This is a genomic window from Vreelandella neptunia (assembly GCF_034479615.1).
GTDB classification, from domain to species: domain Bacteria; phylum Pseudomonadota; class Gammaproteobacteria; order Pseudomonadales; family Halomonadaceae; genus Vreelandella; species Vreelandella neptunia.
Window position 1 is genome coordinate 857,703 of sequence record NZ_CP140255.1, and the last position, 115,343, is coordinate 973,045.

A 115,343-nucleotide genomic window follows, 5' to 3' on the forward strand; every position below is an offset into this window, starting at 1 on the left:
GGAGATGTCGAAGGGACAGCTAAGCGAGCTGAAAGGCGAGCAGCGTGCACGAGCGAGTGAGGACGCTGTTGCGCAAATTAATATCTAAACCGTGTTAAAAATAGCTAACGTTTTAACGGGCGACCTGCTTGGCGCGCTTTCGTGCTTCCAGGTCGCAGCCCTCTAGCGGGCAGGTGCCGCAGGTATCAAACTCATCCAGTAAAAAGCGCAGGCAGCAAAGCTTGCGCACCCGCTTAACTTCCTCACTCCCTTTGGGCGTAAAGTAACGCACCGGCTGAAACAGCGGGTTGCGCTTGCCGTTGGGCAGGTTGCGCGCTTCCAGCAACGCCTTGGCGGCCTCAAACGCCTGCTGATTAGCAAGCGGGTGCTCGCCTAGTGCGTTGACGTAAAAGTCCAGGTAGCCACCGGCATTGCTCCAGAACACCCGCTGTGCAGCGCCGGAGATAGCCGCTAATTGCTCAATCAACGGTGCCCAGTGCTGCTCAATCAGGGTAGCAAAACGCTCAAACGGATCTTGAGTGGTTATCGGCGTGCCTTCGTGGGGCAACCATAGCCGCGAGGTGGCGCCCTTGTCGTTGAAGATAACCTGCATGTCGTCCAGCCCCACCGGCAAGTCACGGTTGAGCAGCAGATTAGCTGTCAGTGTGGGAACGGTTAGCGCACTTAAGTGCCACTTCGACCAGATCGATACCACTGCCCGCTGGTCACCGCCTGGGTACTGTGCAGCGAAACGAGAGAGATCCTCCTTGAGCCAATCAGCATCCCGCCAACGGGCTGTTTTGAACGCTTCCAGCGGTGGCGTTCCACCTATTAACGGCGGCGTAAAGTTCGCCAACGGCCCGGTGTAGCAGGCGGCCAACGAAGGCTCGAACAGTTGTGGCTGACGCAGAGCAGAGGGCATCGCGGGCTCCATCACAGGGCTTTAACACAAGGTTTTGACACAGCACACAGGTAAAATATGGCATTCAGCTTAATCGATAATGCGTATCAGTTGAAGCGTTTGATTGCGAATGAGTGCTTTTAAAAGTGTCTGACCTCGGAGAATAGCGCTATTGAGCCACGGCGATATTGTGCTCTCCGTTGGGGTGCTTCATGACCTGCATCGGTAAGCCATAAATAGCCTCTAAGGTGCTGCCGCACATCAAATTATCCGGGCTGCCATGGGCCAGCAAGCGACCGCTGTGCAGCGCCATTAGCTCGTCGCAGTAGCGCGAGGCCATGTTGATATCGTGCAGTACAATAATCACCCCAAGATTTAGCTCATCGCACAGCTTACGGATCAGCGCCAGCACTTCGATTTGGTGGGCGATATCCAGCGCCGCTAGCGGCTCATCCAACAGCAGGAATCGGCTGCCCTGGGCGAGTAGCATCGCCAGCCATACCCTTTGGCGTTCACCACCAGAGAGCGTGTCGACCAAGCGGTCGGCAAAGGCCTCTGTGTGGGTCAGGGCAATGGCGCGATCAATGGCATCTTTGTCTTTTTGGGTATGGCGGCCCAGCAGCCCGTGCCATGGGTAGCGGCCAAAGGCGACTAGCTCGCGTCCGGTAAGACTTTCTGCACTGGGTAAATGCTGGGGCAGGTAAGCCACCTGACGAGCGAACTCACGATTTCCCCAGTCACTCAGCGGGCGCTGATCAAAGTGAATCTCCCCCTGGCTTACCGGCTGCTGCTGGGCCATGAGCTTGATCAGCGTCGACTTGCCCGAGCCGTTATGACCAATCAGGCCATAAACCTTGCCCTCATGAAAGCTGTGGTCAATGGGATTTAAAATCTGCTTACCATTGATTTCAAAGGTGGCGCCTTTGACCTCGAACATGAATGACTCCTAGCGATAGGGTTGATGATAATGCCTCCATTCTAGTGCTAATGGTTCTCATTTTTAACAAAAAAATGAAAAGATTTACGTGATAGATGGCAAACGCCGCTTGGGGAAAGCAGGTCGGGGGTAGTAGGTCTGCATCAGCTAGCCTCCGCTTGAGTGGCTAACCGATGTGATTAGAGGTGGTATTGATCGTTTATCAACAGGCATTTAAACACGCTAACAGTTGGCTATGCCGCTCGGGGTGCGCTGCAATTAGGCTGTTCCATTGAGCGGGATGCGGCTCGCCAGTGAGATCCGTGACGGTGTAGCCCGCCTCTCGGGCAATCACAATGCCGGCGGCGATATCCCAAAAGTCGAGCTTAGCGCCTTGAGACCAAAAAGCATCAAACCGGCCCAGGCTGGTGTAGGCGATCTCCAGCGCCGCGGAGCCCGGGCTGCGGATACCGGCCACCTGGGGCATTAGAGCAGCGAGTTGATTTAGGGCCGTCGAGCAGTCGCCTTTAGCGTGGTACGGCAGGCAGGTGCTTATCAGCATCTCGTTCAGTGGGCGCGGTTCAGGCGTCGTGAGCGGCGTGTCGTTGAGGAAGACGCCGGTGCCAAGGCTGGCCCAAAGCATTTCATCAAGCAGCGGTTGATAGACAACGCCGATGATCAGCTCATCACCCTTGGTGACCGCGATGGAGACCGAGAAGTGGGGCACCCCATGCAGAAAGTTGCTAGTGCCATCGAGAGGGTCAATGATGACGGTATAGTCACTATCGGTGGGTGTAAGCCCGCTCTCTTCACCAAGGAAAGCGATATCGGGAAAAGCGCTGTTGATACAGTCGATAATGATATTCTCGGCGGCCGTATCGTAGTAGCTGACAAAGTCTGACGCCCCCTTTTGCTCAAAGGCGATTCTGCCCTTTAGCGAATATCCCTCGCGTAACAGCGCACCTGCCTCGTACGCCGCCTGCTTCACCGTTTCGAGTAGGTCATTACTGCTATCGAGCATTGTATTTCCCCTGGGCATGCATCGTGTCTTAGTGAATGGCAAAAACTGTATGCCTTCAATGTAACTAGCCATTCATGACGCGGAGATGACAGGAGTAAATTTGGTTTAATGGTAGATCATCTATGCATTTGGCGTCTGAGAGATGCCCCCGCCACATGTCGCTATTAACTGAGTCAACCAGCATATCGTTATAAAAAGTGAGTTAGCTCTCACCCGTTGACTTACCAGGCTCTAACGCAAATAATAATTATTGCCATTTATTCCGTGGTGTTAATCAAGGCAGGAGGCCGAGCTGTGGATACCCAGACCTGGAGCGCTGAGTTAGAAGATATCTTCGTTAATCAGCGGCCCCGGCTCTGTTGTGTCGCCGCAAAAGTCTTGGGCAATGCTGATCAAGCCGATGATGTCGTGCAAGACGCCTATCTGAAAATTTCAGAGGCAACCACGCTTTTTGAGGTAAAGCAGCCCATATCCTACGTGTCACGAGTGGTGCGCAATCTCGCCATTGACCGTTGCCGCCGTTCGGCGTTTGAGTCAGCGCTGTTTGCAAAAGCAGAGGAGGGGGATAACGCCTCTTGTGCGTCACACTCACCTGAGGTGATTGCCATTGATCGCCAGGCCTTGGCACAGGTGGTGGACGCGTTGGACGAGCTGCCCGAGCGTACGCGACGCGCCTTTGAACTTTATCGTTCGGGAAACCATACCCAGCGGGAAGTGGCGTTACAGCTAGGTGTTTCTACCACGTCAGTTAACTTTATGATTCGCGATGCAATGACTCATTGCCGCCAGTCGCTACAAGGGAACCTCTGATTAACTATTGCGCTTGCCTGTACGGCGTTAAAAATCGCCTCGTGCGCGAGTCCGATCAAAATGCTCATTTACAGCTCGTAAACTCCGCTTTTTCGTTGATTTTTGCCTTGTCTAGCCTTCGCTCATTACGTTAATCAGAGGCACCCTAGGTCAGACGTTGCCAGATCGGTAAGCCCATGTTCCGTCCCCTCTTTGTTGTCGCTTTGTTACACTGTCAGCCAATAGCGTTGAGAATATCAGACGCTTCCATAGGCAGGTAATGAGCAGGCCGCAATAGCGAGGTTTGACAGTAACGATGGATAACGACAGCGGCGACGATGCCGTTTGGCAAACAGCGCTAGATTGGCTGATGCGCGAGCATGAAGAGACGTTGAGCGACGCTGATCGCGAAGCGCTGCATGCTTGGTTAGCGGCTTCTTCCCTGCACCGTCGAGTCTTTCATGAAGCAGAACAGCTCTGGATGCTAACAGGGCTGATCCCAAGCGGTGATGAGCGCAACTGATAAGTCACTGTTTTTTTACCTCCTTCTTCGATCTTCAGGCTAACTCAATGGTCGCGAGCTAACGCTGCCGCCCACTGGAGCAATTTTTAGCTTGGCAAGGGTAATGCTATGTCGACGCCCTAGCGCCCCCTCCCCCTATTTTTTCTACTTTCTTCCTTTCCAACATTAAATTTTCTGGTTCCTCACTCGTCATTAAGTAATGAGAAGCAATTGCGTTTTACTTCTCATTCCTTTGGCAACGATGAGGTTAATTCCATGACAAGCTGTTTTGATCGTGAAGATGGTGTCTTCCGCGTATTAGTCAACCACGAAGAGCAGTACTCCCTCTGGCCAGAATGGAAAGCGATTCCCGCGGGCTGGACCGATACCGGCGTGCTCGGCGATAAACCAACCTGTCTCGACTACGTCGAAAAAACCTGGACCGATATGCGGCCACTCTCGCTGCGCCAGTGGATGGATGAGCAGGCCGGCGCTGAGGCGGAGCAGGTGAATGCAGGTTAAGCGTTTAAGACTGCTCTGCCTGCCCTGCGCCGGGGCCAGCGCCACCATGTATCTACGCTGGAAGCGCCAGTTGCCCGCCTGGGTCGAGGTGTATCCCGTCGAATTGCCTGGGCGTGGTGAGCGCCTGGGTGAGCCGCTTATCGATGACTTCGAGACCCAGGTCGTGCGGCTGTGTGAAGAGCAGGCAACGCGGATGCGCGGTGACTTTGCTCTGTTCGGTCACAGCATGGGGGCGTTGTTGGCCTACGGCATGGCAGCTCGCTTGCGCGATGTCGGGCGGCCTCAGCCGCGGATGCTGTTCGCCTCAGGCAGCGCGGCGCCCTCAATGCGCGACTCAGACCGCTTGGCGGGCCTTGATAACGACAAAGCCCTGATGGCGGATCTTCACCAACAGGGCGGCACTCCAGGGGAGGTCTTCGAAAGCCCTGAGCTGCTGCGCCTTACCCTCGATATCTTGATGTCGGACTACCGCCTCTGTCGCAGTTTCCGCTATCGCGGCGGGTCGCCGCTTGCTTACCCCCTACAGGTACTCGCCGGGCGCGATGACGATATCGAAAGAGAGCGTCTAGAGGCGTGGCAGCGGGAAGCGGGCGGGGTGTTCTCTTTGAACTGGTTCGAAGGAGGGCACTTCTTTATTCGCCAGCAGCAAGCACAAGTGCTGGAGACTATCGAACGGGCGCTGACTCGACGGCTTGAGGAGGTGCCCCATGCAGCGCCTGCAGTTAGCTGAAGGGGTGCCCGAGGGGCTTGAGGTATGGCGCTTAGCGCTCGATCTGAACGCCCCGGTGGCTGACGAAGATGATCGGTTGCTGAGTCGAGCCGAGTGGCAGCGTGCCCAGCGGCTTCACCGTCACGCCGACATCGTACGCGCCGTGGCGACTCGCGCGGCCCTGCGGCGACTGCTATCAGCGCACACCGGTATAGCGCCAGAAAAGTTGGCGTTCACTCAGAACGCTTACGGAAAACCAGCGTTGGAAAACGCTGGTGGGCCTGCTTTCAATGTCTCCCACTCTGGCCATGTCGCCCTGATCGCGATTGTTCCCGGCGGCGCGGTGGGGGTCGATATTGAGCGCTGCCGATCCGAGGCCGAACTGGCGCCGCTGCAAGGGCTGGTGCTATCGCCGAGTGAGCAGCTCGACCACGCACTGCCCTTTATGGAGCGCTGGGTGGTTAAAGAGGCGGTGCTCAAAGCCCTGGGCCTGGGCATTGCTGATCATTTGCGATCGCTCTCGATCACTTCCTCTTTAGGGCCGCCAGACACCTATCACCTTGAGCACTCGCTTCCCGTTTCATCACCTTTGCAAGCATGGCCGCTGCCAGCGCCGAGTGGCTATGCCGCTGCCCTGGGCTATATCGATTCAGGCTATTCCCACGCAAACGCTCAGGGTAAACGCTACTCAACGAATTTTTAGGAGATCAATAATGGACAGCCAAAGCGCAACACCAACGCAACAAACCAACACCATATCCAAACGTCAGGGGCCTGCTGATTCGGAGCTGCCCATTATGATTTCTCCCTCCTACCCAGGGCAGCCACTGCTGGAAGCCTTTGGCGAGTTGCGTGGGGATATTGAGGCGCTGGTGGCCAGAGTCGGCGGGGTGTTGCTAAGAGGCTTCGATGTTCCCTCCGTGGACGATTTTCAGCAGTTTGCTGCCGCCTTTGGTCATCCGCTGCTGAGTTATGAGTTTGCCTCAACACCGCGTTTAGCGGTTTCGTCAGGCATTTATACCTCGACCGAGTATCCCGCTCATCAACATATTCCCCTCCACAATGAGCAGGCCTACACCCGCGAGTGGCCGATGAAAATCTGGTTCCACTGTGTCACCGCTTCCCCCGAAGGCGGAGAGACGCCGATAGCTGATAGCCGCGCTATTTACCGCCGTATGCCCGCAGAGATCCGCGAGCGCTTTGCCCCCGGCATTCTCTACGTACGCAACTACGGCGATTTCGATATGCCTTGGCAAAAGGTGTTTAACACCGAAGACCGCGCTGAAGTGGAGGCATTCTGCCTGCGCGCGGGTATTCGCTGTGAGTGGAAGCCCGATGGCGACCTGCGTACCACCCAGTTATGCCAAAGCATAGAGACTCACCCGGTCACCGGTGAGCAGGTGTGGTTCAACCAAGGCCATCTTTTCCATGTCTCCAACCTGCAGCCAGAGGTACGAGAGTCGCTGGAAGAGCTGCTCGACCCTGAAGACATGCCGCGTAACGTCTTCTTTGCCGATGGTAGCCCCATTGACGATGCCATCTTCGATGAGATCCGCGGCGTACTGGCCGACGAAACGGTGATGTTCCCCTGGCAGGCAGGCGATGTGCTGATGCTCGACAACATGCTGGTCGCCCATGCACGCACGCCGTTCAAAGGGCCGCGCAAAGTCGTCGTCGCCATGGCGGAAGGCCACGGCAACCTCTCCAAAGACTGAATACAACGGCTCAATCCCACGCCACGGCCAGGAGTTCCAGCAGGTACGCATATGAATATAAGGCACGCCCAGACAATGAACAGCCACCCGTCCCATAACGTTGCTAACCACAGCGACGTTTTTAGAAGCTATGTCGAGCATTTAAGTCGTCTGGCCCGGGAAAGGCCCAGTGACAGGGCGCTGATTGTAGTGAACGCTCAAGGTGAGATCACCCTTGACTACGCCACCCTGGAGCGGCGTTCCCGCGCCCTGGCCAGCGAACTCCAGCAGCGGTTCCCGGCTGGTGAGCGTGCCTTGATTCTGCTGGATAACGATGAGCACTATGTGGTGGCGTTCTTCGCCTGCCTATATGCCGGGGTGATTGCTGTGCCGGTCTTCCCTCCAGAGTCGGCCAAGCAGCAGCACCTGGCGCGCCTGCTCGCCATTGCCGCCGACTCCCAGGCCGCCTGTGTGCTTACCTCTACAACGATTATCGATGTGGTCGCATCTGCAAGCGAAGGCTTCGGTAGTGCGGAATTGATCCCTGTGGATGCCGTAGATGAGAGCCGCGCTGAACACTGGGTCGAGCATCACCCAAAGCGTGGTGATATCGCCTTTTTACAGTACACCTCAGGCTCCACGGCCACGCCCAAAGGGGTGATGGTCAGCCATGGCAACCTGATGGCGAACGAGCGTGCTATCGAGACAGGCTTCTCGATTGGTGCCGACGATGTTTTCGTCAGTTGGCTGCCGCTTTACCACGACATGGGGCTGATCGGTGGCCTGCTGCAGCCCATCTATCGCGGCATTCCCGCGGTATTGATGAGCCCCACCTTCTTTTTACAGCGGCCGGTACGCTGGCTGGAAGCGATCTCCCGCCACCGGGGCACCATTAGCGGTGGCCCCGATTTTGCCTATCGGCTGTGTCTTGAGCGTATCCGCGACGAGCAGCTTGAGGCGCTCGACTTATCCAGCTGGCGGGTCGCGTTCTCAGGCGCCGAGCCGGTACGCCACGATACCCTCACTGGCTTTATCGAACGCTTCCGCCCGGCGGGCTTTGCCGCTGACACTGCAGCACCCTGTTATGGCTTGGCCGAAGCGACGCTATTGGTTAGCTGTAATTCGCGCGGTACGGGCGTAGTGGGCACAGCTTTTTCTCAACAGTCGCTGGCCGAGGGAAAGGCTGCCTCAGCGGTTGAAGGCAACACCCTGGTGGGCTGCGGTACACCGGAACCCGGTCACGCTATCGATATTGTCGATCCTGAGGGGCTTCACTCGCTGCCCAGTGGTGACGTCGGCGAGATCTGGGTCAACGGGCCCAGCGTGGCACATGGGTATTGGCAGAATCCAGAAGCAACAGCGAAAGCCTTTGTCACCCGCGATGGGGTCAGTTGGCAGCGCACCGATGATACTGATGCACAGAACCACGATGCTCGCGATGATCGCTGGCTACGCACCGGCGATCTGGGCTTTCTGCACGAGGGGCAGCTGTATATTGCCGGGCGTATCAAAGATCTCATCATTCTGCGCGGCCATAACGTCTACCCCCAGGATATCGAGAGCGCTATCGAAGCCGAGGTGGAAGCGGTGCGTAAGGGGCGCGTGGCGGCCTTTGCAGTGACCACCCCCGAAGGCGCTGAAGGGATTGGCATTGCGGCAGAAGTTTCCCGCGGCATACAGAAGCTAGTGCCCGCCGAGAAGCTGGTCGAAGCGCTAAGCGAGACGGTGGGGAGCGCTTGCCACGAGCCACTTTCGGTAGTGCTACTGCTCAACCCAGGTGGCCTTCCCAAAACCTCCAGCGGCAAACTGCAGCGCAGCGCCTGCCGCCAAGGCTGGGAAGCGGGTAGCCTGGATGCCTACGCCATTCACGCCTTTGGGCGTTTTGTCAGCGGTGGTGACGCTGAGGGCGGAGGAAAGTCATCGCACTCTACTGCGGAAGCTGGAAGCGAAACGGAGCAAGCGTTGGCGAAGCTCTGGTGCCAGGTGCTGGGGGACGGCAAGGAAAAGCCGTTGGGAAGAGATGCCCACTTCTTCGCCAGCGGTGGTAATTCTCTGGCGGCGGTGCGCCTAGCCGCCGCCATCAGTGATCACTGGGGCGTCGAGCTATCTCTGCACGCGCTGTTCGAGCAACCGCGCTTGTCTGCCATGGCTAACGCTATCGAAGCACGTTTGGCGGCACCATCGGATCAACGAGGGATGGCTATCCCCCGTCTTGAAGATGATCAGCGTCAAGGCGACATACCGCTGTCGGAAGGGCAGCGCAGCCTATGGCTGACGTGGCAACTTGATCCCCAGAGCGCTGGTTACAATATGGCAGGGGCACTGCATCTCAAGGGGGTGTTGGAGCCAACAGCGCTCAATGCAGCGCTGGAGGATCTCGTGCAGCGCCATGACATTTTACGTACTTACTACCCCTTGAGTGATGCGGGAGAACCTGTTCAGCGGCTAGCGCAGGATTGGCATCCTGAGTTGATCTGTAACGAGATGCCCGGTGATACCGTGGTTGAGCAGGAGCAGGCACTGCATGACGCACTCACTAAACTGGCGCGGCAGCCTTTTGACCTGGATCAGGCACCTCCCTTAACCGCCGCCCTCTACCGCTTGTCCACGGAGCACCATGTGTTAGCTGTCGTGCAGCACCACATTGCTGGCGATGGATGGTCAGTACAGGTGCTCATCGATGATCTATGCGCACTTTATGAGGGTGCGTGCACACAGCAAGAAGTCAAGCTTGCACCACTGCCAATACAGTTCGCAGATTATGCGGTTTGGCAGCAGCGTCAGCAGCATAGCAGTGAGAGAGATAGCAGTGAGAGATATAGTAGTGAGCGGCAGGGCCAACTTGCTCACTGGTGTGAACGCCTCTCCGGAGATCATCCCCCGCTAGCATTGCCCTTGGATCGCCCACGCCAAGCGCTGTCCGCACCGAGTGAAGGCCGATTGCGCTTTACGCTTACCGATGAGTTGAGCGAGCGGCTACGTAGCCTAGCTCGTGAACGAAGCGTTTCGCTCTACACCGTGATCTTGGCACTACTAAAGCTGACCCTGCATCGCTTTAGCGGTGAGACAGATATCAAGGTAGGGGCGCCGATTGCCAATCGGCATAAAACCGAGCTTCAGGGCTTAATTGGGTACCTTATCAATGTCGTTGTGTTGCGCACTCAGATTGATCCCACTGGAAATTTCGAACGTTTGTTAGATGAGGTGAACGCTACCCTGATTGATGCCCAACTGCATCAGGATGTCCCTTTCGATCAGTTAGTCGAAGCGCTCCAACTCGAACGGCAACCGGGTGTACATCCACTGTTCCAGGTGAAGTGCACTCAGCAGGAAATGTGGCAGGCGGATCGCCACGTGGCTGGCCTGACCGTTCAAGCTGAGCAGGTATTCACGGGCATTGCCCACTTCGACCTGAGTCTCGATTTTTGCGATGAGCCCGAGGGAATAGCAGGTCTATTCGCTTACTCCGCAGAGCTATTCGATGCCACCACGATCGAGCGTTTCTGCCAGGCATTCCGATTCCTGGCCGAGCAGGTCGTAGCTGATCCACGGTCTCACATAGCGATGCAGTCGCTACCTGAGCCTATCTCCGTGTTGGAAGGAAACCAAAGCGAGATTCTCACTCAGGCTATACCCACCCTGCTGTCGAAAGTGGTGGCAGCTCATGCTGATGAGCTAGCCGTAAACGACGGGCAGTACCGTTATACCTATGCCAGCCTGGATGCCCAAGCCCAGAGTCTGGCACAGGCACTAATCGCAAAAGGCGTTGGTTCCGAGGTGCGTGTTGCCATTCACGCTGAGCGTTCGTGCGAGTACGTGCTCGGTATCCTCGCCGTAATCAAAGCGGGCGGGGCTTTCGTGCCGCTTGATCCGCAACTGCCAGCGGAGCGCTTGGCCTATCAACTGGCTGACAGTGGCGCTCGCTTAATGCTGAGCAGTATGGCTTGCGACTGGAGCGATGACATTCCGGTAATGGAGCTGGCGTTTGCCGATGATATTCCAGTTGCAGTAGAGCACGAACCACCCGTTATCCATCCCCAGCAGACGGCCTATGTGATCTATACCTCTGGCTCCACGGGCAAGCCCAAGGGAGTGGCGGTGAGTTACGCTGCGCTGGCCAATTACGTGCAGGGCGTTCTGGAAGCTCTGGCGCTACCAGAAGGTGCCCGCAACATGGCAATGGTGTCGACGGTAGCGGCGGATCTGGGCCATACCGTGCTGTTTGGCGCCTTGTGCACCGGGCGTACCTTGCATCTTATTTCCCCCGACTGCGCCTTCGACCCAGATGCCTTTGCGGCTTATATGCGCGAACAGCAGGTGGATGTGCTCAAAATTGTGCCTAGCCACCTGCGGGCGCTGCTGAGTGCGGCAACTCCGGCCGATGTACTTCCCCACGAGCGCCTTATCCTGGGCGGAGAAGCGACCGACTGGGCGCTACTGGCGCGTATCGCCGAACTCAAGCCAAAATGCCAGGTGCTTAATCACTACGGCCCTACGGAAACCACGGTCGGTATTCTCACCCAGCAAGCCGACATAGCCGATCGAGCTGCCAGCACAGTGCCGATCGGCAAACCGCTGGCCAATGCTCAGGCCTATGTGCTCGACCCCTGGCTTAATCCGGTGCCGAAGGGCGTTGCCGGCGAGCTCTACTTGGGTGGCCCTGGGTTGGCTCAAGGTTATCTACAGCGGCTGGGACAAACAGCGGAACGTTTCGTCGCCAGCCCCTTCCATGCGGGGGAGCGACTCTATCGCAGCGGTGACCGTGTGCGCCAATTGGCCGACGGTAGCCTGGAGTTCCTTGGCCGTGTGGATGATCAGGTCAAGATTCGCGGTTATCGGGTGGAGCCGAGCGAGATCGCTGCCCTGCTGCGCGACCAGCCAGGGGTCTCGGAGGCCGAAGTGGTAGCGCGGGAAAATGAGGAAGGACGCGCGCAACTGTACGCCTATGTGGTGATGGCAGCCGGGAGCGACGTCGATGACGACGCGTTACTCGCGCAGCTTGGCGAGCGCGTGCCGGACTATATGGTGCCCAGCGCCCTGGTACGGCTGGAGGCTCTGCCGCTAACCGCCAATGGCAAGCTGGATCGCAAGGCATTACCCGAGCCAGTGCAAGCCGGTAGTGGAAAAACCTTTGAAGCGCCCCAAGGAGAAGCGGAGGAGACGTTGGCAGAGGTCTGGGCTGACGTGATCGGCTGCGAGCAGGTGGGGCGTAACGACAACTTCTTTGAGTTGGGTGGTGACTCCATCCTCAGCCTGCAGATCGTCGCGCGCTCGCGTAAGCGTGGCTACAAGGTAACGCCCAAGCAGTTGATGGAAGGGCAGACCATTGCCGCAGTGGCGGCGATGGCCACGCCTCTAGCTGCTACCGCTCCTAAACAAGCGGCTGCGCCCAATAAGGCTGCTTCCTTTGCGCTGCTGCCGGTACAGCGCTGGTTCTTCGAGCAGAACTTTGCCGAGCCACACCACTGGAATCAGTCGTTGATGCTGGAAGCGGCCAGTGATGTAGATGCCGCGCTGCTACGGCGTGCCATTGAGGCAGTGGTCGATCATCATGGCGCTTTGCGGCTGCGCTTTGAGCGCATCGACGATCGCTGGCAACAAGCCTATGGCAAGCTAGCCGATGACCTCTTCGAGCACCTGGATCTGAGTGACCATGCGGATCCGGCGCAGGCCATTACCCAGGCCGCCGATGCTGCACAACACAGCCTAAGCCTGGAGCGGCCGTTCCGAGCCATCTGGATGGCACTGGGAGGCGAGCGCGGCGGGCGATTGCTGCTAGTGGCTCACCACCTGGTGGTAGACGGCGTCTCGTGGCGTGTGATTCTCGATGACCTGCAAACGGCCTACACGCAGTTAAGTGCAGCCAAGACAGTCGATCTACCACCAGCCACCACCTCGCTAGATGAGTGGGCGCGTGCCCTGGCCGACTATGCCAAATCGCAGGCTTTGGCTGAGCAATGCTCCTATTGGGAGAGTCTTGTCAAAGAGCCCGAGCCCAGCCTACCCGCACATAATCCACATGGCAGCAACACCGTCGCCGATACCGCATCGCTCGTTGGCAGTTTGCCTACCGAAGCGACCACGCAACTGCTGGGGCCGGTGCATAAAGCCTACCGCACCCAGGTGGATGACCTGCTCCTCACTGCACTATCGAGCGCCCTGTGCCAATGGGCAGAGAGAGATAGCGTACTGATTGAACTGGAAGGTCATGGTCGCGAAGACCTGTTCGACGGTGTCGATCTCAGTCGCAGCGTAGGTTGGTTCACCTCCCTCTACCCGGTTCGCCTGAGCCCAGGTAATGCGGAGCCCGGTACAAGCCTAAAAGCCATCAAGGAACAACTTCGCCAAGTGCCTGAAAAGGGGCTCGGCTACGGCGTGCTGCGCTATTTGAAAGAAGAGCCCGCGCTGGTTAGTGGTGCCTACCCCCAGGTCACCTTCAATTATCTAGGCCAGTTGGATCGCTCCCTACAGGGCGATGGGGCCTGGCGGCTCGCCAAAGAGAATGCAGGGCAGGCTCGCGCGCCGGAAAGCAAGCGCCGTACCTGGATTGAGGTGGTGGCCTGGGTTCAAGATGGCCAACTGCGCTTCGACTGGAATTACAGTCGTGAGATTCACAGCGAGGCAACGATGCGTGCCTTGCAAGCAAGCTTCCAGATGCAGCTAGAGGCATTGATTGAGCACTGTGCTAGTGGTGTTCGTGGTGCTACGCCTTCGGACTTCCCGCTGGCGGGGCTGAGTCAAGGGCAACTGGACGGCTTGCGATTGGATGTCGCCAATGTTGAGGACATCTACCCGTTGGCGCCGATGCAGCAAGGGCTGCTATTGCATACCCTGCTCAATCCAGGCGCTGGTATGTACATGATGCAGGATCGCTACCGGTTTGCTTCGCCTATCGACGTCAATGCTTTCGAGAAAGCCTGGCAGCGAGCCGGCGAACGGTATGAGGTTCTACGTACAGGGTTCGTATGGCGAACCGAAGAGATACAGTTGCAGGTGGTGTATCGGCAAATTCCTTCACCTGTGGAATATATCGATTGGCGCGGTATTGACGAGGATGAGGCCGATCGGCGCTTGGCGGTGTTATTGCGTCAGGAGCTTGATGATGGCTTCGACCTGGAACGGCCACCATTGCTAAAGGTACGCCTTATTCAACTGGCGGAGAACCTGTTCTACGTCGTACAGAGTTTCCACCATATTCTGATGGATGCCTGGTGCCGCTCCCTGTTGCTCAGCGATTTTTTCCACTACTACGATGCCTATCGTCTCGGGACGAGTCACGAGTTGACGCAACCAAGGCCGTATCGTGATTTTATCGCTTGGTTGCAGCAGCAGGATGCCAATGTGCTACGCAACTATTGGCAACATGAGCTTGAAGGTTTCGATGAGATAACGCCGATTCCTTATCTTAAGCCGCACGGTTCGCACGACAGTGTTGCCACGGTGGCTGATGTATTCTCCTCGCTCTCCCACGATGAGAGTGCAGAGCTACAGAACGTTGCCCGACAGCATCAATTGACTGTCAATACGATCGTACAAGGGGCATGGGCACTGCTGTTAGGGCGGCTTTCCCAGGTAGATGACATCCTATTCGGCGTGACAGTGGCTGGGCGCCCGCTAGAACTGGAGGGCATACAGGAGACGATGGGGCTGTTTATCAACACGATTCCTCTGCGTGTGTCAGCCCCTTCGCCGCAAACATCTGTCCTTGATTGGCTGCATGGGCTATTGGCGAAAAACCTGGAGATGCGTCAATACGAGCATCTACCGTTAGTCGAAATTCAATCGTTGGGAGAGCAGTCACAAGGACGCAGTCTATTCGATAGCCTCTTTGTATTCGAAAATGCGCCGATAGATGCCAGCATAACGGAGAAAATCCATGATCTTCATGTGTCTATCAAGGGCAACCGCACCCACACCAATTACCCCTTGACCGTAGTGGTGGTGCCTGGCGAGCAATTGATGCTGCAGCTCTCCTACGACGCCCGTAAGTTTGACGATTCCGAGGTCGAGAGGCTGCTCTCGGGCTTCCGTCAAATTCTCTTGCACATTATTGACAGGCCTGATGCTCCCTATCATGAATTGGACGTATTGCCTGTTAATGAGATGGAGACACAGCGGGCGCAATGTAGAGGGCAGTCGGTTGCTTATCCCTTTGAGCGAGGTTATATCGACCTGTTCCGTGAGCAGGTACGACAGCATCCACGCCAAGTTGCCGTTCGCCATCAGGGAGAGACACTCACTTATGATCAGCTAGAGGACACCTCCAATCGCATTGCCCAAGCACTGCGGCAAGCAGGGGTGAAGAAGGATAATGTCGTAGCCCTGCATGCCGAGCGCGGCCTAGCGTTGCCAAGCATGATTCTGGGTACGTTTAAGGCTGGCGGTGCGTATCTAGCGCTGGATACCCGACTTCCTGATCAGCGTATCGCCGATATGCTGGCGTCCAGCCATGCATCGGTTCTAGTCGCCACTGCTGAGCAAACACCGCGTCTCGAAACTGTGCTTGAATCCATGCCCAACCCACCGCGGATGATAGTGTTCGAGGATCTCGTCACGGCGGAAAGACTAGAGGGGGATGCCGCTGTAACGGCTCACCCTGATCAGGCCGCCTATATCATCTATACCTCCGGTTCGACCGGTGAACCCAAGGGTGTCGTCGTTAGCCATCGTGGCATGCTCAACAACCAATTGAGCAAGGTTCCCTACCTGGATCTGTCGGCCAGCGATGTCATTGCCCAGACCGCAGCGCTGAGTTTCGATATCTCCGTCTGGCAAACGTTGGCGGGGCTGTTGTGTGGCGCCAGCATCGAGATCGTGCCTGATGAGATTGCACGCGACCCCAGTGCGTTGCTTCCTTATGCGCACGACAACGGCGTCACGATACTGCAAAGCGTACCCGCACTGATCCAGGGAATGTTGAACACTGCCCCAGTCGACCTGCTAGCACTGCGCTGGCTGCTGCCCACGGGCGAAGCCTCCACGTCTGAGCTAGTCCGCCAATGGTTCGCACGCTACCCGGCGATCCCATTGGTCAATGCGTACGGCCCTGCAGAATGCGCCGATGACGTATCCCTGCACTTGCTGCGAAGCGGCGATGACGAGCACTTAGCCGTGGTGCCGATCGGCAAACCGGCTGATAACACCCAGCTACTCGTTCTCGACAGTCAATTAAACCTATTACCTATGGGGGTGAGCGGCGAACTATATGTCGCCGGTGTCGGTGTTGGGCGGGGGTACCTGAATCAGCCGAAGCTGACGGCGGATCGCTTCGTGCCCAACCCGTATGCTGAAGTGCCCGGAGAACGGCTCTATCGGACGGGTGATCTGGCCCGCTATCGCACTGATGGTGTGCTGGAGTACATCGGCCGCACCGATCAGCAGGTCAAGATACGGGGCCAGCGCATTGAGCTGGGAGAGATAGAGTCCCGGCTGGTGGAATTCGATGTTATACGAGAAGCGGTAGTGGTGGCCCAGGAAGGGCCAGGAGGCGCCAGGTTAGTGGCTTATGCCGTCGCCCAGCCACATGAGTCGATCGATACGGCAGAGCTACGCGAGCGTCTAGGGCAGGTATTGCCCGACTATATGGTGCCAAGTTTAGTGGTAATGCTCGATGCCTTACCACTAACGCCCAACGGCAAGGTGGATCGCAAGGCATTGCCCGAGCCGGACTTCGCCAGTAGCGCGCAATATGAGCCACCCCAAGGTGAGACGGAAGAGACGCTAGCGGCGATTTGGAGCGAGGTGCTGAGTGTCGAGCGGGTAGGGCGTCACGACAATTTCTTCGAGCTAGGGGGGCACTCGCTGTTGGCTCTTAAAGTGCAATCTAAAGTGGAAGAACATTTCGATATACGTCTCCCTCTCCGCAGCTATTTCGAACACGCTACATTGGCCTCTATGTGTGAGCCCATTCAGGAAAGCAGGGGAGGTGCGAAAGAGGAGGAAAACGCACAGCTCGAAAAGATGGCAGCGCTACTAGATGGAATGGAGAGCTGATATGGAACTCAATAAACACACGATTGCTGAGCGCTTCGCAAACCTGCCACGAGACAAGCAGAGCGTATTTCTTGAGGCTTTACGACAACAGAGTATCGACTTTTCGACGTTACCAATCGTGCCGAGAAAGGAGCAGGAGAGTAGCGAGCTTTCCTACGCGCAAATGCGCCAATGGTTTCTCTGGCGCATGGATCCTCAAAGTAGCGCTTACCATATTAATGGTGCTCTGACCCTCAAAGGAACGCCTAGCCCTGAAGCCTTGAGAGATAGTTTCACCGACATAGTGTCCCGTCATGAGGCACTTCGCACGGTGTTTCGTGATGATGGTAAGGGTGGGGTGATGCAAGTGGTGCTGGCAGAGAGTAATTTTGCATGGCACGAGATTGATCTAAGTCATATGCCGAAGGATAAGCGTGAAACGGCAATAGAGAATCAGGTTGCTCGGCTTTGCAATGAACCTTTCAATTTAGAGCAGGGGCCGCTCTTGCGGGTGGGGCTCCTGCGCTTGGCCAATGAGGAGCACTTGCTGGTGGTGGTGATGCACCACATCGTCTCCGACGGATGGTCGATGCAGTTGATCATTGATGAGTTTTCTGCAGGCTACTGTGCTCGGGTGACAGGAGAGGCCTGGCAGCCAGCCGCCTTGCCGATCCAGTATGCCGATTATGCACTATGGCAGCGTCAGTGGATGGAGGCGGGTGAAAAAGAGCGTCAACTGGCCTATTGGCAGGCGGAGCTGGGAGATGAGCACCCGGTGCTTCAGTTGCCGACCGACCGCCTACGTCGCAACGATGGGCACTATCACGCAGCACGCCACGAAATAATGCTTCCTGAGTCGATAGTGAGTGGATTACGTCAGCGGTCACAGGAGATGGGGGCTACCCTTTTCATGGCATTACTCACGGGCTTCCAGGCACTGTTGTATCGTCATACCGGGCAGGAAGATATCCGGGTAGGTGTGCCGACCGCTAACCGCCATCGCAGGGAAACTCAAAGGGTAGTTGGGTTCTTTGTTAATACCCAGGTGCTGCGTAACCAATTGAGTGATCATTCGAGCTTGGTTGATGCTCTAGAGAAAAGCAAGCGCGCAGCGCTGGGCGCACAAGACCACCAAGATCTGCCATTTGAGCAACTGGTCGAAGCGCTGCAGCCTGAGCGTAGCTTGAGCCACCCTCCTCTGTTCCAGGTGATGTTCAATCATCAACAACAGGATCATGGCGCGCTGCAGACACTACCAGGGATGGAACTGAGCATCTGGCCAATTGAGAAGGGAGAGGCGCAGTTCGAACTGACGCTAAATGTGATAGAGCGTACGGACGGTTGCCTGGAAGCAAGTTTTGTTTATGCAGAAGAGCTGTTTGATTCCAACTCCATTGGGCGTTTGGCACAGCACTATATCGTCATTCTACAGGCGCTGGCAGAGATGCCGGAGCGTGTGTTGAGAGATATCGAGCTGCTTGATGACGACGAGAGGTTTCAATTACAGGCATGGGGCGTAAACACACAGCAGTATCCCGATGCCCAGCCAATCCATCAGTTGATCGAACGCCAGGCCGAAGTAACGCCCGGGGCTACTGCATTAGTATTTGAAGAGCAGTCACTCAGCTATGTCGAACTCAATACCCGCGCCAATCGCCTCGCGCACTATCTAATCGACCTGGGGGGGCGCCCCGAAACCCGAGTGGGCATCGCAGTGGAGCGCTCCATCGAGATGGTGGTAGGGCTGCTGGCGATTCTTAAGGCCGGGGGCACCTATGTGCCGCTGGATCCGGATTACCCCGCCGAGCGACTTGCCTATATGGTCGAAGACAGCGGCATCGAGCTGCTGCTCACCCAGCAGCATCTTCGCGATACGTTGCCGGTAGCTGAGAGTCTGAGTGTTATCGAGCTGGATCGTCTAGAAGTAGCGCACCATGCCTCGAATAATCCTGAAGTAGCCCTCCATGGTGAGCACCTCGCCTATGTCATTTACACCTCAGGCTCCACCGGACGGCCCAAGGGAGTGATGGTGCGCCATCATGCGCTTAGCCATTTCTTATTCAGCATGCAGGAAACCCCAGGCCTAAGCCCAGACGATATCCTGGTGGCGGTGACCTCACTGTCGTTCGATATTGCCGCCCTTGAGCTGTATCTGCCATTGATCAGCGGAGCAAGGGTTGTACTGGCGAGCCGCGAGACGACTCGAGATGGCAGAGCCTTGGGTGAATTACTCAACCAGGAAAAAGCGACGGTTCTGCAGGCGACACCCTCCGGCTGGCGGTTGCTACGTTCGTCAGGCTGGCCATGGACGACGGCTCCGCTATCGGAAGGTTTTAAGGGGCTATGCGGTGGTGAGGCTTTGCCACCTGATTTGGCTGAGGATCTGCAAGCTCAGGGGATCGAATTGTGGAACATGTACGGCCCCACTGAAACCACGATTTGGTCAGCAACGGATCGAGTGAAAGACAGTCAGGTTTTCCTGGGAAGCGCTATCGCCGCGACGCAATTGTACGTTCTGGATGGTGCGCTCAACTTCGCTCCACCCGGAGTAGCGGGGGAATTGTATCTAGGCGGCGTGGGCATGGCGCGGGGTTACTTAGGCCGTGCTGAGCTGACGGCGGAACGCTTCGTGGCCGACCCCTTTATTGCGGGCGAACGAGTCTATCGAACCGGTGATCTAGTGCGTTGGCGGGAGGATGGTCAGCTTGAGTACTTGGGACGAATTGACCATCAGATCAAAGTGCGCGGTTTCCGTATTGAGCTAGGCGATATCGAAGCTCAACTGCTAGCCCTGTTGGAGATACGCGAGGCAGTGGTGGTTGCCCAAGAGGGGCCAGGCGGTTCTAGGTTGGTGGCTTATGTGGTTCCCCAAGCCGACGTTGAACTCGATACCACCTTTCTACGCGAAACGCTAGGGCAAAAGTTACCAGATTATATGGTGCCTGGGGTGATAGTCACTCTGGATGCACTGCCGCTAACCCCGAACGGTAAGGTAGATCGTAAGGCGCTACCCGAGTTGAGCTTAGACATTGGATCGCAGTACGAACCTCCTCAAGGCGAGGTGGAAGAAGCATTGGCGATGGTCTGGGCTGAAGTCCTTGGTGTCGAACGGGTGGGTCGTTATGACAACTTCTTCGATCACGGTGGGCACTCGCTGTTGGCTGCGCAGATGGTGGCTCGTGTTCAAGCTGATATGCAAGTTGAGCTCCAGCTATCCGAGGTGTTTAAGAAACCACTGTTGCGCGATCTAGCAGAGTGTATTGCTACGCTAAGCAGCGGGTACTCCTTAGAGCAGTCGCTCTCCGATATTAATTCCTTTATCGACAGCATGGATACCGTTCAATGAGTAACATCGATACACATCGTATTGCGGAACGTTTTGCCGGATTGCATGCCGAGCAGCGCCGAGTAGTTTACGAAAAGATACGTTCTCAGGGCTTTGGCATTGGCCAGTTCCCAATTCTTTCTCGCCCTGTATCACAACAGACAACTTGCTCACCCTCTTATGCCCAACTTCGCCAGTGGTTTCTGTGGCGCTTGGATCCCCAAAGCAGCGCTTACCACATTACGGGAGCTCTGTCTCTTAAGGGGGGGCTTGACTCTGACGCACTGTGGGGTAGCTTCGCCGCTTTGATATCTCGTCATGAAGCATTGCGCACGGTGTTTCGTGATGATGGTGCAGGCGAGGTGATGCAAGTGGTGCAGGCCGAGAGCAGCTTCGCATGTCATGAAGTTGACTTAGTTAACATGCCGAAGGCTGAACGCGAAGTGGCGATAGAGAATCAGGTTGCTCTGCTTTGCAATGATCCTTTCGATTTGGAGCAGGGGCCACTTTTGCGCGTGGGGATACTGCGTTTAGCTGAAGAGGAGCACCTGTTGGTGGTGGTAATGCACCACATCATCTCCGATGGCTGGTCGATGCAGTTGATCATCGATGAGTTTGCTGCGGACTACTCCGCTCGGGTAACAGGTGAGACATGGCAGCCGCCAGTCCTGCCGATTCAGTACGCTGATTATGCACTCTGGCAGCGTCAATGGATGGAGGCTGGCGAGAAAGAGCGCCAGCTCGACTACTGGCAGAGGGAACTTGGCGACGAACACCCGGTACTGCAGTTACCGACCGATCGTCCGCGCCGCAACGATGGGTATTATCACGCTGCGCGCCACCACATGGTGCTCCCAGAGTCACTGATAAATGGGCTGCGCAAGCGAACCCAGTCGCAGGGTGCCACCCTGTTTATGACACTACTGACAGGCTTCCAGGCGTTACTGTATCGCTATACCGGGCAGGAAGATATCCGGGTCGGTGTGCCAATCGCCAACCGCCACCGGACGGAAGCCCAAGGAGTGGTGGGGCTTTTCGTCAACACCCAGGTACTGCGCAATACGTTATATGGTCGCCTGAGCTTGACCGAGGCGCTGGAACAGGGCAAACGCGCAGCACTGGGGGCACAAGAGCATCAGGATCTGCCGTTCGAGCAATTAGTGGAAGCACTGCAGCCAGAGCGTAGTTTGAGTCACACACCGCTGTTCCAGGTAATGTTCAACTATCAACAGCAAGATCATGGATCGCTGCAGTCGTTACCAGGACTGGAACTCAGCACCTGGCCGCTGGAACAGGGAAGAGCACAGCTAGAACTGACGCTAAATGTGGTAGAGCGCATGGATGGTTGCCTGGAGGCAAGCTTCGTTTATGCAGAAGAGCTGTTTGATGCAACCACTATTGAGCGTTTAGCTCAGCACTATACGGTCATCCTTCAGGCGCTGGCAGAGATGCCTGAACGCGCGTTGAGTGATATCGAACTGCTAGATAAAGCTGAACGGTTAAAATTACAGGAATGGGGTGTAAACACACAACGGCATCCCGCTGCCCAGCCAATCCATCACCTAATTGAACGGCAGGCTGAGGCAACCCCAGAGGCCTCGGCGCTAGTATTTGACGATCAGTCACTCAGCTACGCCGAACTCAATACCCGCGCCAACCAGTTGGCTCACTACCTTATCGGCCTAGGCGTAAAACCTGAGACCCGAGTGGGTATCGCCATGGAGCGTTCCATCGAGATGGTGGTGGGGTTGCTGGCGATTCTCAAGGCGGGTGGCGCCTATGTGCCGCTAGATCCGGAGTATCCCACGGAGCGGCTGGCGTTCATCGCCGAAGATAGTGGCATCGAGCTGCTGCTGACTCAGCACCACTTGCGCGAATCATTGCCGGTAGCGGATGGACTCAGCGTTGTGGAGTTGGATCGGCTGGACGTGGCACATCACGCCTCTACCAATCCCGCGGTGGCGCTGCACGGCGAGCACCTCGCCTACGTGATTTACACCTCGGGCTCCACCGGGCGGCCCAAGGGGGCCGCCATCCGCCATGATGCCCTGACCAACTGCATGGTCTGGATGCAGGAGACCTACCAACTCACCGATACCGATGCCGTACTGCACAAGGCGCCGTTCGGCTTTGATGTCTCTGTGTGGGAGATTTTCTGGCCACTAAGTGTCGGGTCACGTTTGGTGATCGCCCAACCAGGCGACCATCGAGATCCAGAGCGCATCATCGGGCTGATTCAGCGGCACGGCGTCACCACGCTCAACTTTGTGCCCTCAATGCTCAAGGCCTTCCTGACCTATCCTGATGTGAAGGCCAAGACGCGACTCAAGCATATTATGTGCGGTGGCGAGGCCGTTCCAGCCACGCTGCAGCAGGATGTGGCTGAATGTCTCGACGGTGCCAACCTGCACGACCTTTATGGCCCCACCGAAACCACCATTCATGTCACTCACTGGTGGTGCCGTGATGACGCCCACCGACAGATCCCCATTGGGCGACCCATTAGCGGGACCCGTACCTACGTCTTGGATGGGGAACTCAATCTGGTACCACAGGGTGTCGCAGGAGAGTTGTACCTGGGCGGGGTAAGCCTGGCCCGTGGATATCTCAATCGCAGTGATCTTACGGCGGAGCGCTTTGTCGCTGATCCGTTCACAGAGGGCGAACGCCTTTACCGTACCGGCGATCTGGTGCGCTGGCGGGAGGATGGCCAGCTCGAATATCTCGGCCGCCTCGATCACCAGGTGAAAATCCGCGGCCTGCGTATCGAACTGGGCGAGATCGAAGCCGAACTGCTCTCTCAGCCGGAGGTTCGCGAGACGGTGGTGGTCGCCCACGAAGGCCCCGGTGGTTCTAGGCTGGTAGCCTATGTGGTTCCCCAGGCTAACGGTGAGCTTGATACCGCTTTACTGCGTGAGCGACTAGGGCAAAAGTTACCGGACTATATGGTGCCGGGAATCGTGGTGACGCTTGAGGAACTGCCGCTGAATGCCAACGGTAAGGTAGACCGCAAGGCCTTGCCTGAGCCGGAACCTGTCAGCAGTCCGAAGTACGAACCACCTCAGGGTGAAATGGAAGAGACTCTTGCGCAAATCTGGTCTGGAATGCTTGGCGTCGAGCGAGTGGGTCGTCACGATAACTTCTTTGAGTTAGGTGGTCATTCGCTATTGGTGGTTCGACTGACCTCGCGTGTTCGTAGAGAGCAAAATATTGAATTACCTGTGCGTAGTGTTTTTGACACGCCAATACTGAAAGATCTTGCCACTTGTCTTGGCAAGCTAGAAACACTGCAGGGCGAGAATAGGCTGAGTAATCTTGGGCTGAACCAGGCGCCGCAGTCCTTTGCCCAGCAGCGCCTCTGGTTCTTGAATCAGCTCGAGCCAAATTCCTCGGCGTATCATCTGCCGGGTATGCTGCGTTTGAAAGGAGCGCTGGATGAGCAAGCGCTCCAGCAGGCTTTCGATGATCTAGCGCGACGCCATGCCGTGTTGCGGACGCGCCTGGTGGCGCCTCCCGAGGACATGGCGGTGCCCCGGCAGGTAATTGATGCCCCCGCACCGGTGAACATCGAACGAGCTGACTTGAGTGAATCCGGCGATATCGAAAAAGCCTTGCGTCTCCATGCCCAGGAATTCATGGGCCGACCCTTCCTCCTGGCGGAGGAGTGCCTGTGGCGGGTGGGGCTGGTCAAGACGGGTGAACAGGAATGGCGACTGTTGATTTGCATGCACCACGCCATTTCCGATGGCTGGTCCGTATCGGTATTGCTGAGAGATTTCAGTGCCTTGTATGGGGCGGCCTGTCGGGGCGAAGAGTCGCCTCTGGGTGCATTGCTGATCCAGTATGCGGATTTTGCCATCTGGCAGCGGGAGTGGCTTGCCGGGGGGGAAGGTGATCGGCAACTGAATTACTGGTGTCATCAACTGGGCGATGAGCATCCGGTACTGGAATTGCCAACGGATCGGCCGCGACCGGCACGCCAGAGTTTCCTGGGCGCTCGTCATCGTTTCACGCTGAACGGGCCCTTGGCGGAGCAGGTGCATGCGCTTGCCGCTGCCCATAATGCGACACCATTCATGGTTTTGCTGGCCACCTATCAGGTCTTGTTGTATCGCCTGAGCGGACAGTCCGACCTGCGAGTGGGCGTGCCTATCGCCGGGCGTAACCGCCATGAAACCGAGGACTTGATCGGTTTCTTCGTCAACACCCAGGTGCTGCGTTGCGAGATGGATACCACCTCGACCTTTGGGCGGGTACTCGAGTCCGTCCGTGAGGCTGCCATCGACGCCCAGGCTCATCAGGATCTGCCGTTCGAACAACTGGTGGAGGCGTTGCAACCGGAGCGTAGCCTCAGTCATAACCCATTATTCCAGGTACTCTTTGATCATCAGCGTCATGACGACGACTATCAGGTGCATCTGCCTGGACTAGTTGCAGAGGTGCTAGAGCTGGAGAACGGCACGACCCAGTTCGATCTGGCGCTCAACACCCAGGAAGACGGCGACGGCGTGCTGACGGGCAGTTGGAACTATGCCACCGACCTGTTCGACAGCGAGACCATCGAGTATTTTCACGTGCAGTTCGAGTGTCTGCTGGAGCAAGTGGTGGTGGCTCCGGAACGCATCGTCTGCGATTACGATCTGCTCGACGAGGATCAGCGTCAGCAACTGAGCGCTTGGAACCATACCGGCGTGGATTACGGTAAGCCGCAGCCGGTGCATCGCCTGTTCGAACGGCAGGCGATGCTCCATCCGGGGCGCGAAGCCCTGGTCTGCGGTGGGCAACGTCTGAGCTATGCCGAACTGGACAGGGCGGCAAACCGGCTCGCCCATTACCTGCTGGCACAGGGGATAGGTCGCCAGGCGCTGGTGGGCCTTGCCGCCGAGCGCTCCATCGAGATGGTGGTTGCCCTGTATGCCATCCACAAGGCGGGGGCCGCCTATGTTCCCATCGATCCGGATCATCCTGAAACTCGGCAGCAACAGGTACTGACCGATGCCGGTGTCGCGCTGTTGCTGACCCACGATGCCGTGCTGGATCGGTTACCGGTCTCGCATGGTCTGATGACCATCAACCTGGATCGAATCGATCTGTCCGATCGGCCGACAACTGCGCCCGATGTCCCTTTGTCCGCTGAGCAGCGTGCCTATGTGATCTATACTTCTGGTTCCACCGGCAAGCCGAAGGGGGTGGCGAACACCCATGGGGCTCTATACAACCGGTTGCAGTGGATGCAGTCAGCCTATTCGCTGAAGGAATACGACAGCATACTGCAGAAGACTCCGTACAGTTTCGATGTGTCGGTGTGGGAATTCTTCTGGCCATTGATGGTGGGAGCACGCCTAGTCGTTGCCCAGCCTGGTGTCCACCAGGAGCCGAAGAAATTGATGGAGTTGATTCGCCAGGAGTCGGTGACCACGCTTCATTTCGTGCCGTCAATGCTGGCGGTGTTCCTGGCCCAGGAGGATCTGTCCGGTTGCGATTCCCTGCGCCGCATCGTCTGTAGTGGTGAGGCTTTGCCGAAAGACGTGCAGGATCGAACGCTGGAGGATTTGCCGCAGGCGGAACTCTATAACCTCTATGGTCCGACTGAGGCGGCCATCGATGTCACGCATTGGATCTGCGGTCAAGATGAGCGCACTACCGTTCCAATCGGCAGGCCCATCGGCAACCTGCAGATTCATATTCTGGACAGCCGCTTGGCGCCTCAGCCGATCGGCGTAGCTGGCGAGCTTTACATCGGAGGTGCAGGGTTGGCCGAGGGATACCACGGTCGGCCGGAACTGACTGCGGAGCGCTTCATTCCGAGTCCTTTTGAAAAGGGCAAACGCCTCTATCGCAGTGGTGACCTAGCCCGCTGGTGTCGCGACGGTACACTCGAATATCTGGGACGGCTGGATTACCAGATCAAGCTACGGGGCCTACGGATCGAGTTGGGAGAAATAGAGGTCGTGATGCGTTCTCGACCTGATGTTGGCGAGGCCGTGGTGGTGGCGCACCAGGGACAGCTGGTGGGCTATGCGCAGGGCTCGGATGTGGATCTCGATGCCCTGCAAGCCGAACTCAGGCACTATCTGCCAGATTATATGGTGCCAGCGCATATCGTCACGTTGGAGACATTCCCTTTGTCGGCCAACGGTAAACTGGATCGCAAGGCTCTGCCCATCCCCGCAATGGAAGGGGCCGATTACGAGGCACCGCAAACGCAGACCGAGTGCCGGCTTGTCGAGCTCTGGCAGGAGGTGTTGGAAGTTGAGCGGGTCGGGCGTCGTGACAACTTCTTCAGCCTTGGTGGCCACTCTCTACTCGGAGTACATCTGGTTCATCGTATTCAGAAGGTCTTGAAGAAGACCTTGCCTTTGAACGTACTGTTCGAGTCAGCAACTTTGGCGACATTAGCCGCGATGCTGGAGCGAGTGCCGGTGGAGGAAACTCCTGCCTTGCAACCTGCTGTACGCGGCCAACTGGCGCCTCAGTCCTTTGCGCAACAGCGCCTGTGGTTCCTGGCGCAATTGGAACCTGATAGTTGTGCCTACCATCTGCCTTCCGGCATGAGGCTGCAGGGAGACTTGGATGAAGAGGCCCTGATTGCGGCGTTCGAGAAGATGATCGTGCGGCATGAGTCCCTGCGCACCTGTTTCTGCCATGGCGAGGACGGGACTCCGCAGCAGCGGGTACTGGAGACGATAGACGTGCCCATCGAGCGGCATGATCTCCGCTTTGCCGGCGATACGGAGGCCGTCGTTGAAGCGCGGTTCCGGGATGTCAGTCGGCGCCCTTTCGATCTGGAAGCCTTGCCGCCTTGGAGGGGGGCCTTGGTTCAGGTGGGCGAGCGTGAATGGTGTCTGCTGATATGTATGCATCATATCATCTCCGATGGCTGGTCCATGCAGGTGCTGCTGGAGGAACTGGTCGCGTTCTATCGCAGCGAATCGCTCGGGGAGCCGGTGCAAGCCGAACCCTTGGCGACCCAGTATGCCGACTATGCCATTTGGCAGCGAGAACAGTTGTCGGGTGCAGAGTTGGAACGTCAATTGGCCTGGTGGAAGGCACAGCTAGGCGATGAGCACCCCCCCCTGGATCTGCCTGCCGATCGCTCGCGCCCGGCCCAGCGGTATGGTAGTGGGGCTCAGCATACCTTCAACTTTCCCCCAGAACTGGTCGATCAACTGCGCCAATCAGCCAGGGATCAGCAGGCATCCCTGTTTATGCTGATCCTGACCGGCTTCGCAGCCCTGTTACATCGCCTCAGTGGTCAGCGAGACTTGCGCATCGGGGTTCCCGTGGCTGGGCGTCATCAGCCTGGCACCGAGGGGATAATCGGTTTTTTTGTCAATACTCTGGTACTGCGCGCAGAGACCGAGCCTGGTGACCGGATCAGCGATCTGCTGGCCCATGTGTGCAAGCGTACCCGTGAAGTGCATGCGCACGCTGACCTACCGTTCGAGCAGTTGGTGGAGGCCTTACAGCCCGAACGTAGCCTTAGCCATAACCCGCTGTTCCAGGTGGGCTACAACCATCAGGTCTTCGACCATCGTCCGTTGGATCGAATGGGTAGCGTGTGTTGCGAGCCATTGGCTGCACCCGTGGAGAATGCCCATTTTGATCTGGTGCTGGGGACTCAGGAAGATGAGAACGGTCACATTACAGGCCATCTAAACTATGCGACTGATATCTTCAATTCAGAAACTGTCGTGCGGATGGCGGATCAATTGTTGGTGTTGTTAAAGGCCTTGGCCGAGTGCCCGCAACGGTTGTTGTGCGATATAGATTTGCTGAGTGACCGAGAGCGCGGCCAGTTACAACAATGGGGGGTAAACGAAGAATGTCACTCGCAAGACGAACCGATACACTGCTTGATCGAGCGCCAGGCAGCGGCGAAGCCCAAGGCCACGGCACTGATCTTCGATGATCGACAGATTTCCTATGCTGAACTCAATGCCCGCGCCAACCAGTTGGCCCACTATCTGATCGGCCTAGGCGTAAAACCTGAGACCCGAGTGGGTATCGCCGTGGAGCGTTCCATCAATATGGTGGTGGGGCTGCTGGCGATTCTTAAGGCGGGTGGTGCCTATGTGCCGCTGGATCCTGAGTATCCCTCGGAGCGGTTGGCGTTCATCGCCGAAGATAGTGGCATCGAGCTGCTGCTGACTCAGCACCACTTGCGCGAATCATTGCCGGTAGCGGATGGACTCAGCGTTGTGGAGTTGGATCGGCTGGACGTGGCACATCACGCCTCTACCAATCCCGCGGTGGCGCTGCACGGCGAGCACCTCGCCTACGTGATTTACACCTCGGGCTCCACCGGGCGGCCCAAGGGGGCCGCCATCCGCCATGATGCCCTGACCAACTGCATGGTCTGGATGCAGGAGACCTACCAACTCACCGATACCGATGCCGTACTGCACAAGGCGCCGTTCGGCTTTGATGTCTCTGTGTGGGAGATTTTCTGGCCACTAAGTGTCGGGTCACGTTTGGTGATCGCCCAACCAGGCGACCATCGAGATCCAGAGCGCATCATCGGGCTGATTCAGCGGCACGGCGTCACCACGCTCAACTTTGTGCCCTCAATGCTCAAGGCCTTCCTGACCTATCCTGATGTGAAGGCCAAGACGCGACTCAAGCATATTATGTGCGGTGGCGAGGCCGTTCCAGCCACGCTGCAGCAGGATGTGGCTGAATGTCTCGACGGTGCCAACCTGCACGACCTTTATGGCCCCACCGAAACCACCATTCATGTCACTCACTGGTGGTGCCGTGATGACGCCCACCGACAGATCCCCATTGGGCGACCCATTAGCGGGACCCGTACCTACGTCTTGGATGGGGAACTCAATCTGGTACCACAGGGTGTCGCAGGAGAGTTGTACCTGGGCGGGGTAAGCCTGGCCCGTGGATATCTCAATCGCAGTGATCTTACGGCGGAGCGCTTTGTCGCTGATCCGTTCACAGAGGGCGAACGCCTTTACCGTACCGGCGATCTGGTGCGCTGGCGGGAGGATGGCCAGCTCGAATATCTCGGCCGCCTCGATCACCAGGTGAAAATCCGCGGCCTGCGTATCGAACTGGGCGAGATCGAAGCCGAACTGCTCTCTCAGCCGGAGGTTCGCGAGACGGTGGTGGTCGCCCACGAAGGCCCCGGTGGTTCTAGGCTGGTAGCCTATGTGGTTCCCCAGGCTAACAGTGAGCTTGATACCGCTTTACTGCGTGAGCGACTAGGGCAAAAGTTGCCGGATTATATGGTGCCGGGAGTCGTGGTGATGCTTGAGGAACTGCCGCTGAATGCCAACGGTAAGGTAGACCGCAAGGCCTTGCCTGAGCCGGAACCTGTTAGCAGTCCGAGGTACGCACCTCCACAGGGGGAAGTGGAAGTGGCACTGGCGGAGCTGTGGCAAATGGTGCTTGGTCACGATGATATTAGCCGTAATGATAGTTTCTTCGAGCTGGGAGGTGATTCCATTCAGTCCCTGGGGTTGATTACTCGCCTGCGTCGGGTTGGTTGGCATTTGGCACCCAAGGATGTATTCCTCAAACCCCGCTTGGTCGAGATGGCAACGGCTTTGGAGCCGCTGGACGTTATTCCGGCACGAGTCGAGCCAGTGGGTGGCGACTTGCCGCTGACGCCGATCCAAGCTCATTTCTTCGATCAGCCGATGTCCAATCGTTCTCACTGGAACCAAGCACTGTTGCTAAGGGTCAAGCGCTCCTTGGATCCGCGGTGTTTGTTCCAGGCCGTCCAGGCCCTGATCGACCATCACGATGGGTTACGACTCGGATTCTATCAGCAAGATGAACAGTGGATGGCCTTCTATCGCGAGACTGAATCGGCGGAACGGATCTTGCGGGTGGTTGAGCTAGAAAGTGTTGAGCAGGTGCCTGCGGTCTGTGATGAGGTTCACGGGAGTTTCGAGCTGTCGCACGGACCACTAGCTGGCCTGCTGTTGATGAACCTGCCTGGGGGCGAGCAGAGACTACTGCTGAGCATCCATCACCTGATTGTGGATGGGGTGTCCTGGCGCATTCTCCTGGAAGATCTGGATCGAATTTATCGCCAGATCGAGGCAGGGCTCGATCCCGAACCTGGACTACCCTGTGCTAGTTACCAGCAATGGGCGAACCATCTTTCTGATCGAGCAGCCAAGGGGGCGTGGGATCAGGAGCTGGATGACTGGTTGGAAATTGTCTCGGGCGATGACTCCTGGCCTGTCGATGATCCACAGGGGCGCAATGCCGCGATCGATGTCGGTGAGTGTGAATGGCGGCTGTCAGCGGATCCAACTCGCCGATTGTTGCGGGAAACTCTGGCTATCCACAAGGCTGGAATCGATGACATGCTCCTGACGGCGCTGGCCGAAGGGCTAAGAGACTGGGGCGGCCTGGAGCAACCGCTGGTAGCCGTCGAAGGGCATGGCAGGGAACCCTTGGATGACACTCTCGATTTGAGTCGAACCCTGGGGTGGTTTACCTGCCTCTATCCTCTGCGGCTCAGAGCTACCGGTAGCCCTGCAGATACTCTGGAACTCATTCGCCAACGGAGGGCGGCAGTGCCCGGAAAAGGAATAGGCTTTGGTGCACTGCGCTATCTCGGTAAACCTGAGGTTCGCGCACGGCTATCACGGGCTCCCACCCCTCGGCTGGCCTTCAACTATCTGGGGCAACTGGATGAGAGCTTGGCGGACAGCAGATTCCAGCTTGCCCCGGAGTCCCCAGGAAAACTGGTGGATCCATGGAGTCCATTGAATTGGGAACTAGAAATCAATGGCCAGATTCATCGGGGAGAGCTGTCTCTCACCTGTCGCTATAGTGGCAAGCGATATCATGCACATACTGTGCAGCGATTGATGGAGGCAATTGGTCGATCGCTGGAAGCGCTGATCGCTGCCACACCGGCACCTTCACATCAAAGGAAGGTGCCTGTTTCCCTTCAGCGAGAAACAGAGCAAGACAAGGGAAGGCTCAATCCATTACTTCGTTTGGCGGAAGGTAACGACAGGGGGACAGCCATATTTTGCCCTCATCCGGTGAGCGGCACAGTGGTTGGTTATTACCCTTTAGCCGCGAAGCTTGTGCCGGAGTGGGCCATCTGGGGATTGCAGAACCGGCAGGTTCAGGAGCCGAGTTGGCGCGATACCTCCCTGGTGGATATGGCGCGGGACTATGTTCGGGCAGTGCTGGAACAGCAGCCTAAAGGGCCGTACTACCTGCTGGGGTGGTCCATGGGCGGTACCCTTGCGCTGGAAATGGCCGCGTTGTTGGAGCGGCTGGGTAAAACCGTGGCCTTCGTCGGATTGATCGATGGCTACGTACCCGGTGCAGGACAGGACGAGGCCTATGCGGAATCGGGCAATATACCGGACGGTCAGCAACAGGACGATTGGCAACAGCTTCTTGCCGTGGAACAGCACTTGCGCCATCTCGCCCTTGGGCATGATCGGCTTCGCCTGTTGCACGCACCTGTGCATGCCTGGTGGGCGTCTCAATCACCAGAAAGCAACGAGAATGCCGAAGTGTTGCTGGCCCAGGCGATCGGACATTCTCTCTCAAGTTCTGTCTGGTTGGATACGGATCATATGGGTATTGTTCGGCACCCCGTCTTCCTAGAGCAACTGGCACGGCAAGCAGGTTATCTGTTGGGCGATGCACGTGCTTCAGAAGGCAAGGAAAATAAAATATTGGAGTAGTCACGGTCGTGGCACGGTTGAAAATAGCAGTAATCGAGTTGCTTTTTATATAAAAATAATTATCATTTAGATTGAGTTTTATCGTAATGCTTTTGAATTTTGTCATTCAATGGGAAAGTAGTTATGAACTATAAAGAAAAATGTGTGTTGGTCTGCCGGGGAAGCTTGGTTGTTGCCTTGGTAACCGCGACATCGGGTCATGCGGTTGCTGAGGAAGAGGAGCAGGCCACCGAACTGAACGAGATTCTGGTCACGGCAGAAAGGGAAGGCCCCCTTGGGCCCGATGCCGGATACCGAGCGAATCGGAGTATGACGGGTACCAAGACCGATACTCCTATATCTGAGACCCCTCGATCCGTTTCCTCGGTCACCCGTAACATGATTGAGGATCAGGGGGCGCAGACTCTATCTGACATCCTGATGTATATACCGGGCGTCTCTCCCGTCTCCTATGGCGTTCATGATGCCTTGGCTGGCGATATCTTTCGTATCCGCGGCGTCAATGCGCGCGATTATGGTTACGGTACTTATCGCGATGGCCTGAGGGTACAGCCCAATGCTTACACCACTTCGGCGGAGCCATACGGGCTGGAGCGGGTCGAGGTGATCAAGGGGCCGACTTCGGTACTGTATGGGGAGAATGTCCCCGGAGGCTTGGTGAATCTAGTCAGCAAGCGACCCACGGATACCCCACAAGGAGAGGTCAATCTGTCGTATGGTTCCCATGACCGCCGACAGGCCTCCATGGACGTGTCTGGCCCATTGACCGACGATGGCTCGGTTCGGGGGAGGATGGTGGTTCTGGTGCGCGATGCCGATACTCAGACTGACAATGTCTCGGACGATCGCATTTACCTAGCACCTTCTATTGCCTTTGATCTATCGGATCGCGATACACTGACGCTACTTGCCCAATATCAGAAGGATGATACGGAGCTCCAGACGGGGCTTCCTGCCGCGGGCACCCTGCTGAAGCACCCCAATGGGCAGCTGGATACCAGCCACTCACTGGGGCATCCAGACTGGGACGTATTCGATCGGGAATTCTGGTCGGCCGGTTATGAGTATGAGCACTTGTTCAATGAGCAATGGTCTTTCCGCCAGAATGCCCGCTATCTGAGTGCGAGTACAATACGCAAAGAAATCTGGTGGTCCTTCCCTCCTGCCGGCTTTGCAGGGGCCGCTGGTGATGGCTATGACAGCTTTTTGGCTGCCTATGGACGAGACCGTGACGATAACACCTATATGGCGTCAATCGATAACCAACTCGTGGGCCATTTTGATGCAGGCGGCTGGGAGAATACGGTTCTGTTTGGGGCTGGCTATGATAGGAGTTCATACGATGCTCAGCAGTTTATCAGCCAACGCCCGGACGAGTTCGTGATGATCGACATTTTTGATCCAGAGTGGACAAGCCCACCAAAGACGTCAACCAGGGCAACCGATGCAGAACTGAAGCAAGATCTGGCCGGGGTATATTCACAAATTCAGGCCAAGAGAGATGGTTGGATCGGAATGTTAGGGGGGCGTTATGACTGGGCAGAAAGCCAAATAGATGATCGTGTCAACCGCGATGGAAGTTTTGAAGTGACCGACCGGGAATTTACTTGGCAAGCTGGAGTGATGTACCAATTCGATAATGGCGTGTCGCCCTATATGAGTTATGCCACTTCTTTCGTTCCTGTGCAGCAGGTACAGAGTGAGTCGAACTCACCTTTCGAACCCATTACCGGTCAGCAGGTTGAAGCGGGCTTTAAGTATGAACCTGAAAACCATGATGTAATGTACACTCTGGCTTACTATGAGCTGCAGAAAGAGAATGATGTCACATATTCCGATGGAGGTGTTGCTCGGCAAATAGGTGAAACCGAGTCAAAAGGCGTGGAATTGGAAGCCCGAGGGGATGTGACGGATAATCTCAGCGTCAGTGCTTCCTATGCCTATACAGATGCTAGAATAACCGAAGACGCGGGCTCCTATGTGGAAGGCAAACAGATGGTGTCGATCCCACGCCACCAAGGAGCTGTATGGGCGAATTATCAGTTCCATGGGGATAGCTTGTTGGATGGTCTGGAGACGGGATTGGGAGTTCGCTATCTCGGCAGTTCTTATGGGTACCCTGAAAGCACCTATGGTACCGTAAAAACCGAGTCGACAACATTGGTGGATATGACGCTAGGGTATCAGTTCAATCCAAATTGGCGTGCGAGCGTGAATGCTCGTAATCTTTTGGGCAAAGACTACATCGCAGAATGTAATAACGCTGGAAGGTGCTACTGGGGTAGTGAGCGCTCCGTTATTGGTACCGTTTCGTATAAATGGTAAGCCATGATTGAGAGGGAGCCCTGAAGCTGACGGGGCATCGAACCTTGTTAGAGAAGCAGTGATCACAACCGTTGTCAGGAGCATAAAGTCGTGACAACGGTCTTTAGAGCCCATGATTCTGTGGGTGCTGGAGTCTTAGTGAATATCAGCATTTTCTTCGTGATGGTTTTGAACGGAATATGCAACTTGTGCGTCGACTTCGTTGCCGATGAGCTGGTTTGCTAGACTGTCTGCGAATTGCTGGGCGGCAGGTAGTCCTCCCCAAGACCAGTAGTTAGTAGGAATAATCTTATAGTTGCCTTCTCTCACGCTTGGTAAGTGTCTCCATTGACCATCAGTGAGTAGTTTTCTCTGGCCCCCAGGTGGGTCGTAGGGCGTTTCAAGAAATATCATTTTAGTATTGATGCTAAACAGAGATGTTGCGCTAACCGTGGTCATTCCCCATTGGCCTAAATCTCCCTGCCAAGCGTTCTGAAGACCAAGGCGATTTAACACCATGCCCTCAACACTTCCCTTGCCAAAAACACGAGCATGGCGTTCATCCATTAATTGCACTATTAATAAAGAAGGGTCTGTGTTGTTGAGTTTCCTTTTTAAATCGTCAAAATGGTTGTTGGTTTTCTCAATGTACTGCTCCGATGCGGCAGAGTCATTGACGAGAGTGCCAAGCTGTCGAGTTAACTCTTCCACCACTTCCCAGTGGTTCAGTGCGTCATCGCTTTTAGAAAAGTTATACAGGAGATATTCTTTAACATCAGCAATTTCGCTGAGTCTTGGTAATAAACTAGTATGAGCAGGTGGTGAAATCAGGATATTTTCTGGTGGATGGCCTGCAAGTAATTCAAGATTAGGTAAGTGACGATAACCTAGGTTGGTCGTATTGGGGATAACGTCACTTTGACGTGAGTACGTCTCGTAGCCCTTGAGCCCTGCTAGAAACATAGGTGGATGTCCAATTGCGTTGAGTGTTTCAGCAATTGCGAAGTCAAACGTTGCCAAGGGGACTTCGCTGTTTTCATCGCTGGCCATCAAAAGATTGCTAATCAACAAACCGATTAGCAACGTCGCTGACAAAGCAATTCTTTTATGGCGTATAGAACGATAAAAAGTACCATTTTGATATTTCACGATTATGCCTGTGTTTTTCATATAAATCGGCGTTATGCTGAGTGTTAAATAACTAAATACGTCAGAGTATGGTCAGCTCACAAATACTCTGTATTTTGTGTAAATAATTATTATTTTCATATTATGAATAGCTCTGCCCTGATGTCAACGTTGAGTAAGCATCAGGGCGTCGGGTCGACAGAATATTTTGGCACAGTGGCTTCTTGCTTGCGGGCGTTGGCTGCTGCAGCTGCCCAGCCACCACCTGATGCTGGATTACACCACACTTGATCTGCTAGTGGACGAGATTGTCCTCATCCAGCAAGGACGAAAAGGCGAGTCACCCAAACCGCTGCCATTCCGATACTTCGTAGCGCAGGCAAGGTATTGAGGGCGCCGAACGGGCATTGGGTATGTTTATTAATACGTTACCTATCCGCATCAGGCTGGGTACTAAAAGTGTGGCCGATGGCTTAAGCGAAACTCATAACGAGTTGGCCGAACTGCTGCACCACGAGCATGTCAATCTAGGTCTAGCCCAGCGTTGCAGTGCTTTGCCTGGGGGAGCCCCGCTATTCACGAGCTTGCTGAATTATCGATATAGTTCACCTCAACAAGAGGGGGGCACGCCGCTCATAGCTGGGAAGGCATTGGGCAATCGAGGTCGCACTAACTACCCGGTAGTGATGTCAGTAGACGACCTCGGCGAGGGGGGGGGCAAAAGTGTCGTTGCCTGGGTTAGCGCTGCGGCTATTCAATTAATTCAGCATGCTGAGAAGCTGTGATGTTGTTTTTTAGAGTTTCCAGCCCCTCGTGAAGCGTGGGAAAGAGGCTTTTATTGAAGTTTCTCCACCGTAATTCAATGATGGAGTCATCGGGTTCGATATGAGTTTCTAATAGATCGTAGATGACTTCGCCAGAATCAATTCCGCTGTCGACAAAGTGGAGTGAGGCGCCGGTCTTGTTGATAGCAGGAGTGCTTTCGGTCTCCATTGTCTGCCAGTTGATAACTTTTTTTCCTTGAGCCCCGTACAGTGCATCAAGTGTTGCCGAGGCACCTCGTCTTTGATAGGGAGAGTCTTGGCGCGTAATACCGGGATGGATATTGACGATCTTGCGATAAAAAGGACTCTGGGGGCGGATGAGCTCGTCTAGAATAACTAATAGTCCGTCAAGGACGACGACGTCTGCTTCGATTGCCACTAACTTCTCTAGCAAGCTTTTTTCAAACGTCGACTTCGCAGGGAGTCTATCGGGTGAGTCGCTTGGTAAGCGTCGGTAAGTGGATGGTATAGAGCAAAAGAGGTCGTCAATGTGGCGCCCCGACACTAAGAGCTCTTGTGGCAATATCCATGGCCTTCCAGGATGACGACAGAAACCATAGTCTTTGAGCTTCTCTTGGTCTTTTATTGAGCCTTCATCGTCATCATAAATCACTGTTTCCAGAGAGTAGGCATCGCCTAGCGGAGTCTCGTTGAGAGATGTCACCAGATACTCAAGAGGGGACATCATGTACTGTTTCTCCCCCTTATACTCAATGTATTGCCCAGCTTTATCGGCTGCAGCATTTCTCAGTGACAGGATATAAGCTAGTTTTAATTTAGACATGTTTTACCCATGCTTTTTAATAGTAGATGGTGGTCTTAAGGTGCATCAGTCATGCTGCTTCAACGCCTGTGCTCTAACCGAGAACGTATTGAAGAACGGCATCTAGTTGCTAAGTCCAGTGGCCAAGAGGTGGCCTGACCACTGCTACGATTTATGAAAGTGAGTTGGTGAAAACTAAGGTGTAGTAGCTGCCTCCTTGCAGGGTGAAGGGGCATAAAAAGCTGCTGCATGATCTAATGCATCGCATATCTCGCTTGTTCGTGCCGCCAAAATCGACAGCAGGGTATCGCTTAAACCATGGGTGGGCTCGCAGCTGCCTTGCAGGAAAATAGCCGGTTTGAACTCAGGCTTGGTGTAAAGCTGATAGTGGCGATTGACAGCAAACTCAGGCAGGTAGTCCGCGACGGGGGCCAGTAGCTGTTTATGGGTGTCGCGTACATAGCCGGTGGCTAACACTACTGCGTCGTAGCGGGTGATATCCGTATGACCAGTCTCTAAATCACGCACGTTTAGCTCAACGCCTTCAGGGCCTGCTTCACTGCCGATAACCTCATGGCGGCGACGGAAGCGGTGGCGGGCCTGGCCGGTTACTTTTTGCTGATAGAACACATCGTAAATCTCCTGAATCAACGCCAAGTCAGGGGCTGAGTAGTTGGTGCTTTTGTACTCCTGCAGCAGTGCTTCCCGCTGGCCGGTGGGGTTGTTGAACACGTAGTCGGTGTATTCGGGGTTGAAAATCTCGTTGACGAAGGGGCTATCGTCGGAGGGTTTAAAGGCCCATGCCCGGCTAATCAGATCCACCTGAATGCCTTCACGGCCATGCAGGTCAAGGAATATCTCAGCGGCGCTCTGGCCGGCACCGATCACGGCGATGCGTTTGGGGGCGTCTTGCTTCGCCAGCTCTCTCAGATAGTGGCTGGAGTGGAAGACCCGTGGGTCGTCTTTTAGCCCGGCGAAGCATTCAGGCACATTGGGCGCACCCCCCACGCTGATTACCAATGAACGGGTGAGCCTTTCCTGCACCGCGCCACTCTCATCCCGTGAACGCACGCGGAGGTAGGCGACCTCGTCGTTATCAGTTTCGGGCAGCACTTCAAACACATCCTCTCCATAGGTGCACTGGTGTTCAAAGTGGCTGGCAGTCCAGCTTAGGTAATCATTGAACTCATGACGGCTGGGGAAGAAGGTCTGCAGGTTGATAAAGTCCTGCAAGCGGCCTTTGCTGTGAAGATAATTGAGGAAGCTGAAACGGCTCCCAGGGTTACGCGGCGTGACCAGATCTTTGAGGAAAGAAATCTGCATATGGGCATTTTCCAGCAACATATGCGGGTGCCAGGCAAAGTAGGGCTGACGCTCAATAAACAAGGCATCCTTCGCTCGCCCTGCCTGGCGCTGTTCGTCGAGCGCAATGGCCAGGGCAATATTGGAGGGGCCGAAGCCGATGCCGATCAAGTCGTGAATATGCATAAGAGTCCTCGTGGCTGACGAGCCAATAAAAAATCACTCCGCCGGAGGGGCGGCGTTACTGGCTTCCTTATCTAAGGACGAATGAGAATAAGGCTTGTTTACATAAAAATTGCTTAACTTTTTGCGTGAGCGGTTCGTCTGTATGGATAGGTGTCGCTTTCCAACGAGGTGAATGTGCTTTCCTATCTGTTTCGTCGAACTCGCGGGTTGATGACCGCTGCTGCGCTGGCCAGCATTCTCTCGGGGCTTTTCAGCGTGCTGCTGATTGCCCAAATTAATGCGGCGTTAACCAGCGACTCCGCCAGCCGCGCCAATGCTGCCTGGGCCTTCGCGGGTATCGCCGTGGCCCTAATGGTCTGTCGGATGGTGTCGGCGGCGCTGTTTGAGCGGTTGGGGCAGCGTGCTCTGGCCGAGTTACGCAGTTTTGTCGCCCAGTGTGTGGCCGAGACCTCCTTTGCTCAGTTCGAGCGTGTGGGCAGTGCGCGGATCCAGTCAGCACTCACCGAGCACAGCAACAACGTGGCGGTGCTGTTCGTTAGCTTGCCGGTGATTTTGACCAATACGGTCATCGTGGTGGGGTGCTTGGGCTACCTGGCAATGCTTTCATGGCAGTTGTTTTTATTTGCACTTGGGGTGATTGGGCTGGGCGCTGTCGGCTACCACCTGGTGCACTTACGCGCTATTCATTACCTACAGTCCGCTTCATCCGAGCAGGATCGTCTGTTTGGACATTTCCGCGCGCTGACCGATGGTGCAAAAGAGTTGCGGCTACACCAACGCAAGAGCCGGGTCTTTATGGATCAGATACTGGGGGAGTCGGTTGAAGGCGTGCGGCGGCTGCGTACCTATGGCATGTCGCTGTTCGTGATCTCGACCAGTTGGGGGCAGTTCCTGATGTACGCCTTTATCGGTCTGGTGCTGTTTGTGTTGGCGGGCGATGGGCCTAATCAAACCCAGGTAATGACCGGTTTTGCCCTGGTGTTTGTATTTATGGTGACCCCCCTTGAAGGCTTGCTGATCAATATTCCGCGAATCAATATGGCGCGGGTAGCCGCTAGCCGAATTGATGACATCGCACGAGAGATGCCCCAGGGGCAGGAGAGACAAGCGACTACCCAGACTACCCAGATGCCTGCTTTGCAGCATCTTGAGTTGCGCGAAGTCACCCATCAGTACTACCACGAGCAGAGCGATGACTTCTTTGAGCTGGGGCCGATTAATCTGAGCTTTACGCCGGGGGAAGTGGTGTTTCTGGTGGGGGGCAACGGTAGCGGTAAGACCACGCTGGCCAAAGTAGTGGTGGGGCTTTACCCGCCGGAAGGTGGCGAGGTATTGCTCAATGGCGAGCGGGTGGAAGCGGATGGCTGGGATGCCTACCGGCAGCTTTTCTCGGTGGTGTTCTCAGACTTCCATCTCTTTGAGCGCCTGTTAGAGGCACCGCGTGATGGCCTGGACGAGGAGGGTAATCGCCTGCTGGCCAAGTTGCACCTGCAGCACAAGGTGCGGGTTGAAAACGGTGCGTTCACCACCCAAGCACTCTCCCAGGGCCAGCGTAAGCGTCTGGCGCTGGTGGTGTCCTACCTTGAGGATCGGCCCTTCTTGGTGTTTGACGAGTGGGCGGCGGATCAGGATCCGTTATTCAAAGAGGTGTTTTACTGCGAGGTGTTGCCCGAGCTAAAACGCATGGGTAAAGCGGTGCTGGTGATCACCCACGATGACTGCTATTTCCACCTCGCGGATCGGTTGGTGCGGCTGGAGAGCGGCAAGCTGTTGGCGACAGAGCCGATGGATGGTGAGCAGCCGACTAGTGAGGCGGTGGAGGCAAGTGTGACGTCCTAGCAATCGCGCGCAGCTATATGCTGCGCTATTACATGACTGCTATCGCTTAAACATGTCGTCCAGGCTAGTGGCGAACAGCAACTCTCGCATCCAGTTTTTCAACTGATCATGGTCGGCTTGTGCAAGCGCCGTTTCCACCCACTCGGGTACCTCACCAAATTTAAAGGTGAGTTGCGTGCGCACCATATCGCGGGCTTCCTCCAAACGTCCTTCTTGCCGCCCTTCCTGCCGTTCTTTTTGGCGCCAGTTTTCTATGTTTTCTGCCAACATATCTCTGTCCTCCACTAAGCTATGTAACTGATCCAGATTGATGTCTGCATTCAACCGTTGCAGGTGGCGTTTGAGCCAACGGGTTAGAATTTTATCAATCCGCTCTTTGTTTGGGCCGTTCTGGATAATGCTGACGATCCTGTTTACTGCCTGTTGTAGCGAGGTGTGGTCGATCGAGGCTTTTTCAATTCCAAACACACCGCTTAAAGCACTGTGGCGCTGGGCTAATTCCTAATCAGTGTAGGCGCCTTCGTCTATTAAATAATAGCGTAAATGTGGCTGGTAGGGCTGTAAGAAAGCAGGAGGCTCGGGCTGCACCATGTCGTAAATATCTTGCTTGGCCTGCCAGCGTCGCGAACCATTATACAGCACGATGGGAAATACCGGCGGTAGCCCTTGGCTGGCGGAGGTGGCGTTATTTTTCAATAGGTGATCGTAGAAGCAGGCGACGTAGTGCATGAGCCGAATCGGCATGGCGTGATCGATTGTAGATTGAAACTCGAGTAGCAGGTAAAGATAGACTTCTTGGGTAGCGCCTTGCCAATTCACTTGCACTGACCAGACCAAGTCTTCAAATTTATCTTCAAACAGCGGGGTAATGTAATTACCGCTGTGTAGCTGCAACGTTGTGAAATCCATCAGCTCGGCAATGCCTGGGGGTGTAAAGCCTTCAATGAGCTGTTGGACAAACTCGGGGTAGCTGAAGAGTTCTTTGTAGCCAGTGTCGTAGTGGTTAGCCATGAGGTTTCCTGTCGTTTTACTACCTAAGAATTCTAATCCAAATTTTTGCCTGCCACTTCCCCCCACATACGCGCCAGTACCCGGTCTTTGAGCCAGAAGCGGTGAATCAGCGCCATCATGATGTGGCCGATGACTAATCCACCTAGCAGCCACGAGAGCGGGCCGTGAAGAAGCTCGGCTGGGGCGATCATCCAGGTGATATCGCGTTCCGCTTCGGGCAGCAGCTCCATGCCATAAAAGCGTAGCGCCCCGCCGCGGCCGTACTGGCGCAAAATAGCGAAAGCGGGCAACCACATTAGTAGCCCATAAAAGGTGATATGGACAAAGCGCGCCAAGCGCCCACCTAGCCCTGGCGTGTAGGGTGGGCGTTGTTTGCGATTTATCCATGCCCAGCCAAGGCGCGCCAGCGTCACGATCAGAATCATAAATCCTAATGAGCCGTGAGGCCCGATGCTCGCCAAGAACAGCGTGATAGCGTTTTCGCCCATTCCTCTCCAGGCCAGCAACACGGTAAATTGCAGCGTGACCAGCGCGGCGGTCAACCAGTGAAGTGTACGGCTGACCCGCCCATAGCCGTTGGGGCTGTCTCGCCAGCCAATAGGCGTTTGAGCTGGCTTGCTTGTGAGATCACTGTTTAACGCCGTGTTGTTTGCTGTTCCTTTAACCATTGGCCTTGCCCAGGCGCCAGTAGCCCATGCTGGTAACGTACTGCTTGGGGAGCCCACACTCGTTGACCAAATAGCGACGCAGCTTCATGGCGACCTTGGTTTCAGCGGCGATCCAGGCGTAGAAGGGCGCACTGTCATCCAGGGTGGCGGGTTCCCAGAGTGGGCCGTCCTCATCGTCGCTTTCGTCATTGGTCGTGGCGTTAGTCGTGGCGCTGGTAGTAGCGTTAGCAGGCGTGCCGCCTAGCGCTTGAATTTCCGTATGTAACTCGATATCGCGCAGTGCCCTCATCAGCAGCTCACCGTGTTGGCAGCCGGGTTCAGCGTCACGGGCCAGCCAGCGCAATTTGGCGTTCTGGGGTAGCGGCTGAACATCGTCGTGGCGAGGCACTTCGAACAGCGCTTCGACCTTGGGTTTGAGCGGCAAATCATCAAGGGTTTCCAGAATACCTGCGGCGGCGGGGAGGGCGGTTTCATCGGCGATGATCAGAATACGGCGTACGCCTTGGGGCGGTTTCCACTCATAGCCCAATTTCGTACCTTCTGCGTTAGCGGCGGGGGCTGTCATGGCAAGGCGGTCACCGGGACGAGCGTGCATTGCCCAGCGCGAGGCGGGGCCATTGTCGCCGTGGAGTACAAATTCAACGTCCACCTCAGACTGCTCCGGGCGTAGGGCGCGGATAGTGTAGGTGCGCGCTGAGGGCCTTTGAGCATCCGGCAGTGCGCGGTAGGCGCCGTACCAGTCGTGCTCTTCCAGCTTGGCAATCTCAAACAGCGGGTCGAGACTGCCACCGCCTTCGGGGAAGAACAGCTTGACGCGCTGATCCGGTGCGTAGGTCGCCATTTGGCTGACCTCTGGGCCAGTAAAAGTGAACCTGACTAATGAGGCGCTGACTTGGGTGCGCCGGGCGAGGGTGATATCGAAAAGCTGATAGCTCGGTTTAGCTGCCATTGTGATGTCTCCTTTATATAAGGAGTCAATTGTAGTGCTAATTATTATCATTTAGAATCGTTGTTAGTTATTCAATCGCTAATTTCCATAAACTCGTTTGCATAAATAGTAAGGCTAAGAAAATGACGCTGCTGCCTACCACGTCTCTTTTGGCGAACTGTCCGGTTATCACAAAAGGGTGCTCGCTATGTTAGGCGCCGCGCAATTTACCCAAAGAATGGGGGGAATGTCGCCTGCTAAAGCCTGCCTATTACTTAGCCTGCCGATGGTGGTGCTGTTTTGGGTGGGCCTAGAGAGCCAAGGCGGTTTTACTCTGGGATTGCAGGCATTAGTGGCCCCCTCTTTTGAGAACGTTGACGAGCTGTTGCTTTACTACGCGTGGTGGCCGCGCCTTTCGATCGCGCTGCTAGCCGGGGGCGGCTTGGGGTTGGCAGGCGTGCTTATGCAGCAGGTGCTGCGCAACCCGCTGGCCTCGCCCACCACCTTGGGGGTGGCATCGGGCGCTAACCTGGCGCTGATGACCGCCACCTTGCTAGCGCCGGGGCTGCTTGTCGCCGGGCGCGAATGGGTCGCCTTATTGGGCGGTGCGCTAGCGGTTGGATTAGTGTTTCTGCTCTCCTGGCGGCGCGGGCTGGCGCCGATCGTGGTGGTGCTTGCGGGCCTGGTGGTCAATCTATACCTGGGGGCGCTGTCTACGGCGCTGCTGCTATTCAACCACGAGGCGCTCTCAGGGTTGCTGATATGGGGTGCCGGTTCGCTGGCGCAAAACGGCTGGGACGGCGTTGCGATCCTCTGGCCTCGGTTGGCGATTAGCTGTGTGGCCGCGTGGTTTTTGCTGCGCCCCTTGGCGGTGCTGGAGCTGGATGATGCCAGCGCCAAGAGCTTAGGGGTCTCGCTGACTTATCTGCGCTTTGCGGGGATGGGGCTGGCGGTGTTTATTACCGGCAGCATTGTCAGCGTGGTGGGCATCATCGGTTTTATCGGCTTGGCAGCGCCCAATATCGTGCGCATGGCCGGTGCGCGTCGCTTAGGGCCGCGGCTAATCTGGTCGACGCTGTTGGGGGCCGTGCTGCTGGCGACCACGGATCTGCTGCTGCAGCAGTTCGGTGGCATGGTGGCGGCCTTTATTCCTACCGGGGCGATTACCGGTGCCCTGGGGGCGCCGCTGTTAATGTGGCTGATTCCACGCCTGAAACTGCAGGGCGACCAGCCGCCGAAAGGGGCGGGTGTTTTCGCTCGCCGTCACCCGGCGCCTTCCCGTTTGGCCACCGGTTTAGTCCTCGCGCTACTAGGCGCCACGCTGCTTGGGCTGCTCGTTGGCCAAGGTGTCGATGGCTGGTACTTGCTGTCGCCGGATAACTGGAATGTGATGCAGTGGCGCATGCCCCGGGTGATGGCGGCCGCCGCCAGCGGGTTGATGCTGGCGATTGCCGGGACGATACTCCAGCGGCTTTCTGCCAATCCCATGGCCAGCCCCGAAGTTCTGGGTATCAGCGGTGGCTGTGCCATTGCGCTGATTCTAGGAATTTTCCTGCTGCCTGCGCCCACCAATATGATGCTGATTGGCGTGGGTACCCTGGGGGCTTTCGCGACGCTGCTGGTGTTGGTGGGTATCAACCGCAAGAGCGGTTATCTCCCCGAGCGCTTGCTGCTCACCGGGGTGGCGGTCAGTGCGCTGTTTGATGCAGTGCGCAGCGTGATGCTGGCGGGCGGCGACCCTCGTGGCCAGCAGGTGATCGCTTGGCTGGCGGGCTCTACGTATTACGTGGATATCACCAATGCGGTGGTGGTCGGGGGGATTGCCGCCGTGCTGGCGCTGGTCACGCTGCCCTTCACCCGCTGGCTGGATATCTTGCCCTTAGGCGCACCAACGGCCAAGGCGCTTGGGGTAACGCTCAACCGTGCCCGTTTGGCGTTGCTGCTACTGGTGGCGCTATTAACCGCTTGCGCCACCCTGGTGGTGGGGCCGCTTTCGTTTATTGGCCTGCTGGCGCCGCATATGGCGCGACTGGTCGGCTTCTCCCGGGCGGGGCAGCATCTGCTGGGTGCTGCGTTGATCGGCATGCTATTGATGGTGCTGGCGGACTGGGTGGGGCGCCAGATTATTTTCCCCTATGAAATTCCGGCGGGCTTGGTCGCTTCACTGATTGGCGGTGCCTACTTTATGTGGGGGCTGCGGCGTTTGTAATCACCAGCGCTTTTAGCTGTTAAAGAAAACAGAATGCCGGGGAGTTGTGGTCATGGAGCTGTTGAGGATTGTATGGCGTGATTATCGCTGGCCGTTTGTGGCCGTGGTACTGCTTAGCCTGACAAGCGCTGGCTTGGGCATTGGTGTTATCGCCTTTATCAATCAACGGCTGCTGGGCTCCTTCACCGACCCCTGGCGCATCCTGCCCGAGTTCCTGGGTCTGATAGCGCTGCTACTGGTCATTACCCTGACATCACAGTTGGCGCTGACCACGTTGGGCCACCATTTCGTCTATCGGCTGCGGGGGCAGTTGATCAAGCGAATTCTGGATACCAATATCGAACGCGCCGAGCAGATTGGCAGTGCGCGTTTGTTGGCGAGTCTCTCCACCGATGTGAGTTCAGTGACCGTTGCGTTTATACGCTTGCCGGAACTGGTGCAGGGTGGGGTGCTGACGGTAGGCGCTACCCTTTACCTGGCGTGGCTTTCGCCTGCCATGCTGGGCGTCACCGCGCTTTGGGTGATCGTGACTATTTTAATTGGCATACGCTTGGTGGCCCGGGTCTATGGGCATATGGCCAAGCTGCGCGACATACAGGATCGTCTCTACGCGGATTATCAGTCGGTGATCGAAGGGCGTAAAGAGCTGGCGCTCAACCGTGACCGCGCCGAATGGCTGTATCGCGATGTCTATACGCCTAATGCAAAGGAGTGTCGGCGTCATTTTATTCTTGGTGATACCTACCATCTCAGCGCGGTGAACTGGTTCAACATCATGATGCTCGGGGCCATCGGCGTCGCGTTCTTTTTGGCCAACGGCCTGGGCTGGGCGTCGGTGCAGGTAGCTACGACTTTCTCACTCACACTGCTGTTTCTGCGGGCGCCGCTTATGCAGGCCATTGGCGCCTTTCCGACCTTGATTAACGCCCGAGTGGCGTTCGAAAAGATCAGCAGTTTAGACCTGGCCGAGCACCGCGAGGCGTTCGGCCACTCTGCGCTGCGCCACGACTGGCAAGAGCTAACTCTGGAGCAGGTCAGCTATCGCTACCCGGATGAGGAATCCCGGCCGGGCTTTGCTATCGGCCCTATCGACCTGACCTTGAAGCGTGGCGAAGTGGTATTTCTGATCGGCGGTAACGGCAGCGGGAAATCGACCTTGGCGAGACTGCTAACCGGGCTTTACCAACCCCAAAGTGGATGTGTCCGAGTCGATGGCAGGCCGCTGCAGGAGGAGGACTGGACACGCTATCGCCAGCACTTCTCGGCCATTTACACCGACCTGCATCTCTTTGACCGTTTGATGGGCCCTGCGGGCGAGTCACCCGACCCCGCGCTGATGGAGGAGTGGCTTGCCGCACTGGGCATGCGCAGTAAGCTCGACTTCGACGGCGATCGCATCACCAACGTCAACCTCTCCCAGGGCCAGCGAAAGCGCTTGGCGATGCTATTAGCGGTCGCTGAACAGCGCGACCTATTGCTGCTAGACGAGTGGGCCGCCGACCAAGACCCGCAGTTCCGCCGGGTCTTTTACCGCGAGCTGTTGCCCCAGTTGCGGGCGCTGGGTAAGACGCTGGTGGTGATCAGCCACGACGACCACTACTTCGACCAGGCCGACCGGCTGCTGGAAATGCGCCAGGGGCAGTTGGTAGAGCTCACCGGCGAACAGCGAGAAGCTGCCAGCCGCGATGCGGTGGCAAGGGTGAGTGGGTAAATGAAGGTGCTAGGGTTAGGCCAGATATATTTTGGAAGCCAGGAAACACCTTCACAACCGCCACCCTAGGCCTTCATTCAATGAACCAGCGGCGGGCATTGTGGTAACAGATATCCGCAATGATCTCATCAAGCAGTTTGTGATCATTCGGCGCCAGTCCATCAGTAACCCAACGCCCGACGATGCGGCAAAGCAGCCTTCTGAAATACTCATGCCGGGGAAAGGACAAGAAGGAGCGACTGTCCGTTAGCATGCCGGTGAAGGTGGACAACAGGCCCATTTGCGCCAGGTGGTTCATCTGGTTTTCCATGCCGTCAAGTTGGTCATTGAACCACCATGCAGTCCCCGCCTGTACCTTGCCTGCTATGCCACCGCTTTGAAAGTTACCCGCCGTGGTGACGATGATGGGGTTTTTACTGGGATCCAGCGCATAAAGAATGGTGCGCGGCAGCTCATTGGTGCTATCCATGCGATCCAGCAATTTGTTTAACGGCTCGGCGATGGGCTTATCTTGAATGGAATCAGCACCTGAGTCGCTGCCAGCCGCCGTTAATATTTGCGTACTGTTATTACGTAGTGGCCCTATGTGAAGTTGCATCACCAGGTCAGCTCGCGCGTACGCACGGCCAAGCTCTACCAATACGGCCATACGGAAGCTCTCTGCTTCCTTTGTCTCTAAAGCTTTGCCCTGGCGGCCTTTTTTCAAAATGGCATCAAGCTGGCTAGCGCTTAGCTCATCGGCCTTCTCTAGCTGCCCAATACCGTGGTCGGCAGCACGGCAGCCGTTGGCAATGAAGTACTCCAGGCGATCCGTGAGTGCGCTTACCAGATGCTCGAAGGTACTGATGGGCTGTCCGGTCAAGGTCTCGAGTTTTTCAAGGTAGGTGCTGAATCCCGAACCTTCGATGGCCAGCGCGCGATCCGGGCGAAACGTAGGCACCATGGTAAGCCCGTCTTTGTGTGGCGAGGCAGCAAACGCTTGGTGGTGCTCAAGGCTGTCGAGCGGGTCATCGGTGGTGCCAATGAGTTCGACCTTCATTTTCTTTAGCAAGCCCTGGGCGCGGAACTCAGGCTGGCTCAGCATTGCTTGCGTGCTTTGCCAAATCTCATCTGCGGTATCGCCGTTGATCAATTTGCCCTCATCACCAAAGTAGCGCCACAGTTCGAGATGGCTCCAGTGGTGCATGGGGTTGCCAATTGCCTTAGGCAGAATCTGGGCAAACGCCTGAAACTTCTCTTTGTCTGTCGCGCTACCTGTAATGTGAGATTCAGGGACGCCCGCCCAGCGCATGACACGCCATTTGTAGTGGTCATGACTCAGCCATAGGTCGCCCAGGTTGTCCCAGCTGCGGTTGTTAGCTACTTCTTCGGGCGGAAGATGGTTGTGGTAGTCAATAATCGGCAAGTCCGCGGCCACATCATGGTAGAGGCGACGAGCTGTTTCTGTATCCAGCAAGAAATCAGTGTGTAGGTAGTTATTCATAGAAAAGCCTTCTGGTTTAACGTTTCAGCAATAGCGGCTCGTGCAAAAGCGCCAAAGTAATGTGTTATCACTGCTCACGACGCTTCTCCCACGGTGATGAGCCCGCCATGCTCTATGACGCGACCACCGTAGTTCAAGGGGCGGTTTTCTCCTGCAGGTAGCACTATATTGAGCTGTGAAAAAGGCACAGGCATATCGCCAGTATGGCTGATTTGCAGCCCCAAACTATGCTCATTGCCGGTAAGCAGCAGAGTAGTGATGCAGTGCGGGCCATCTTTGGACTCGCCGTCATCATCGTAAATCAGTGAGGTGCAGGAAAACGATCCAGGCTGTGGAAACAGTGCCAACGTTCGGCCAACTTGCGCCTCCGGCGTTGCTTTCATGGCTTCATTAGCAAGCGGCAGTATTGATCCCGCCTTAACAAACAGCGGCATATCCGCCAATGTAACCGGCTTCTCGAACCAGGTTCCAGGGGGATGCAGTTGGCCTGTCCAGTAGTCCCACCAGCCTGCATGGTTGTCGGGCAGATAGATACGCCGCTTATCTGCACCTTGCTCAACCACAGACGCCACGAGTAGATCTCTCCCTAGAAGGAAGTCGTCGGTGTCTGCATAGGTCTGTGCGTCATTCTCATGGTCGAGAAAGGTGGGCCTTAGCATGGGTTCGTGGTTGGTGACTGCCTGCCAAAGGCAGGTATAAAAATAAGGCAGCAAGCGGTAGCGGAATTGGATAGCGGCTCGGATGCCTTCGGCAGCGCTGGGGTGCGTCCAAGGCTCGGTCACAGAGCCATCGTTGTTCCAACTGTGAATGGAGAACCGGGGATGAAATATGCCGTTCTGAACCCAGCGGAGTAAAAGCTCCGGGCCAGGCTGGGGGCCAGCAAACCCGCCGACATCATGCCCAATGTTGTAGATACCCGAAAGCGACAGGCCCAGCCCCATGCGGATATTCCAACGCAGGCTCTCCCAACTGGTTTTGTTGTCTCCCGTCCAGGTCTGGGCAAACTGTTGCAGGCCCGCACAGCCTGACCGGGTCACCACGTAGGGGCGATGTTGAGGCACATGTTGTGACTGTGCCTCCCATGAAGCATGAACCATCAACAGCGAGTGCAAGGGCCGTATCAACCCCACTTCGATCTCTTCACCAAAACCAACGCAGCGAGCGCCATGATCCCACACTTCAAATTCGTTGTTATCATTCCAGGTGGAAGTGATGCCGAGGTTCAGCAGTTGTTGAGTGACGCTCTCTTTCCACCAGCTGAGCGTATCAGGGTTGGTGAAATCAAGGTGAGAACCTTCATCGTCCCAGAAGCTGGAAAGCTCCGGCGTGTCAGATTCACTGTCTTGGATAAATAATTTATTGTTTGCCACTTCTGCGTAGCGCGGGTGGTTCCTTAACAGGCAGGGTTTGATGTTGGCGATCAATCGCACCCCAGAATCATTAAATGCTTTCGTCAACGCGGTTGGATCAGGCACCTTGTCGTTATTCCAATGAAATACATAACGCTTATCTTCAATGGAGGTGTAACCCGAAGAAAGATGAAAGCTGTCGCAGGGGATGGCCTCGTTCTCCAGCTTGCGCAAAAAACCGATGAGCTGATCCTGAGCGTCGGGTGCATCGGTATAGGCCATGGTTGACCCTGAATAGCCCAGCGACCAGCGCGGCGGAAATGCCATCCCGCCGGTTAATTCCAACTGGCTCTTCACCAGGTCTAGAAGCTGTGGAGACCAGCGGAAATAGTAATCCAGGTCGCCATCATCGGCGGTAAAGGAGCGATAAGGGGCGTGGTAGTTATCAAGCTCCTGCCCTATGTTCAACACACAGGTGTTTAAAGTGTCGTAGAAGATACTAAAATTACCGGTGGACGCGGTTTGGGTCAGGGTGAACGGCAGGTGTTTATACAGTGGGTCGGTGCGCTCTGCGTCATATCCCATGGCGTCTAAGCTGCGCATCTCAAAACGCCGCCCCGTCCGCTCCAACAGCCCGGCTTTTTCGCCCAAGCCATAAACCCGCTCATCGGGGTGCCGACGTAAATAGTGGGCGTGGGCATGGTTCTTAACGCCCAGCATATAAGCGCCGGTGGGTCTGTCTTCAGTTAAATACTTCCAGCCCTCATCCACGAAGGCTTCCCACCTAAAATGCAGCGGCTGAGAGACGGTGAGCCGTAAGGCATCTGTCTCGATCTGCAGCTGGCCATCCGACCACCCAAGCTTGTACTGGGGACAACTGAACCCCGTCAGCGAATCACGTGAGCGGCCCTTTGGTAAGGTGTTGCCATCCGGGTTTACCGTCCAAGAGCGGTTAAGACGCCATACGCCATCTTTTAGCAGCCGCACGCGGAATAACTGGTTGTCTAGAATGTTGATACAGATTAAATGTTTACCCTGCACTCTCAGTTGTATTGTGGTGTCGTCGTAGTGCTCCAGGCGCCAGTTTTTTAAGGTTTTCATTGTTTATCCTTTGATTCCTGAATTCAGGATTTAACGGTGGTCATCACCTGGAACCAACTCGTTAATAACCTAAAATAAGCTGGGGCAAAAATAAGCTGATTTGTGGAACGAAGGTCACCAGCAGAACAATGGCTATCAAGACTAAATAGAATGGCAGGATGGGTTTCATCACTTGACCAATACTCACGCCACTGATGGAGCAGCCGACAAACAGTGCTGAGCCTACTGGCGGGGTACAAATACCGACGCAGAGATTGATCGTCATGATAATGCCGAAGTGAACCGGGTCTATACCGAGATCCTGCATCACTGGCATAAGGATAGGGGTGAAGATAAGCAGTGCCGGTGTCATGTCCATAAAGGTACCAATCACCAACAGTACTACGGTAATGCACAGTAGAATGATAATCGGATTATCGGATATGCCGATCATAAAAGAAGAGATCGTTAAAGGTATGTCGCCGAATGCCATGGCGCGGGACATGGCAATAGAACAGCCGATTAAAAATAATACGATGGACGTTGTGACAACCGAGTCGATAAAGATCTTAGGAAGATCCGTTACCCCTATTTCTCTATACCAACATAAAGACAGGAGCAGTGAATAAGCAACTGCGATCGCTGAGGCTTCGGTCGCCGTAAAGACGCCACTAATAATCCCGCCAATTACCACCACAATAAGGCCTAAAGGCAATATCGCCTGGCGTACTGCTGATTTAACTTCAGCAAGGGAGGGTTTTTCCGCGACGGGGTAGCCCTTTCTTTTAGAGATAATCCCTGCCACAACCATCAGTGATAAGCCCATGATGATGCCGGGGAGATAACCTGCCAAAAAAAGCGCGGCTATCGACGTGCCGCCAGTAATCAGCGAGTAAACAATGAGTGTTGTGCTGGGGGGAATCAACAGGCCCGTAGGACAAGAGGTGACGTTAACGGCTGTCGAAAAAGCAGGATCATAACCCTCACGCTTCTGGATGGGCGCCATCACGCCCCCAACGGCTGCGGCCGACGCAACGGCTGAGCCGGATAAAGCGCCGAACAGCATATTGGAAATGATATTGACGTGGGCAAGCGAGCCAGGGAGTCTTCCGGCAAGCACTTTCGCTAAATCGATTAGACGAAGTGCGATGCCGCCTCTATTCATGATGTTGCCAGCCAAAATGAAGAAGGGGATGGCGATTAACGTAAAGCTATCAAGCCCCGAAGCAATTTGCTGGGCAACTATGCTGAGGGATTGGTCGACGCTCATGAATAACAGGAAGGTGAGTGTCGCAGATACACCAATCGCGAACGCAATGGGGATGCCTAAGACCATTAAAAGCGCGAACGACCCAAAAAGCACCAGGACGGTTATATTCATATTAATCTCTCTCTTGTGGAGCAGGTGCTTGTTGCGGATCGATAGTGAAGCCGCCCTCCGACTTGGGGTTAAGCCAAACCCGCCCTAAAAAGATAAAACAGTAAAAAATGATGATCAGTCCCGAGACCGGAATTGGGCCATATACATAGCCCATGGGGAGCCTCAAGGTGGGTGTGATTTGGCCTGATGCCAGCGTTCGGGAAACCATTTGCCAACCGCCCCAAACCATGACAAAGAAGGCAAAGCCAGCCACGATTAACAATATGAGTGTATTTAGTAACTGACGTGAGCGGCCGTTTAAGGCAAGGGGCAATATATCGATGGCGAGATGCCGAGCTTGGCCAAAGGTGTAAGCACCTCCAAGTAGCGCTAACCACATGAACAACAAGCGAGCGATTTCACTTGTTACTGTGCTTGGTGTACCTAGTACGTATCGGGATAACACCTGCCACGTCACACTGACGACGATGATCAACAGTATTAAAAACACAGACGTGCCAAGCACATAGTCCATTGTGCGTTTCATACGTAAGACCTCTGGTTTTATTTTTGTGTATAGGTGACTAGCTCCTTACTTCCTAGTCATTATGCAGAGAGTCGCTTCTACTCTAAAAGATGTCAACCAATTTGTTTTATTGGTTGACATGGTATGGTCGGTAAGCCATCTTGCATCTGTAACCTAGAAAGTGAGTGCCTCGATGACAGTCGGCTTTCACGACAACAAACACAACAACAAGCAGGAGAAACAACTGATGACAACAAAAGCCTTGCGACATACGGCTCTAATCAGTGCGGCGCTGTTCGTGTCAGCGGCCTCAGCTCAAGCCCAGACACTTCGGTTGAACCACAATAATCCTGAAGACCATCCTACTCATGTCAGCATGCAGTACATGAGCGAGCGTCTTTCAGAGCTCACTGATGGTGAACTGGATATCCGTATCTACGCCAATGCTCAACTTGGCTCGCAGCGTGAATCCATGGAGTTAGTGCAAAACTGTACATTGGATATGGCGCGCAGCAATACCGCCGAACTGGAAGCGTTTGAGCCAATGTATAGCGCCATGAATTTACCTTTCATTTTTGAAAGCGAAGAGCATTTTGAAAGGGTCATTAACGGAGATATTGGCCAAGATATCCTTAACGCGTCACGTGATAAAGGGTTCATAGGGGTTGCCTTTTTGACTGAGGGGGCCCGCTCCTTTTATGGCGATCGCGCTATTCACTCGCCGGCAGACCTGGAGGGCCTGAAAGTGCGTGTGCAGCCGAGCCCATCCGCTATCAGAATGGTAGAGTTGCTGGGAGGTAGCCCGACCCCCATTGATTGGGGTGAGCTCTACAGCGCGCTGCAGCAAGGGGTGGTCGAGATGGCAGAGAATAACCCAACGGCCCTGACGAACGCGCGTCATGGCGAGGTCGTAAGCAATTTCTCGCTTAATGAACATACCATCATTCCTTCCGTGGTAGTCATCTCCAGCTGCGCCTGGGATCGTATGTCGGAGGATCAGCAAGAGGCGATGAGACAAGCAGCATCAGAAGCTCAGGCGTTCCATTCCGAGTCCTGGAACAAAGCGGCAATGGCGGCATTGGAAACCGCTGAGACTGAGATGGGGGTTGAGATTAATGAAGTAGATAAAGCACCCTTTATTGAAGCGGTCATGCCTATGCACGATGAAGTGGCCAACCAATCTGCTGAGTTGGCCGACCTAATCAGCCGAATCAAGGCAGAGGCTAACTAAAACCGCTGCAGGGGAGGTGGGAGATGCTAGAGCGATCATCCTTGGCTGAGAATGCCCTAACGTCGTTACATGACGAAAAATATGACGTGCCGTTCAATCTGCAAAATCTGAACCACACAACAATGGTGTTCACGAAAGGCCGCACGTCGACGTCGCTTAACGGCAGTTGGAATTTTTGCGTGGATTTGCTTGATACAGGTCTGCGTCAAAAATGGTATGAAATGCAGCCGGCCAACCCTGTCGATCGAGTTGAACCCTGGGACTACGACCCATTTATGGGTGAGTCCATCCCGGTGCCCTCAAACTGGGCCATGTTAAAGGAAAAATGGTACTTCTTTGAGGGCAGTGCGTGGTACACCAAAAAACTGGTCAAAAAAAAGGGTAGCGCCGCTGAATCAGGCCAACGCTACATCCTTAGGGTCGGTGCGGCTCAGTACGACTGTAAAGTATTTCTTAACGGAAAATTCCTAGGCAATCACTATGGCGGCTCGACTCCCTTCTACGTTGAGTTGACGGATGATCTTGCCGAAGAAACCAATTGGCTGATGCTCTGTGTCAATAATACTCGTACGCTGGATCGCGTACCGATGCGCAATACAGACTGGTTTAATTACGGTGGCGTTTACCGCGAGGTCGAGCTATTTAGCTTACCCAGAGAATTCATTCGCGATATGTTCATTCGCCTTTCTCAGGATGGAAGGGCGATAGAGGTTGATGTAGTTGTTGATAGCGCTGTTGATGGCCCCAGCATTCACCATGCTCATCTTGAAATACCTGAATTAGGCATTGCTCAAAAGATTAGCATTGAACATGGCAAAGGCACCTGCCGAATAGCAGCAGAACCAGAGCGATGGTCGCCTGAAAACCCACGCCTGTATAAAGTGGTGCTGACTGCTGGCGAAGACCGTATTACTGACAATGTCGGCTTCCGCTCCATCGTTCGCCAAGGGGTCGATATTCTCCTAAACGGTGAGCCTATATGGCTACGTGGCATTTCTGTCCATGAAGACGATGACATCCTTGGGAAAGTGACGTCCGATGAAGACATTCGCAGACGGCTCGCACATGCGAAAGAGCTCGGGTGTAATTTTCTTCGCCTCGCGCACTACCCCCATCATGAACGCGCAGCTGAACTAGCTGATGAGATGGGCTTTTTACTGTGGCAAGAAATTCCCGTTTACTGGGCCATTGACTTTGATAATCACAACACACTTAAAGATGCTAAAAACCAACTCATTGAGTTAATAAAGCGTGACCGCAATAGAGCTAGCGTTATCATTTGGTCGATTGGCAACGAGAATCCAGATACGGATAGCCGTCTCTCTTTTATGCGTGACCTGGCTGAAACTGCACGCCTAAACGACCCCACGCGCTTAGTCGCTGCAGCGTGTCTGATTAACCATGCAAAATTGAAAATTGAGGATCGGTTAGTCGACCATTTAGATGTTATAGGCATTAATGAGTATTACGGTTGGTACGATGAAAACTTCGACGACCTGTACGCCATCGGAAAAAATTCCGACCCTGATCGTCCCGTCGTCATTTCTGAAACAGGGGCGGATGGCGATAACTCATCTCAAGGCCCGTCTGAAGGCCTGTTCAGCGAAAAATATATGGCGGATGTGTACCGGCGACAGATCGATACGCTGCAAAAATTAGCGTACATCAAAGGCATGTCGCCTTGGATTTTATACGATTTTAGAGTTGAGCGAAGACAAAATATCTTTCAGAGAGGGTTCAACCGGAAAGGGTTGATTGCTGCTGATAAATCTACAAAAAAAGAAGCATTTAATATTCTAGCTTCTTTTTACCACTCTATAAAAGATTAAAAATGGAAATGAAATCTAATGCATAAAGGTTTACGGCGTTACCAAGAGCTGGCTCGCGACTTAAAGATTTTGATTCAGCAGAAAGGGTATAAAGTCGGCGATCGTATTATGACTGAGCGTCAGATTTCAGAGGCTTTGAACGTGGGCAGATCCGCAGCGCGCGAAGCCATACTCATGCTTGAAATTGAAGAGCTGGTTGAAGTGAGGAAAGGGTCTGGCATCTATTTGCTTTCCGACAGTCGCTCGGTAGCACAGCCTGTTGTGGATGATATAGGACCGTTTGAACTGCTACAGGCAAGGCAGCTGTTGGAAAGCAGCATCGCCGGCTTTGCCGCGGTATCAGTCACCAAAAACGATATTGTACGTATGCGAGAAGCGCTTGATATGGAGCGTAAGGGCATTGAAGAGAAGAATAACGACTACTCCAGTGATGAGCTATTCCATCGCCTAATAGCAGAGGCGACGCAAAACAGTGTGCTGGTCGATATGGTTTCTGAACTGTGGGCCAAAAGAGACCAAAGCTTGATGTGGGCCAGGCTGCATGAGCGGATATTTGATACCAACTACCGGGAAAAATGGCTAAAGGATCATCAGGATATTCTCTCTGCACTGCAGCTAAAAGATGCCGAAGGGGCGCGTAAGGCGATGTGGACTCATTTAGATAACGTCCGAGACACCCTAATGGAGCTTTCCGACGTGGAAGATCCGAATTTTGACGGTTATCTGTTTAACAAGAGCACGATTTAATAAGAGCATTATTTAACACTAATAATACGGGGGAGAAGATTGATGAAACATACATGGCGCTGGTTTGGGCCGGACGATCCAATCAGCTTGTCAGATGTACGACAAGCGGGCTCGACTGGTGTTGTGACGGCTCTGCATCACTTACCGAACGGTTGTGTGTGGCCCTTGAGTGAAATCATGGAGCGTAAAGCTATTATCGAAGCTGCTGGGCTTGAGTGGACAGTGGCAGAAAGCATTCCGATACATGAGGATATAAAGACTCACGCCCATGGTTGGGAAACACTGGCCGATGCCTGGGCAGAAAGTGCCATTAACCTTGCCGAGGCTGGCATAAAAACCATCTGTTACAACTTTATGCCGGTTCTTGATTGGACCCGGACGTCCTTGCGCCATGAGTTACCTGATGGCGCCTTATGCTTAAGGTATGACGCGCTTAGCGTCGTCGTTTTTGATTTGCTTATACTGCAGCGCCCCGGCGCAGCGTCAGATTATGACGAGAAAACGCAGGAATCAGCCCGGGCTCGCCTATCTGAAATGAACGCAGATCAGGTTGAGGAGCTAACGAATACTATTATTGCTGGCCTACCCGGCGCTGAAGAAAGCTACAGTCTCGATAGCTTCAGCGAGCGGCTCGCTGCCTACAAAGACATTACCGCCGAGGTTTTGAGAGAAAACCTCGCTTCGTTTCTCTCAAGAGTTATCCCAAAGATAGCGCATACCGGCGTTCGATTAGCGATTCACCCAGACGATCCACCGTATTCTCTGTTCGGGCTGCCGAGAGTGGTCTCAACCGCTCAGGACTTAAGAGACATTGCGAATATGGTTGATTCGACGGTAAATGGCTTCACGCTCTGCTCTGGATCACTGGGCGTACGAGCTGATAACGATGTGCATGCAATATTGCAAGAACAGGCAGATAGAGTGCACTTTTTACACTTACGAAATACTACCTTGGAAGCAGATGGGGCCAGTTTCCACGAAGATGCCCATTTAGAGGGTGATACCGATATGGTTCGCCTGGTCGATATCATTCTGGACATTGAAGCAAAAAGGGGCGAACAACTTCCCTTCCGTCCAGACCATGGTCATGCGATGTTGAGTGATTTGCGCAGCGACTTTAAACCTGGCTACCCGGCAATCGGGCGTTTGCGCGGCATGGCGGAAATTCGTGGTGTTGAGCGTGCGCTTCAGTTCAAACGTTCCAACAAACCATAGCCTTGGAATCAAAATAGATAGGCTGTGTGTAAGAGGGTGAGTATAAGAAAAACTAATACCCCATTAGCAGGATGATTTTTAACAATCAGCATTCCCGGTTACTTTATTGCCAGATTAATTAACGCGACGCTAATTCCGGCAATGGGGGCAGGGCAATGTGGGAAAGTTATATCACCGGGCTAGTGGTGTGCGGCGGGATTATCATGGCGATTGGGGCGCAAAACGCCTATATCCTAGGGCTGGCTATTCGTCGTGAGTACCACTGGTGGTCGGCAGGGTTGTGTATCAGCGCGGATATTATCCTGCTCACGGCGGGCATGTTTGGGGTGAGTGCTTTTCTGCTGACGATGCCCAACGCATTGGAGGCAATGCGCTGGGTGGGCGTAGTGTTTTTAAGCTGGCTGGCGGCTCAGGCGCTGTTTAGAGCCTTTAGCGGGCGGCAAGGGTTAAGTGCCGAAGCGGGCAAAGCGCGCAGCTTAACCAAAGTGATTTTCGCCACCCTTGCCGTCACCGTGCTTAACCCTCAGGTGTATCTGGATACGCTGCTGCTGATACCCGCCATTGGCGCCCAGCAGGAGAGCGCCGGTGTTTTTGTGGCGGGAGCCTCGACTGCCTCCGTCCTCTGGTTCAGCCTGCTGGCCTGGGGCGGCGCTGCGCTTTCGCCTTGGCTTTCAAAACCCATCGCATGGCGCATTATCGATGGCCTGATTGGCTTGATGATGGCCGGCATCGCCGTGCATCTTGCTTTAGGGGCATCCTCTCTTAGCTAAGCCGCTTACTGGTTGATAGCGGCTCGTTTTTAATGACGACTAAAGTAGGCCTCCATCACCGCGATGACTTTGTCGATATCTGCGTCATCAAGATCACGATGGGTAACGAAACGCGTGGCGTAAAGCAGCTCAATCAAAATGCCGTGTTCTTTTAGCCAGGCGGAGAGTGGCTTTACATGCTCGTCGGGAAAATGCGCGAATACCATATTGGTTGCCTGAGCGCTGATCTCGACTCCTGGCAGCTTTGCTAAGCCCGCTGCAAGGCGCTCTGCACGGCGGTGATCGTCGGCTAAGTCTGCCACGTGGTGATCTAACGCATACTGGCAGGCCGCGGCGATAATACCTGATTGGCGCATGCCACCACCCACCACTTTACGCCAGCGCCGAGCGTGGTCGATCAATGCTTGTGAGCCCACCAGCGCCGACCCTATTGGCGTACCCAGGCCTTTTGAGAAGCACAGCGACACGCTATCGAACGGTAGGCAGAGCTGCTTGAGCGAGGTGTCGGTTGCGACAGCGGCATTGAATAAGCGCGCGCCGTCTAAATGCGTTGCCAGGCCACGCTCGCGGGCAAGCTCAGTGGCTCTTAAAACGTAGTCTGTGGACAGCACTTTGCCGCCAATGGTGTTTTCTAATGCCAGCAGCTTAGTACGCGCAAAGTGAAAATCGTCGGCTTTAATCGCGGCACTGATTTTTTCCAGTGGCAGCGTGCCATCGGAGTCGTTCTCGATGGGCTGTGGCTGAATGCTGCCTAACACCGCTGCGCCACCGCCTTCATAACGATAAGTGTGGGCCGACTGCCCAACAATGTACTCATCGCCACGCTCGCAATGGGCCATTAGCGCCACTAGGTTGCTTTGTGTGCCGCTAGGAAACAGCAGCGCCGCGTCTTTGCCTGCCTGCTCGGCCAGATTTGCTTGAAACGCGTTGACCGTTGGGTCATCGCCCCACACATCATCGCCAACCGGGGCGGCCATCATGGCGTCTTTCATGGCAGAGGTCGGACGGGTCACCGTATCACTGCGTAAATCAATCATGCGCATCTCCTTTATTGTGTGGAGCAATCACTCGGAAGCGTTTTCTCAAGCAAGTTCTGGGGAACCATCTATGGTTAACAGCATACTGCAAGTCTCTCAAGCAAAGGCAAACAGATGGATCTGAAAAGTGGTTATCCCTTTTGGGCAGTCAAAAATGGCCTGTTGAAAACCTTTCCTCAGCTGACTCGCGATCACCAATGCGAGGTTGTTGTGATTGGTGGCGGTATTACGGGTGCATTGATTGCTGATGAGCTAAGCCGCAACGGTCACCATGTGGTGGTGCTTGAACGCCGGGATGTGGGGTGGGGCAGTTCAGCCGCCAGTACTGCTTTGCTGCAGTACGAAATTGACACCCATATGACAGAGCTAGCCGAGCGCTACGGGGAAGCCGATGCAGTGCGTGCTTACCGCGCCTGTGCAGAGGCGATTGGCGAGCTTGAGTCCCTGGCGGCAGGGCTGGGCGATGTGGACTTTGAGCGTCAGCAAAGCCTTTACTATGCCAGTAGCGAAGAGGATGTCGCATCGCTTCAGGAGGAGTTGGCGCTGCGCCAAAAACACGGTTTTGAAGCCGAGTGGGTTGAACGCGAGGCTATTTTGGCGGAGTACGGTTTTGAGGCACCCGGCGCTATTCTTACTCAGCTAGCCGCCACTATTGATCCTTATCGCATGGCATATCAGCTGTTTTCCAGGGTGGTCGAGCGTGGAGGAGAAGTATATGACCGCACACAAATGGAGACGATGACGCCGGATGATCAAGGCGTCACGCTCACGCTCGCCAATGGTGCCAAGCTGCGTTGTCAGTACGTGGTGATGGCCGCAGGGTATGAGTCGCAAGCCTGGCTGCCAGAAAAGGTGGCCGTCAATCGCAGCAGCTATGCGCTGATCACCGACCCACTACCGCCAGAGGCATTGGGCAAACTGCGCCACACCATGGTGTGGGAATCATCGCGCCCCTACCTATATATGCGCACTACCTGTGATGGGCGACTTCTCGTAGGGGGAGACGACGACGATGAAGATATTCCCAAGCGCCGCGATGCGCGGGTAGAAGAGAAGGCCGAAGGGTTAACAGCTAAAATAGAAACGCTATGGCCTAAGCTCGATATCAACCCAACATTCTCTTGGGGTGGCACCTTTGCTGAAACCGACGACGGCCTGCCTTTTTTCGGCCCGCATGACGCCCTAGGCCCACGCGTGCATTTTGCTATGGCCTACGGCGGCAACGGCATCAGCTATAGCATGATAGGTGCCAAACTGCTGCGAGCGCTTATAGAGGGTAGAGAACACCCTTTGGCAGAGCTGTTTTCATTTAGGCGACTGGCCAAAATAGCCTAACCTAAATGCAAGAAGCGGATAGCGAACAAGCTTAAAACGAGTATCCTGAGTGGATATTCATAAGGATAGCGGGCAATGGGCCACACACTTTATTTGCGTGCACTGGAGCGCAACGACCTGCGCTTTGTTCATGAGCTAAATAACAACCAGAGCATTATGTCGTACTGGTTTGAAGAGCCTTACGAGTCATTCGATGAGCTGGAGGAGCTGTATAACAAGCATATCCATGACAACGCCGAACGGCGCTTTGTCGCGGAAGATAGCCATGGAAATGCCATTGGTCTGGTAGAACTGATTGAGATCGACTACATCCATCGCAGCGGCGAATTTCAAATCATTATTACCCCAGAGCATCAGGGCAAAGGGTTTGCCCGAACGTTAATTCGCCAAGCGCTGCATTACTCGTTTACCATTTTAAACCTGCACAAGGTATACCTCATTGTGGCGGTGGAGAACGTTAAAGCGATTCATCTTTACGAGGAGAGTGGCTTTATAGAAGAGGGCCACTTGGTGCAGGAGTTCTTTATCAATGGCAAGTACCGCGATGTAAAGCGGATGTATATCTTGCAGGACACTTACCTAGCGCAACTGTCCGAGCAGCAAGAAGAGGGTGGCGAATGGGCTTAGTGGGGGTAAGAAAAAACCTTTAAACCCTAGCAACCAATACTCCTGCCATTCATTATCAAGACTAACTTGGCAGGAGTACCGGTGCCTGAGCTTTACTGGAACGAAGCTTCTAGGCGCTCTGCACGGTCACCCGCGGCTGGGTGGCTGGAGAAGACGCTGCTGTTGTTGCCGTATTTGGCTTCCATTTTGCGTAGGGCTGCAACTGAAGCCTCTGCATTCATGTCGTGGCGCTGCATTAGCTCAATGGCATAGTCATCAGCTGCACTCTCTTGGCTTTGAGAGAACTGAGCATTGATCAGTTTTTCGCCCAAGTCACCAAGCTCAGAGCTTGATAGTGCGGCGGCGGTAGTGCTACCGCTGGCCGCAGCTGCTTCACGTGCAGCGGAAGCCGCATAGGCAACCTGGAAAGCACGCTTGGAGTGTCCTAATGCGACATGGCCGATCTCGTGGGCGATAACGTAACGCACTTCATCGTCGGTCATCTCATCCATCAGCCCGCTATGCAGCCGAATGGATCCGTTGGGTACCGCAAAAGCATTCATTTCTTCTATTCGATAAACGTTATAGTCAAGCGTATGGCCGTCGACTGTTTCCCAGCCTTGGGTTAACTTGGCCAAGCGTTGTGCATACTGGCTATCGTCTGCAACAAGGTGGTTCTGGGAATCAAGCTGAGCGATGGTTTGATCGCCTAGTTGTTGCATTTGCTGATCCGACATCGTGGCAGCGCCGGCTAAGCTGGAGCCCGCAGACATTAAGCCGCCGAGATCAGCGCCAGATTGACAGCCGCTAAGAGCGAGAGTCGCCGCTAAACCTAATACATAAGATGTTTTGCGAACCAAAAAAGGTTTTTGCATCGTCCGTTCCTTCGTCAATGTACGTGCATAACAAGAAGAGTTTGCACGTTGAGTATTGCGCCTTTATTAGCCGAACTAATATTAGACTAATCCTTTATGTAACTCCATACCTTATCGAAAATTGACTTATAGGGATTGGCTAAGAACATCGAAACGTTGCACTTAAAGTCAATGCTTCGCTAGACATTGCGCTGATTGTTACCGCTTTAAAAATACACAAAGTGTTATTAATCGTAGCGGTAGGAAACATTAAAGCGATGCATCTTTACGAGGAGCGCCGCTTGATTTAAGGCCGAAATTGCCAAATCATCTGGCTGTAAGGCTAAAAAAACGCCTCGTGTAAACGAGGCGTTGTATGGAGCTGAAACAGCATGCGGGTTCTATATGCTTAACGCAGATAAGCCTTAATAGCGTCAAGTGCCGCGCGCTGCTGCAGAGCGCGTTTCGCCCACACTTCCATAACATCAGCTTCCAACGCTTGTGCTGGGGTGATTAAGTGTTGCATGGCGTTTATTCCTCTTTCAGGGGGGCAGAAATTTGTTGAGACCTTGTTGTAAAAAATGATGTTGTAAAAACTCATGCAGTAAAAGCGCATGTTGTACACAGCTTGTGTTATGCGAAGCAGCAATTTAGCTGCGGTAAGATATTAAGAGCTTTTTTTGCGAAGGGCTAGTCCTAACGATGTAGGTGATTTGCCATTTTTCGTAAGCCATGGCTTACAAATGCTGAAATGACGATATTAGGTCTTTGAATGGAAAAGGTTTTCATAGCCATAAAAAAGCCGGAAAATATTCCGGCTTCGGTGATTATCTTTGGTCTAAAGGGTGCAAAAGCACCTGAATTAGCCTAAATAGGCTTTCAGCGCTTCAACTGCGGCACGATGCCACTGAGCATTCAAGCTCCAGAACTCTAGAACTTCATTATCGCGTGCAGGGGGGGTTATTAAAAAAGTCATTGTGCGGTCCTCCTATTGGGACGACATCGTTATTATAGCCTATTTTTGTTGCAGTGCAGCATATCTTGGCGTGACACCGATGCCCTGCGACAAAGTGCCCTAGGCTGGGTAAGATTGGCTAAGGTAGTTTAAATAGGTATTTGCTATGGAAAGCCCGATGCGTCTGCGTATTTTGTCTGACCTGCACCTGGAATTTTTTGACGGAAACCGCGAGCTGCCGGAGGTGGAGGCCGATGTGGTGGTTCTGGCGGGGGACATTCACCGTAAGTGCGAAGGCCTTGCCTGGGCGCGCCTTCAGTTTCCAGACACCCCGATTATCTATGTGCCAGGCAACCATGAGTTCTACGGTACCTGCCTGCCGCTGCTGCGTGATGAGCTGGCACTCGAAGCCGAGCGGCTCGACATTGAACTGCTGGATAATCGTGCCATTACCCTCAATGGCGTACGCTTTTACGGTACTACGCTATGGACTGACTTTGCGTTATACGCCGGTGACCCAACTCAAAATCCCGCCGATACTGAGTCTAAGGCGCTGCGCTACATGCCCGATTTTAAAATCGTTCAAGCCTCGCCTGGCGTTACGTTCACACCTCAGGCGAGCCAGCAGGTACACGCTGAAGCACTCGCTTGGCTCGAAAAAGAACTGTCCCAGTCGTTTGCTGGCCCTAAGGTAGTTATTAGTCATCATGCTCCGCTGCATGACTGTATTCCTGATCAATATCTGGGCGACGCGTTATCCCCCGCGTTTGCCTCCCATTTGCCTCATTTAATGGGCAATATGGATGTATGGGTGCATGGGCATGTTCACGAACCCGTGGATATTTTGCGGAATGGCACGCGTATCATTGCCAATCCCGGCGGATATCCTGATGAGTTTACTCCCGCGTTGTTTAAGCCAGACTGTGTGGTTGATATATAAAAACAAATAAAATCAGCTGCTTAGTATTTTCAATAGATGATTAGCCAATCGCTGGCAGTCATGCCTGTAAGTGCTACTTTGGTTTAATTTTCACCACGGCAGCTTGCGTCTGAAAGTCATGCTACTTATCTTCTTGTTTGTATGATGTATGACATATTGGTCTGAATAATTGGATCGCCTATGCAAAGCAACGAAGAGTGAGTTTGAGAGCAACGTGTCGCGCCATCTTTGCAGTTGCTTGATATTCAAGGTGTTTTTAAAGTCTTCGATTGATCAACAAGGGCTGTGACGGCAATGAGCGGGATGCTGATCTGCGCGCTAACACCGCCTAATGGAGAATTGTTTATGTCGAGTCACGACACTCCCACGATAACCGATATGCAGGTCATTCCCGTGGCAGGGCGCGATAGCATGTTACTCAATATCGGTGGAGCGCACTCGCCGTATTTTACCCGCAACCTGGTTATTCTCAAAGATAGCCACGGTAATGTAGGGGTAGGGGAAGCCCCAGGTGGCGAGACGATTCAAACGTCTCTTGAGCAGTCGCGAGAGATGGTGGTCGGTCAGTCGATCGGCAAAATGCGCTCCATGATTGCGTCGTTACACAATGCCGGACGGAGTGCCGATTTTGAAGATTTCGGCAAAGGATCCTGGACATTCGAGCTTCGCATCAATGCAGTTGCCGCGCTTGAAGCGGCGTTACTTGATTTGATGGGTAAGTTTCTGGGAGTGCCGGTGGCAGAGCTCCTAGGTAACGGCAAGCAGCGTGACAGCGTTGACGTGCTGGGGTACTTATTCTTTATCGGTGATGGGCACGCTACGCCGTTGGATTTTCGACGTGGCACCGGGGGCTTGGATCACGACTGGTACCGTTTGCGTGACGAGGCGGCCATGACCCCTCAGCACATCGTTGAACTAGCTCAGGCGGCGCATGATCGATACGGTTTTAAAGACTTTAAGTTAAAGGGCGGGGCTCTGGCTGGCGAGCAAGAAATAGCGGCCGTCACGGCGCTGCACAATGCGTTTCCGGATGCGCGCACGACCATTGACCCTAACGGTGCTTGGTCGCTCGAAGAGGCGATCCGGCTGTGCAAGGATCTCCACGGTGTGATTGCCTATGCAGAGGATCCTTGCGGGGCGGAACAAGGCTTCTCCGGTCGCGAGATTTTAGCTGAGTTTCGCCATGCCACCGGGTTGCCTGTCGCCACCAACATGGTCGCCACCAACTGGCGGGAAATGGCTCACGCGCTGATGCTGCGCTCAGTGGATATCCCTCTGGCCGACCCGCATTTCTGGACGCTTTCCGGTGCTGTGCGTGTTTCCCAGCTCTGCCAGGATCATGGTATGACCTGGGGTTCTCACTCCAACAACCACTTCGATATTTCGCTTGCCATGTTCGCCCAGGTGGGGGCTGCCGCCGTGGGGCGCACAACCGCGCTTGATACCCACTGGATATGGCAGGAGGGTGATGCTCGCCTGACTCGCAATCCACCTGAGATTGTGGGTGGCAAAGTGGCCGTAACCGATGCGCCGGGGCTGGGTGTAGATATCGACATGAAGGCCATAGAGGAGGCGAATAAGCTCTATCTTTCACTGCCTGCTGGTGCTCGGGATGATGCGATGGCAATGCAGTATTTGATAGATGACTGGAAGTTTGATCCGAAAAAGCCAGCGTTAGTGCGTTGAGTGAATACTCTAAACATGACAAAGAAGGACATTACAATGAAAAAGTTAGCGCTAAGCTTATCTGTGGCAACAGCAATGATGGCCAGTGCTGGTGCATTTGCTGAATATCCTGAGCAAAACATCGATATGATCGTGCCCTTCTCAGCCGGTGGCGGCAACGACACCTTCGTCCGCGCACTACAGCCGCTGCTGGAAGAAAAACTCGATACCAACTTGGTCATTCGCAATATCTCAGGCGGCGGCGGAGCCGTGGGGCTGACGCGTGCTCAGGCATCAGATGCAGATGGCTATACCTTAGCTGCCGCCAGTAATGCACTGCTGACCTTGGAGGCGTTGGGTAATGTTGACTTTACCTACGAAGATTTTGATTTTGTCGCCAAGATTCTTGAAGAGCCCTATGTCATCGCTGTTGGTGAAGACAGTGAATACGCCGACTTGGACGCTATGGTCGAGGCTGCGAAGGAAGGCACCTCGGTGCAAGTTGGGGTTTCGGGGGTAGGGTCATCAGCTCACATCGCGGCGGTGGCCTTTGCTGATACCGCTGAAGTCGATTTTAACTTTATTCCCTACCCCGGCGGTTCTGAGACTATCTCCGCTGCTATGGGCGGGCACGTGGATGCCGTGGTGCTAGGTGGGGCGGAACTTCGCTCGGCGCTGGAGTCAGGTCGTCTGAAAGCCTTGGGTATGTCCTACGCAGAGCGTAGCGAGTCGTTGCCCGATGTCCCTACTTTCCAGGAGGAAGGCTACAACCTGTCTCTGACAGTATGGCGCGGCATCGCGGGCCCTGATGGCCTACCGGAAGAGGCTAAGGAAGCGTGGGTCAACGCCATCAAAGAAATTGTAGAAGAAGGATCCTTCGAAGAGACTGCCTCGAATCTGGGCTTGGATATTGTACCGCTGTATGGAGATGAGTTAGAGGCGTTTATCGCTGAATCTGCTGAAGTGATGAAAGAGAGTGCTGGCGACTTAGCTGCTAAATAAAATAAGGAGTTAGCGACTGATGGCAAAGGATATAGGTAAACCGATCTTTGATCTGTTTCTTGTGGTGGCATCGGCAATTGGGTTTTATATGGCCACTACGCTGCCAGCAGTCAGCATGGCGGGGGGGCTTTCCCCCGCTTCTTTTCCAAAGTTGATTTCTGGCTTGATTTTTGTGTGTGCCGTGCCCTGCTTAATACGTGATTCTTACGAATGGCTTGTTGCAAGGCGAGTGCGGGAAGACACAACAGCCCTTAATGCCTCTGCTCCGAAGAAAGGCATTTTGCAATGGCTGACCATCGTGGCTTTGATTATTGTTTATATCAACTCTTTCGAGCGGCTGGGGTATATCGCAAGCACAGCGATATTTTGCTTTTTAAATGTCGTTTGTCTTGTCATAACTAGCGGTGAGTTTCAAAAATTAAGCAATAGTCGAAAACTTCGAAACCTAGCAGCGTATACAGTTTTTGCGTTAGCTTTATCATTGGTTATCTATTATGTATTTACCGAACTATTCAATATCCCACTGCCGGATTGAGGAAGGAGAAGTGAGATGCTAACGGGTTATATTGATGGTTTGGGGCTGGTCTTCCAGTTGGGTACATTATTGGCGATTGCCGGTGGGACTTTCCTAGGCATTATTATGGGGGTATTGCCTGGCTTAACATCGGCCATGGCGATAGCCCTATTATTGCCGGTAACCTTTGGAATGCCGCCTGTGATGGGTATTGGTATGCTGCTGGGTACCCTGTGTGGTGCTGGTGCCAGTGGCTCGATACCCGCCATATTGTTGAATATTCCAGGGACGCCATCCTCGGTCGCGACGACGTTCGATGGCTTCCCAATGGCTCAAAAGGGGGAAGCGGGGAGAGCCCTGGGGCTGGCAATTGTTGCCTCTTTCTTTGGCGGTGTAGCTAGTATGGTGGTGTTAAGTCTTCTCGCACCACCCATCGCTGAGTTTGCATTGCGATTTGGTGCTGCGGAGTATTTTTCGCTGAGCATTTTCGGGCTAGTCATTATTGCTTCTGTTGCCGGCAAGTCTCTCCTTAAAGGGTTGATTGCAGGCCTGATAGGTTTCTTTTGCTCTACCATCGGTACAGATCCTATTGCGGGGGTCGACCGTTTTACATTTGGACAGCTTTCTTTATTGACCGGGATTAACCTTTTACCGGCGCTGATTGGGTTATTCGCTGTGTCACAAGTGCTGAAAGATGCCTTCGAATATGACCCCTCCAATAAACTTCAGAATAGCCCCCATAAGGTCGATATTGCACGCCCGCGGTTTATTGAAACGCTGCGCAATTGGCGCGCCCTTCTCGTCGGTATCGTGTCTGGTTCTGTCGTGGGCCCAGTGCCTGGCGCTGGGGGCAGTATCGCCTCACTGGTAGCCTATGACCAAGCACGTCGTTTTTCTAGAACACCTGAAAAGTTTGGTAAGGGGCATGGTGCTGGCATTGTCTCCGTTGAGAGCGCGAACAATGCTTTATTAGGTGGGGCGTTAATTCCTACGCTTGCGCTGGGCATCCCCGGCGAGGCCGCGACGGCTGTTCTATTGGGTGGTTTAATGATTCAAGGCGTTACGCCGGGGCCGATGCTATTTGAAAGCCAGAGCGGCATCATTTACGGGATATTTTTAGCGTACTTAGTCGCTAACTTCTTCATGCTTATCATCATGTGTTTAGGCATCAAGCTGTTTGTTCGTGTACTGCTCGTGCCAAGAAAGCAGTTGATATCGGCTATCATTGTTTTCTGTTTCATCGGTGTTTACGGAGTTGATGGTGATGTTTTTAACCTCTACATAATGCTCGCTTTTGGATTGCTCGGCTATTTTCTCAACCGATATGGCTTTGGAACCGCTCCGGTAATACTGGGTTTAATTCTGGGGCCTATAGCGGAATCTAACTTGAGGCGGGGGCTGCAGACCTTCGGTGGTGATTGGACACCGTTTTTCACGCGGCCCATCAGCGTTACCTTTTTAGTCATTGCCTTAGGGTTGCTGGCGCTGACACTGTGGCAGAACTACCGTACTCGTCAACAAGACGCGGCGTCTGACGCTGCTTGAAATCCATGGTCGCCATTCGAGGCGGCTGGGGTGTTGAAGCCCACTCGCGGAGTGGGCTTTTTTAATGGTGGGGGTAAGTAATGGCTAATATCGATTTTGAGACGTTGCGCAGTACGATTGAAAGATCATTATTGAAGGCGGGGTTAAAGCCCGCTGATGCTAAGACCTGCGCGCAAATCCATGCTGAAAGTACCCGCGACGGCGTACATTCGCATGGTATCGGACGGGTTCCGCGTTTCATTGAGTACGTTGGGAAAGGCTGGGTCGATATCGACGCTAAGCCAAGCCTTGTCCAGCGATTGGGCGCGATTGAGGTGCTTGATGGAGGTTTTGGAATAGGTGTGGTCAATGCACTTCATGCCACAGAGCGTGCCATGGCGTTGGCGCGTGAGCATGGTATGGGGCTGGTGGCGCTACGCGATACAACCCACTGGATGCGGGGCGGAAGCTATGGCTGGCATGCGGTTGAGCAGGGGTTCGCGACGATTATGTGGACCAATACCGAGTCGTGTATGCCTGCCTGGGGTGGTGCTTCCCAATCGATTGGCAATAACCCGTTGGTGATGGCCGTGCCGCATAACACCGGGCCTCTGGTGCTCGATATGGCGATGTCTCAGTTCTCCTATGGGAAGCTGCAGACGACTCAGTTGAAGGGCGAGCGGTTGCCCGTTGATGGCGGTTTTGATGAGCGTGGAGAGTTGAGCCGTGATCCTGCGGCGATCGCTGCGACGCGCCGCTTGCTGCCGACCGGTTACTGGAAAGGCTCTGGCTTGTCGATTCTACTGGATGCGTTGGCAGCACTGCTCGCTCAAGGGCGTCCTAGCCATGCGATTGATAAGGTTCAGCGCGGCAGTGGTGGCGGTTGCAGCCAAGTGTATATGGTGTTTGACCCTGAGCAGCTCGGCGGCCGCGAGGCTTGCGATAGCATTGTCGAAGGCATTCAGTCTCATCTGGCCGCCGCCACGCCAGCCGAGCCGGGGCGGCCAGTGCGCTGGCCGGGCGAGTCTACCGCTAATCAGCGATATGGAGAGAGGTCGATTGTTGTCGATGACATGCTATGGCGCTCTGTTTGCGAGCTGGCGGGTGATTAGTTAAAGGCGTTTTAATCCTCAACAGGTTTACAGGGGATGGCTGCTACTTTGGTTTAAATTTCGATAGTTCTGCTTGCACCCTGCGAGCAGGATACTTATCTTCTAGGTTGTATGATGTATGACATAAGGTTGTTGGCTAGCTAGTGATGTCTGCTCATTCAGTGGTCAACACATTTTAAAGAGGGCGCAAAGTGACGTTTTCAAGACAAGAAGTAACAAAAGCCATCGGCGATGGTCTGCTATCGTTCCCGATTACCGATTTCGATAGTCAAGGTCGTTTCGATGAAGCGAGCTACCGCAAGCGGCTTGAGTGGTTTATCAGCCACGAGATCTCGGCGGTCTTCGTCGCGGGTGGCACGGGGGAGTTTTTTAACCTGTCACTTGATGAGTATCGCGAGATTGTTCGCGTCGCTGTCGAAGTAATCGACGGTCGCTTGCCCGTCATTGCCAGCGCCGGCTTAAGCGTTGAAACCGGCAAGGCCTTTGCAAAAGCGGCCGAAGAAGCGGGCGCTGACGGCATTCTGCTGATGCCGCCATACCTTACCGAGTGCCCGCAGGATGGCTTGGTGGAGTATGCCCGCCAGATTTGTGATGCCACGTCAGTCAACGTGATTTATTACAACCGCGGTAATGGCATTCTGAATGCTCATTCTGTTCAGCAGCTCGCCGACCAGTGTCCCAACTTGGTGGGGCTAAAAGATGGCAAAGGCGATATTCAGGCGCTCAACAAAATCGTCAAAACCGTGGGTGACCGCTTGGTGTATATCGGCGGCGTGCCCACGGCTGAAATTTTTGCCGAGGCCTATGTCTCTATTGGCGTCAATACCTACTCATCGGCTGTTTTCAACTTCGTGCCGGAGATGGCAGTGAAGTTCTACAAGGAGTTGCGTAAAGGTAATAAAGACGTTGTGAAACAAATCACTAACGAGTTTTTTATTCCTTTCGTAGACCTCAGGGATCGAAAAGCGGGCTATGCCGTTAGCCTGATCAAAGCAGGCGCAGAGATTGTTGGCCGTCCCGCCGGCAGTGTTCGCGCGCCGCTGACAATGCCAACCCAAGAGGAGTGTCAGGAGCTTAAAAAGCTGATTGATAGCGTTAAGCCGTAATAAAGCACCAGCTCATTAAGCCATTAATTCATTAAACCACTGAGCTATAACAATTTAACAACGAGCGAAAGAGGTGAAAGTATGATCGTTTCTAATAAATTAATGACAAGTGTCGGTTCCGCAGCGCTGATAGCAGCATTGAGTGTCAGCGCTGGCGTAGCCATGGCCCAAGATGGCCCATTGCGGGGCAATATTCGTGTTGTCATCGGTTCAACGTCCACAGGCGGGGATACGTATCAAAACTCTACTATTGTGGTGGATGAGCTAGCTGAAAGGCTGGATCTCAACATGAAGGTGGATGCCGTTGGCGCAAGCTCTGCTTTCCGCACACTTGACCGGGACTCTCGCGGCAATACGCTGATGATCTTCCATGATCAGTCCTACCTTGGCCATCTGTATGGCGTAGAAGGTTACGACGATATTTTTGAGAAATATACCGTCGGGCCAACGCTTGCAATCAACCCAGGCAATGCCTACCTGGTGCCTAAAGATTCACCTTACCAGACCCTTGATGACATCATTGCTGCAGTAGGCAATGGTGAGACTGTGCGGGTCGCTATCCAGCCGGGTGGCGTATCGGAGATTGGTTTCAGTGCCCTGAAAAATGCCATCGCTATTGAGCATCCTGGGCAGGAAGACAACCTGGTTGCTGTCAATACCGGTTCTCAATCCGACAAAAACCAGCAACTTTTTGACGGCCAAGCCGATGTGATTAATGGCACCGTGCAGGCTAACGAGCAGTACACGCGGTTACCTGAGGACGATCAGAAAGCAATGCGTTTTGTCTGGTTGACGGCCCGTCAAGATACCATTGAACAGGCTCCGGAAGAGGGGCTTGGCCAAACGTCTCGTGAGCAACTGTTGGAGTATGTAGAGCCAAACGTGCACGTCACAATGGGCGATGACGAGAGTTTTACATTCGATAAGGAGTTCTTCTTCCTCTACAACAAAGACATGGATCCAGCGATTGTTGAGCAAATCGATGAAGCGCTAGCGGATATCTATGCGGAAGGTGAAATACAGGAGACTCAGAAGAACGCTTTCTTTATCCCCAACTTCAAGCCTTCTGATGAAGCCTCTGAGTATCTCGCCGATAAGATGGCTCGCTACGAAGAAATCATCAGCAACATCCAGTAAAGGGTATGGCACTCGCTGCGTGGGCGGCGGGTGTCTCACCTATGCGTGAGCCGCTATAGAACCGCTATAGAAAGAACAATGGTAAGCAGGATACCCTGCTGCTTATGCCCGGAGCCGTTATGGAATCAGGTCTGTCAAGTCTGCTTAGTGTCTCAATCGATTTCGAGACCTCCCACCTGTTTTTCCCGAGGATTATTCACTGGATCATGGCGGGACTCTTTGTCTTGATTTTAACGACAAAGGTAGCTCCCTTCATGGCATCAGTGAAACGAGGAGAGCGCACACTGCCCATTGTGGGTGAAGCTAGGGATAATTTCCGTTTCTTCGGCACGCTCGTCTTGATCGCGGCGTATTTTTATTTAATGGCAGTTGTGGGTGATCTATTCCCCTACACCGGCTATGGCTTTCTGATGGTTTCGATAGCTTTCGTATTCCTTATGTCACTGCTCTATTTGCATGACTGGACGAAAAAGGCCCTTACCATCGTGGTGGTCAATGCCATCGTCGCACCTAGTCTGGCCTGGTTCATTCTCGCCAAGCTTTTCACTATCACCTTACCGTGACCGAAGCGAGTGCCACCATGGAATTTCTCTCACTTCTCGATATAACGTTTTTTTTACTCGCCGGGTTCGGTGCTCTGATAGGCATCATCTTCGGCGCTATACCCGGTATGACCGCCACCATGGCGGTGGCTGTTTGCCTGCCGCTCACCTATGCCCTTGGATTACACCATGGCCTGGCGCTGTTGCTGGGGCTTTATGTAGGGGGGATTTCCGGTGGAATGGTGCCGGCGGTGCTGCTCAATATTCCCGGCACACCGTCTTCAATCACCACTACCTTTGATGGCTACCCGATGGCCCAAAAGGGCGAGGGTGAGAAAGCGTTGAAGATATGCGTTATCGCGTCCGTCGTCGGGGGGCTTATCAGCGCCGCTATACTCTTCCTGTTTGCGCCACTATTGGCCGATTTCTCGATCAAGTTCTCCTATGTGGAGAAGTTTTTGATCATTTTGTTAGCGTTAAGTGTCATTGCTTCGCTCTCCAGCAGCATGCTGATTGGCATCTTTAGCGGCGTCATCGGCATCTGGCTGAGCCTGATCGGTGACTACAGCATCTCGGATGGTGGCAATGGCAAGACCCGACTGATGTTCGATTTCATGGAACCCTACTTATTTGAAGGGTTTTCGCTATTGCCGGTGTTGATCGGTGTCTTTGGTATTTCCACGATTTTGCTTGAAGCGGAAAAGGGCGCAAAGAGTGGGCTGGTCAGCGAACGCATAAAGATCAGCAAAGGAGGTGGCTTTTCGCTTTCGATCTTTAGAGGACGTGTGACCAATCTGGTGCGCTCATCCTTTATCGGTACCTTCGTCGGCATGCTGCCTGGGGTCGGTGGCAGCGCCGCTTCCGTGCTGGCTTATACCCAAGAAAAAAACTTAACGCGGGATTCATCGCAAATGGGTAAAGGGGCACCCCAGGGACTTATTGCCTCGGAGTCAGCCAACAATGCCTTGACCGGAGGTGCATTGATCCCACTGCTGTCGCTGGGTATCCCCGGTGACTCAACTACGGCTGTGTTGATCGGTGCATTCACGCTGCAGGGCATCCAGGTAGGGCCGCTATTTATTCCTGAGAATACCGACACTTGGTACGTCATGATGACGGCCCTGGTGTTCGCCAACATCGTGATGTTCTTCTTAATGTTTTATGCCATTAAGTACATCGCCAAAGTGGTGATGGTTCCCAAGCACATCCTGTTTCCCATCATTGTGATGATGTGTGTAGTGGGTGCCTATGCCATCAACTACGGGATCATGTTTGATGTTTGGACGCTGCTGATTTTCGGTGTTTTAGGCTATCTGGTGCAGAAGATTGGTCTGGAAGTGGCTCCGCTCATTATTGGTTTCATCTTGGGGAGCCAGGCCGAGGTCTACTTCGTCAAGAGTCTGGAATCGTTCGGCACTTACTCGATCTTTTTCACCAAGAGCCCCATTGCCATGGTGCTGTGGGGATTGATTGCAGCCTCGATAATGTTCGCGATCGTTATGGGGGTTAAGTCTCGCGCCAGACAAAAAATGGAGCTGACCCAGGTGACTGGCAGTACACACACAGCCTCAGGAAAGGGTCATGACACAGATAACGACTAATACGCGTGTGATTCGCGTACACCCCAGCGATAACGTTGCCATTGTGGTCGAGCAGGGCGGCCTCGCTGAAGGCACCGTCATTGAGGGCAGCATCACCACCACGATGCCTATTCCGCAAGGCCACAAGGTGGCGCTAGAGGACATCGCTGAAGGGGCTCAGGTTGTTCGTTATGGCGAGATCATTGGTCAGGCGTTAACGGCCATTGCCTGTGGCAGTCACGTGAACGAGACGAATGTTCGCCTTCCCACGGCACCGGCGCTGGGTGAGTTACCCTTGGCCACACGTGAGATCCCCGCGATGGAGCCTCTGGAAGGGTACACCTTTGAAGGCTTCCGCAATCCGGATGGCAGCGTGGGTACCAAGAACGTCTTGGGTATCACCACCAGCGTTCAGTGTGTCGCCGGTACTGTCGATTACGTAGTGCAGCGCATCAAACGCGAGCTGCTGCCACGCTTCCCCAACGTCGACGATGTTGTGGGGCTTAATCACTCTTATGGCTGTGGCGTTGCCATTAATGCACCTGCGGCGATTGTGCCGATTCGAACGCTTAAAAACATCGCCCTGAATCCAAACTTCGGCAACGAGATAATGGTGATCGGGCTGGGTTGTGAAAAGTTGCAACCCTCGACACTGCTGACCGACCGGCCAGTAAGAGTTTATGAAAACACCCAGGCGGCCGACCCAGAAGCCAACGTGCTGAGCCTTCAAGATGACTCCTTTCAAGGCTTCGGTGAGATGGTCGAGGGTATTCTGGCCATGGCCGAACGCCATCTTGAGCGACTCAATCGACGTCAGCGCGAAACCTGCCCGGCGTCCGAGCTAGTGGTCGGTATGCAGTGTGGCGGTAGCGATGCTTTTTCCGGAGTAACGGCTAACCCTGCGGTGGGCTTTGCGACCGATTTGATCGTACGGGCGGGTGGCAGCGTGATGTTTTCGGAGGTCACCGAGGTGCGAGACGCCATCCATCTGCTGACGCCAAGGGCAATTGATGAGCAGGTGGGCAGGGCGTTGATCGAGCAGATGGCCTGGTACGACGACTACCTGTCTCAAGGGCAGGCGGATCGTAGCGCCAACCCCTCCCCAGGCAACAAGAAAGGCGGGCTCAGCAATGTGGTTGAGAAGGCGCTGGGGTCGGTGATTAAGTCGGGCAACTCACCCATTGTTGATGTTATTGGCCCCGGTGAACGGCTGCGCCGGAAGGGCCTGACCTTTGCTGCCACTCCGGCCAGCGATTTTATTTGCGGCACGCTTCAGTTAGCGGCAGGTATGAACTTGCAAGTGTTTACCACTGGGCGTGGGACACCATATGGCCTGGCCATGGTGCCTGTGCTCAAGGTCTCCTCTAACTCCACGCTGGGAAAACGCTGGCACGACATTATCGACCTGGATGCAGGCCGCATTGCCACAGGCGATGCCAGCATTGAAGAGGTGGGCTGGGAGCTTTTCCACCTGATTCTTGAGGTGGCCAGCGGGCGCCAACAGGCTGCCGCCGATCGGCTAGGTATTCATAACGACTTGGTGTTGTTTAATCCTGCGCCAGTGACTTAATTCCTTAAAATAATTTTTCAACTTGGGTCAATAATAATAGAGGTTTACGACATATGTTTCCGAAGATTAAATCAATGAAAGTGGTTCCCGTCGCTGGTTACGACGGCTTTTTGCTGAACCTCAGCGGCGGTCATGCACCCTGGTTTATTCGCTGTGTGGTTATCCTTGAAGATGATGCGGGTAACCAGGGCGTTGGTGAGATTCCTTCCAGCGGCGGTATTCTTAAAGGACTGGAACAGTGCCGTGAGCTGGTAGAAGGCTCGCAGATCAATAATGTTAAGCACACCCTCAATCAGGTTCGCCTGCGTTTAGCCCAAAACGGACGCGAAGAACGAGGCCGACAGACGTTTGATCTGCGTGTCGCTGTTCACGTGATCACAGGCATTGAGTCCGCGCTGTTAGACCTCTATGGGCAGGCACTACACATGCCCGTAGCCGACTTGCTCGGTCAATATGGCCGTCAACGCGATGAAGTCGAGGCGTTGGGCTACCTGTTTTTATTGGGGGATCCTGGCAAGACAGACCTACCGTACCCTCAAGCGCAGAACCCTCAAGATGCCTGGGACGAAATCCGCTACCAAGAGGCCTTGACACCCGAAGCGGTGGCTAATTTAGCTAAAGCCGCCTATGAGCGTTATGGGTTTAAAGACTTCAAGCTCAAGGGCGGTGTATTACGTGGGGATGAGGAGGCTGATTGCATACGGGCGCTCCATGAAGCGTTCCCGGAGGCACGACTAACGCTTGATCCTAACGGTGCCTGGACGCTCGATGAGGCGGTGCGAGTACTGGAGCCGATCAAGCACCTGCTTAGCTACGCCGAAGACCCCTGTGGCCAGGAAGAGAGCTACTCAGGACGCGAGACCATGGCTGAGTTTAAGAAGCGCACCGGCCTGCCTACGGCTACCAATATGATCGCGACAGATTTTAAACAGCTGCAGTACGCCGTCCAGCTCAATTCCGTTGATATACCTTTGGCAGACTGTCATTTCTGGACCATGCAAGGCGCGGTAAAAGTGGGTGAGCTTTGCAACGAGTGGGGCATGACCTGGGGCTCTCACAGCAACAACCACTTTGATATTTCGCTAGCGATGATGACCCACGTTGCCGCTGCCTGCCCGGGCGATATTACCGCAATCGATACGCACTGGATCTGGCAAGATGGACAGCGAATCACTAAGAACCCTTTGCTCATTCGCGATGGCAAACTCAAAGTGCCCACCACGCCAGGGTTAGGCGTTGAATTGGATGAAGACAAGCTCATGGAGGCACACAAGCTTTACAAGTCGTTGGATACCACACAGCGAAATGACGCCATGGCGATGCAATTTTTGATTCCTGGATGGGAGTTCGATCCGAAGCGCCCGGCGCTTGTTCGTTAGAGCATTTTCTCATTAACCGTGGCTTAAGCCCGTTGTATTGAAGATAGAGGGATGAAACAAACCAAGTGAGTAAGCGCTCGACTTTGGTCTAGTTTTTACATCTCTCTATTGTAGTACCTCCAAGAACACACTAAGTTTCAGGTTGTATGATGTATGACTTTGGTGTGGAGAATCCTCTGTTGCCGGTATGCAACAAGAGATTGAGGAATAAAGTACGACTTGATGCGTACTTGCTTGCAAGAAACTGACAGACCTTCATGCACCAACATTTTGCTTATCAACGCATACGCAGATCCTTGTGGCGTGTATGCATTAAGGAGTAGACACAATGTACAAAAACAACAAAGCCCCGCTGACTCTGGCCGCTGCTGTTGCTTTATTCTCACTATCGGGTACAGCGCTCGCGGACTACCCTGAGCGAGATATCCGCGTCATTGTGCCCTGGGGAGCTGGCGGCGGTACCGATGGAATCGTCCGTAAACTGACCACCATCGCGGAAGAAAATCTTGATGTTTCCATGTACGCAGAAAACATCGAGGGGGGCGTTAGTGCCACCGGTATTGGCCAGCTTATGAGTGCCCGTCCTGACGGCTATACCATTGGCGCGTTAACCTATGACAGCCTAGTTACTGTGCCCTGGCAGGCTATGCTGCCCAGTTACGATATCGATAAGTTGAAGCTGATTGCACGGGTTACCAGCGAACCCGATGCAATCGTCGTTGATGCCAATTCCGACTATCAAACGATCCATGACCTTATCGAGGCGGCTAAGGCTGATCCCGGCGAGATTCGCGTTGCCATTCAAAATCTGGGCGGGCGTGTCCATCTGGCGATCCTGCAACTACAAGAGTTGACGGGTACGGAGTTCAGGATCGTCTCTTATCCCGGTGGTGCCGCCCCGCAAAAAGAAGCCATTCTGTCCGATGAGGTCGATGTGGCACTCACCAGCCTGGGTGATTTTTCCAGTCTCCTGGAAGATGGCACCGTGCGCGGTCTCGTTGAGTTTTCTGATACACAAAACCCGACGTATCCCGATGTTCCCACCACAGCTGACGAGGGGATCGACCTCCAGATTGGCAGCTTTATTGTCTTTGCCGCCCCAGTAGACACCCCGGAAGAAGTTATTAACGAACTGGAAAGCGCTTACAAAACGGCATACGACAGCGATGAGTTTCAAGAGTGGGTTGCCAACGTTGGGGTAACGCCGAACTGGCTGGGTACCGATGAGGTGACTACTTGGGCTGATGAAACGGCCGAGTCACTGTTCAGCGAAATGGATGCGCTGGTTGAAGCAGGCGTGATGTCCAAGTAACTCGCAGCTCAAAGAGCGTGGCATCGGTAGCCGGTGCCACGGCTAGCTCAATAAGAGGATTTTGAGTCAATGAACAACGTCGAACGCTTCAGAAGATCGGCAGTACTGTTTCCAGCTTTCTTGCTGGTATTGACCACGATCTATCTGGCGGAAGCCTTAAGCATACGCTCGCAGTTTGGTGGTGACACCATCGTGGGGCCACGTTTCATGCCTATTCTTATGGCCTTCATCATGTATGTAGCGCTGGTTGTAGTAATCGTAGGGGAGTGGCGTAAAGAAGCAGAGGCGACCACTGGTGGCTCTTTGCTAAGGCCGTTGCTGATTGTACTGGCGACAGGCATCTACATCGGCGTGTTTCGTCCCTTGGGGTACGTGCCAGCGACGCTGGGTTTCGTGGTAGCGCTCTTTCTTATCTTTGACTTCGAGAAACATCGCCCCGCCTTCTTCATATTTTATGTGATCGCCGTTACAGCGCTCTTTTACGGACTGTTTGCCGGTATTTTCGGGGTGCGTCTGCCTCCCATGTTAGGAGGATTCTAATGGAGACCTTTGTTAGTTTCCTGGGCGGTTTTGAAGCATTGCTGAGTTGGCAAGTGCTGGGCTTCATGATTGCCGGTTTCTTAATTGGTACCTTCTTCGGTGCGATGCCTGGACTTACCTCAGTGCTGGCGATCGCCTTGCTATTACCCATTACTTACACGATTGACGTTGTACCCGCGCTGGTCATGTGTGCGTCTATCTTTATGGCGGGAATGTACTCCGGCAGCATAACGGCCACGACGATCAATATTCCCGGCGCTCCCTCTTCAATGATGACTGCTGTGGAAGGCAATGCCTTGATGTTAAAAGGGCATGGTGCCAATGCGCTAGGCCATGCGGCGCTAGGCTCAATGATTGGTGGCTCAATTGGTGCCTTATTGCTTATGGCATTCATGCCGATCGCAGGCGAGCTGGCGCTTTTGATTCGCACCCCCGGCAAGTTCTCACTTGTACTCTTTGCCCTAGTGGTGATCATCATTGTCGACAAGGGAGCCATTGCCAAGGGTATTGTCGCCACCACCCTGGGTATCATGCTGGCCACCGTGGGGATTGATGTACTCCAGCCGATTCCTCGCTTCGAGTTTGGCACTGAACTGCTGGTCGAAGGTATCGGTTTAATGCCTGTGGTCATCGGTGCGTTTGCGGTCAGTGAGCTACTGGTACAGGCGCAGAACTGGAACCTCTCTTTAGAGGGTACGCTAAAGCGGGCGAAAGGCTTAAAAATTCGTCGACGCGATTTTATTCCCCCGTGGTCTGAAATTCGTGAGGTGGGGTTCTTTACCTATATTAAGAGTGCTTTCATTGGCTATGCCATTGGTATTTTGCCCGGCGCGGGTGGCTCAATGGCGGCTTTCGTGGCCTATGCTGATGCCAAGCGCAGTTCGAAAAAACCTGAAGAGTATGGCAATGGCAGCCGTGAAGGTATTGCGGCGGCTGAATCGGCAAATAACTCCATGTGCGGCGGTGCTTTTGTGCCGATGCTGATGTTCGGGATCCCGGGCGACCCAACCACGGCTATTGTACTTGGCGTTTTGGTTATCAATGGCTTACAGCCAGGGCCACGTCTCATTGAACAGCAGGCTGATCTAATAGCGCCCATGTTTGCCTCTCTGTTTGTGAGCGCCTTGATCCTCATCCCGCTGACGCTGTTCCTGTTCGGGCCGTACTTTATTCGCATCGTCTCAATCTCCCGTGGTCTGCTCTACAGCGCCATCGCCGTGGTAGCGCTCGTCGGAAGTTATGTGGCGACTTACTCAATTTTTCAGATGTTTTTAGCCCTATTGTTTGGTGTGTTGGCTTTCTTCCTGCGCAAACATAACTACTCGGTTGTGGCCATGTTACTAGGCTTCATCTTGGGGCCGGATTTGGAGCAGTATTTGCGACGCTCCTTATCGTTCAATGACGGTAACCCGATAGTCTTTCTGACCAGTTTGGACAGCCTTGCTTTCCTGGCATTAACCGTCGTTTTCGCCTATCTGATTCTGCGCAAGAAGCCGAAGCTTGATGCCATTCCGTGATCTTAATAAACATTTGTACAAAACAAGATTGGATTCTGTTACTCGATATGCGCCTCCAGTGCTGTTCATCATGAGCGGCTGGGGGCGCTCTTCTCTGCCATTAGGATGCCAACATGACAACAAAAACTCGCCCACTACCGCGTACCGGGGGAAAAGTACTGGTTGACCAACTCCTGATCCACGGGGCTGATAGTGGCTACTGTGTGCCCGGAGAGAGCTACCTGGAAGTGCTCGATGCGCTGTTTGATCAGCGTGAGCATTTCACCCTCTATAACGCCCGGCATGAGGCCGGGGCAGCAAACATGGCCGAGGCCTATGGCAAGTTGACGGGGCGCCCCGGTATATGCCTGGTGACACGCGGGCCTGGCGCTTGCCATGCCGCTATTGGTGTTCATATTGCCCAGCAGGACTCGACGCCTATGATCCTGCTGATCGGCCAGGTCGACCGTGGCTCGATGGATCGGGAAGCATTCCAGGAAATTGACTATCGGGTGATGTTCGGCGGTGTGGCCAAGTGGGTGGCACAGATTGAGGATGCTCGCCGAATTCCCGAATACATGGCGCGCGCCTTCCGAGTGGCGACATCAGGCCGTCCTGGCCCGGTGGTGCTGGCGCTACCTGAGGACATGCTGACTGATATCGTCGAAGTGGAAGATGCGCCACCCTATTTGCCATCACGGCCGAGCGTTGGTGTAGATGAAATCGAGAAAATTGCTGCCCTGGTGTCCCATGCCGAACGTCCGTTAATGTTGGTAGGCGGGTCGGGCTGGACGGATGAGTCCTGTGAGCAGATACGCACCTTCGCTGAAACTAACGGCATTCCAGTGGCCTGCTCGTTTCGACGTCAGGACATTTTGGACAACGCCTCAGACTGCTATGTGGGCGATTTCGGCACTGCTGTTGTGCCTTCATTGATTAAACGTCTTGCCGAGGCTGACCTAGTGTTGGTCGTCGGTGCCCGGCTCGGCGAGATGACTACCAGAACCTATACTACGCTAGCTGCTCCTAACCCTAGCCAGACACTGATACACGTACACATCGACCCGGATGAGATAGGTCGGGTGTTTAGTCCGGCGCTGGGCGTTGTTTCGGCTCCTGATAAGCTGGCCACAGCGTTAGCAACTCACGATTGGGGGCAGCGCAGCCGTTGGAGTGAGTGGTGCAAAACGCTTCGCGATGAGTACCTAGCCGATACGCTGCCCCCACCGCACGATTACCCACTCGATATGGGGGCGGCAATGCATGCGTTGCGCGACAGCCTGCCGAAGGAGTGTATCGTCACGCTAGACGCCGGAAACCATACCGGATGGGCGCAGCGCTTTCTGGCTTACCAGCGTCCTGGGCGGATTATTGGCTCAACCTGCGGTGCGATGGGGTATTCGGTTCCTGCCGCCGTGGCGGCCTCTTTACGTGAACCCGAAAAGTGTGTGCTGGCGTTTGTCGGCGATGGTGGTTTTATGATGAGCGGTATTGAGATTGCCACCGCCGTACAGCATGGCGGACGGCCCATCGTACTGCTGTTCAATAACGGTACTTACGGTACGATTCGCATGCACCAGGAGCGTGAACATCCCAACCGCGTCTCGGGAACCGATTTAATGAATCCGGATTTCGGTCAGCTGGCTGCAGGGCTTGGTGCGCATTTTGAGCGGGTCAGTGACACCGTTAGTTTCAAGCCCGCTCTGGAGCGGGCTATGGCGTCGGGTCGTCCTGCCGTGATTGAACTCGTCACCGACCCCGAGCGGATTTCGACACGCACTACCGTGGCGGCACTGCGTTCAGTGAAAGCCAATTCATAAAGAGATTCATCAATAACGAGGTCAGTCTTTAAAGAAGGGGGCGGGCACCACAATCTTGTTCTCTTGGCTGATTAGATAACCTGCCTCACCGCTTTTCTTGAGATAGGCAGCCCACTCAGGGTCACTCTGCATGGCGGCGCGTCGCTGGCTACGGTCAGTGGCGTCCTTGAATACCCAGATGTGCACATATGAATTCACATTACCGGTTTCGACCGGTCCGTACAGCAGAGGCTCGCCAAGATGACGCTTTTGGATAGCCCAGCCATGCTCTTCATAAAGCGCCATCTGTTTTTTCAATGTGCCAGGCATGCAGGTATAAGTGCGGTGATCATAAAGCATGTTGGTACTCCTTGGTGATTGGACAGCCTCAGTGAAAGATGAAGGATTCAGCAAGGCTGTTGGGGAAGCATAACGGTTAACGAGCGCTGATTTAGGGCGGTAGGCGTGGCGGGTAGTGCTGGCTGGTACACTCGGTTACAGCCGCGGGAGATCCGCCCAAGGTGGCGCTATACAAGCCAAGAACTTTGTGTCATCGCGCCAGTATGAGGGGTACGTTAAGTCTCATTGTTTATCGATCCCTCCATAAATCACATGTTGTATTACATCATACAATGCTGCAACAAGAAATATGACTCAAGTCGCGCCATGAGCAAAGAATTGATTTTGGCTGAACAGTATGAAAAACAGTTTTGATGATTTGGTATTTATCAGGAGGCTACTGCAACTTTGGTTTAGATTTCGTTAGTTATGCTTGCTTTGCACTGTATGCAGACCTACCTTTCATGCTTGTATGATGTATTATGTTTGGTGCTGAGGAATATTTTTTATTACTCGTGATGGCATGAAACAGAAAAAAGGTTGTCTGGGGTCATTCAGAAGCCGTTTAGTGGCACTTCCAAGACCTAGGTTGTACGATATAATACAACTTGGATATTAATGAAGGATTGCTTCCATGGTCAAAACCAGCGCAGCGGCATCTACCCTAAAACCGCTTCAAATAAGTAAAGTGACACAGCAGGGAAGCTTGTCCGTGCATGTGGCCGACCAGTTGGAAGCGTTGATCACTCAGGGAAAAGTAGGAGTGGGAGAAAAGCTTCCCACTGAGAACAGTCTGTGTGACTCCTTCGGCGTTAGCCGCACTGTCATACGTGAGGCCATCACACACCTTAAATCACTGGGGCTTGTTGAGACCCGACGTGGTGTGGGCACCTCTGTGCTGCGCTCTTCTACGGTAGAGGCGCGGCCCGCCGAGCGTATCAACCCGACCACCGTGGAAGATATCTTGCACCTACTGGAACTGCGGCTAACCTTAGAGCCAGCGGCAGCCGAACTGGCGGCCCTACGCCATGACGATGAGGATCGCCAGCGGCTTGAGGCGCAGCATATAGCCTTTAGTAATGCATATACTGCCAAAACCCAAGCCCGTGAAGAAGATTACCTGTTCCATTTTGCGATTGCTACTGCGACTAAAAATCCTTTTTTCCAATCTTTTTACAAGCAGTGGAGTCAGAGCGTGATTCCCCGCGCGAAGCTGCTGAGCATTGATATTAATCCTATCTCCTCCGAGCGCTACTTAGAGCGAGTTCAGGAAGAGCACGCCTACATTCTCGAAGCTATTCTTTCTCGTGATGCTCAAGCAGCCCGCGAAACCATGTACCAGCACCTTAACCGGGCGCGCAACACGTACGCCCAGTATCGTGACCAGTGATATCGCTGACCCATATAAGGAGCAACATATGACGATTCGAGGCGAAATGCTGATCGGTCAACACGCAGTGACCGGCACCCAAGCCAATATTCAAGCGGTTAACCCCGCCACCGGCGAAAAACTAGAGCCTGTCTATATTGGCGGCAGTCGAGCCCATGTTGAGCAAGCCTGCGAGCTAGCTGAAACGGCCTATGCCATCTACCGCGAAACGTCTCTAGAAGAGCGCGCTACGTTTTTAGAAACCATTGCCAGTGAAATTGAAGCGATTGGTAGTGAGCTGATTGAGCGCGCCATGGCCGAAACGGGCCTGCCCCAGGCGCGCATTGAAGGCGAGCGGGGCCGAACCTGCGGGCAACTGCGGTTATTCGCTTCCGTTGTACGCGCCGGAGAGTGGTTAGATGTGCGTATTGATCCGGCGATGCCGGATCGTCAGCCGCTGCCGCGTGCTGACCTGCGTCAGCGCCATATCGCTCTGGGGCCTGTCGCTGTATTCGGCGCCAGCAATTTCCCGCTAGCATTTTCGGTTGCGGGGGGGGATACCGCTTCGGCCCTAGCGGCTGGTTGCCCTGTCGTGGTTAAAGGCCACTCAGCGCATCCAGGTACTTCTGAGCTGGTAGGGCAAGCGATTCAAAAAGCCGTGAAAGCTTGCAACTTGCCTGAAGGGGTTTTCTCACTGCTGTTTGGTGCCGGTAACGAAATAGGTCAGGCACTGGTAGATGATCCGCGCATTCAAGCCGTTGGTTTCACCGGCTCGCGCAGCGGTGGCACGGCGCTGATGAGAACCGCCCAAGCGCGGCCTCAGCCGATCCCGGTTTACGCTGAGATGAGCAGCATTAACCCCGTCTTCTTGCTACCGGCAGCCCTTAAAGCTCGTGGTAAAGCGCTGGGCGAAGCCTTTGTGGGTTCTCTCAATATGGGCGCTGGTCAGTTCTGTACCAATCCTGGCCTGGTCATTGCGGAAAAAGGCCCTGAGTTGGATGCCTTCATTGAAGCAGCGCGAGGCGCCGTGGAAGCGAGCGGCGCGCAGACAATGCTGACGCCGGGTATTCACCGCGCTTATCAAGACGGCGTAGCCAGCCTGAGCAGCGCCAGCAAGGTGCGTGAAATTGCCCGCGGCCAGACTGGCAGCGACTATCAGTGCCAGACTGGCTTGTTTGCCGCTTCAGCAAGCGATTTCCTCGCATCTGAAGCGCTGCAAGCGGAAGTATTCGGTGCCAGCTCGTTGATAGTTGAGTGCGAAGATGCGGCGGAAGTAAAACGTGTTGCTGAACAGCTTGAGGGTCAGCTCACCGCTACGTTGCATATGGACGACGCGGATATTGATGCCGCCAAAGCGTTACTGCCCACCTTAGAGCGTAAAGCTGGGCGTATCCTCGCCAACGGGTGGCCCACGGGTGTCGAGGTGTGCCATGCCATGGTGCACGGTGGGCCGTTCCCGGCCACATCCGATTCGCGCACGACCTCTGTGGGGTCGGCGGCCATTCACCGCTTCCTACGGCCGGTATGCTATCAGTCCCTGCCAGAAGGCTTGCTGCCCGATGCCCTTAAAGAGGGCAACCCGCTTAAAGTATCGCGGTTAGTGGACGGCAAACGCGAGCTGTAATTAACGGGTGGTTACTCTAAATAGTTGTATTTTTCTAGCGGCCTTCGGGCCGCTTTTTTATGCACTATGCTTGGGGGCTAATTCAAAAACTGTCTAGACTGATTGGCAGGGATCTAACCCTTAGGGAGCCAACTTAGCACGTCGGGTCAGGGCAAATACTCACGTGTAAACAAGAAACCAATTGGAGAGCATGCCCATGGAGACCCTTGAACTACTCATTGCCCCCCTTCGCGATGGTCTCTATGCCATCATGATGCCGGTCAGTAACTTTATCTGGAGCTATATTCTTGTCTATCTGCTGCTAGGCGCTGGCCTGCTGTTTACCATTATGACTCGGGGCATGCAGTTCCGTATGTTCAGGCATATGGCTTATGTGACGTTCACTGCCCGCGGTGCCGGGGATGGCATTAGCGGCTTTCAGGCATTTGCCACCTCCATGGCGGCACGGGTCGGCACCGGTAATCTAGCCGGTGTGGCGCTGGCGCTATGGATTGGCGGACCGGGGGCAATTTTCTGGATGTGGGTCACTGCGCTACTGGGTTTCGCCACGGCGTTTATCGAATCAACCCTGGCCCAGGTCTATAAGCATCGCAATGAAGATGGCGTATTTCGTGGCGGGCCAGCCTACTACATCGAACGCTGCCTGGGGTGGCGCTGGCTCGGTGCGCTGTTCGCGGTATTTCTGATCATTGCTTACGGCTTAGCGTTTAACGCCGCCCAGTCCAATACCATCGCTCAAGGTATGAACGGCGCCTTTGGCATACCCAATTGGATTACCGGCGTGGTGATTGCCATCCTGGCAGGCGCGGTTATTTATGGCGGCCTCAAATCGGTGGCGCGCACCGCCGAGAAGATCGTCCCGGCAATGGCGATTGCGTATCTGCTCGTTGCGCTATGGATCCTGTTGACCAATCTGCCAGCAGTGCCCGATATGCTCTCGCTGATAGTGATGAGCGCCTTTGGCCTTGGCCCTGCGGTGGGGGGCGCTGCGGGCTACGCGATTAAAGCGGCGATGGAAAATGGCGTCAAGCGCGGTCTGTTTTCCAATGAGGCGGGCATGGGGTCAACGCCTAATGCGGCGGCCCAAGCAACGGTCAAACACCCAGCAGCCCAGGGGCTGGTGCAATCCTTTGGGGTATTTGTCGATACCATCGTTATCTGTAGCTGCACGGCGGTGGTGATTCTGCTCTCCGGCGTTTACGAGCGACTAATGTCGGAGTCTCCTGGAGACAGCATCGAAGGTATTCAGCTTACTCAGGATGCCATGGTCGACCATCTAGGTGGCTTTGGGGAAATATTTATCGCCTTGGCGATTCTGTTTTTTGCGTTCACCTCCATTTTGGCCAACTTCTCGTTCTCATCGGTGAATATCGAATTTCTATTTCGTCGTCACGCCGCAAAGGCGGTAAGCGTATTCAAGGTGATTATTATCGCCATGGTGCTGCTGGGTTCCGTCGCTGAACTGAGCGTGGTATGGGACTTTGCTGACCTGGCCATGGGGCTAATGGCAACTACTAACCTTTTTGCCATTTTGATCATGGGGCCAATTGCCGTAGCCGTGCTGAAAGATTATGAGCGTCAGCGCCGCGACGGTATTAAAGAGCCGATATTTGATCCGGCCATTCTTAAACGCCCCGAGCTGGTAGATGCTGATGTGTGGCCAGTGAAAGAGGCAAAAGAAGGGTAGGGGATTAACTCGCTGCTTCAATAAACGCTTTCGCCCTTGGGTCTTGTATATAGGCGACGTTGAGCCGGAGCCAGGGCGTTGGCTGGTGATCGGCAAAAAACAGATGCCCCGGCGATAGCGTGATTTCCCACCGGTTAGCCAGTTCACTGAGGGTTTCAGGAGTAATGGCCACCGGTGGTTTCGCCCACACAAACATCCCGCCTGCTGGTTGGGTATACACCTCCCAACCGGCATTTTTCAGCATCGTTAGCGCTATTGCCATTTGATTGGCGAGCTTAATGCGCAGCCGTTCGGTAAGCTTTCGGTAGCTGCCGTTTTGCAGCAGGGTGGTGACGACCTGCTCAGCAAACCGCGAAGCTGAGATGCTGGTTAACATCTTGATGTCCACAAAGCGCTGTACCCAAGCCATGGGCGCGGCGACAAAGCCTACTCGCAGTGAAGAGGAGAGGCTCTTCGAAAAGCTACCCAGGTAGAATACCCGGCTCAATCCATCTAACGCTGCCAAGCGGGTGGTGGGAGTGTGCTGAAAATCCGCGTAGATATCGTCTTCAATAATCTGAAAATCGTGTTGCTCGGCGAGCTGTAACACTCGATGCGCTACTGCCGGGATGAGCGTGCTGCCCGTGGGGTTGTGAAAAACGCTGTTGATGTAGAACAGCTTTGGGCGGTGCTGGGCCAACAACACCTCCAAGCGCTCGATATCAGGCCCATCGGCTAATCGCGGCACGCCAATCACGCGTATTCGCTGTAAGTGCAGCAGGCCGAACAGATTGTAATAGCCCGGTGATTCCACGAAGACCACATCGCCAGGCTCTAGCAGCATCCGCACCAGCAGATCCAGCGAATGGCTGCCGCCTCCGGTCATCACGATCTGCTGGGCGTCCGCAGTAATCGCCAGTGGGCGCAGGCGTTCCTGGATTAAACCGCGTAAATCCTGCGGCCCTTGAGGTGTGCTGTACTCGAAAATCCCCGAACGGCTTTTACGCGCCACTTGGCGAATGGCGTGAGTGAGGTCATCGCCTTCTCGCCAGTCGCTGGGCAGCCAGCCGCAGCCCAGCTTGAGCGTGTGCTCATTGGCACTGAAAAGCCCCCATAGCCCGTTGGTGACCTCTTCCAATCCGCTCGTAGCTTCGGGTTGTGATACCAGTGCTGCTGCGTTATCCGCCACATAAAAACCCGAACCGGGTCGTGAGCGCACTAAGCCAGAAGCGACAAGCCGTTCGTAAGCTTCAATCACCGCATTACGGCTGATGTGGTGGGTGGCGGCTAAGCGACGAATAGAGGGTAAGCGACGGCCACCGCCTGCACCGTGCGCGGTAATCCAAGCGCGAATGCCTGCTTCGAGCTGCTGGGCGATGGGCGTCGTGGCGTGCCGATTAACCTCTAGTTTCATAACGTGGCCTATGGCTTTCAACTGTTCCCTAAAAAGGCGGAACAGTGTCTGGAAAGTGGAGGTTAAGTGTACCTTACCGCTGAGCGGTAAGCGTGCGAGCTTAGCGGTTCAATGACTTACTTATTTAGGACTTAGCTATGAGCCGCACTGCCAATCGCGCTATCAATAAAAGGAGCGCAGCCTGCCTGGCGTTTGCGCTATGTACGATTACCACGGCGGTTAATTTACAGGCCCCACTTTACGATGCGCTGGCGGCGCGGGATGGTTTAGGCGTTGGTGCCACTAGCATCGCTTTTGCCTGCTATGTGGTGGGCATTATACCGGTGCTGCTGGGGTTAAATGGCTTGGCCGATCGGGTAGGGCGCAAGCCATTAATTATGACTGCGCTGTTGTTATGTCTCTTGGCGACAGGGATTACCCTGATAGCGCCCGGTTTGCTGGCGCTGGGCATTGCTCGATTTCTGCTGGGTATCAGCACGGGGTTAACGTCTGCGGTAGCTCCCGCTTATATGCAGTTGCTGTTGGGTGGTGAGGATAACCGTGTGGCGACCAACTACGTAACGGCCAGTACCGCACTCGGGTTTGGGCTAGGGGCCGCGGTGACGAGCCTGTTTGTTTTCCACACCCCAAGCGTATCGCCACCCAGCCTGTGGATTTATCTCGCGATCGCTTCGCTGGCGCTGGTGGTGGTCACCACACTTAAGGATCGCACTCCGAATCCCACTAAAAGTCCTATGCTGCGTTTGCCCAGCTATCCTAAAGGGGCTCTCTCCTATGGGCTGGCGATTTTGTTGGCCTGGGCGATGGTGGGGCTAGTGATAGCCATCCTGCCTTCAGCATTAAGCCAACACGGTTTATCCGCCTGGAGTGGCTTCGCCACCTTCGGTATCTGCAGCTGCGGGGTGCTGTTTCAGCCCTGGGCGAGAAGACTTGCGCCGCGCAGCGCTACTCGACTGGGTCTGGTGATTTTGCCGATTGCCTACGGGTTGATCGCCTGGGGAGCGGTTCAAGGTTATCTTGCGGCGGTACTGCTGGGCACGGTAGCAGCCAGTAGCGCTTGCTATGGGTTTATCTACCTGGGGGGATTAAGCGGCGTGTTGGCGATTGCGGACGGCTCGGCTAGCCAACAAGCCACCCAAGCCAGCGCGGGCTATTTCCTGATGGCCTATCTGGGCTTCAGTATCCCGGTGATCACTACTGGGGTACTCATTGATGCTGTAGGGCATACCTTGGCGTTAATGCTATTTGGCCTTGCGCTACTGGTGGGCGTGATCGCCACGCTAGTTCTATTGCGCAAGGCTCGGTAACTTGGACAACTGATCTATGGTTGCTTCTCTACCAATAGACCACAGGAGGGCGCTGCCCAGCGGGTGTTGGCAGTAAACACCACGTCACACACCACGGGAGAGTAGTAGCGGCGCACCTCGTCATCGACGCGTGCCCTGAGTAAATCCTGGGTGGAGACCGAAACATCGGATGCGTCGGGTAGTACCACATGCACTATCACATATAGCAGGCGCCCAGGGCGAACCATGCGCACCCGCACCTCTTGGGTGTCGGTATCCGCCAGGGCACTCGCCACGGCTTGGCGAACGGGCACCGCGATAGCCTCTTCGGGCGTTTTGTTGAGCAGCTCCTTCAAAGCTTGGGAGGCCATCCTCACCGGCACGCCTAAACACAGCACCACCACCGCAATGACCAACACCGAATCCACGTAGGGCAGAACCGCCAGCCAGCCTAGGCGCTCAAACAGCATCACCAGGCAGAAGGCGGCTAATACGGCGGCAGAAATCACACTGTTGACTAACCAGTTAAGTTTATCTGCCGCTACCAATGGGCTGCTCACATGGCGCTGACTGCGGTGCATCACCCAGGCAGTCAATGAACAGGCACCGGTGGCAAACAGGGCATACAACACCGCCAGGCCCGCCACAATCTCACGGCCGCCGGTGAGTAGGGCAGCTATCGCATCGACCAAGGCAAAAATAGACACGCCTAAAATCAGCAGTCCTTTGCACAGGTTCACCAGCGACTCAAAGTAGCTATAGCCGAACGGATAGGACTCACTATCAGGGCGGCTGGCTAATTTGCTCACTTTGATAGTCACCAGCGCGACGCTGAAATAGATCAGATTAAACAGCCCATCCAGCAAGATCGCTTGGGAGTTGGAGGCGAGTGTGGCCACGATGCCTGCACAACCAATCAGCAGCGCCATAAAGGCTGAGAATGCCAAAGTGCTTGATTCTGTCTTCACAAAGGTTTCTTCCGGTATACATAGTCAAAATAGCCAATAAGCATAGCAACTTTGTTAGCGAATTATCGAATGCCGACGTATTACGCACTTTTGGAAAGCATCGTAAGTTCTACTAACCTAATGAGGCGTTTGTTTAATTCACGTTAAGCCAAACAGGAGGGTGAGACGATGCCAATGCTGAGCGTAGGAACGGAACAGGGCACGCCGGTTGAGCTTTATTACGAAGTGCGCGGGGCGGGCAAGCCCGTGGTGCTGATTCATGGCTGGCCGCTGAGTGGTCGCTCGTGGGAAAAGCAGGTGCCAGCGTTAGTCGAGGCGGGATATAAGGTGATTACCTATGACCGCCGGGGCTTTGGAGGGTCAACCCAGGCCGATGGCGGCTACGACTACGACACCCTAGCGTCAGACCTCAAGAAACTGATTGAGGCGCTGGATTTACACGATGCCACCCTGGTGGGCTTTTCCATGGGCGGCGGTGAAGTGGCCCGCTATCTTTCCAGCTATGGCACCAGTCGTGTTCACAAAGCCGTTTTTGCCGCAGCGGTGCCGCCTTACCTGTATAAAGCCGATGATAACCCTGAAGGTGGTCTTGATGATGCCACCATCAGTCAGTTCCTTGAGGGCGTAAAAGATGACCGCCTTGCCTTTCTGGAAGAGTTTACCAAGAGCTTCTTTACAGCGGGTGAACGCAGCGACTTAGTTAGCGAGCCGAACCGCCAGTATCATCGCGATATTGCGGCGTTTGCTTCACCCCAGGCAACCTACGAGTGTATCAAGGCGTTTAGCTATACCGATTTCCGCAAAGATCTACCCAGCATCGATATCCCCACGCTAGTCCTCCACGGTGATGCAGATGGTATCGTGCCCTTTGAAGTCAGCGGTAAGCGGGCTCAGGAGCTACTGCCCAATGCACAAATGCAAGTGATCAAGGGCGGGCCCCATGGCCTCAATGCTACCCATCCTGATGAGTTCAATCAGGCGCTGATTAGCTTTTTGAATGAATAACGTTTGAGAGTAACGGCTGCTAACAACAACGCCGCCCTAATGGCGGCGTTGTCGATTTTTCAAGGCTAATTAATGTGGTTACTCCTCAACCCACACCTCATCACCTTTAAATTCAACCTTCCAGGTACGTAACTTAACATCCTCATCCTCTAAACACTGGCCGTCTTCAAGGCGGAAGTGTTGCTTGTAGATAGGCGAGGCGACCACAGGGGCGCCTTTAAGGTCGCCGACGATGCCCCGGGCGATGACATTGGCGTTAGAGAAAGGGTCAAAGTGATCAAGGGCGAAAAGCTCACCGCTCACTCCTTGTCCAGGCAAGTAGAAAATAGCTACCTGAGCAGGGCCTTTTGCGGTTTCAAGCCAGGCGGCGACGCCGGAGAATTCGACCAGGTCAGCTTTGGTACACACTTTTTGCCATGCCATCGTGTTGTTAGCCCCTGTCGTATCCATCTCTTTTTTCAATGCAGTTGCGGTCATTGGAAACCTCTTTTATAGCTATTTTAAAGCGTCAGTGAGCAGTGGATTGGGCAGGCCGTGGCTGGCCGCGTTCGGAGGTCATAATGATTGACGGATCCGGGCGGTCGTCGTTGACGAAGGTGCGGAAGCGCTTGAGTTTCTCCGGGTCGCTGATCGCGTCTGCCCATTCGCACTGGTAGGTATCCACCACGGTTTGCATTTGGCGCTCCAGCTCGTCGTTGATGCCTAAGCTGTCTTCCAGAATCACCTCTTTGAGGTACTCCAGGCCGCCGTCGAGGTTTTCGCGCCATACCGAGGTGCGCTGCAAGCGGTCGGCGGTGCGCACGTAGAACATTAAGAAGCGGTCAATGGTGCGGTAGAGCTGCTCGTCGTCCAGGTCAGTGGCGAACAGTTCGGCGTGGCGGGGGCGCATGCCGCCGTTACCGCACACGTAGAGGTTCCAGCCGTTTTCGGTAGCGATAATGCCGATGTCTTTGCTCTGCGCTTCGGCGCACTCGCGGGTGCAGCCGGAAACGCCAAACTTGATCTTGTGGGGTGAGCGCAGGCCCTTGTAGCGGTTCTCTAACTGAATCGCCATGCCGACGCTGTCCTGCACGCCGTAGCGGCACCAGGTGCTGCCTACGCAGGATTTTACCGTGCGCAGCGATTTACCGTAGGCGTGGCCGGTCTCGAAACCTGCAGCAATTAGCTCACTCCAGATATCCGGCAGGTCTTCCAGGCGGGCGCCGAACAGGTCGATACGCTGGCCGCCGGTGACCTTGGAGTAGAGGCTGTATTTTTTGGCCACTTCACCCAGCACGATGAGTTTGTCCGGCGTAATCTCGCCACCGGCCACACGCGGCACTACCGAGTAGGTGCCGTTTTTCTGCATGTTGGCCATAAAGGTGTCGTTGGTGTCCTGCAAGGGGATATGCGCCGCGTCGGTGATCGGCTCATTGAAGCAGGAGGCCAGAATGGACGCGACGGCGGGTTTGCAGATGTCGCAACCCAGGCGATGGGTGTCGGCGTTGCCGTGTTTTTCGATCAAGTCAGTGAAGGTTTTGATGCCTTCAACGCGCACAATATCGTAAAGCTCTTGGCGGGTATGGGCGAAGTGCTCGCAAATCGATTTATCGACTTCAACGCCGCGGGCTTCCAGTTCATGGTCAACCACGCTTTTGAGCAGCGCCGTGCAGCCGCCGCAGCCGGTGCTGGCTTTGGTGGCCGCTTTGACACCGCCTAGATCCACCGCGCCAGCGTCAATAGTGGCGCAAATATCGCCCTTGGTGACGTTGTGACAAGAGCAGATGGAGGCGGTTTCCGGTAGCGCACCGGGGCCGAGGGTGGGCGCGGCGCCGTTGCTTTGGGGCAGGATCAGCGAAGCGGGTTCATCGGGGAGCTCAATACGGTTTGAGTAGTACTGTAGCAGCGTGTCATAAACGCCGTTGTCGCCCACCAGCATCGCGCCGAGCAGCTTTTTACCATCGCTGGAAACCACCAGCTTGCGATACTCCTGCTTGATGGGATCCAGGTAGCGGAACATCCGCGCGCCGGGGTTCTGATTACCATGGGCATCACCAATTGAGCCTACGTCGACACCCATTAGCTTAAGCTTGGTGCTCATGTCGGCGCCGCCAAACTGGGTGTCACCGCCGGTCAACGTCGAGTACGCCGCTTTGGCCATTTGGTAACCAGGGGCCACCAAGCCAAAAATACTCTGATTCCACAATGCCACTTCGCCAATCGCTAAAATAGCCGGGTCGCTGGTCAGGCACTGGTTATCCACTACCACGCCGCCGCGTTCACCAATCTCCAGGCCGCAGTCCCGGGCCAACTGGTCGCGGGGGCGGATGCCAGCGGAGAACACGATTAGGTCGGTTTCCAACACTTTGTCATCTTGGAAGACCATGCGATGGCGGCTCGCCTCGCCATCTTCAATGCGCTGGGTGGCGCGCTCGGTGAGTACCTGTACCCCAAGAGCTTCAATTTTTTCCCGCAGCAACTCGCCGCCCTCGGTATCCACCTGCATCGGCATCAGGCGTGCAGCGAACTCTACAACGGCAGTATCCAGGTTCAGGCCGCGCAGGGCGTTAGCGGCCTCTAAGCCCAGCAAACCACCGCCGACGACCACGCCGGTGGTGGCGTTTTCGGCGGCAGCGCGGATATCGTCTAAATCGTCCAGGGTGCGATAGACCAAACACCCTTCCCGGTCGTTGCCGGGAATCGGCGGTACAAAGGGGAAGGAGCCGGTGGCCAGCACCAGGCGGTCGTAGGGGTATCGCCCTTGATCGGTGATTACTTCTTGCTGGTCGCGGTCGATCTCAATCACGGCTTCGCTTGTGCGCAGTTCCACACCGCTAACGGCGTAGTAATCTGCTTCGCAAAGGGCTAGCGAATCGGCGTCGCGACCGCTGAAGTATTCAGATAGGTGTACCCGGTCGTAGGCGCGGTGGCGCTCTTCGCCAAACACGGTGACCTGATAGCGCTCGAGGGCGCCGTTATCGACGAGCTGCTCGACCAGGTGGTGGCCGACCATGCCATTACCAATAATAATAAGCTGCTGTTGGGTAGACATTTAAGCCGCCTCCGACGTTGTATGAGAAGAGTGTTTTGAAGAAGATTGTTTTGAAGAGAGTTCAGAAGAATCAGGGCTGTGTAGAGATGCCGCTTCGCGTAGAACCTCGACATCAGCACCACCAAACAACAAGGCTTGGCGGTAAGCGTTGAGATCAGTGCCCGCGAGCGCCTGCTCGAAGTACCAGGGCCCTTGGCTGGTGTCGCCGTAAAGCACCGCGCCTTCAATCTGGCCGTCGCGAAGCAGCAGGCGGCGGTAGTCGCCGCGTTCAAGGTCGTGGTAATTCAGCACTTCATGCTCCGCGCTGGCCTCGGTGGGGCCAAAAGCGTAGAGCGCTACACCACTGATTTTGAGTTTGGTGGCGCTGGGGGTATCCGCGTAGCCTTGGGTATGCGTGCCGCACAGCGTCGCGGCGAGCACCTCTACCTGTCGCCAGATTGGTTCCACCAGGCCGTAGGTGGTGCCCTCGAACTGGCAGCACTCGCCCAGCGCTGAGACCGCCGGGTCGCTGGTGGTGAGCCATTCGTCCACCACAATAGCTCGATCCGTGCGCAGACCTGCTTGGCGGCCAAGTTCCGCATTAGGGGTAATGCCCGCGGCAACGATCACGCTGGAGGCGTTCAACTGGAGGCCATCGGCAAGATGCACCTTGGCGACCCGACCCCGGGCGTCACTTTCTAGCCGTTCTAGCTGGGCACCGGTGATGATGTTCAAGCCGCGTTGCGTCAGGGTGTCTTTGAGCAGGTGTGCTGCGGTCGTATCTAACTGGCGGTTCATCAACCGCTCGCTGCGCTGGAGCACGCTAACGTTGATACCGTTGCCACGCTTACGCAGCCCTTCAGCCGCTTCAAGACCGAGTAGGCCGCCACCAATCACGACAGCATCACCGCCGCGCTGAGCAATGGCCTCAAGTGCTTCGGCATCTTGCAGGTCGCGAAAGCCGTGTACGCCCTCAAGTTCAATCCCGGGAACATCGGGCAGCGCTGGGCGTGATCCGGTGGCGATGACCAAATGATCGTAATCAAGCGATCGCCCGCTATTGGTGGTCAACGTTTGGCTTGCGCGATCAAGCGTCTCGACCTTTTCACCGAGTATCAGGTTGACGCCCTGTTCGGCGTACCACGCGGTGTCGCGCAGCGTAAGTGCATCCTGCTGCATTTCACCGGCCAGCAGTGGCGAAAGCAGAATACGGTTATAGGCAGGGGTTGGCTCTGCACCTATCACCGTGATGCGCTGGGGGCGTGTGGGCTGTTTTACTAGCCCCTCGATTAGGCGGTGGCTTGCCATACCATTGCCAATGATCACCAGATGGTCGTTTTGATGGTCGTTGGGCGAGCACCGGGAAGTGGTTTCCATGGGTGGCTCCTCTGTGTCTTTGCGGCTGCTTGAGCACCAAACAAAAAACGCCCCTGTCTCGCACCTCTTTGCAAAGAATCGCAAAAGCGTGCGTAACAGGGGCGTCGTTGCCCGATAGCGTCTTTTTAAACGCGCGACAACCTCCATTGGCTGTCAGCTGATTAAAAACCTTACTCGGTAACAAGCAAGGAGCTAGCCAACTGGCCGTCTGAAATATTTTTTTAAATAACTTCAGTTGCTTATGTTTAGGTGGTGGGTAAGCGGTGGCCAGGCTCTTCGGATAGACTGCACGGTGATGGTGCGAAAAGAGAGGTGGCCTGCACTCTCAAGCACCATTCAGCGTGTGCACAGTGCGTAAAAGAGCGTTGTGTGATGATTTTTAATTTTTTAACTATCTGTTTTTAAATAACTAAATTTCATATAGCCGGTTGTCGGCTTGGCTCTTGCAGTTCCCTAGGCAATAAGTAAGTTAACAAGGGATAAGCGCTCATTGTTTGGCGATGGCAGCGAACAATTCCAAAGCCGTTAGAAAAATAAGTAGCCGTTAGAAAATGTGTAGCTGTTAGTAAATCTTCATTTGTTTGAAGAGACTACTGTAAAGAGTAATGCACCGATGAAGGTGCGCTGTGGCAACGACGTCCAGCCCTCTTCTTTCAATGCGTTTATATAGCGCATTAGAGAAAGGGACTGGGCGTTTTTTTATGCCTGGCATTTATATACGTATATACGGCGTTCAGGTAAGACCCGAGGAGTAGTTATGCGAGGGGCAAAAGCAGAGCAGCAGACCAAAACGACGCAGCAAGCCAAAACCACATGCCCATACTGTGGCGTTGGCTGTGGCGTGACGGCAACCGTTGAGGCGGGCACGCTGAGCGCTGTCGAGGGCGACCGCGAGCATCCGGCGAACTTCGGGCGGCTGTGTGTCAAAGGTTCTGCGCTACACGAAACCTTGGGGAGTCAAGGACGGCTGACTCACCCTCGCGTTGATGGTGTTGAGGTCTCCTGGGCCACCGCCTTAAGCACTACTGCCGAACGCTTAAACACCCTGCGGGCCGAGCATGGCAATCACAGCGTGGCCGCGTATCTCTCCGGCCAACTGCTTACCGAAGATTACTATGTGGCCAATAAGCTGTTTAAAGGCTTTTTAGGTACGCCTCATTTAGATACTAACTCGAGGCTGTGCATGGCCTCAGCGGTGGTTGGCTACAAGCGCGCCTTCGGTGCCGATGCGGTGCCGTGTAATTACGAGGATTTGGAAGAGGCGGAATTGATCGTGTTGGTGGGTTCCAACCTGGCCTGGAATCACCCGGTGCTCTATCAGCGTATTAAAGTCGCTAAAGAGCGCAATCCATTGATGCGTTTGGTGGTGATCGACCCGCGCGTCACCGACAGCTGCGAAATCGCCGACCTCTACCTAGGGATTAAACCAGGCAGCGATGCTTACCTGTTTAACGGTCTGCTGGCGTGGATGGCGCAGCGCCGCAGGCTCGATACCCTCTACCTTGAGCGCCACACCGAAGGGTTTGACGATGCCCTGGCGGCGGCCCAGCAAACCGCGGGCTCGGTGGCGGAGGTAGCGGCGGCTTGCGATGTCGACCCCGAGCGCCTGGAAACCTTCTATTACTGGTTCGCCAGTCAGCTACATGTGGTCACGCTCTATTCCCAGGGCGTTAATCAATCCGCCAGCGGTACCGATAAGTGTAACGCGATTATTAACTGCCACTTGGCGGGCGGCAAAATCGGCTTGCCGGGGGCGGGGCCGTTCTCGATTACCGGCCAGCCCAACGCCATGGGGGGGCGCGAAGTAGGCGGGCTGGCCAACCAGCTAGCCGCGCATATGGATTACCACACCCCAGGCGCCCTGGATCTGGTCAGCCGCTTCTGGGCCACCGACAGCTTGACGCCTATCCTGCCGGAAGGGCCAGGTTATAAAGCAGTGGAGCTGTTTGAGGCCATTGAACGTGGCGAGATAAAAGCGCTGTGGGTGATGGCTACCAATCCCGCGATTAGCCTGCCTGATGCTGCGCGGGTGCGTGTTGCGCTGGAAAAGTGCCCACTGGTGATTGTTTCCGAGTGCGCTGCCCATACCGATCTGTTGCCTTATGCCGACATTGTGCTGCCTGCCTCGGGCTGGTCGGAAAAAGATGGCACCGTGACTAACTCCGAGCGGCGTATTTCTCGCCAGCGGGGCATGCTGCCGCCCCCAGGTGAGGCCCGCCACGACTGGTGGATAATGTGTGAGGTGGCGAAACGGTTGGGGTTTGCCGAGGCGTTTAACTACGCGCACCCTTGGGAGATTTTCGACGAGCACGCTCGTCTCTCTGGGTTTGAAAACGGACTTGAAAACGGGGTTGATAACAGCACGGTGCCTGGCAGCCCGCAGCGGTTGTTTGATATATCGGGTTTGGTGGGCCTGGGCCGGGATGGCTACGACGCCTTAGCTCCCATCCAATGGCCGGTCACAAAGGCCGCACCCCATGGCACTGCTCGGTTGTTTGAGGATGGCGAGTTTGCCACCGCGAATGGTCGCGCCAAGCTGCTGGCGATCAAGCCCCAAGGGCCTGAACAGGCGCTGAGTGCCGCCTACCCGCTGCGTTTGAACACCGGCCGGATTCGTGATCAATGGCACACCATGACCCGCACTGCGCGCTCACTGCGGTTAATGAATCACCGCGCCGAACCCTTTATGGATGTGCATCCGGAGGACGCCCACGCCGCCGGTGTTATGGATCAAGGGCTGGCAGTGTTAACCGCCGCGAAAGGCGAATTTCGCGCCCGGGTGCGCGTGTCCAACGCCCAACGCCGCGGAGAGATCTTCGTACCCATCCACTGGACTGACTGCTTTACCCAGCAGGCCAGAAGCAGCGCGCTAATTGACAGCATTACTGATCCGCTCTCTGGGCAGCCTGAATCGAAGCACGGCGCCGTGGCGCTGGCGCCGCTTGCTACCGATTGGCAGGCCACCCTATTGGTCGCCGATGGGGCAACGGAATTAACGCCTTGGTGCACCAGTGCCTACTGGACACGTATTCCCATGCGCGGCTGCCAGCGCTGGCAGCTTGCCAATACGCAGTCGGTTAATGATTGGTTGGCGCAGTTGAAAACGTGGCTGCCCGGCGACGTATCGGTTGTCAGCCAGGATCCGACTAACGGACGTCTGCGTGCCGCCTGCGTAGAAAACGGTCAGTTGCGCTGGTGGCTGATGGTCGGCCCGCCCAAAGAGTTGCCAGGGCTAGCGTGGCTGGAAGCGCGTTTTAACGAGACGGCACTGAGCGATACCCACCGCCGTCGACTATTGGCAGGCTGCGACGACGGCGCGGCGGATACCGGCCCGGTGGTATGCAGTTGCCACCAAGTGGGCCAAACCACCATCGTCAACGCTATCCGCGAGGGCGACACCAGCGTAGAAGCGTTGGGCGCCAGACTCGCTTGCGGCACCCAGTGCGGTAGCTGTATTCCCGAATTGAAATCACTTATTGAAGAGGAGCGGCCCAATGCCCGCACTAAGCAACCCCTTGCTACAGAAGTGGTTTAACGCCTTTATGCGGTTATCGCACCGCGCGCTAACGCCGTTAGTTCAGCAGGCTGCAGACATACGTTTGCCACTGCGTGGCGAGTGCCGCGCCGGGCAGGTTTACTTGGTCGGCGCAGGCAGCGGCGATGCAGAGCTGTTAACCCTCAAGGCTGCACGCTTACTTATGCAGGCGGACGCCGTGGTGTATGACCGCTTGGTAGGTGATGACGTGCTGTCGCTGATTCCTAGCGGCAGCGAGCGCTACTACGTGGGCAAAGCCCGCGGTCATCACAGCGTACCCCAAGCTGAGATCGGTGAGCTGATGGTAAAACTCGCCCGGGAAGGTAAATCGGTGGTGCGCTTGAAAGGCGGCGACCCGGCGGTGTTTGCGCGGATGGGCGAAGAGCTGGATGCCCTGGCCGCTGCCGAGATCCCCGCTGCCATTGTGCCAGGGATTACCGCGGCCTCTGCCGCCGCTGCCTGCATGGGTATTCCGCTCACCGACCGTGGTCATGCCCAGCAACTACGCTTTGTGACTGCCCAGCTCTGCCGCGAAGACGGCACGCCGGATTGGGCATCGCTGGCGCGCAAGGATGAAACCCTGGTGTTTTATATGGGGCTTTCAAAAGTGAGCGCAATTTGTCATGGCCTGCGCCAGGCAGGCCTGCCGGATGAGTGGCCGATCATGCTAGTGGCTAACGCCAGCCAGCGTGAGCAGCAGTCGCTGGTGGGCTCGCTGGCGGATATGCCCGAAAAACTCGCCGCCACACCCTTACCGTCACCCTGTTTGATTGTGGTGGGCAGCGTCGTGCAAAGAGTCGCCACGACGCCCGCTGCCCTAGCCTCCAATTTCTGCTCTGCACCGCAAACCGTGCCTTAGCGGCAGGGTTTGCGGTGCGCGTTTTATGTTTCTGACCCTTCTATTCCTTAAAACCCACAACAACGGAAACGCTCTCTATGTCCTACTTATTGCCTGCCGAATTTGCCACCAAGATGGTCGATGCTGGTGAAGCCAAGCTGCATATGTCTACCCGTGATGCGCTGATTCGCGCTTTTATGGCGGGGGCTATATTGGCCATCGCGGCGGTGTTTGCGGTGACCGTAGCGGTGCAAACCGGCTACCCGATTATCGGCGCCATCCTGTTTCCGGTCGGCTTCTCGATACTCTATCTAATGGGCTTTGATCTGTTGACCGGGGTATTTGTGTTAACGCCGCTGGCGTGGCTGGATAAACGGCCTGGGGTAACGATTAATCGTATTCTCAAGCACTGGGGCATTGTGTTTATCGGTAATTTTGGTGGGGCATTAACGGTCGCCTTTCTTATGGCAATTGTCTTTACCTACGGCTTTAGCACCGAACCCAGCGAAGTGGGGCGGGTCATTGGTGAAGTGGGCGAAGGGCGCACCGTGGGTTATAAAGAGTATGGTGCTGGCGGCATGGCGACGATTTTTATCCGCGGCATACTGTGCAACTGGATGGTGTCGCTAGGGGTAGTGGGGGCAATGATCTCAACCACGGTGAGCGGTAAGGTTATTGCCATGTGGATGCCGATTATGCTGTTCTTCGGTATGGGCTTTGAGCACTCGGTGGTCAACATGTTCCTGTTCCCATCTGGGCTGATGATGGGCGGTAACTTCTCGATTATGGATTACCTGATCTGGAACGAAATTCCGGTAGTGCTGGGTAACTTGATCGGTGGCTTGGCATTAACGGGGCTCACGCTCTACACCACTCACGTGCGTACCGCGCCCCAGAAAGCTTTATAGATGAAGAAATTAAATGCCAAGCTTTCGCTACTGTGAAGCCCTAGGTTGATGATAAACATCGGAGCTTAGCCGAGGTCGGAATCAACCCGTAGCGGGGGGCTTTCGCCATGGATGGCGAAAGTAGCGCCCATGGATGGGTCTACAGCGCCTCCGCGTAGGGTTGTTCCGACCGTTTGCAATGTTCGCTCCGGCGGAGGTTTTTTAGGGGAAGTATAATGGCAGCGCTGACCATTTCGCTTGGCCAGCACTCTGATAAAGGGCGCAAGCCAAGCAATCAGGATTTTTACGGCGCTTATCTACCCAGCGACCTCCAGCGCGCCACCAAAGGCATTGCGATCGCGTTAGCGGATGGGATCAGCAGCAGCGAAGTGAGCCGGGAAGCGAGTGAAGCAGCAGTAGGCGGGTTTTTAACAGACTACTACGCCACCCCGGCTACCTGGGCGGTTAAGACCTCCGCCCAACGGGTACTGCAGGCCACCAATGCATGGCTTTATGCCCAAACCCGGCAAAGCCAGTACCGCTACAACCTGGATCGTGGCTATGTGTGTACCCTCAGCGCGATGGTGATTAAGTCCACCACTGCGCATCTGTTTCACGTTGGCGATAGCCGTATCTATCAGCTCGCCGGCAATACGCTGGAGCCGCTGACCGAGGATCACCGCTTCTGGGCCTCCCGGGAAGTCAGTCATTTAAGCCGCGCCATGGGGGCCAGCCAGCACCTGGAGCTGGATTATTCCTCGGTATCGCTGAGTGTCGGCGATGTGTTTGTACTCACCACCGACGGTGTTTATGAGTGGCTGACCGGCACCGAAATGGCCGCGCTGATTCACGCCCATTGGGGCGATCTCGACGCGGCGGCTGAGGCGCTAATCGCTGCCGCAATCGATAATGGCAGCGATGACAACCTCACCGTGCAAATTGTGCGCATTGATTCGCTGCCTGAGCGCCACGCTAATGAACTCTACGCGGCGCTGAGCACCCTGCCGTCACCGTCTGAGTTGCGCGCAGGAAGCGAGCTGGACGGCTACCGCATTGTGCGACAACTGCATGCCAGCAGCCGCAGCCATGTCTATCTGGCGGAAGAGGTAGCGAGTGGCGAGAAGGTGGCACTTAAAACCCTCTCAACCGAGCTAAGCCAAGACCCGACGAGTATCGAGCGGTTCGTGCGCGAAGAGTGGATTGCCCGGCGCATCGATAATCAGCACGTGCTTAAAGCCCCCGCCCAAGAGCGTCCGCGCCACTACCTTTACACCGTGTTGGCCTATATCGAAGGGCAAACCCTGACCCAGTGGATGCGCGACCACCCCAACGCCGAATTAGCTAGCGTACGCCCCATCGTCGAGCAGATCGCCAAGGGGCTGCGCGCCTTTCATCGCCTGGAAATGCTGCATCAAGATTTGCGCCCCGATAACGTCATGATCGATAGCCACGGAACGGTGAAGCTGATTGATTTTGGCGCTGCCAAGGTGGCGGGTCTTGCTGAAGAGGTCAATGCGGCTAGCGACGATATTCTAGGCACCGCCCAGTACACCGCGCCGGAGTATTTTCTGGGTGAAGGTGGTACGTCCCGTTCGGATCAGTACTCCCTGGCGGTGATCACCTATCAGATGCTAACCGGCACGCTGCCTTATGGCACTGAGGTGGCCAAAACCCGCACTCGGGCAGCGCAGCATAAGCTTGCCTATCAATCGGCGCTTAGCGAGAACCGTGAGCTGCCCGCCTGGGTAGATGAGGTGCTCAAAAAGGCTCTTCATCCTAATCCACACAAACGCTTTCCAGCTCTTTCGGAGTTTATCTTCGAACTACGCTCGCCCAGTCAAGAAATGCTGAAACGTGCTCAATTACCGCTACTAGAGCGCGACCCGGTGCTGTTCTGGAAGGGCGTTTCACTAGTATTGGCGCTAGTGGTTATCGCGCTGTTATTGCGGTGATGTCGCGGTCTCTGATCAGGAAACAATAAACAACGGGGTTGAAGTGGGGCGGTCTCCACCCCATGTTAGTTAACACGCTATCAATAGAAAAGGACGTTAATGATGCAAAATGTGATGCCTAACCCCGGTTTCGGTACCTTTCGCCTGGAAGGCGATACGCTCAAGCAGAGCATTCATGCGGCGCTTGAAGCGGGGTATCGGCATATCGACACGGCGCAGTTTTATGGCAACGAAGCGGATGTCGGTGCAGCAATTCGTGACAGCGAGGTGCACCGCAGCGATATTTTCCTCACCACTAAGGTATGGTTTGATAACCTGGAGCCTGCCACGCTGAAGGCCAGCGTAGATGAAAGTCTCCAGAAACTGGGCACAGGTTACGTTGATCTGCTGTTAATTCACTGGCCGTCGCCCAACAATGAAGTGCCGATGGCAGATTATTTGACGGCTCTTAAAGAGGTCAAAGCAGAAGGTAAAGCGCGCCATATTGGTATTTCCAATTTCACCTGCGAACAAGTGGATGAAGCGGTTAATATTCTGGGTAAAGGTGAAATTCTGACCAATCAGATCGAGGTTCATCCTTTCTTACAGAACCGCAAACTGGTCGAGCACTGCGAGCAGCATGGCATTCAGATTACTGCTTTTATGCCGCTAGCTGTGGGCAAGGTCATGGACGACCCGACCCTTAAGCAGATTGCCGACGCGCATCACGCCACGCCCGCGCAAATTGCCCTTGCTTGGGTGAAACAGCGCAATATGATTACGATCCCTTCATCGACCAAAGCGCGTAATATCCAAAGCAATATTGCCGCCTTTGATATAGTGCTAAGCGATAGTGAAATAGCAGAGATTGCCATGTTGGATCGCCAGGAGCGTATTGCCAACCCCGACTTTGCTCCCGCCTGGGATGAGTAAGGGGACTAATAAGCAGGGCTTGAAACGCTAAGCGATGGACGCTAATAGATGAACTTCAATTGATAGTATGTGTCGTAGGGGATGCCTGCCCAGGCAGGCATCTTTAAAAGAACGGAGAAAACGATGAAACAGCGCAAGATAAAAGACAACGCGTTAAAAGCGCAACTGCGGACGCCAATGTTTAAAATGCAGCAGCAAACTCCGAAAAAAGGTAAAGGCAGCTACTCCCGTAAAGGACGCAACTCTCTGAGAGGGCATCGCCAAGCCGCTTAATCTGGCGTTTTGGCGATGCCTTCCCCAGGCATCGTGTGCAGCATCCCCCATGCTGTACATTGTCCCATCAGTTTGGCCGATCCAATGGGTCGGCTTTTTTATTTACTCCCACTGCACGGCTTTACGGCGCAAAATGTCGCAAAAGCCGGTAACCGGTTCACCATAGAAAGTATCTTTTCGAGTCAATAACCCAAACGGAGAAAGCGTTCGTCCAAGGGTGAGCGGCAGCATTTCAATAAGCCCTATATTGAGATGGTCTCTAAGAACGGATTCAGCCATTACCAGCAGGGCATCGCTTTTTTGCACTAGCTGTAAGGCAGCAAAGATTGAACCGCATTCGATAATATCGCGTGGCGACATTAAGCCTTCCATCTCCAACTCTTTCTCTAGCGCTTGGCGTGCTGGTGTGGTTATTGGTTGAAGTATCCAGGGCCAGAGCTCTAGTAGCTGCTCAAGAGACGGCAAAGGTTCATCGGTTAATGGATGACCACGGCGTACCACAGTGATCATGTTTTCGTTGCCCAATGGCTCAAAATCGAATTGATTATGTTGGATGGAGGTCGCATAGCGGGCGATTGCTATATCCACTTTACCCTGCTCAAGTAGCGCCACTAATTGATCGCTTGTCTCACCCATCAAACGAATTTGTAACATGGGGCGCAGGCGTTTCATCTCGATGATAGCTTGCGCCACCAGGTCAGGCGCGGCCCCCATAATGGCCCCAACGGTTAACTGCCCGCGTCCACCAAGCTGGTAGCGATGCACTTCTTCGGCACATCGATCTAAACGAGTTAACGCGTTATCAGCAAATTCCACCAACATTTCGCCCACTTTGGTCGGGCGCATTCCCTTGGCCATGCGCTCGAATAACTGGCACGCAAATACCCGCTCAATTTCACTTAGCATACGTGTCGCGGCAGGCTGTGACATATGCATGACCACGGCAGTTTGGTGTAGGTTGCCGACTTTGCCCAGCGTCGAGAGCATAAGAAGGTGCTTATAACGAAGCCTTGCTACCAGCAATTGAAAGCTATCCATTCTCATCTCGCTTTTGAATCGATACCCAAACGGTATGGTGATTACGCTTAATTTGGCTGTGCGACATTAGTCTAGTGATTCGGTATCTTGTTATTAAGCAGCCTCGCGCAAGTTAGCGCAGTTGCTGACTCAGCGCTATTCGATAACTTAAAGGTATCGAGGCGAACCAGATAATCATTGGCTACCTTGCCCGCTTTTACTTACAACTTCCTCAAGAAGATGACGTTAACAAACATAACGAGGAGTGTTTATGAGCGAACCCACCATCAAGCAGGTACGCGCCTACACCGTCCGGGGTGGCGGTGCTGACTACCATGACCAAGCCGAGGGGCACTGGATCGATTCCCAGATCGCGACGCCCATGAGCAAGTACCCAGAGTACCGCATGACACGCCGAAGCTTCGGGCTCAATGTTCTGGGCACTTTGGTGGTTGAGGTAGAGGCAAGCGATGGAACCGTAGGGTTTGCTGTAACTACCGGTGGCGAAATTGGTGCCTGGATTGTCGAAAAGCATCTTGCCCGCTTTATTGAGGGTAAACAGGTAACTGAAATCGAAAAAATTTGGGATCAGATGTTTAACGCCACGCTCTATTACGGCCGTAAAGGGGTGGTGATTAATACAATTTCCTGCGTTGATCTGGCGCTTTGGGATCTGCTGGGTAAGGTGCGGCAACTGCCGGTGCATCAGCTATTAGGTGGCCCGGTTCGCGATGAACTGGTGTTTTACGCCACCGGAGCACGCCCTGACCTCGCTAAGAAAATGGGCTTTATTGGCGGCAAAATGCCCCTCGTTCATGGGCCTGCTGAAGGCGATGAGGGGCTGAGAAAGAACTTAGAGCACCTAGCGAAAATGCGTAGCGCCGTCGGCGATGACTTCTGGCTGATGTATGACTGCTGGATGAGCCTTGATGTCAATTACGCCACTCGGCTAGCTCAGGAAGCCCAGGCGTACGACCTGAAATGGATCGAAGAGGCGCTTCCACCCGATGACTACTGGGGTTACGCGCAGCTCAAGCGTGATGTACCCAAAGGCATGCTGGTGAATACCGGTGAGCACGAGGCTACCCGCTGGGGCTTCCGTATGCTGCTGGAAATGGAGTGCTGCGACGTTATCCAACCGGATGTGGGGTGGTGTGGTGGTATTACAGAACTGATCAAGATTTCAGCGCTGGCCGATGCGCATAACAAGCTGGTTGTACCCCATGGTTCGTCGGTTTACAGCTACCATTTTGTAATCACTCGCCATAACAGCCCGTTCGCAGAGTTCTTGATGATGGCGCCGAAGGCCGATGAGGTCGTGCCCATGTTTAATCCGCTGCTGCTGGATGAACCGGTGCCTGAAAACGGTCGTATGGCGGCTTCCAAGCTCGACAAGCCAGGGTTTGGCGTACGCCTTAATCCTGACTGTGAACTTTCTAGGCCTTACCAACATTAAAATTAAGGCCTGATAAGCATTGTTCCCGCTAAAAACTAGGGAACTTAAACCAAGTAATATCAGAGGAAACTACAATGAAAATGAAAAACACCTCATGTCTTTCAGTCTCTAAAATGACCACAATTGGTGTCGCAGGGCTGCTCTTCATGATGCCCTTTGGCACTGCCTATGCTGAAACGAAAATTCGTTTCGCACACCATATTTCGACTGATTCCGAGCAGCATTTAGCAGCTGAAAGATTTCGCGATCTGGCAGCTGAATACAGTGACGGTGAAGTCCAGGTGGAAATCTTTCCCGCCGGACAAATGGGCGGGCAACGAGAAATTATTGAGTCTGTTGAGCTTGGCGTACTGGAGATGGGGTATGGCGAATCTGGCCTTTATGCCAACTATGTACCCGAATTTGGTCTGCTGACGCTACCTTATCTTTATCGGGACGTTGATCATTGGGAAAACGTGGTAGCAGGAGAAATAGGCGATCAATTGATCGAGCAATTGGTTACCACTTCCGGGATCAGGCCGCTTAACTGGATTCTGGCAGGCTATCGAGATACGTATTTGGCCGAAGGAGAAATTAATAGCCCCGAAGATTTCAATAACTTGAAGATTCGCGTACCGGAGTCTCCCGTGTTTGTGGGTACCTTCTCTGCACTGGAAGCTCAGCCGACGCCTGTACCCATGCCGGAAGTCTACACCGCGTTACAGGCAGGTGTCGTCGATGCCATGGAAGGGACCCCGGAAGTTGGTTACACCTTCCGCATATTTGAGGTCGCCGAGTCGCTGTCCAAAACACGCCATATTCTTTTCGACGGTAGTTTTGCCATCAATGAGTCCTTTTACAACAACCTTTCTGATAGCGACCGTGACGCAGTCAACCGGGCCGCCCGGGAAGCGGCTGAAATGCAGCGCGGTGAGTGGTTTGAGCGTGAGCAGTCCTGGTTTAGCCAGCTAGAAGAAGAGGGGATCGCCATTAACGAGGTGGATCCAGTGCCTTTCCAAGAAGCACTGGCAGGCTTCCGCGAAGAGTTTGCTGCCAATATTGGCGCCGTAGAACTACTTGAGTCCATTGGGCAGCAGTGACTCTGAAAAGGAGCTCGCAAATGCGTCGTTATCTGGATACTGCATTTGCCACCCTTGGCGCCATGACCGTCGCCATTTTCTCGGCGATCATGGCGTTGATTTTCATACAGGTCATCAACCGGTTTCTCCTCGGGTTGCCACTTTTCTGGACAGAAGAAGTGGTGAGGATGCTGCTGGTTTGGTTAGTACTTATGGGAACCCCTGTGGTGGTTTACAAATGCGATGAAATAAAGGTGGAGCTGTTTCGGTTTAACAATGACCGCTTTGAAAAGGTGAGACGTTTCGCAGTGGCAGCTATCTCAATTGTTTTCTGTGCCGTTTTAGCCCACTGGGGGTACCTATTCACACTACGCGCTTTGGGCACAATGCAGCCCTCGTTGGGTATTTCTAGAGCTTGGCTGTATGCACCCATCCCCATTGGGGGCGTGCTGACGATCCTTGCTTTCATTGTTCGTCGTGATGAAGTGAAAAAAGCATCAGACGTAGAGGAGCTACTATGATCGTTGCCTTAATGTTTGGATTATTTACAGCTCTTCTCGCTGTCGGCGTGCCCATCGCCTTCGCCATGGGGCTTAGTGCCGTTACCGTCCTAGTCATTGATGGCGGGGTACCACTTCTGGTTTTGCCTCAGCGCTTTTTCAGCTCTTTGGATAGCTTCCCCTTGCTGGCCATCCCGCTCTACATCTTCGCCGGGAACCTAATGAACTACGGTGGTATCACCTCGTCAATCGTAGGTTTTTCCCGTTCCTTAGTGGGCCATATACGGGGCGGATTAGGCCAGGTGAATATCATGACGAGTGTGCTGTTTTCGGGTATCTCCGGTTCGGCTTCGGCAGATGTGGCTGCGGTCGGAGGGATGATGATTCCGGCGATGAAAAAGGAGGGCTACAAGCCAGAATGGGCGGTAGTGATTACCGCCGCTTCAGCAATCTTGGGGCCCATTATTCCGCCTAGCCTGCTCATGGTGATCTATGGAGCCATGACGGGGCTTTCCATTGGCACGCTGTTTTTGGCCGGTATCGTTCCAGGTCTGTTTCTCGCCATGATCATGATGGCACTGGTTTACTGGAAAGCTGATGAAATCGGCGCGCCTCGTCACCGTAGAGCCAGCTTAGGCGAAACCGGCAAGGTGTTTTTGAAAGCAGCACCCGCGATGGTGATGCCGTTGATTATTGTAGGGGGTATCCAGAGCGGTTTATTCACGCCTACAGAGGCAGGCATTGTGGCCGTCGCCTATGGGCTCGGTTTTGGTCTGCTTTCTCATCGCCTGAATGTCAAAAATACCTACCGCTTCGCCCTTCAGTCGGTGGTTACCTCAGCGAGCATTCTGATCATCCTCGGCAGTGCCGCTTTGTTTAGTTGGATCATTGCCCGAGAGGGCGTACCTGCAACATTAGCTACTTGGCTTTCTAGTATGACCAGCGAGCCTGCCGTCGTGCTACTGCTGATTGTGCTGGTACTGATCCTCGTCGGAATGTTTATCGAAACAATTTCAGCGCTGATCTTGATGGTGCCGATATTGACACCGATTGCCCAAATGTTCGGGTTCGACATGATCCACTTTTCAGTCGTGGTCATTATTGCTCTGCTTTTAGGCTCGCTGACGCCACCAGTGGCTTTAATCGTTCTACTTGGGTGCAAAATTGCTGAGGTTGATTACATGAAGACAATGCGCCCACTCGTGCCTTTTTTCATGGTTCTCGTCATCGGGTTGCTGTGCATCATGTATTTACCCTTATTAACACTTGGCCTACCTGACCTGCTTGGGGCTTTTGACTAGTACTACTGGAGTGTAACGACGATGGAAATGCCCGTTAATACATTTAAAAGCGCACTGGCTAAAAGTGATCCCATTTGGGGCTGCTGGGCTGGTTTTGCGACTGGTTATGCCGCTGAAATTGTGGCGAGCACTGGCTTTGATTGGCTGCTGATTGATGGTGAGCATGCTCCCAATACGGTGCCGACTATTTTGGCTCAACTACAGGCAGTGGCACCTTATTCAGCAGCACCGGTAGTACGCAGCGTTAACCAGGATCCTGCGTTGATTAAACAACTACTCGACATTGGCGTTCAGACACTAATGGTGCCAATGGTGGAAAGTGCTGAGCAAGCCGCAGCCCTGGTGCGTGCTACTCGCTATCCACCCCATGGCATACGCGGTGTCGGCGGGGGCTTAGTGCGTGCAACACGCTGGGATGGCGTGGATGACTACCTAACTAAGGCGCATGAGTCGCTCTGTCTAATCGTACAGGTTGAATCACCCAAAGGCGTTAAGCAGGCGGAAGCGATTGCGACAACCGATGGGGTTGATGCGGTCTTTATTGGCCCGGCGGATCTTTCGGTGGGGATGGGGCATCCAGGCAATCCGGGGCATCCAGACGTTCAAAAAGCCATTGAACAAGTTATTAAAACGGTGCAGGCGGCGGGTAAGCCGGTGGGGATCCTGGCGCCGCTTGAAGACGACGCACGCCGCTATCAGGCGCTTGGCTGCCAGTTTATTGCGGTGGGGATCGATATAAGCCTTCTTCGCCAGGGCGCTCTGGCAACCATTGCACGCTACAAGGGGCAAGTCGCGAACCAGACTTCCAGTACTTATTAACTCAGTGTTTGTTAACAAGCTCTTCTTAACACAGCACTTATCACTCTAGGACTTATCTGCAGGTGGTCTCGTTGAGGCCAATATAATGACAATAGGAGAATCAGGATGACACAGCCAACCATTTATCAAAACTATATCAACGGCGCATTTGAAGCGGCCCAGCAGCACCTGGAGGTATTTAACCCCGCCAACCAGGCATTATTATCGCGTGTTCCCGCTTCCAATGCTGACGATGTCGAGCGAGCGTTAGATACCGCGCGTGCAGCGCAAAAGGGCTGGGCCGCGACGCCAGCCGTCGAGCGTGCGGCTTTTCTGCATCGTTTAGCCAATAAGCTGCGCGATAACGTTGCCCATTTGGCACGTACCATTACGGAAGAGCAGGGCAAAATCAGTGGGTTGGCGGAAGTGGAAGTTAACTTTACCGCCGACTATTTGGATTATATGGCCGAGTGGGGGCGCCGCATTGAAGGTGAAATCATTCAGAGCGATCGCCCTAAGGAGAACATTTTCCTTTTCCGTAAGCCACTTGGGGTGGTAGCGGGCATTTTGCCTTGGAATTTCCCGTTTTTCTTGATCGCACGCAAGATGGCGCCGGCATTAGTCACGGGCAATACCATCGTAATTAAGCCCAGCGAAGAAACACCCAATAACTGTTTTGAGTTCGCCCGTCTGCTAGATGAAGTGGGGTTGCCAAAAGGTGTGTTCAACGTGGTGAGCGGCACGGGTGCTGAAGCGGGTAACGCCCTTACCGCTAGCCAGCAGGTCGATATGATTAGCTTTACGGGCAGCGTGGAAACGGGATCACGCATTATGGCCAATGCCGCTAACAACATCACTAAGCTCAATCTGGAGTTGGGTGGTAAGGCACCGGCTATTGTGCTGGATGATGCGGATCTCGACCTGGCGGTGAATGCGATCCGCAGCTCACGGATTATCAATACCGGCCAGGTATGTAATTGCGCCGAACGCGTTTACGTTCAGCGTGGCGTTGCAGATGAGTTTATTGCGCGCATTGCTAAAGCGATGGAATCCACCCGCTATGGTGATCCGCTAGTGGATAGCGATGTTGAGATGGGGCCCATGATCAACAGAGCGGGCCTGGATAAAGTGGCCCAAATGGTAGAAACCGCGCGCGGAGATGGAGCTGAGTTGATTACTGGCGGTAATGTCGCGGATCTGGGCGCTGGTTTCCACTACCAGCCGACGGTGCTGGCTGGCTGTCGCCAAGATATGGCCATTATGCGCCAGGAGATTTTTGGCCCGGTTCTGCCCATCCAGATCGTCGATAACCTTGATGAAGCCATAGCACTGGCCAATGACTGTGAATATGGCCTTACCTCATCGATTTATACCCGAAGCCTAAATAACGCCATGCAGGCCTGTCGTGAACTTGATTTTGGCGAGACCTATATCAACCGAGAGAACTTTGAAGCAATGCAAGGCTTCCACGCTGGCGTTCGTAAGTCAGGTATCGGCGGGGCTGATGGTAAGCACGGTCTTTACGAATATACCCACAGCCATGTGGTGTATCTAGAAGGCTAACAATGACTTGCAACGACACGCCCCGGCCACTTCCTGTGGCCGGGGCGTTGGCTATGCCAAACTACTCCCGCAGTGTGGACATTTTTCGTGGGCGTCGCGGGTTTCAGCTTGATGGCGTTGGTTGCGTTGACTCGGTTCCTCTACGCCGTGAATGGATACCAACTGGCCCTGCTCCCAGCGTAAGCCGATATCTTTTAACAGGTGCGGGTCATGAAAGCGCGGATCTTCGTACAGACGGCGCTGAGTGCGCGCGTGTTTTAGGGCGCTGAGTAGTTTGCGGGTAATTGTTGCTACTGCCATGGGGTCGGTCTCCTGGGTTAGGAGGCCGGGCAACATCGCGATCAGGCAGTCTCAAAGGTAACGATAAAACAACATGGCCGCGATACTTGCCGCGGCCAATTTCCTCTCTACATCTCTGGCGCGCGACAATAATAAGCTGATATCGCATTATTAATAATGCGATGCAGCTTATTCATTCGGGTCGCGGGGATTTGCCAGCGCATGTTGAGGTCTCTGAAAAGTCTTACTTTAAGAACGTCTCGTTAATAAAACCAAACTGCCTTTACAAGGCAGCTCTTATCTTTTAACCGATGCTTATATGAGCGTCAACCTATTCGGCGACTTGTCGTAGGTGGGATGTTTGGCAAGTCTCCATGCGATACCCCGATTGGTAAACGCTGCGTAGACGCAGGCCATGACGGCCATCCAGTTCCAGCTTGCGGCGTAGGCGGCTAACGTGGGTGTCAACGGTACGCGTCGAAACATCCCCTTTAATACCCCACACCAGCTCTAGTAAGTGGGCACGGGTAATGAGCTCACCAATTTTTGAGAAGAAGAGGGTGGCTAACCGATACTCTCGCTCGGTTAAATCAATGGCGTTGCCCGCGACGCTGATATAGTGCTCTTCGGTGTGCAGTGTAAAGGTCTCAGGGCAAGTCGATGCTGGGCGCGGTGTGGCATACCCTGATCGTCTACCTAGTGCGCTTACCCTGGCAATGAGCTCACTGGGGCGAAGGGGTTTGGCAAGAAAATCGTCTGCGCCCTGTTCGAGTGCTTTAACGACGTCGTCTTCGCCTTGGCTGGCGGTAATAAATAGGATTGGGCCGCGCCAACTGTCGTGTTGGCGCAGGTGGGCAACGACATCCATGCCGTCGCTGTCGGGGAGGCGCCAGTCGATAATAAGCAGGTCAAAGGTGTGCTGCTGCGTCGCGCGGCGAAGCTCGCTGGAGCGACTAAACAGCGAAACTTGATGTTTTGCCGTCAGTAGACACTGCTCAATAAAAGCCTGCTGGTCGAGGTCATCTTCAAGTACGCCAATATGCATGCTGATTTCCCGTATTATCGTCTTATAAATGTCACACCCGTCGAAGCGGCAAACTCATACGTTAAGTTTAGTTGATGATGATGCGTTGACACAAAGGTTCACAGTTTATCCGCAGACGGCCGATATATACTCATCGCACTATTAATCGCTAATACCGAGGTGCAGCCCAATGCGTCGTTCTTTGGTTCTTAAATTCAGGGAGGGCATCGTCGCGTTGGGTATGGCCTTGCTGTCATCCCAGGCTATTGCCTTGGAAGTACCTGAAGGCCCGGTGATATTGGTAGTGAGTGGAAAGGTGGGGCAGACTAATGTCGGTGACGAAGCCCATTTTGATAAAGCGATGTTAGAAAGCTTAGGGCAGCACGAAACGATTACCCGTACGCCCTGGCACGACGGCGTGATTGGCTTCTCTGGCCCCTTGGTGCGAACTATTCTGGAAACCGTCGATGCTGAGGGAGAGGATATTCGTGTAGTAGCGTTGAATGAGTACGCCGCGACAGTGCCCATCAGTAATTTTGAGAATTACGATGTCATTCTTGCCATGCAGGCAAACGGTAAAGCGCTGCGAATTCGCGACCAGGGACCGCTGTTTGTCATTTACCCTTTTGACCAGCATCCCGAGCTGCTAGATGAAGAGATATTTTCGCGCTCTGTGTGGCAGGTGGCGCGCATCGACGTTGAATAAAATAATCGGACAATTGCCATGCTGGCCTTATTGAAGTTCTATTTTTCCCGCAGCACCAGGGTCGCTACATTCTCAGCGATCCTTTTTTTTCTTTCAGCGCTAACCACCGGCGGGGTTATTTATAACCGTCAGCATGCGTTGGAGAACCGCCTGCTCGAAAACTTATTATGGGCCGGGTATCAGTTTGATCGAGAGGTGCGCGAATTGCGCCTCTCGCTATTCGAAACGAGTGCAGGGAACGCTACGGTTGATGACGTGTTGCTGCGTTTTGAAATTCTCTTCAGCCGACAGTCACTTTTTTTTCAAGGTGAAATAGGAAAAATCGTGGCGAAACTTGAGGATATTGAGGCGGTCATTAAACAAACTCAAAGCCGCATTTTAGAGATGGATACCCTACTCGAAACGGTTTGGGACAGCCCTACCCAGTTAAATAGCGAGTTAACGGCTACCCTCCTACAGCAAACGGCGGAGCTACAGCAACTCACCGGTAACATTTTGATCGAAACCAACGCCCATGTTTCCCATCTACATAGTGAAGAACACCGCGCATTGACGCGTCTCTACGGATTGGTGCTGTTGCTTATTGTCCTGTTAATGTTTTCTGGTGGCATGCTGGTTCGCGCGCTGATTCTGGAAAGCCGTTCAAGTGATCAAAAGGCACAAGCATTAGAAGCCAAGGGAAAAGAGCTGAACGAGGCCGCCAAGCA

Annotated in this window: 82 protein-coding genes (2 of these 82 cut by a window edge); 57 read left to right on the forward strand and 25 right to left on the reverse strand. The window is 54.5% G+C overall.

Going from position 1 to position 115,343, the window contains the following annotated elements; all coding sequences use genetic code 11:
• A protein-coding gene (locus SR894_RS04055) for a multidrug ABC transporter permease/ATP-binding protein (protein WP_133732972.1) crosses the window boundary here: on the forward strand, positions 1–88 show its 3' portion. It extends 1,565 nt beyond the left edge of the window; only the last 88 of its 1,653 coding nucleotides appear in the window; its start codon lies beyond the left edge, outside the window; the stop codon is at positions 86–88.
• Positions 89–112: 24 nt separating this feature from the next.
• On the opposite strand, the gene fhuF is transcribed toward SR894_RS04055, so the two are convergent.
• The 3 genes from fhuF to SR894_RS04070 form a co-directional block, all read right to left on the reverse strand.
• Entirely contained in the window at positions 113–901 is a 789-nt protein-coding gene (gene fhuF / locus SR894_RS04060; RefSeq protein ID WP_133732971.1) for a siderophore-iron reductase FhuF, read from the reverse strand.
• Positions 902–1,049: 148 nt separating this feature from the next.
• The gene (locus SR894_RS04065) at positions 1,050–1,817 is read right to left on the reverse strand and encodes an ATP-binding cassette domain-containing protein (protein WP_133732970.1); all 768 of its coding nucleotides are present in this window, start codon (positions 1,815–1,817) and stop codon (positions 1,050–1,052) included.
• Positions 1,818–2,019: 202 nt separating this feature from the next.
• The gene (locus SR894_RS04070) at positions 2,020–2,817 is read right to left on the reverse strand and encodes an inositol monophosphatase family protein (RefSeq protein ID WP_133732969.1); all 798 of its coding nucleotides are present in this window, start codon (positions 2,815–2,817) and stop codon (positions 2,020–2,022) included.
• Between the two features lie 294 nt (positions 2,818–3,111).
• Here SR894_RS04070 and SR894_RS04075 point away from each other — a divergent pair, with 294 nt between their 5' ends.
• The 10 genes from SR894_RS04075 to SR894_RS04120 all read left to right on the forward strand — a co-directional run bounded on the left by SR894_RS04075 (position 3,112) and on the right by SR894_RS04120 (position 34,336).
• Positions 3,112–3,627 (forward strand): RNA polymerase factor sigma-70, encoded by a 516-nt coding sequence (locus tag SR894_RS04075; RefSeq protein ID WP_166650420.1) that lies wholly within the window; start codon positions 3,112–3,114, stop codon positions 3,625–3,627.
• Between the two features lie 295 nt (positions 3,628–3,922).
• Positions 3,923–4,129, forward strand: a complete 207-nt coding sequence (locus SR894_RS04080) for a FecR/PupR family sigma factor regulator (RefSeq protein ID WP_133732967.1) — start codon at positions 3,923–3,925, stop codon at positions 4,127–4,129.
• 255 nt (positions 4,130–4,384) lie between these two features.
• Positions 4,385–4,630, forward strand: coding sequence for an MbtH family protein (locus SR894_RS04085; protein WP_133732966.1), 246 nt, complete (start codon positions 4,385–4,387; stop codon positions 4,628–4,630).
• On the forward strand, positions 4,620–5,360 hold the full coding sequence (locus tag SR894_RS04090) for a thioesterase II family protein (protein WP_223287856.1): 741 nt from the start codon (positions 4,620–4,622) through the stop codon (positions 5,358–5,360). Before SR894_RS04085 ends, SR894_RS04090 begins: the two co-directional genes overlap by 11 nt.
• Positions 5,338–6,042, forward strand: a complete 705-nt coding sequence (locus tag SR894_RS04095) for a 4'-phosphopantetheinyl transferase family protein (RefSeq protein WP_133732964.1) — start codon at positions 5,338–5,340, stop codon at positions 6,040–6,042. Before SR894_RS04090 ends, SR894_RS04095 begins: the two co-directional genes overlap by 23 nt.
• A gap of 10 nt (positions 6,043–6,052) precedes the next feature.
• Positions 6,053–7,054, forward strand: coding sequence for a TauD/TfdA family dioxygenase (locus SR894_RS04100; RefSeq protein ID WP_133732963.1), 1,002 nt, complete (start codon positions 6,053–6,055; stop codon positions 7,052–7,054).
• 75 nt (positions 7,055–7,129) lie between these two features.
• Positions 7,130–17,026 carry a non-ribosomal peptide synthetase gene (locus SR894_RS04105; RefSeq protein ID WP_246638017.1) on the forward strand — a complete coding sequence of 3,299 codons (9,897 nt, stop codon included), beginning with the start codon at positions 7,130–7,132 and terminating at the stop codon, positions 17,024–17,026.
• A 1-nt stretch (position 17,027) separates the two neighbouring features.
• On the forward strand, positions 17,028–20,351 hold the full coding sequence (locus SR894_RS04110; protein WP_133732961.1) for a non-ribosomal peptide synthetase: 3,324 nt from the start codon (positions 17,028–17,030) through the stop codon (positions 20,349–20,351).
• Entirely contained in the window at positions 20,348–32,011 is an 11,664-nt protein-coding gene (locus SR894_RS04115; protein WP_290276310.1) for a non-ribosomal peptide synthetase, read from the forward strand. Before SR894_RS04110 ends, SR894_RS04115 begins: the two co-directional genes overlap by 4 nt.
• Positions 32,012–32,134: 123 nt before the next feature.
• Positions 32,135–34,336: a TonB-dependent siderophore receptor gene (locus SR894_RS04120; RefSeq protein WP_133732959.1), complete on the forward strand. Its 2,202-nt coding sequence runs from the start codon at positions 32,135–32,137 to the stop codon at positions 34,334–34,336.
• 135 nt (positions 34,337–34,471) lie between these two features.
• Here SR894_RS04120 and SR894_RS04125 read toward each other — a convergent pair whose 3' ends face one another.
• The gene (locus SR894_RS04125) at positions 34,472–35,464 is read right to left on the reverse strand and encodes an ABC transporter substrate-binding protein (protein WP_166650419.1); all 993 of its coding nucleotides are present in this window, start codon (positions 35,462–35,464) and stop codon (positions 34,472–34,474) included.
• Between the two features lie 392 nt (positions 35,465–35,856).
• Here SR894_RS04125 and SR894_RS22930 point away from each other — a divergent pair, with 392 nt between their 5' ends.
• Complete coding sequence (locus SR894_RS22930) at positions 35,857–36,228, forward strand: condensation domain-containing protein (RefSeq protein WP_208862715.1); 372 nt, start codon at positions 35,857–35,859, stop codon at positions 36,226–36,228.
• On the opposite strand, the gene SR894_RS04130 is transcribed toward SR894_RS22930, so the two are convergent.
• Together SR894_RS04130 and SR894_RS04135 are read right to left on the reverse strand one after the other, a co-directional pair.
• Entirely contained in the window at positions 36,194–37,051 is an 858-nt protein-coding gene (locus tag SR894_RS04130) for a formyltransferase family protein (RefSeq protein WP_133732957.1), read from the reverse strand. The two genes, SR894_RS22930 and SR894_RS04130, sit on opposite strands and share 35 nt — an antisense overlap.
• 174 nt (positions 37,052–37,225) lie before the next feature.
• Positions 37,226–38,518, reverse strand: coding sequence for a lysine N(6)-hydroxylase/L-ornithine N(5)-oxygenase family protein (locus SR894_RS04135; RefSeq protein ID WP_133732956.1), 1,293 nt, complete (start codon positions 38,516–38,518; stop codon positions 37,226–37,228).
• A gap of 174 nt (positions 38,519–38,692) precedes the next feature.
• Between SR894_RS04135 and SR894_RS04140 the strand changes: the two genes are divergently transcribed.
• A complete protein-coding gene (locus SR894_RS04140) occupies positions 38,693–40,357 on the forward strand; it encodes a cyclic peptide export ABC transporter (RefSeq protein ID WP_223287853.1) in 1,665 nt (554 codons plus the stop codon).
• 39 nt (positions 40,358–40,396) lie between these two features.
• Here the strand turns inward: SR894_RS04140 and SR894_RS04145 are convergent, their stop codons facing one another.
• From SR894_RS04145 to SR894_RS04160, 4 genes are read right to left on the reverse strand one after another with little or no spacing between them, the layout of a single operon-like run.
• The gene (locus SR894_RS04145; RefSeq protein WP_208862714.1) at positions 40,397–40,825 is read right to left on the reverse strand and encodes an RpnC/YadD family protein; all 429 of its coding nucleotides are present in this window, start codon (positions 40,823–40,825) and stop codon (positions 40,397–40,399) included.
• Positions 40,826–40,858: 33 nt separating this feature from the next.
• The gene (locus SR894_RS04150) at positions 40,859–41,368 is read right to left on the reverse strand and encodes an Rpn family recombination-promoting nuclease/putative transposase (RefSeq protein ID WP_208862713.1); all 510 of its coding nucleotides are present in this window, start codon (positions 41,366–41,368) and stop codon (positions 40,859–40,861) included.
• A 32-nt stretch (positions 41,369–41,400) separates the two neighbouring features.
• Positions 41,401–42,036 (reverse strand): cytochrome b, encoded by a 636-nt coding sequence (locus SR894_RS04155; protein ID WP_133732954.1) that lies wholly within the window; start codon positions 42,034–42,036, stop codon positions 41,401–41,403.
• Positions 42,029–42,985 (reverse strand): siderophore-interacting protein, encoded by a 957-nt coding sequence (locus SR894_RS04160; protein ID WP_133732953.1) that lies wholly within the window; start codon positions 42,983–42,985, stop codon positions 42,029–42,031. The genes SR894_RS04155 and SR894_RS04160 overlap by 8 nt, the downstream gene beginning before the upstream one ends.
• A gap of 187 nt (positions 42,986–43,172) precedes the next feature.
• Between SR894_RS04160 and fhuB the strand changes: the two genes are divergently transcribed.
• Both fhuB and SR894_RS04170 read left to right on the forward strand, forming a co-directional pair.
• The gene (gene fhuB / locus SR894_RS04165) at positions 43,173–45,173 is read left to right on the forward strand and encodes a Fe(3+)-hydroxamate ABC transporter permease FhuB (protein ID WP_133732952.1); all 2,001 of its coding nucleotides are present in this window, start codon (positions 43,173–43,175) and stop codon (positions 45,171–45,173) included.
• A 52-nt stretch (positions 45,174–45,225) separates the two neighbouring features.
• Complete coding sequence (locus SR894_RS04170) at positions 45,226–46,884, forward strand: multidrug ABC transporter permease/ATP-binding protein (RefSeq protein ID WP_133732951.1); 1,659 nt, start codon at positions 45,226–45,228, stop codon at positions 46,882–46,884.
• Positions 46,885–46,957: 73 nt separating this feature from the next.
• On the opposite strand, the gene uxaC is transcribed toward SR894_RS04170, so the two are convergent.
• The 4 genes from uxaC to SR894_RS04190 form a co-directional block, all read right to left on the reverse strand.
• Positions 46,958–48,367 carry a glucuronate isomerase gene (gene uxaC / locus SR894_RS04175; RefSeq protein WP_133732950.1) on the reverse strand — a complete coding sequence of 470 codons (1,410 nt, stop codon included), beginning with the start codon at positions 48,365–48,367 and terminating at the stop codon, positions 46,958–46,960.
• A 74-nt stretch (positions 48,368–48,441) separates the two neighbouring features.
• Positions 48,442–50,817 (reverse strand): glycoside hydrolase family 31 protein, encoded by a 2,376-nt coding sequence (locus SR894_RS04180; protein WP_133732949.1) that lies wholly within the window; start codon positions 50,815–50,817, stop codon positions 48,442–48,444.
• Positions 50,818–50,878: 61 nt separating this feature from the next.
• On the reverse strand, positions 50,879–52,177 hold the full coding sequence (locus tag SR894_RS04185; protein ID WP_133732948.1) for a TRAP transporter large permease: 1,299 nt from the start codon (positions 52,175–52,177) through the stop codon (positions 50,879–50,881).
• 1 nt (position 52,178) lies between these two features.
• A complete protein-coding gene (locus SR894_RS04190; protein WP_133732947.1) occupies positions 52,179–52,703 on the reverse strand; it encodes a TRAP transporter small permease in 525 nt (174 codons plus the stop codon).
• Positions 52,704–52,929: 226 nt separating this feature from the next.
• On the opposite strand from SR894_RS04190, the gene SR894_RS04195 reads away from it, so the two are divergent.
• The 5 genes from SR894_RS04195 to SR894_RS04215 all read left to right on the forward strand — a co-directional run bounded on the left by SR894_RS04195 (position 52,930) and on the right by SR894_RS04215 (position 58,474).
• Positions 52,930–53,913 (forward strand): TRAP transporter substrate-binding protein, encoded by a 984-nt coding sequence (locus SR894_RS04195; protein ID WP_133732946.1) that lies wholly within the window; start codon positions 52,930–52,932, stop codon positions 53,911–53,913.
• A 23-nt stretch (positions 53,914–53,936) separates the two neighbouring features.
• A complete protein-coding gene (locus SR894_RS04200) occupies positions 53,937–55,742 on the forward strand; it encodes a glycoside hydrolase family 2 protein (RefSeq protein WP_133732945.1) in 1,806 nt (601 codons plus the stop codon).
• 18 nt (positions 55,743–55,760) lie between these two features.
• Positions 55,761–56,489 (forward strand): FCD domain-containing protein, encoded by a 729-nt coding sequence (locus SR894_RS04205; protein ID WP_088700839.1) that lies wholly within the window; start codon positions 55,761–55,763, stop codon positions 56,487–56,489.
• A gap of 42 nt (positions 56,490–56,531) precedes the next feature.
• Positions 56,532–57,704: a mannonate dehydratase gene (gene uxuA / locus SR894_RS04210; RefSeq protein WP_166650418.1), complete on the forward strand. Its 1,173-nt coding sequence runs from the start codon at positions 56,532–56,534 to the stop codon at positions 57,702–57,704.
• 155 nt (positions 57,705–57,859) lie between these two features.
• Positions 57,860–58,474 carry a LysE/ArgO family amino acid transporter gene (locus SR894_RS04215; RefSeq protein ID WP_133732943.1) on the forward strand — a complete coding sequence of 205 codons (615 nt, stop codon included), beginning with the start codon at positions 57,860–57,862 and terminating at the stop codon, positions 58,472–58,474.
• Positions 58,475–58,503: 29 nt separating this feature from the next.
• On the opposite strand, the gene ltaE is transcribed toward SR894_RS04215, so the two are convergent.
• Positions 58,504–59,511, reverse strand: a complete 1,008-nt coding sequence (gene ltaE, locus SR894_RS04220; protein ID WP_133732942.1) for a low-specificity L-threonine aldolase — start codon at positions 59,509–59,511, stop codon at positions 58,504–58,506.
• A gap of 114 nt (positions 59,512–59,625) precedes the next feature.
• Between ltaE and SR894_RS04225 the strand changes: the two genes are divergently transcribed.
• Both SR894_RS04225 and speG read left to right on the forward strand, forming a co-directional pair.
• Positions 59,626–60,846, forward strand: a complete 1,221-nt coding sequence (locus SR894_RS04225) for an NAD(P)/FAD-dependent oxidoreductase (protein WP_133732941.1) — start codon at positions 59,626–59,628, stop codon at positions 60,844–60,846.
• Between the two features lie 75 nt (positions 60,847–60,921).
• On the forward strand, positions 60,922–61,473 hold the full coding sequence (gene speG, locus SR894_RS04230; protein ID WP_133732940.1) for a spermidine N1-acetyltransferase: 552 nt from the start codon (positions 60,922–60,924) through the stop codon (positions 61,471–61,473).
• Positions 61,474–61,565: 92 nt separating this feature from the next.
• Here speG and SR894_RS04235 read toward each other — a convergent pair whose 3' ends face one another.
• Positions 61,566–62,327, reverse strand: a complete 762-nt coding sequence (locus tag SR894_RS04235) for a M48 family metalloprotease (protein ID WP_133732939.1) — start codon at positions 62,325–62,327, stop codon at positions 61,566–61,568.
• A gap of 1,112 nt (positions 62,328–63,439) precedes the next feature.
• Between SR894_RS04235 and SR894_RS04240 the strand changes: the two genes are divergently transcribed.
• The 16 genes from SR894_RS04240 (at position 63,440) to SR894_RS04315 (ending at position 82,500) form a co-directional block, all read left to right on the forward strand.
• The gene (locus SR894_RS04240) at positions 63,440–64,201 is read left to right on the forward strand and encodes a metallophosphoesterase (RefSeq protein WP_133732938.1); all 762 of its coding nucleotides are present in this window, start codon (positions 63,440–63,442) and stop codon (positions 64,199–64,201) included.
• A gap of 345 nt (positions 64,202–64,546) precedes the next feature.
• Positions 64,547–65,887 (forward strand): enolase C-terminal domain-like protein, encoded by a 1,341-nt coding sequence (locus SR894_RS04245; protein WP_133732937.1) that lies wholly within the window; start codon positions 64,547–64,549, stop codon positions 65,885–65,887.
• A gap of 36 nt (positions 65,888–65,923) precedes the next feature.
• Entirely contained in the window at positions 65,924–66,868 is a 945-nt protein-coding gene (locus tag SR894_RS04250) for a Bug family tripartite tricarboxylate transporter substrate binding protein (protein WP_166650417.1), read from the forward strand.
• A 19-nt stretch (positions 66,869–66,887) separates the two neighbouring features.
• Positions 66,888–67,403, forward strand: coding sequence for a tripartite tricarboxylate transporter TctB family protein (locus tag SR894_RS04255; protein WP_133732935.1), 516 nt, complete (start codon positions 66,888–66,890; stop codon positions 67,401–67,403).
• A 15-nt stretch (positions 67,404–67,418) separates the two neighbouring features.
• Positions 67,419–68,927: a tripartite tricarboxylate transporter permease gene (locus SR894_RS04260; RefSeq protein ID WP_133732934.1), complete on the forward strand. Its 1,509-nt coding sequence runs from the start codon at positions 67,419–67,421 to the stop codon at positions 68,925–68,927.
• A gap of 80 nt (positions 68,928–69,007) precedes the next feature.
• On the forward strand, positions 69,008–70,018 hold the full coding sequence (gene yiaK / locus SR894_RS04265; protein WP_133732933.1) for a 3-dehydro-L-gulonate 2-dehydrogenase: 1,011 nt from the start codon (positions 69,008–69,010) through the stop codon (positions 70,016–70,018).
• Between the two features lie 191 nt (positions 70,019–70,209).
• Entirely contained in the window at positions 70,210–71,124 is a 915-nt protein-coding gene (gene kdgD / locus SR894_RS04270) for a 5-dehydro-4-deoxyglucarate dehydratase (RefSeq protein WP_133732932.1), read from the forward strand.
• A gap of 81 nt (positions 71,125–71,205) precedes the next feature.
• The gene (locus SR894_RS04275) at positions 71,206–72,261 is read left to right on the forward strand and encodes an ABC transporter substrate-binding protein (RefSeq protein WP_133732931.1); all 1,056 of its coding nucleotides are present in this window, start codon (positions 71,206–71,208) and stop codon (positions 72,259–72,261) included.
• A gap of 119 nt (positions 72,262–72,380) precedes the next feature.
• Positions 72,381–72,824 (forward strand): tripartite tricarboxylate transporter, encoded by a 444-nt coding sequence (locus SR894_RS04280; protein ID WP_133732930.1) that lies wholly within the window; start codon positions 72,381–72,383, stop codon positions 72,822–72,824.
• 17 nt (positions 72,825–72,841) lie between these two features.
• Positions 72,842–74,404, forward strand: a complete 1,563-nt coding sequence (locus SR894_RS04285; protein ID WP_133732929.1) for a tripartite tricarboxylate transporter permease — start codon at positions 72,842–72,844, stop codon at positions 74,402–74,404.
• Positions 74,385–75,953, forward strand: coding sequence for a galactarate dehydratase (garD, locus tag SR894_RS04290; protein ID WP_133732928.1), 1,569 nt, complete (start codon positions 74,385–74,387; stop codon positions 75,951–75,953). The genes SR894_RS04285 and garD overlap by 20 nt, the downstream gene beginning before the upstream one ends.
• Before the next feature lie 53 nt (positions 75,954–76,006).
• The gene (locus SR894_RS04295; RefSeq protein ID WP_133732927.1) at positions 76,007–77,332 is read left to right on the forward strand and encodes an enolase C-terminal domain-like protein; all 1,326 of its coding nucleotides are present in this window, start codon (positions 76,007–76,009) and stop codon (positions 77,330–77,332) included.
• A gap of 328 nt (positions 77,333–77,660) precedes the next feature.
• Entirely contained in the window at positions 77,661–78,644 is a 984-nt protein-coding gene (locus tag SR894_RS04300; protein WP_133732926.1) for a Bug family tripartite tricarboxylate transporter substrate binding protein, read from the forward strand.
• Positions 78,645–78,713: 69 nt separating this feature from the next.
• The gene (locus SR894_RS04305; RefSeq protein ID WP_133732925.1) at positions 78,714–79,184 is read left to right on the forward strand and encodes a tripartite tricarboxylate transporter TctB family protein; all 471 of its coding nucleotides are present in this window, start codon (positions 78,714–78,716) and stop codon (positions 79,182–79,184) included.
• Positions 79,184–80,701: a tripartite tricarboxylate transporter permease gene (locus tag SR894_RS04310; RefSeq protein WP_133732924.1), complete on the forward strand. Its 1,518-nt coding sequence runs from the start codon at positions 79,184–79,186 to the stop codon at positions 80,699–80,701. Before SR894_RS04305 ends, SR894_RS04310 begins: the two co-directional genes overlap by 1 nt.
• Positions 80,702–80,814: 113 nt before the next feature.
• Positions 80,815–82,500: a thiamine pyrophosphate-binding protein gene (locus SR894_RS04315; protein WP_223287852.1), complete on the forward strand. Its 1,686-nt coding sequence runs from the start codon at positions 80,815–80,817 to the stop codon at positions 82,498–82,500.
• Between the two features lie 21 nt (positions 82,501–82,521).
• Here the strand turns inward: SR894_RS04315 and SR894_RS04320 are convergent, their stop codons facing one another.
• Entirely contained in the window at positions 82,522–82,839 is a 318-nt protein-coding gene (locus tag SR894_RS04320) for an NIPSNAP family protein (RefSeq protein WP_133731352.1), read from the reverse strand.
• A 613-nt stretch (positions 82,840–83,452) separates the two neighbouring features.
• On the opposite strand from SR894_RS04320, the gene SR894_RS04325 reads away from it, so the two are divergent.
• The 3 genes from SR894_RS04325 (at position 83,453) to SR894_RS04335 (ending at position 87,498) form a co-directional block, all read left to right on the forward strand.
• The gene (locus tag SR894_RS04325; RefSeq protein WP_166650360.1) at positions 83,453–84,208 is read left to right on the forward strand and encodes a FadR/GntR family transcriptional regulator; all 756 of its coding nucleotides are present in this window, start codon (positions 83,453–83,455) and stop codon (positions 84,206–84,208) included.
• A 28-nt stretch (positions 84,209–84,236) separates the two neighbouring features.
• Positions 84,237–85,811 carry an aldehyde dehydrogenase (NADP(+)) gene (locus SR894_RS04330; protein ID WP_133731351.1) on the forward strand — a complete coding sequence of 525 codons (1,575 nt, stop codon included), beginning with the start codon at positions 84,237–84,239 and terminating at the stop codon, positions 85,809–85,811.
• A 196-nt stretch (positions 85,812–86,007) separates the two neighbouring features.
• Positions 86,008–87,498: an alanine/glycine:cation symporter family protein gene (locus SR894_RS04335; protein WP_133731350.1), complete on the forward strand. Its 1,491-nt coding sequence runs from the start codon at positions 86,008–86,010 to the stop codon at positions 87,496–87,498.
• A 4-nt stretch (positions 87,499–87,502) separates the two neighbouring features.
• Here the strand turns inward: SR894_RS04335 and SR894_RS04340 are convergent, their stop codons facing one another.
• Positions 87,503–88,891, reverse strand: a complete 1,389-nt coding sequence (locus tag SR894_RS04340; protein WP_133731349.1) for an aminotransferase-like domain-containing protein — start codon at positions 88,889–88,891, stop codon at positions 87,503–87,505.
• 137 nt (positions 88,892–89,028) lie between these two features.
• Here SR894_RS04340 and SR894_RS04345 point away from each other — a divergent pair, with 137 nt between their 5' ends.
• Positions 89,029–90,198 (forward strand): MFS transporter, encoded by a 1,170-nt coding sequence (locus SR894_RS04345; RefSeq protein WP_133731348.1) that lies wholly within the window; start codon positions 89,029–89,031, stop codon positions 90,196–90,198.
• A gap of 14 nt (positions 90,199–90,212) precedes the next feature.
• On the opposite strand, the gene SR894_RS04350 is transcribed toward SR894_RS04345, so the two are convergent.
• Positions 90,213–91,145, reverse strand: coding sequence for a cation diffusion facilitator family transporter (locus SR894_RS04350; RefSeq protein WP_133731347.1), 933 nt, complete (start codon positions 91,143–91,145; stop codon positions 90,213–90,215).
• 168 nt (positions 91,146–91,313) lie between these two features.
• Between SR894_RS04350 and SR894_RS04355 the strand changes: the two genes are divergently transcribed.
• Positions 91,314–92,150 (forward strand): alpha/beta fold hydrolase, encoded by an 837-nt coding sequence (locus SR894_RS04355; protein WP_133731346.1) that lies wholly within the window; start codon positions 91,314–91,316, stop codon positions 92,148–92,150.
• 78 nt (positions 92,151–92,228) lie between these two features.
• Here the strand turns inward: SR894_RS04355 and nirD are convergent, their stop codons facing one another.
• The 3 genes from nirD to SR894_RS04370 are packed head-to-tail and all read right to left on the reverse strand — an operon-like array spanning position 92,229 to position 96,537.
• The gene (gene nirD / locus SR894_RS04360) at positions 92,229–92,627 is read right to left on the reverse strand and encodes a nitrite reductase small subunit NirD (protein WP_133731345.1); all 399 of its coding nucleotides are present in this window, start codon (positions 92,625–92,627) and stop codon (positions 92,229–92,231) included.
• Between the two features lie 31 nt (positions 92,628–92,658).
• Positions 92,659–95,181 carry a nitrite reductase large subunit NirB gene (nirB, locus tag SR894_RS04365; protein WP_223287851.1) on the reverse strand — a complete coding sequence of 841 codons (2,523 nt, stop codon included), beginning with the start codon at positions 95,179–95,181 and terminating at the stop codon, positions 92,659–92,661.
• Positions 95,182–96,537: an NAD(P)/FAD-dependent oxidoreductase gene (locus SR894_RS04370; protein WP_133731343.1), complete on the reverse strand. Its 1,356-nt coding sequence runs from the start codon at positions 96,535–96,537 to the stop codon at positions 95,182–95,184.
• 757 nt (positions 96,538–97,294) lie between these two features.
• On the opposite strand from SR894_RS04370, the gene SR894_RS04375 reads away from it, so the two are divergent.
• The 6 genes from SR894_RS04375 (at position 97,295) to arfA (ending at position 104,934) form a co-directional block, all read left to right on the forward strand.
• Positions 97,295–100,072, forward strand: coding sequence for a nitrate reductase (locus tag SR894_RS04375; RefSeq protein ID WP_223287850.1), 2,778 nt, complete (start codon positions 97,295–97,297; stop codon positions 100,070–100,072).
• Positions 100,032–100,931 (forward strand): uroporphyrinogen-III C-methyltransferase, encoded by a 900-nt coding sequence (gene cobA, locus SR894_RS04380; RefSeq protein WP_133731341.1) that lies wholly within the window; start codon positions 100,032–100,034, stop codon positions 100,929–100,931. Before SR894_RS04375 ends, cobA begins: the two co-directional genes overlap by 41 nt.
• A 77-nt stretch (positions 100,932–101,008) precedes the next feature.
• Complete coding sequence (locus tag SR894_RS04385) at positions 101,009–101,818, forward strand: formate/nitrite transporter family protein (protein ID WP_008957727.1); 810 nt, start codon at positions 101,009–101,011, stop codon at positions 101,816–101,818.
• 215 nt (positions 101,819–102,033) lie between these two features.
• A complete protein-coding gene (locus SR894_RS04390; RefSeq protein WP_223287849.1) occupies positions 102,034–103,749 on the forward strand; it encodes a bifunctional protein-serine/threonine kinase/phosphatase in 1,716 nt (571 codons plus the stop codon).
• A gap of 102 nt (positions 103,750–103,851) precedes the next feature.
• Positions 103,852–104,661, forward strand: coding sequence for a 2,5-didehydrogluconate reductase DkgB (gene dkgB, locus SR894_RS04395; protein WP_223287848.1), 810 nt, complete (start codon positions 103,852–103,854; stop codon positions 104,659–104,661).
• Between the two features lie 123 nt (positions 104,662–104,784).
• On the forward strand, positions 104,785–104,934 hold the full coding sequence (arfA, locus tag SR894_RS04400) for an alternative ribosome rescue factor ArfA (RefSeq protein WP_223287847.1): 150 nt from the start codon (positions 104,785–104,787) through the stop codon (positions 104,932–104,934).
• Positions 104,935–105,036: 102 nt separating this feature from the next.
• On the opposite strand, the gene SR894_RS04405 is transcribed toward arfA, so the two are convergent.
• Complete coding sequence (locus SR894_RS04405; protein WP_246638016.1) at positions 105,037–105,972, reverse strand: LysR family transcriptional regulator; 936 nt, start codon at positions 105,970–105,972, stop codon at positions 105,037–105,039.
• A gap of 250 nt (positions 105,973–106,222) precedes the next feature.
• Here SR894_RS04405 and rhmD point away from each other — a divergent pair, with 250 nt between their 5' ends.
• The 6 genes from rhmD to aldA all read left to right on the forward strand — a co-directional run bounded on the left by rhmD (position 106,223) and on the right by aldA (position 112,627).
• A complete protein-coding gene (gene rhmD / locus SR894_RS04410) occupies positions 106,223–107,407 on the forward strand; it encodes an L-rhamnonate dehydratase (protein WP_223287845.1) in 1,185 nt (394 codons plus the stop codon).
• A gap of 74 nt (positions 107,408–107,481) precedes the next feature.
• Positions 107,482–108,486: a TRAP transporter substrate-binding protein gene (locus tag SR894_RS04415; protein WP_223287844.1), complete on the forward strand. Its 1,005-nt coding sequence runs from the start codon at positions 107,482–107,484 to the stop codon at positions 108,484–108,486.
• Positions 108,487–108,506: 20 nt separating this feature from the next.
• Positions 108,507–108,986 carry a TRAP transporter small permease gene (locus SR894_RS04420; RefSeq protein WP_223287843.1) on the forward strand — a complete coding sequence of 160 codons (480 nt, stop codon included), beginning with the start codon at positions 108,507–108,509 and terminating at the stop codon, positions 108,984–108,986.
• Complete coding sequence (locus SR894_RS04425) at positions 108,983–110,266, forward strand: TRAP transporter large permease (protein ID WP_223287842.1); 1,284 nt, start codon at positions 108,983–108,985, stop codon at positions 110,264–110,266. Before SR894_RS04420 ends, SR894_RS04425 begins: the two co-directional genes overlap by 4 nt.
• A 21-nt stretch (positions 110,267–110,287) precedes the next feature.
• Positions 110,288–111,085 (forward strand): HpcH/HpaI aldolase family protein, encoded by a 798-nt coding sequence (locus tag SR894_RS04430; protein ID WP_223287841.1) that lies wholly within the window; start codon positions 110,288–110,290, stop codon positions 111,083–111,085.
• Positions 111,086–111,190: 105 nt separating this feature from the next.
• The gene (gene aldA, locus SR894_RS04435; RefSeq protein WP_223287840.1) at positions 111,191–112,627 is read left to right on the forward strand and encodes an aldehyde dehydrogenase; all 1,437 of its coding nucleotides are present in this window, start codon (positions 111,191–111,193) and stop codon (positions 112,625–112,627) included.
• A gap of 51 nt (positions 112,628–112,678) precedes the next feature.
• Here aldA and SR894_RS04440 read toward each other — a convergent pair whose 3' ends face one another.
• Both SR894_RS04440 and SR894_RS04445 read right to left on the reverse strand, forming a co-directional pair.
• The gene (locus tag SR894_RS04440) at positions 112,679–112,927 is read right to left on the reverse strand and encodes a hypothetical protein (RefSeq protein ID WP_223287839.1); all 249 of its coding nucleotides are present in this window, start codon (positions 112,925–112,927) and stop codon (positions 112,679–112,681) included.
• Positions 112,928–113,237: 310 nt separating this feature from the next.
• Positions 113,238–113,951: a response regulator transcription factor gene (locus SR894_RS04445; protein WP_223287838.1), complete on the reverse strand. Its 714-nt coding sequence runs from the start codon at positions 113,949–113,951 to the stop codon at positions 113,238–113,240.
• 169 nt (positions 113,952–114,120) lie between these two features.
• Here SR894_RS04445 and SR894_RS04450 point away from each other — a divergent pair, with 169 nt between their 5' ends.
• Positions 114,121–114,636 (forward strand): putative pterin-binding protein, encoded by a 516-nt coding sequence (locus SR894_RS04450; protein WP_166650359.1) that lies wholly within the window; start codon positions 114,121–114,123, stop codon positions 114,634–114,636.
• An 18-nt stretch (positions 114,637–114,654) separates the two neighbouring features.
• Positions 114,655–115,343 carry the 5' end (the start) of an ATP-binding protein gene (locus SR894_RS04455; protein WP_223287837.1) on the forward strand. Its footprint extends 1,555 nt past the window's final position, so only the first 689 of its 2,244 coding nucleotides appear in the window; the start codon lies at positions 114,655–114,657; the stop codon falls past the right edge of the window.

Coding starts and splice junctions, on each gene's coding strand:
- fhuF (WP_133732971.1), bottom strand. CDS start 901: ATGCCCTCTGCTCTGCGTCAGCCACAACTGTTCGAGCCTTCGTTGGCC.
- SR894_RS04065 (WP_133732970.1), bottom strand. CDS start 1,817: ATGTTCGAGGTCAAAGGCGCCACCTTTGAAATCAATGGTAAGCAGATT.
- SR894_RS04070 (WP_133732969.1), bottom strand. CDS start 2,817: ATGCTCGATAGCAGTAATGACCTACTCGAAACGGTGAAGCAGGCGGCG.
- SR894_RS04080 (WP_133732967.1), top strand. CDS start 3,923: ATGGATAACGACAGCGGCGACGATGCCGTTTGGCAAACAGCGCTAGAT.
- SR894_RS04085 (WP_133732966.1), top strand. CDS start 4,385: ATGACAAGCTGTTTTGATCGTGAAGATGGTGTCTTCCGCGTATTAGTC.
- SR894_RS04090 (WP_223287856.1), top strand. CDS start 4,620: ATGCAGGTTAAGCGTTTAAGACTGCTCTGCCTGCCCTGCGCCGGGGCC.
- SR894_RS04095 (WP_133732964.1), top strand. CDS start 5,338: ATGCAGCGCCTGCAGTTAGCTGAAGGGGTGCCCGAGGGGCTTGAGGTA.
- SR894_RS04100 (WP_133732963.1), top strand. CDS start 6,053: ATGGACAGCCAAAGCGCAACACCAACGCAACAAACCAACACCATATCC.
- SR894_RS04105 (WP_246638017.1), top strand. CDS start 7,130: ATGAACAGCCACCCGTCCCATAACGTTGCTAACCACAGCGACGTTTTT.
- SR894_RS04110 (WP_133732961.1), top strand. CDS start 17,028: ATGGAACTCAATAAACACACGATTGCTGAGCGCTTCGCAAACCTGCCA.
- SR894_RS04115 (WP_290276310.1), top strand. CDS start 20,348: ATGAGTAACATCGATACACATCGTATTGCGGAACGTTTTGCCGGATTG.
- SR894_RS04120 (WP_133732959.1), top strand. CDS start 32,135: ATGAACTATAAAGAAAAATGTGTGTTGGTCTGCCGGGGAAGCTTGGTT.
- SR894_RS22930 (WP_208862715.1), top strand. CDS start 35,857: ATGTTTATTAATACGTTACCTATCCGCATCAGGCTGGGTACTAAAAGT.
- SR894_RS04130 (WP_133732957.1), bottom strand. CDS start 37,051: ATGTCTAAATTAAAACTAGCTTATATCCTGTCACTGAGAAATGCTGCA.
- SR894_RS04135 (WP_133732956.1), bottom strand. CDS start 38,518: ATGCATATTCACGACTTGATCGGCATCGGCTTCGGCCCCTCCAATATT.
- SR894_RS04150 (WP_208862713.1), bottom strand. CDS start 41,368: ATGGCTAACCACTACGACACTGGCTACAAAGAACTCTTCAGCTACCCC.
- SR894_RS04155 (WP_133732954.1), bottom strand. CDS start 42,036: ATGGTTAAAGGAACAGCAAACAACACGGCGTTAAACAGTGATCTCACA.
- SR894_RS04160 (WP_133732953.1), bottom strand. CDS start 42,985: ATGGCAGCTAAACCGAGCTATCAGCTTTTCGATATCACCCTCGCCCGG.
- fhuB (WP_133732952.1), top strand. CDS start 43,173: ATGTTAGGCGCCGCGCAATTTACCCAAAGAATGGGGGGAATGTCGCCT.
- SR894_RS04170 (WP_133732951.1), top strand. CDS start 45,226: ATGGAGCTGTTGAGGATTGTATGGCGTGATTATCGCTGGCCGTTTGTG.
- uxaC (WP_133732950.1), bottom strand. CDS start 48,367: ATGAATAACTACCTACACACTGATTTCTTGCTGGATACAGAAACAGCT.
- SR894_RS04180 (WP_133732949.1), bottom strand. CDS start 50,817: ATGAAAACCTTAAAAAACTGGCGCCTGGAGCACTACGACGACACCACA.
- SR894_RS04185 (WP_133732948.1), bottom strand. CDS start 52,177: ATGAATATAACCGTCCTGGTGCTTTTTGGGTCGTTCGCGCTTTTAATG.
- SR894_RS04190 (WP_133732947.1), bottom strand. CDS start 52,703: ATGAAACGCACAATGGACTATGTGCTTGGCACGTCTGTGTTTTTAATA.
- SR894_RS04195 (WP_133732946.1), top strand. CDS start 52,930: ATGACAACAAAAGCCTTGCGACATACGGCTCTAATCAGTGCGGCGCTG.
- SR894_RS04200 (WP_133732945.1), top strand. CDS start 53,937: ATGCTAGAGCGATCATCCTTGGCTGAGAATGCCCTAACGTCGTTACAT.
- SR894_RS04205 (WP_088700839.1), top strand. CDS start 55,761: ATGCATAAAGGTTTACGGCGTTACCAAGAGCTGGCTCGCGACTTAAAG.
- uxuA (WP_166650418.1), top strand. CDS start 56,532: ATGAAACATACATGGCGCTGGTTTGGGCCGGACGATCCAATCAGCTTG.
- SR894_RS04215 (WP_133732943.1), top strand. CDS start 57,860: ATGTGGGAAAGTTATATCACCGGGCTAGTGGTGTGCGGCGGGATTATC.
- ltaE (WP_133732942.1), bottom strand. CDS start 59,511: ATGATTGATTTACGCAGTGATACGGTGACCCGTCCGACCTCTGCCATG.
- SR894_RS04225 (WP_133732941.1), top strand. CDS start 59,626: ATGGATCTGAAAAGTGGTTATCCCTTTTGGGCAGTCAAAAATGGCCTG.
- speG (WP_133732940.1), top strand. CDS start 60,922: ATGGGCCACACACTTTATTTGCGTGCACTGGAGCGCAACGACCTGCGC.
- SR894_RS04235 (WP_133732939.1), bottom strand. CDS start 62,327: ATGCAAAAACCTTTTTTGGTTCGCAAAACATCTTATGTATTAGGTTTA.
- SR894_RS04240 (WP_133732938.1), top strand. CDS start 63,440: ATGCGTCTGCGTATTTTGTCTGACCTGCACCTGGAATTTTTTGACGGA.
- SR894_RS04245 (WP_133732937.1), top strand. CDS start 64,547: ATGTCGAGTCACGACACTCCCACGATAACCGATATGCAGGTCATTCCC.
- SR894_RS04250 (WP_166650417.1), top strand. CDS start 65,924: ATGAAAAAGTTAGCGCTAAGCTTATCTGTGGCAACAGCAATGATGGCC.
- SR894_RS04255 (WP_133732935.1), top strand. CDS start 66,888: ATGGCAAAGGATATAGGTAAACCGATCTTTGATCTGTTTCTTGTGGTG.
- SR894_RS04260 (WP_133732934.1), top strand. CDS start 67,419: ATGCTAACGGGTTATATTGATGGTTTGGGGCTGGTCTTCCAGTTGGGT.
- yiaK (WP_133732933.1), top strand. CDS start 69,008: ATGGCTAATATCGATTTTGAGACGTTGCGCAGTACGATTGAAAGATCA.
- SR894_RS04275 (WP_133732931.1), top strand. CDS start 71,206: ATGATCGTTTCTAATAAATTAATGACAAGTGTCGGTTCCGCAGCGCTG.
- SR894_RS04280 (WP_133732930.1), top strand. CDS start 72,381: ATGGAATCAGGTCTGTCAAGTCTGCTTAGTGTCTCAATCGATTTCGAG.
- SR894_RS04285 (WP_133732929.1), top strand. CDS start 72,842: ATGGAATTTCTCTCACTTCTCGATATAACGTTTTTTTTACTCGCCGGG.
- garD (WP_133732928.1), top strand. CDS start 74,385: ATGACACAGATAACGACTAATACGCGTGTGATTCGCGTACACCCCAGC.
- SR894_RS04295 (WP_133732927.1), top strand. CDS start 76,007: ATGTTTCCGAAGATTAAATCAATGAAAGTGGTTCCCGTCGCTGGTTAC.
- SR894_RS04300 (WP_133732926.1), top strand. CDS start 77,661: ATGTACAAAAACAACAAAGCCCCGCTGACTCTGGCCGCTGCTGTTGCT.
- SR894_RS04305 (WP_133732925.1), top strand. CDS start 78,714: ATGAACAACGTCGAACGCTTCAGAAGATCGGCAGTACTGTTTCCAGCT.
- SR894_RS04310 (WP_133732924.1), top strand. CDS start 79,184: ATGGAGACCTTTGTTAGTTTCCTGGGCGGTTTTGAAGCATTGCTGAGT.
- SR894_RS04315 (WP_223287852.1), top strand. CDS start 80,815: ATGACAACAAAAACTCGCCCACTACCGCGTACCGGGGGAAAAGTACTG.
- SR894_RS04320 (WP_133731352.1), bottom strand. CDS start 82,839: ATGCTTTATGATCACCGCACTTATACCTGCATGCCTGGCACATTGAAA.
- SR894_RS04325 (WP_166650360.1), top strand. CDS start 83,453: ATGGTCAAAACCAGCGCAGCGGCATCTACCCTAAAACCGCTTCAAATA.
- SR894_RS04330 (WP_133731351.1), top strand. CDS start 84,237: ATGACGATTCGAGGCGAAATGCTGATCGGTCAACACGCAGTGACCGGC.
- SR894_RS04335 (WP_133731350.1), top strand. CDS start 86,008: ATGGAGACCCTTGAACTACTCATTGCCCCCCTTCGCGATGGTCTCTAT.
- SR894_RS04340 (WP_133731349.1), bottom strand. CDS start 88,891: ATGAAACTAGAGGTTAATCGGCACGCCACGACGCCCATCGCCCAGCAG.
- SR894_RS04345 (WP_133731348.1), top strand. CDS start 89,029: ATGAGCCGCACTGCCAATCGCGCTATCAATAAAAGGAGCGCAGCCTGC.
- SR894_RS04355 (WP_133731346.1), top strand. CDS start 91,314: ATGCCAATGCTGAGCGTAGGAACGGAACAGGGCACGCCGGTTGAGCTT.
- nirD (WP_133731345.1), bottom strand. CDS start 92,627: ATGACCGCAACTGCATTGAAAAAAGAGATGGATACGACAGGGGCTAAC.
- nirB (WP_223287851.1), bottom strand. CDS start 95,181: ATGTCTACCCAACAGCAGCTTATTATTATTGGTAATGGCATGGTCGGC.
- SR894_RS04370 (WP_133731343.1), bottom strand. CDS start 96,537: ATGGAAACCACTTCCCGGTGCTCGCCCAACGACCATCAAAACGACCAT.
- SR894_RS04375 (WP_223287850.1), top strand. CDS start 97,295: ATGCGAGGGGCAAAAGCAGAGCAGCAGACCAAAACGACGCAGCAAGCC.
- cobA (WP_133731341.1), top strand. CDS start 100,032: ATGCCCGCACTAAGCAACCCCTTGCTACAGAAGTGGTTTAACGCCTTT.
- SR894_RS04385 (WP_008957727.1), top strand. CDS start 101,009: ATGTCCTACTTATTGCCTGCCGAATTTGCCACCAAGATGGTCGATGCT.
- SR894_RS04390 (WP_223287849.1), top strand. CDS start 102,034: ATGGCAGCGCTGACCATTTCGCTTGGCCAGCACTCTGATAAAGGGCGC.
- dkgB (WP_223287848.1), top strand. CDS start 103,852: ATGCAAAATGTGATGCCTAACCCCGGTTTCGGTACCTTTCGCCTGGAA.
- arfA (WP_223287847.1), top strand. CDS start 104,785: ATGAAACAGCGCAAGATAAAAGACAACGCGTTAAAAGCGCAACTGCGG.
- SR894_RS04405 (WP_246638016.1), bottom strand. CDS start 105,972: ATGGATAGCTTTCAATTGCTGGTAGCAAGGCTTCGTTATAAGCACCTT.
- rhmD (WP_223287845.1), top strand. CDS start 106,223: ATGAGCGAACCCACCATCAAGCAGGTACGCGCCTACACCGTCCGGGGT.
- SR894_RS04415 (WP_223287844.1), top strand. CDS start 107,482: ATGAAAATGAAAAACACCTCATGTCTTTCAGTCTCTAAAATGACCACA.
- SR894_RS04420 (WP_223287843.1), top strand. CDS start 108,507: ATGCGTCGTTATCTGGATACTGCATTTGCCACCCTTGGCGCCATGACC.
- SR894_RS04425 (WP_223287842.1), top strand. CDS start 108,983: ATGATCGTTGCCTTAATGTTTGGATTATTTACAGCTCTTCTCGCTGTC.
- SR894_RS04430 (WP_223287841.1), top strand. CDS start 110,288: ATGGAAATGCCCGTTAATACATTTAAAAGCGCACTGGCTAAAAGTGAT.
- aldA (WP_223287840.1), top strand. CDS start 111,191: ATGACACAGCCAACCATTTATCAAAACTATATCAACGGCGCATTTGAA.
- SR894_RS04440 (WP_223287839.1), bottom strand. CDS start 112,927: ATGGCAGTAGCAACAATTACCCGCAAACTACTCAGCGCCCTAAAACAC.
- SR894_RS04445 (WP_223287838.1), bottom strand. CDS start 113,951: ATGCATATTGGCGTACTTGAAGATGACCTCGACCAGCAGGCTTTTATT.
- SR894_RS04450 (WP_166650359.1), top strand. CDS start 114,121: ATGCGTCGTTCTTTGGTTCTTAAATTCAGGGAGGGCATCGTCGCGTTG.